A 115,343-nucleotide genomic window follows, 5' to 3' on the forward strand; every position below is an offset into this window, starting at 1 on the left:
ATATATGGGATATCCGTTTTTGGTACATTGCCGGGTTTCCAGCCTGCAAGGTTTTTTACATCCTCTTCGGTTACAATCTTACCATCTGTATTCCTTACCAGATTTTCCAGTAATACCCGAATGGAATAGGGAAGAGAAGAAATTTTGCAAAGGCCATTTTCCTCAAGTGTATCCAGACGGTATATGGTACTCTTCTTACCCCTGGTATCAAGAGTATCTCTTGCTTTAAAAGAAACTGAATTATTATCCATAATTGGCACCTGTAAATATAAATCCGTTAAACGAATTTTGCACGTGGTCTTATCAATCTGTTATCTGAATATTGTTCGAGACAATGTGCAATCCAGCCCGATATCCTTCCAGTGGCAAAAACTGCCGTTGCAAGTTTGGGAGGGATGTCAAGATATTTGTAAACGACACCGGAATAAAAATCTACATTCGGATATATAGGTTTACCCCTATTTTGCACATATTCTTCATATGCGGCCCCTTCTATCTTCTCGGCAATCTCAAACCACTTCATGTCGTTTTTCTCCATTGCAATCTCCCGTGCAAGCTGCTTGTAAACTCTGGCTCTGGGATCGTATGTTTTGTATACACGGTGTCCAAATCCCATCAACTTTTCATGTTTTTCTATTTTGTGCAGAACAAAGTTTTGTGCACCCTTTGGAGAGTCTATCTCGTCAAGCATATTCATTACCGCCATTCTTGCTCCCCCATGCAGGGGTCCTTTGAGGGTACACAGTCCTCCAATAACGGCTGAATGCAGGTCAGAAAGGGTTGATGTGACAGTTCTTGCAGCAAAAGTTGAAGGGTTTAATTCATGGTCTGCACTCAGGATGAAATCAGATTCAATAATCCGGGCTTCAAGGTTTGTGGGCCGACTCCCTCTGAGCATGTAGAGAAAATTTGCTCCGTGGGACATTTCATAATCTGGCTCAATCACGTTCATCCCTCTCTTAAGCCTTGAAAATGATGTGACAATGGTGGGGAACTTTGCTATCATGCGCATTCCTTTCCTGGTATTAGCCTGTGGGTTATTTGTGTTCAGGTCCGGATCACAATGGGACATTAAAGATGTAATTGTCTTCAGGGCATCCATTGCTTCTATATTGAAATTACAAAATCCAAGAACCTCAATTAGGGTACTTCCGATCCTGCGCTCATCTTTGAGAGTTCTGGAATAAGCTTCAAGTTCTTCGTCTTCAGGATTTTTTCCATGAATCAGTAAATAGGATACTTCATCGTAAGTCAAATTGGCAAGTTTTTCTACATCATAGCCACGATATTGTAATATTCCCTTTTCCCCGTCTATGAAAGTTATACTTGATTCCAATGCCACTACATTTTCAAGTCCTGTTTCAACTTCTCCTTTCATCAGGATTTCCCCATCAAGTTAGTGTATATGGTTGGGCAGATTCTTATTAATTCCTTTGTGTATTCAGAATTAGGTAAAATTTATCGCAAAAAATTCACAAATAGTTGGTTGAGTATCTCTTCATTGGATTTTTCTTGCTCATTCTGGGAAAGACGGTAATTGCAGAAGGGGTTTGCTCTGTTGAAAAAATTATAACTACTATGATGAAGCAGAGGAATCCGACGCACGCATTGTATCAGTAACTGTGACGGATATGTTCTTCCTAAAAAGAGACGTCAACCGGTGGGACCCTGTAAGACCAACCGATTTCACATTAACAGGTTTGCATAAGCTCAGTTTTTCTCATCCTCGAATTCAATGTACCAGTGGCTGCCATCGCAGAATGGTTTGTTTTTGGAGCCCCCGCATCTGCACAGGCAATAGTGGTCCTGGGTCTCAGGTTCAGATCCATCAGTATCCTCAAGCTCAATATTTCCCACCACATTATAGGCATTGTCCTTCGCTACGAATACTTCTGCATTATGAGGGTAATCTTTGTGCAGCTGTCTATCTATTGTGTAGCTCAATGCTCCGGAAGGGCACATCCTTATAACCTTTGCAATCTCTTCCGGGTCTGCGCCATCAGGGTCGATCCAGGGTTCAACTCCCCTTCTGAAAACCGAAGGCAAATTATCTGTACAGTGGCCCCTGTGGGAACATACGCCACGGTTGTCATGTATAGTGATTGTTTTTCCTTTGTAAGTATCCATTTTGTCAGGAACTCGGTCTTCTTTTTTTTCCCCTGAAAAACCATTCTTCATGTGAGTGCCATCGCAAAATGGCTTGTTACCGGACCCGCCACATCTGCACATTGCAATGGTGGGCTTTGTTTCAATAAATACTCCTTTTGAATTACGAAGGGTGTTGAGATTGTTTACAATGTATGGTCCGTCTTTTGATACTTTTATAATTGTTTTGTCTTCTTTACCCATTGACATTCCCCTTGCATAGACTTTTGTCTGAATAGCTTAAGTAATTATTGCGAATTAATTCTTTGTTTTATTCAGTACTTTCCTGTAAATTTAGCAATTGATCTGTGCAGACCATGGATACTGAAATCCTTTCCCAGGTACATCATGGGACATTTTCCCTTGATTATCTGTATATCAGAATCCCTCATTTCCTCGATTCCTGGAGTTTCGGTACGCCAGTGTATCCAGAAATTAGAACATCCTCTGGTTTTTAGGGACTGCACAAAGTCTGCAGGATCGGATGTTGTGATTCCCAGTACAGCATTTTCTACATTATCTGGTATGTCATCCAGACTTTTTATGTCTCCTTTATCAGGGTTAGTTGATAAATCAAAAATGTACACTTCTTTTCCTCTTTTAGTAAGTTCGTCTATGGTGTACTTCATTGCCGGTTTGGTATTGTCAGTTATTACCACAAAGGATTGTTTTTCCCAGAAATCTTCCCTTTCGTTGTCCATGTAATCCCTCCCATCAAATAATATTGTATTCCTGGTTAATAACAGATATTGATTTTAGAATGTACAGGTATGTATTGTATTGGAGCAGATTAGACAGAATAGTGGAAAATAGGATTGATATTTATCTTTATTTTCTGTTAACAAGTGTTTCAAGTGCAAAGAATATATTGCAACTGTACCTTTAATGTGGTTCTATGGTTATTGGTTTGTCCCACATTGACAATTGCAACTAGTTAATATACTTAAATCTTTATTTTACTCTGTACAATTGGGTTTAAATATGTTGAATGCATATAGAGCAACGTTGTGATTGCATAATTTATTATCAGGAATTGGTTTTGTTTTGAGGATAATTTGTATTAATCCCGTCTTCTGATTACTAAAATAAAATTCCTTCATAAAATCTAAATGAGGTATCAATCTGGCTTATAACAACTATAATAAAAATAAGAATAAGAATAAACAGCAGAGCGAGGGTGCACAATTTACTAAAGTCCGGACTCCGCGTAAGGACAGGAATGAAATTGTTGCTACAGTATCCAGGATGCTTGGAGGCAAAAGGCTTGACCTTCAATGTATGGATGGCGTTGTAAGAATGGGAAGAATTCCCGGTTCCCGTAAAAGGCGTATGAGAATAAGGGAAGGTGACGTGGTCCTTGCAGTACCTTGGGACATTCAGGATTCAAAAGCCGATGTCGTCTGGAAATACAGAAGACAGGAAGTCGCCTGGCTTCAGAAAAAAGGTTATCTGAAATAATTTTCACTTAATGTGTTGCAGGGATGGAGTTTTTTCCATCCATTCACGCAATCAGTTTTTAATTAGACACCATTTTAGGCTTGTCTGGCTGTGCTTTTTTGTCTGGATTTGAGTTATACAACGTTGTTCTATTTACAAATATCTACCATAAACAATATATTTTATGACTTTTATTTCTTGATAAGGAGTATTCACTATAATGAGTGAAGAATGGAAAGATCAAATTACTAATCAAATTAATTCTCTTGAAAAGCTCGAAGAAATAATCAATCTAACTGAATCTGAAAGGGAAGCCATAAAAACCCTTGATACACACTGGGGTACTACACCTTATTTTGCTTCCCTTATGGACAAGGATGATCCGGAGTGTCCAATCAGAAAACAGGTTGTCCCATCCCTTCAGGAAACTCATAACAGGTATGGGATGAAAGATTACCTTGTCTGGAAAGAAAACAGGGCCACCGAAGAAGTACGGCCTGATAGTATAGCCAGACAGTATAAGGACAGGGTCGCATTCACAGTTTTCCAGAAATGCGGTATCTATTGTCGCCATTGTTTCAGGAAAGAACTGGTTGTGAGTAATGATCTGAAACTGGACTTTAATGTGGATGATGGTATTGAATGGATTCGCCAGCATCCTGAGGTACGGGACGTTCTGATAACGGGTGGGGATCCTCTCCTTTTATCCGATGAAAAGATTGAATATATTATTGGAAGTCTTCGGGATATTCCTCATGTTGAGATGATCCGTATTGGCTCACGTTTGCCTATAGTTTTGCCTCACCGGATTACTGATAATCTGAAAAGGATATTGGGTGGGTATCATGATGTGCCAATTTGGCTGAATACCCAGTGCAATCATCCCAAAGAGATTACTGATAAAACAAAACGTGCGGTCTATGATCTTGTATCTGCAGGTGTTAATGTAGGTAATCAGGCCGTATTGTTGAAAGGCATAAATGATGATGTGCAAACCATAAGGGATTTGCATCAGAAATTATTGACTGCAAGAATCAGACCATATTATCTGTTCTACTGTGAACCTGCACCGGGAATCGATCATTTCCGTACTCCTGTAGAAAAAGGTGCGGAATTGATACGCGATGGTCTGCGTGGACACACAACAGGACTTGCTCAGCCAATGTATGTAATTGCAACCAACGTTGGTAAAATTCCTTTGATGCCGGATTATTATATGGTAGATAAAGATGAGGAAAAATATGTTCTCAGGAACCATCGGGGTGAATTAACGGAAATCCCGAATATACCCGAGTAAAAAGGAAATGTTTCTTCAGGTTATACGGTGTCAGTTCGCTGGCACCAATGTTTTATAATATTTATATATTTATCATAATTGTCTATTTTTTAAATTATTAATAAGCTCTATTTTATATTCAGCTTAAATAAATTTAATTTATGGGTTTCTTACGCGATAAGTATATATATTAAACTTAATCTTTAGCACTCGCTCCAAAGGGAGGGATTTTGCTTGTATCCCTCCTCCAGTTCATTTACAGTTTTCCATCATTTTCGGCGGTTGTCAGAGCATACTCTATTCTGTTAATTATTCAGGGGTTAAATTTATATTTCATTATTCTAATTGTTCGATAAATTGACTATTTGTAATATGAAATATGGTGTGGAGTTGTTGTTAATTGGAAGATGCTCATTCATCTATGAAGGAACTTGCAGAACTGAAACTGGAATATGATATCTTGTCCAGGAAGGTTCTTTATGATGTTGTGGAAAAAGTTTTTGATAACAAGTCCGAGCCGTTACCAAATTTGAAAAATCGTAATCATGCAATCCTTATCCTCGGTCGTGAAAAGGAGATGATGCCTTCCACTCTTGCCAGGTTCCTGAATCTGAAAAAAAGCAGTGTGACAAGCATTATTGATTCCCTTGAGATGGACGGCCTGGTAAAAAGGACAGCTGATCCCATGGACCGGAGAAAAATATGGATATCTTTAACCTCCTCTGGTTACAGGTATATGGATGTTCTTGAAGGCTGTGTGGAGAAATTCGTCAATGTCATGCTGGAAGGGCTTGAAGAGGATGAAATTGAAGAAATGCTGCAAAGTATGCGTTCGGTAGTAAATCTGGAACGAAAAATATCTGCCTATGTGTCAGATAATTAATATAATTGGTATAAATGGAGTATTTCTATTAATAAATGAGAAATTATATATAGAAGAATTACATGGTCCAGTCCGTCAATATATAGTCGGGCACCTATATACAAGAAATCCAACATATTTGAATATTAATTTATAAGCTGCATAAATAAAAAGGAGCGATTCCCTATTAAAAACATCTTTGAGAAACTGGGTATTTTCATAGAGGATCATGCGATTGCCATTCTGATAATTGCAATGTTACTTGTTCTTGTTTCATTTGAAGGTGCTCAGCTGATCAAGATGGAATCGGGTACAGAAACATTTGTAGATAAAGATTCGCAGTTGTACCAGAATTATGATCATCTTTATCTGAGCCTTTTCAGTAAGGAAGCCATCGTTGTTATGGTGGAAGGGGGTGATGTACAGGATAGGGCTTTACTGGAAGCGATCGATCGTCTGGATAGTATGTCGTCTTCTATACCGGGTGTGCTGAATACGCAAAGTGCTTCTTCGGTTGTAAAGGAAGCCAACAATCTGGAAAACGGAAGATTTGAGATCCCGCAAAATGATGAACAGTTGTCCGAATTAATTCCTTATATTCCATCGTCCCTGTCTCCGGATAAAACCCATACACTTGTTTATATTGAAATGGCAGGAGATACCAGTGAGATCCGAAAACAGGAAATTCTTCGTGAAGTTGAAACCTCGGTCGATCTGGCAGAGTTTCCTCCAGGGTACAATTTTATCGTCACCGGTGATCCTGCCTTTGAGATAGGGATGAATAATGAAATGATGTCCAGTATGGGTGTTTTACTCTTGCTCTCTGCCTTTTTGATGGTCATTGTTCTCTATCTTGTATTCAGACACGTAAGATGGAGATTGATGCCCCTTGCAATTGTGCTTCTGGGAATAATCTATACATTCGGTGCAATGGGTTATCTTGGTATTCCCATGACAATGGTTTCCATGGCAGCATTTCCGGTACTTATTGGGTTGGGAATCGATTATGCCATACAGTTCCATAACCGTATAGAGGAAGAACTGGATAGAGGTGAATCCCCCAAAGAAGCTGTTATTGACACGATCAAACATACCGGTCCGGCTGTCATGATTGCGCTTACAATCACATCACTTGGCTTTGTTTCTCTTGCGACTTCTACAGTACCTATGGTACAGGATTTTGCAAAACTTCTTCTTATTGGTGTGTTTATGTGTTTCATGTCCTCTCTTTTTGTAGGTGTGACTGTTATATACGGGCTTGATACCTTTGCAAAAAAAAGACAGGAAAAGGCAAAGAAGCACCATGTCGACTCCTTACGTCACAGGCTTATCACACGCAGGTTCAAAAAATCTGGCAAAAAACAAACCAGCACTGATTCAGGCGGCTTTATTGACAATACCCTGCGTTCGGTTGCGACTTTTACAATGAAACATCCCGTACCTGTACTCATCATTGCAGGTTTGATCTGTGTAAACGGTCTCTACACAGATACCTTTGTGCCTATCCAGACAGACACTGAAACGTTTGTGCCGGAGGACATGCCTGCCCTCATAGACCTTCAACATCTCGGGGATATTACAGGGGGGGATGATGAGCTCAACATAATCATAAAGACTTCAAATATTGCAGATCCGGACCTTTTAGATTGGGTTGATAAATTCAGCCGGCATGAAGTTGATAATCGTGAGAATATCTATGGAGCCACAAGTCTGGCTACCCTTGTCAAATCGAATAATGGTGGAGTGCTTCCGGATTCAGAGGAAGGGGTGAGGCATGTTCTTTCAAAGATTCCTGATTCAGCAAAGGAGCGATACATCAGTGGCCAGAATATAATGGTCGTCAACCTCAACATTGGTGATGCTATGAGCGGTCTGGGACTGGAAGGTATCGAAACTCTTGCCAACGTAATTGAAAACGATATTCAGTGGCTTGCTCCTCCACCAGATGTAAGTGTGACAATCACGGGTCATTCCTTTGTGTTTATCGAGGTCATAGGTGCCCTTACATCTGGAAGGATTTTCATGACCTATCTGGGTCTTGGAATGGTTTTCGCCGGTCTGCTTTTAATATATAGGGATCTCCTGAAAGCCTTTGTACCCGTCATAACTATGTTTATGGTTATTGGGTGGACTGGAGGGCTTATGTACTATCTGAATATGGAATATACGCCGATGACCGCGACCCTTGGAGCTCTGATATTGGGGGTTGGTTCGGAATATGCCGTACTTATGATGGAGCGCTACTTTGAGGAGAGGGAAAAGGGTGCTCTACCGGAAGCAGCTATGTGTGAAGCCAGTGTTAAGATCGGCAAGGCTATCGTTACTTCCGGGTTGACCACATTATTTGGTTTCCTGGCACTGGTTGCTTCTGCTTTTGGTATTATAAGCAGCTTTGGTATTATTACTGTAATCGATGTTGCCCTTGCTCTGATTGCTACATTTGTCATATTCCCTCCCGTAATTGTGACCCTGGACAAATGGAGGGAAAAACACAGAGCAAAAAAAGCGGGTCATAATCTGAATTCATCTGCAAATAATCTTCAAACAGGGGCTGATATCACATGAGTAGAACCCAACACAAGACAAATAATTTCAGAAGACAAATGGTCTTTCTGTCCCTGATCTCAGTAATACTGCTTGCAACTCTATTTATTGGTGTGACTACGGCCCAATCGAAAGAGTACATTCCCCCAACTTATGAATATACTACAAATTATTACCGGGGTTATGGTGTGCCGGATATTCACGCTTCAGTAGTAGGGGACACTTATTTTGATCGGGGTGAAACAGCCAATGTCAATGTTATTCTCTCTAACAGGGGTATTTTGCATGGCTTTAAATCCGTCACAGACGTGGAGGGTGATAAGGCCAAACAAGCCCTTGCCATGAAAGAGCTTGAATATGAAACAAAACGCACAATTGCTTACGGTATAAAGGCCAGTCTTGTTTCCCCCAATGATTATATAGAGATCGAATCTTCGACCAATGGCCAGATCCTGGAAAAATTGGTTCCTGGAAATTTGCCCTTGCGTCCTATGACATTCACTATTGAAATTTCGGATAATGCTCCAGCAGGGGACTATATTCTCTTCCTCCCTGTAAGTTATGAGTATCAGGAGGATGTCCGTATGACAGGTGGCCGGACTATTCAGCTAGGTCTGCCTGACATGGATCATGCTACCTACTATAATAATTCGAATATAACTCTGCAAATACCGATCCATGTAGAAAAGGAAGCAGAATTTGAAGTCGTTGATGTCGATGGAGAGCTGGTTGCCGGTGAAGAAAGCCTAATAGAGGTGACTTATCGCAATGTGGGTGAGTTGACCGCGGAGGGTGCTCTTGCCAGGGTGGTCGTCATGGATCCCTTAAGTATCGGCAGTTCTACCGCATCGCTGGGTACTCTTGAACCGGGCGAAGAACATACAGTTTCATTTAATGTGAATTCAGAAGTTATGGCTGTTGTCAAAGAATATGCAATAGACAGTGAGATACGCTATATAGATGAGGATGGGGATTACGCATTTTCTGATAACATGAAAATAAATGTCCCAATGCAATCATCAGATAAATGGATTGGTATCACCCAGATTTCACTTTTATTGACTCTTTTGATAACCATATATCTTGTAGTTGACAGTATCCGTAAAAAGAAAAAGTAACTCTGGAAAGGAGAGGAGTGACCATGAATAAAAGAAATTTAATGATAGGAATAATTGCACTGGGAATATCCCTGATGTGTCTGATTCCGGCCTCATCTGCCGGTTTCACCCCGCAGAATAATGCCTTGCCTGATAATTTTGATTTTAGTGACAACTACTACACTGTATATGGAGGTCCCGATGTAAGTGCAAACATCGTTGGTGATAATGAATTTTATCGTGGGGATAGTGTCACGCTGAATATTAATCTTATGAACAAGGGATTGATTACAGGCTTCAGGTCTGAAAAGGATGATGACCCGATAGATGTACTTGATCAGAAACTACAGCAACAGGAAATGTCCTATGAATCACAACGGACAACTGCGATTGGGATTGTGGCAATTCTTACTTCCCCTGACCCAAACGTAGAAGTAAAATCCGGTCCTCAGGAAGCCGGCTCACTGGCTGCCGGTGAGCAGACTACCTCTCCTGTTATGTTTAATGTGGAATTTTCGGACAATGCACCCTCGGGTGATTATCCCCTGATTCTCAGTCTTTATTATGGCTATCAGAAGAATGTCCAGGTTTCCGGTGATAATGAAACAAGTCTTGGTGTCACAAATATGGATGTGGGACTCTGGTATGATGTGGGTTCCCAGAATGTTACTATTCCTGTAAATGTGAAAAAGGAAGCACAATTTGAGGTTACCAATGTTTCCGGGCAGCTGGTAATAGGCGAGGAAGGAATGCTGCATGCTACTTATACCAATACGGGTAATGAACCTGTAAAGGATGCCATTGTTCGTATAAGTGCAGCTAATCCTTTCAGTACTACGGATGATCAGGCATATCTCGGGGACATGGATGCCGGTGAAAGTTCTGTTGCGGTATTTAAGCTTAAAGTAGGAGATACTGCGATTGAAAAACCATATGCCATAAACAGTGAAATCAAGTATGAGGACACAAAAGGCCATGTAAGTGTTTCAGATAATGTGAAAATAAAAACACAGGTATCGGCTTCATCCAACTCCTATGCAGGTGGATGGATGTTACCTGCGGGTTTTGTGATTGCAGCATTGGTTATAGGTGCTATTGTGTTGTATATAAGGCGTAAACCAGGTAAAAAACCAGAAGAGTGATGTTTTTATCACTCCTCTCCTTATTTTTGTACAATCCTGTTTTGACAGCAACATTTTTACGTAATTAGAATTATTAAGTGTTTCACGTTCAATTCATCTTATATCAACTACATTTCTACTTTAGTCCCAAAAGGGAGGGAAATTAAAAATTGAGTCAGCCTTGTGTTAATATTGGCATGGTAGGTCATGTCGATCATGGAAAAACCACTCTTGTACGTTCATTATCCGGTGTATGGACTGATAAGCATAGTGAAGAACTGAAAAGAGGTATCTCTATCCGTCTGGGTTATGCAGATACAACTTTGATGAAATGCCCCACCTGCCCTGAACCACGGTGTTATTCAGTAAAGAACGAATGTCCTCACTGTGGCGCAAAAACAGAAAAGGTCAGGACCATATCCTTTGTAGATTCTCCTGGGCACGAAACACTGATGGCTACGATGCTTTCGGGTGCGGCCATTATGGACGGTGCTATTCTTGTCATTGCTGCTAATGAGGAATGCCCCCAGCCCCAGACAAAGGAACATCTCATGGCTCTTGACATCATTGGTATCAAAAACGTTGTCATAGTACAGAACAAGATTGATCTTGTAAGCAGGAAAGATGTCATAGAGAACTATAAACAGATAAAGGATTTTGTTAAAGGCACCGTTGCAGAGAACGCTCCCATAATCCCTATTTCTGCTCAGCAGGATATCAATATAGATGCACTTATAGATGCAATGGAAAAAGTGATTCCAGCTCCTACCTATAAACTCGATAAGGATGCACGAATGCTCATTGCAAGATCTTTTGATATAAACCGTCCCGGCTTGCCTATTGACCAGATATCAGGTGGTGTTATTGGTGGTACCCTTACGGAGGGCACATTGAAGGCTGGTGATGAGCTGGAAATAAAACCAGGTAGGAAAGTTGAAAGTGAAGGTGCCATCCACTGGGATCCTGTTCATACTAGGGTAACTGGTATCATAGCAGGTACGACTCCCGTCGATGAAGCTACTCCAGGAGGTCTTCTGGCAGTGGGTACAGAGCTTGATCCGGAACTGACAAAAAGTGATTCACTTACCGGTCAGGTAGCAGGTAAACCCGGGACATTACCCAGTACCAATCATTCCTTTACCCTCAGGTTAAAACTTCTTGATCGTGTTGTTGGTGTGGATGATGAAGGGGAAATTGGTCAGATCAAGACAAGTGAGCCCCTGATGTTAAACGCCGGCACAGCCACAACGGTGGGGATTGTTACAAGTGCCAGGGAAGATGTTGCGGAGGTCAATCTTAAAAGACCTGTTTGTGCAGACATTGGTTCAATGGTTGCCATAAGCCGCAGGATTGGTTCCCGATGGAGATTGATCGGTATCGGGGTAATTGAGGATTGAAGGTTATCATTGACACAAACGGGATAATGCTTCCAGCACAATTTGGTGTGGACATATTCACAGAACTCAGGAGACTGGGTTTTGATCAATTCCTTCTTCCCACAGCGATCCTGCACGAACTTGATGGCCTTGTAAGACGTTGCCGGGGTAAGGATAAAATGGCTGCAAAATTAGCTATTTCATTATCCGAAAGATGTGATATTATAGAAGGAGAGGGATTTGCGGATGATGTGATTGTCCGTCTTGCCCCCGTTTATGATGCAGCTGTATTGACCAATGATATTGGATTACAGCAAAGATTGAAAGAAAAGGAAATACCTATTGTAAGGCTGAGGCAAAAGAACAAACTTGATTTCCTGTAACCTGGATAATAGCACAATGGTTTATAAGGGATGAGAAGTTCTGGTATTCTTATATAATGATATTGTGGAGATAATTATATGTACAAGAGGATGAAGCTTGTTGATACAGTCCGGGTCGCTCCCAGTCTCCTTGCCGATGATGTAAGGGTCAGTGTCAAAAATGCTCTTAAGAATAAACTTGAAGGGCGAGTTGACAAAAAGATCGGCTCTGTTGTAGCTATCACGGATATTGCTGAGATAGGTGAAGGTCATATTCTTGTAGGAGATGGCGCAGTCTATTATGATGTTACTTTTGAAGCGATCATGTTCATACCGACGCTGCAGGAAGTAATCGAAGGTGAAGTTGTTGAAACCGTTGAATTTGGAGCTTTTGTTAGCATAGGTGCAATGGACGGTCTTCTGCATGTTAGCCAGATCACAGACGATTTCATGTCCTATGACGGAAAGAATGGAAGGTTGATCAGTAAGAACGTAAGCAAAGCTCTTTCTGAAGGCGACCGCGTAAGGGCTCGTATAGTGGCTGTTAGTATTAATGAAAGGGAGCCACGTGACAGTAAGATCGGTCTGACAATGCGACAACCTGCTCTGGGCAAGCTGGAATGGCTCGATGAACAGAGAAAGCCCACTGTAGCAAATAAATAATCAGGAGTTCTAGTTATGGTTGAATCTGTTTGCATGGATTGTCACAGGCTTGTTGCAGGTCAGGAATGTCCTGTTTGTGGCACCACGAACCTTAGTAACGATTGGAGCGGACTTTTGGTTATAGTGGACCCTGAAAAGTCCGAAATCGCAAAAAAGATTGGAGTTACGATTCCTGACAAATATGCTTTGAAGGTGCGGTAATTTGGGTGGAACGATTTTAATACCCGCATCCCTGCGTCCTTTGTTGCGTAAAAAATTTGGAGTCCTCTATAAAGGATCCGGTGAAGAAAACATTGGAAAAGTATCAAGGGATCTTGATGACCCCATAAAACTTATATCTGTAGGTGATGTTACTACGTTCCACTTGCTCAAATCGAATATTATTCCAGATATACTTGTAATCGATGAAAAAACTCATCGCCAACCTGCTTGCGAGCAGATGATCACAGGTACAAAACAATCAGGTTTCAAGGAACTGGTTGTAAATAATCCCGCCGGTTCGATTACCGAAGAACTGGTGGATGCACTTGCGGAAGCACTAGTTTCAAATCGACGAGTCAGGATATTTGTGCAGGGAGAAGAAGATCTTGCATCTCTTCCTGCAATAATGATGGCCCCTGTAGGATCCGTCGTTCTTTATGGACAACCTGGCGAAGGTATGATGTTTGTCCGAATTACTGCTTCCAAAAAGGAAGAGATGACAGAACTAATTGACAAGATCATTGATAAACAGCATTGTAAAGAAGAATTATACACTATGTGGAGGAAGTTGTATGGATATCAGCATAATTGAAGAGAAGAACAACACTCTTCTAAACAGAAAGGAACTGAATTTCAATGTGACTTTTGAGGGACCAACACCTGCAAGAAATGACGTTAAATCAAAACTTGCAGCCATGCTGAATGTGCCTATTGAACTTATCATAGTCCAGGACATGAGAAACATGTTCGGTAAACAGGAATTATCCGGTTATGCCAGGATCTATGAAGATGCGTCCCGCATGAAAGAAGTTGAAAAGGGATATAGCCTCAAAAGAAATGAGATTCCAGAACCTGAAGCAGAAGAAGCAAGTGAAGAATAAGGTGGTTACATGGCTGTAAAAGAGTATTATAAAGTAGACGGCGATAATATCGAACGTACCAGGCAGTTCTGTCCCCGTTGTGGCGAAGGTGTATTCCTTGCCGAGCATAAGGACAGGTTGACCTGTGGTAAATGTGGCTATACTGAATTCAAATAAAAATTTTACTTTTCTTTTTCTTTTTCTTTCCTGTAATTATCCAGAGCTAATTTTATAGTATTTTGCAGGGAGTTTTCCTCAAAAGGCTTTATAAGATAACCGTAAGGTTTTGTTTTTTTTGCCCTTTCGAGCATTTTATCATCCGAATAAGCTGTAAGGTATACAACAGGGATGTCCATAGTGTCATATATCTTTTCAGCTGCTTCAATTCCATCAATTTCACCTTTCAGCATTATATCCATAAGTACAAGATCCGGAAAAGTGATTTCAGCTTTTTGTATAGCTTCTTCACCTGAAGCTGCTATGCTGGGCACCCTGAACCCCATTCCTTTGAGCATTTTTTTTATGCCAAGGGCTACTATATTTTCATCTTCTACCACGAGAATTTTTTCACCTGACATCTTCGCCCTCTGTTATTTCTTGATTATTTTCCTGGAAAATAATTTCAAATCTTGTGCCTTGTGATGTGTCTATTTCTATTGTTGCATTGATTTGTTCTGCAAGTGTATGGACAAGCAAAAGGCCAAGGGAATCTGTATCTTCGAAATCAATTTCATCCTTCATTCCGATACCATTGTCACTGACAACCAGTTTGTGATGATCATTTATTTTTCGAAGTTCGATTATTATAGTGCCTTTACCTTTATCAAAAGCATACTTCAATGAATTGGATACAAGTTCATTTATAATTATTCCGAGTGGAACTGCTGTATCCATTCCCAAAAATATGTTTTCCACATTTATTTTTATATCGACTTCACTTTTTTCAAGTACATAGGATTGGGACAGATAATTGATAAGATTTTTGCTATAGTCTGCAAAATCGATGCTCTCCATGTCCTTTGACTGGTAAAGTTTCTCATGTACAAGGGCCATTGTACGAACTCTGTCCCTGCTATTGTTGAAAGCATCCAGCACGTCATCGTCCCTGAATTTTTCAGATTCAAGGTACAATAGTGTGGATATAACCTGAAGATTATTCTTTATCCTGTGGTGTATTTCTTTTTTTCGTATATCTTCAATTTTAAGAAGAGCTTCTTCAGCTTGTTTCCTTTCATCGATATTAACGATTACACCCTGGAGATATTTCACATCATGGCATTTGCCTTCCATATCAGAAACCTGGTTGTAAATGTCATTATCTTTATTAATCATATTATGTATGATTTCACGCTGCTCTCTCTGGATGAAGGTACGCTCATCAACCCATCGGGTTTCACCGTCTTTTGTCAGTATCCTGTACTCTATATTGAACTGGGTTTCCTTACCGGAGCATATTTCTCCTAGTTTAGTTTCAACCTCGGGCAGGTCATCCGGATGTACAATATCTCCATAATCAAGGCCATTCGGTCCGAAATCTTCCGGAGAATAGCCAAACTGGGATATGTTCTTTGATACAACTTCAACAGGCCAGTTCTTTTCTGCTTTCCATTTGAAAACAATTACCGGGCTGTTGTTGACAACTTTTTCCATCTCTTCTCGTAACTGACTGGCATTCTCAAGAGCATTAAGGATGTCATTCAATCCTTCAGGTATTTCCCGGAAATCAATATCCACGTCTGTTTCGGCCCTTTCATCAAGTTTCCCTCCGATAGCAGCATCAGATATATTCTTAAAGTCATTCACGATTTCATTTATCGGGCCTGTCACCGATCTGGTAATCAAGATTGCAACAGCTCCCATGAATATCAATGATATTGAGGAAATCAAAAGTAACCTATTCCTGAGGTCTGTTACTCCTGCAAGCATTTCATCCCTTGGTACCACGAGGATAAATGCAAAATTTGAAGTTTTTATCGGTTCATAGAACATGACCACATCTTTGCCGGTGATGGGGTCTATTGTTTCTATATAGCCACTTTTGCCGAGTTTTATTTCGTCAGCCATGCGTGTAATTTCCGGTACACCGTAGTCATAGAGGGTTTTTGCTCCCACCAGTTCTTCATTTGTAGGATGGGAGATGAGGATCCCGGTATTTCCGGTCATAATCGCATAGCCGGTATCAAAGGATTTTACTTTGTTTACTACACCATTAAGATGATTCAGGGATACATCGACACCCCCTATGCCAATAAACTCGCCCTCTCTTATTATGGGTGTGACATAACTTACAATGAATACACCTTCATAGTAATAGGGTTCAGTAACGATATCCCGCTTTAGTTTCTTTGGCAGCTGGTAGTATCCGGAAGTTTCATAATCAAGTAGAGGGTCAAGTGTTATATTTCCCGGTATCCTGTTCCAGTAGGGAATAAATCTCCCGGTTTCATCATGGCCGGTTGTGTTTACATAACTACTATCCATACCATCAAAGGCATTGGGTTCAAAACAAACATAGGTTCCCAGTAAGTCAGGATTTTCTTCCAGCAGCTTTAGCAATATATTGTTTACTTCTGTACGGTTTTCGGAATGGTACTGTGTAAGGGAATGGGCGATCGCCTGTCCTGTAGCCTGATTTGATCGCATTTCAATATCAAACTTATTGGCATAGTTTTTCGCTTTCTCTATTGATTGCTGGTATGCCAGTTCCTCTTCCTGAGTTGTCACTGTTGAAATAATCACTGCAGTGGATGTAATCAGTACCACAAGTATACCCATCAGAATAAAAAAGACAAGTTTGGATTTTAATGGTACATCTTTCCATGTCATTTCAATCATTCAGGCCGGATCAATCCCATTCTATCATAGTTGATTTCTGGCAGAAGTGTTTATATAATTCAGTTCCCCATTGAAGTGCACTTGCATCAAAACTCATTATTTTTTTATGATCGTACATATCATTCTTATTGAAGAGGCAGAGATAAATGAACCGATCTGTTACAACGGATGTAAGATTGACTTCGTTGCAAATATATAGATTGGTATGTTCCCTTTCAACAATGTGGCGGAATTTATCAGTATGTTCTTCTTTCATCCGCCTGTAAATTGGCTCCGTAAGTATGAGATCTATCTGAACACCGTTATTTGCCAGTTCATAATATAGATCAGGATACAGAGGATGGAAATAGGCCATTATTGTCATAACTTTATTAGACTTGATAAGATTCTTGCTGAATTCCTCGGGCAGGTCAAAAAGGTGGTTCATATCCGGCTCTATTACCATACATTCGCCTATATCGCCCAGACGTGAATCAAGTCCTTCCGGAATTGAACTTAAATCCCGGGTTGCCCAGTAGTCATTATTTTCCTCTATGACCCCGAGGGTTCTCAGCAGTGGGACCATATTTTTTACTATAATTTCCCCTATATCCGAAAGCCGATAAACTCTGTTCTCTTCAATGATTAGGTTTTGCTCCCGGAGTATTTTTATCTGGGGCATCATCGCTTTGGATGTAACATTAAGGGATGTTTTGATCTGGTCTATATTTCTGGGTCCTTCCATTAGTAGTAAAAGAAGCCTTTTCCTTTTTTCAGAGAGCCAGATAGTATCACTCAATGATGATTGCATACATTCACCTTTTAGTTAAGGGGATTAAACTTCTTTTTTTATATTATTTATATCATTTCAGAACCAGGTCCATTAAAACGAGGTTATGTATTTTAAAACCGTTATAATTTCCCATACCACTGGTAATTACTTGTGCCCTTTGACAAACCTCATAGGGTTTGCTCATTCATTTATCTTTCGCAAATTCGATGCAATTCAGGCTATATACAATTCATATCCTCCTTTTCATGTGAGTAAGCCGATTTTATCGGTGGTCTCAGGATCTCTATGGAAAGGAGGTTGTAACTACGTCAAAAGAAGAATTATATAAAGAACTGTCTGATGCAATTGTAAGTTGCAAGAAAGACCAGGTTCTTGCTGCTGTCGAAAAAGCCCGTGGTGAACTCGAGGCTCCCGACATCATTGAGAACGGTCTTGCAGCAGGTATGAACGAAGTCGGTACCCTTTTTGAAAGGGGTAAGTTATTCCTTCCACATGTCATGATGGCTGCAGAAGCCATGCAGGCCGGTGTGGACGAACTTAAAGACGATATGCCTGAAGCATCCGAAAAGGCTGCCAGCGTAATCGTCAATGGTACAGTAGAGGGAGATGTCCATGACATTGGCAAATCCATTGTATCCACCATGCTCCAGACATCGGGGTTCGAAGTTCATGACATCGGTCGTGATGCACCTGTAGCAGATTTCATTGCCAAGATCAAGGAAACAGACGCAAACATGGTCGGCATTTCCGCACTTATGACCACCACTCTCCAGGGCCAGAAGGAAGTAATCGAAGCCCTTGAAGAAGAAGGTCTCCGTGATAAGGTAAAAGTCATGGTAGGCGGTGCTCCTGCAACCAACTCTTGGGCCAAAAAGATCGGTGCAGATTGTTATGCAGAAAATGCAACTGAAGCTGTTAATAAGGCAAAGGAACTTCTTTTATAAGGTGATTATTTATGGCAAATGAATATTTCTTAAGAATGGGAGATGGCGAGCGTATCTCCATGACCAGGGAGCAGATAATTGCAGACCTTCAGGAAGGTAGTGCAGATGCAGCAGACCTTGGTGACATTCCTGAACTTTCCGGGGATGAAATAGACAAGCTCGCAGACATTATTATGAATCCCAACCGTATAGTCAGTGTCGAACCAGGTATGGAAATCCCTGTAACCCACGACATTGGTTCTATCAGGATCGATGGTGACCAGGGTAACAGTGGTGTAGGAATTCCTGCCAGTCGTCTTGTTGGCTGTATGATGCACGAGAGAGGTTTCGGTGCTGACACAATGGAACTGGGTCATATCGACTACAGTTTCAAACCAGTTAAACCTGTTATTGCTCAGGAATGCCAGACTATGGAATCTTGCCAGCAGAACATGACTGTTCCTCTTCTCTACGGTGCAATGCCAAACCTGGGTCTCTATTATACACCAGATGGACCATTCGAAAACCCTGGTGACCTCATGAAGGCTTTCAAGATCAATGAGGCCCGTGAATCCATCGAGCATGCCGGTGATCATGCAACCCGTGACATGACCTGGATCATGCAGCACCTGCAGAAAGTAGGCTGTGACGGTGTCAACTTCGATACAATCGGTGCAGCAGGAGATGGTGATTTTTATGCTTCCCTTTATTCTATCAAGGCACTCAGGGAAGAATTCCCCGACATCTACATTGAAGCAGGAATGGCTGGAGAATGTACTCTTGGTATGCACGGAGAACTTGAGTTTGAAGGTAATGTTCTTGCAGGTCTGTGGCCACACGAGCAGGCACCCCTTGCAGAAAAGGCTGGTGCAAACGTGTTCGGTCCGGTCTGTAACACCAACACCAGCAAGTCCTCCGCATGGAACCTTGCCCGTTCAGTAACCTTCACCAAGGCAGCAGTTGAAGCTTCAAACATCCCCTGTCATGTTGATATGGGTATGGGTGTCGGCGGTATCCCGATGTTCGAGACTCCACCAATCGATGCAGTAACCCGTGCCAGCAAGGCAATGGTCGAGATTGCAGGTGTCGATGGTATATAGATCGGAGTTGGCGACCCAATCGGTATGCCAATCTCGCACATCATGGCTTCCGGTCTTACAGGTATGCGTGCAGCCGGTGACCTTGTTGCCAGGATGCAGTTCTCTGAGGACATGCGTATAAATGAAGCCAAAGACTATGTTGCCAAGAAACTCGGAGTTGAAGCAATTGACCTGGGTGACGAATATGTCATGAGGGAAATCCGTGAAGAACTTGATATTGGTGTACTTACATCCGTTCCAGGATGTGCCAAAGGTATCGCATCCAAGATGAATATTGAGAAACTTCTGGATGTTAATATCAATTGCTGTGACAGATTCAGGGAAATCACAGGCTAAATTTAAAGGCCGGGGAGTTTCCCGGTTCTAATTTATTATCTTTATAATACATTTCAATAAAAAGGAGCGTGGTGTTTCTTATGAGCGAAGAAAAAGGCGATGCAGGAATCGATCTGCATCATGCGGAACAATGTAGTAAAGTCGTGTGCGATGCCAGTGAACTGGAACGTACCATTGACTGGAAACAGGGACTTGCCATCGCACTTGGTGTCCCGCTGTTGATCCTGCCTTCTCTGGGATATTTCCCTCTTTGGGTATCATCGGCTGCAATAATTGTTTGGGGTCTTTCTGTATTCCAGGGTTTTATGCAAAACCTTGCTTATGGTGAACTTGCAACGGCTTTTCCCCATGCATCGGGTCTACCCGGATTTGCACAAAATGTGTTTAAAACAAAAGATTATACGGGTAAATACGACAAAAGTAAACTGATAGGCGGTTTCAGTGCCTGGAGTTACTGGTTTGCATGGAACCCCGTACTTGCGATATTTGCCATCCTTGTCGGTGGCTATATGTACAATCTTTTCCCCATACTTGCAGAAACATTTACTGAATACCAGCTTTCTCTGGTTGCGGGAATTGTAATATTCGGTGGGCTTATCCTTGTAAATTACCGTGGTCTTGAGGGTGGTGCACTTGCAGGCTATATACTAGCAGCGATTTCACTATTGCCTCTGATTGTCATTACTCTGGCACCCTTTGCAACCGGTGATGTGGTAATGTCTAATATCACAAGCCAGTGGCTTCCAGCAGATTGGGCATGGGATGCTCATCATATCTTGATACTCTTTGGTCTGTTTGCAATGGCCCAGTGGAGTGCTTGTGCCTGGGAAACAGCGGCTATCTATGGCCCTGAATACAAGAATCCCGGATCTGACGTACCAAAAGCTCTGTTTGTCTGTGGTGTCGTATGTTTCTTCTCTTTCGTACTTGTACAGGCAGCAGTAATAGGAGTTCTAGGTGTTGAAGGTACAATTGCACAACCAATATCCCCAATGATCCCTGTAGCACAGGCTGCCTTTGGATCTGCCGGTGCAGTGGTTGCAATCGTCATGTTGATTGCAGCAATGGTGCTTATCATCCAGACTGCTTACCTTGGTTCTGCCAGGGCAATGCACTCAATGGCAACTGAAGGAAACCTGCCAAAAATTTTCGGTAAACTAAATTCCTCCGGTACCCCCATTGTAGCAATGGTAGTAATTGGCCTTTTCAACCTGCTGTTGATATCCATGGGTACACCTACTGCAATCCTTGCAGCATCTGCTATTGGTTACACATGTGCAAACGGTATCAGTCTATTTGCCTATGTAAAAGCCAAATTGAACCCTGAAATGGCCGCACTCGACAGGCCTTTCAAGGCACCAACAGGCTGGAAGAACATTGCATTGCTCTTTGGTATATTCAACATCCCTCTATGTCTTGTGGGTGTAGTCTATCTTAACAGTCTTGAAGTCGGATGGACTTCAACCTGGGTCGGATTCATAGTACTGGCACTTTATCTGCCAATGTGGTTCTACTCTAGGAATGAGGCACATAAGGAAAAAGAAACAATCAGTGCTGTCAGCCTTGTTTCAAGTATCTCCTCCAGTAAAAAGAAGTGAGTGGGATTTGTCTAAAGCATTTCCGGGTCTCTCCTAACCGGAAATGCTCACTCCTATATTTTTTAGCTGTCTTAAATCCCAATTCTTTCATTTTTTGTTTTTTCTACATATTTTTTTATATTTATTTTCTCCTGCAAAAATACATATACATGCTATATAGTTTTCACTTTGTATTCATACCAAAAATGAATCAGAGTGAAAACATGCCAGACATTGAGGATATGATTATCGGGCTACTTCTCACAAGTTTCACAGTTGCACTTGGCCTCTATCTTGTAACATCCGGTTCGGAACTTTATATTCCACGGATGGAAGAGGTCATGATGGGAACAGTTCTTGTTTTTGTAGCAACCGGTTATAACAATTTCCTGCGGAATCCCTGATATAAAGACAAAATCTCTATATCATAACTGATCTTTTTCTACCCATGGATTCTAATTACCCTGTACCTGAACTTGTAGTAGGTGTAAGGGATGAAGGTACCCTTTCCGCATGTTCAAAGTATGCAGATGCTGTGTATTTTTCCGTAGACCGGCTGAGTCTACGATCCCGTGCAAAGGCGATTACTGTGGATAATCTTACAGGCTTTGTAAAATCGGTACGAAAAAAAGGGTTGAAAGCCTATCTTGTTGTCAATTCTGTCATATATCCTGAAGACACTTTTGATTTATCGGCTATCCTCAACGCTGCCAGGAGGGCAAAAGTGGATGCAATCGTAGCCTGGGATCCTGCTGTGATATTGCAGGCATCCTCTATGGGACTTGATATACATATTTCCACACAGGCCAATGTTTCCAATGCAAAGACGGCAGAATTTTATGGTTCTCTTGGTGCAAGCCGTATTATTCTATCGCGCGAGCTAAGTCTTGATCAAATCAAACAAATCAGACAGAATACTGATATTAAACTGGAGGTTTTCGTTCACGGGGCTATGTGTCAGGCAATTTCCGGAAGGTGTTACCTTTCGGCATATCTTCTGGGTAAATCCGGTAACTGCGGTCAATGTACCCAGCCGTGTAGATGGGAATGGACACTCAGTGCGGATGATGGTTCGCAGGTGCAAGTGGGTGGAAAATACCTGCTAAGTGCCAGGGACCTGTGCATGATTGAACATATTCCCCAACTCATAGAAGCCGGGATAGATGCCTTCAAGATTGAGGGGCGATTACGTGACTCAAGATACATTTCTACTGTATCCCGGTGTTATTCAGAAGCTCTGGAGGCCTTCAGGAGTGGAGAATTTGAAAGCAACAGGGTACTTGAATGGAATCAACAGCTTTATGCTGTTTATAACAGAGGTTTTTCCACAGGTTTCTATTTTGGTATTCCCTCCCGTGAAGGTTTCATTGTGGAAAAAGACATGAATGCATCGCAAACCCTCAAACAACTTGTAGGTGAGGTTGTAAATTATTATAAAAATCAGAGTGCTGCATATGTGAAGCTTACAGATTCTGGCCTTAATATAGGTGATACGATTCTGATTGAAGGGGAAAATACCCATCTTGAACAGCATGTATCTTCCATGCAGGTGACAGGTAATAATATTAAATCAGCTGTAAAAGGTATGGATGTGGGGCTTGCGGTAAGTGGCAGGGTCAGGCCCAATGATAAAGTATTCAGGATAGCAAATTCTGATAAATCCGGGAATGAGTGAAATGGATCAATTTATGAAAGAAGCGATAAATGAAGCCATGGCCGGCCGTGATAAAGGTGGTATACCCATAGGCTCTGTACTTGTGAGGAATGGAAAAATTATAGGAAGAGGGCATAATCTCAGGGTTCAGGAAGAAGACCCGCTTGCACATGCGGAAATTTCCTGTATGAGGGATGCGGGCAGAATTGGAAGTTATGCTGATACAGTGTTGTATTCTACCCTTATGCCCTGCTACCTGTGTGCCGGTGCTGTGGTGCAGTTTGGTATTAAAAAAGTGGTTGCCGGGGAGTCAGAAACCTTTGAAGGAGCACAGGATTTCCTGCGTAGCAAAGGAGTTGAGGTGGTTGACCTGGATATACCTGAATGTAAAATGTTGATGAAGGAATTTATTCGGGAATACCCTGAGCTCTGGAATGAGGATATAGGAGAGAGTGGGCCATACTAACAAATATATAAATATATGCTGACTATATTGTAGCGTCTCCTGTGGTCTTAATTTTGCAGGAAGTTTGTTTTTAAGGGGATGAAGGTTCAATGCCAGCACCAATTGCAGAAGAACTTGCAAAAAAGCAACAGTCAATAAGCGTAGCCGAATTTTTTGAAAAGAACAGACAGATACTGGGTTTTGATTCGGCCCCCAGAAGTCTTATTACTACTATAAAGGAAGCTGTGGATAACTCCCTGGATGCCTGTGAGGAATCGGGGATATTGCCTGACATAATGCTTCATATCAAACGCTCGGGTAAAAGTGGGGTCGTTGTGATTATTGAGGACAACGGTCCGGGTATTGTGAAAGATCAGATCCCGCGGGTTTTTGCCAAACTGCTTTATGGTTCTCGCTTTCATGCGCTCAAGCAGAGCAGGGGTCAGCAGGGTATCGGTATCTCTGCAGCGGTTCTCTATTCCCAGCTGACAGCAGGCCATGCTACCAGGATTATTTCAAAGATAGGTCCCCAGTCCCCGGCTCACTATTATGAACTGATGATCAATACCCGTACCAATGACCCTGAAATCTTGAAAGATGAAATAACCGAATGGGATCGTCCTCATGGAACCCGGGTGGAGATGGAAATGGAGGCCACCTATGTAAAGGGGCGCCGCCAATCTGTAGAGGAATATCTCAAGGCCACAGCTATCGTAAATCCTCATGCCCGCATAAAACTCATTGACCCTGACGGTGATGAGAGGATATTTGAAAGGGCGACTGATAAAATACCCGAACCTGCAAGCGAGATCCTGCCGCATCCCCATGGCATTGAACTGGGTACGCTCATGAAGATGTTGCGTTATACCGGCAGGCAGAGACTTGCTCCTTTTCTGAGATATTCTTTTTCCAAGATAGGTTTGCTCACAGCAGAAGAAATCTGTAGTGCCAGTGGACTTGATGTGGATATGGACCCGCACACCATTGAAAGGGAAGATGCGAAACGTCTTCTGGAGGCTTTCCAGAAAGTAAAAATTATGTCCCCTCCGACAGATTGTCTTTCCCCTATAGGTGAAGAATTGATCTATAAAGGTCTGGAGAAAGAATTCAAAGTAGATTTTATTGCAACTACCACGCGTACTCCCTCCGTTTATTCAGGTAATCCCTTTGTTGTGGAAGTTGGGATTGCTTACGGAGGCAACCTGCAAAAGGATGACAGGGTCAATATAATGAGGTTTGCCAACAGGGTCCCTCTTCTTTATCAGCAGGGAGGCTGTGTGACCACACATGGCGTGGAAGGTATCAAATGGAAGCAATATGGTATTAACCAGCCTGGTGGGGGGCTGCCCATTGGTCCTTTGGTACTGCTTATACACGTGGCCTCCACAAATGTACCTTTTACATCTGAATCCAAGGACGCTATTGCGGATATCCCGGAGATTCAGGATGAGGTGGAACTGGCCCTCAAAGAAGTGGGAAGGAAACTAAATCGCTTCCTTAAAAAGAAAGGTTCCCTTAAAAAACGCAAGGAAAAGGAAGTTATTATTAACAAGGTATTGCCCAGGATGGCTGAAAAACTGGCAGAAACACTTGACAGGGAAGTACCGGATATCAATCCCGTTGTTGCCAGGGTAATGGGCAACCTGCTTGTTGACAGGCAATTTGATGATGTTAATGCCAATGTGTCCCTCAGGACAAAGAATTTTGGGAGCAAGAAAGTAGAATTCAAATTACATGAGATGTTGCCTTTCCAGGTCGAGGCAACCCCCTCTCCGAAAGTGGTCAGTATGGGCAATGATTATGATTACATATGGAAAATTGTCCTCAAGCCAGGCGAGGCTTTTGCCGTCAATTACCAGTTACCGGACCCATCGGATTTGGAGTCTATAAAAGAACCTCCTATTGTTGAAGGGGTTGAGGAAGAGATCGTTACAGGTGCCCGAGCGATAAAAGGGGTTGTATAATGGCTAAGAATGAACACCGTAAAGAGCATGACAGGCTTGCACAGCAAAGGTTAACGGGTCTTGCATCGGAGTTGTATTCGCATTTTGTGGATGGAAAGATTCCTTATGTGAATATGCCCAGCAGAACCAAGAACAATATTGAATTTAATGAAAATAGTGATGTATGGGTGTATGGTGGCAGGGAGAGTGAAAGAAGTGCCAAGACCGTCAAAGGTGCATTCCAGTTATTGAAAACCTCTCATGTGCTGGATTTTCTTTTAAATAACCATATTGGGAATAACCGTGGTTCAACGTTGAGGGAATTATACTATATTTCCGAGAACTGGGATATTGCCAAGTTCAAGGAACAACCCGAAAGTGATCGCCTGATTGAGGATCTTGAGATAATTTCCAGTCTCCAGAGGGAATATTTCCACATGCGTCCCGAAGAAGACGGTGCTACACTTTTTGGTCCTCTGCAGCTGCGGGAAGAGACCAAGCGAGGCGATCGTGATATCCATTGCCAGGAGGATGTGGGTGAAAGTGGCTATCAGATCCCTTTCAATGTGGAGAATATCGATTTCATAGATCATGATGCCAAATTCATAATAGCCATTGAGACCGGTGGTATGTATGCCCGTTTGATTGAGAATGGTTTTGATGAATTAAATGATGCTATACTTGTACATCTCAAAGGCCAGCCTGCTCGCTCAACCCGGCGTATGATAAAAAGGATGAATGAAGAACTGGGTATTCCGGTTGTGGTATTTACTGATGGTGATCCCTGGTCATATCGTATCTATGCTTCAGTTGCATACGGTGCCATCAAGAGTGCCCACCTTTCCGAGTTCATGGCAACTCCTGCGGCCAAGTTTGTCGGAGTGCAGCCATCGGATATCGTGGAGTATGAATTATCCACCGATAAATTGACCGATAAGGATGTCGATGCCCTGCGCAGTGAACTTACAGATCCGAGGTTTGAAACCGATTACTGGAAAGAACAGATTAACCTGCAGCTTGATATTGGGAAAAAGGCAGAACAGCAGGCCTTTGCGGGCAAGGGTCTGGACTTTGTCACAAAGACATACCTGCCCGATAGGCTTTCTGATATGGGTATAATTTAATAAATCATTCAAAGAATTTTGTGCGTTGCAGAAGGTCGTCAACACTCTTTTTTGTATGGAGGCCTTCCAGCATCCTGTCCCTGTCAATCCACATATCAGCTGCACTCTGAAGGCCGCTTGTTTTGTGGGGGACATAATTAATGCCTTCATCAGGTGTGGACAGACGGTCGGAAAATCCCATCTCTCCTATCTTCCATTCTTTTACGGATGCCTGTGCCTCTGTTTTTGTTTGCTCGGTTTTCTCTTCTGACATGGCATCCCTTTTTGCATTTCCCTCAATATATAACTTGCCTGGGTTTGCATCAGTAAACTTAATATTCCCCACTTCCCATTAGCGCAAAGGAGTTATTGCAAGTGACGCTGGTTCTTGGCATAGAGGGCACCGCATGGAATCTGAGTGCGGCTGTTGTTAATGAAGATGAAGTTGTCTGTGAGGTGACGCATACATACAAACCGGTTACAGGGGGAATTCATCCTCGAGAAGCGGCTCAACATCATGCCCAGTTTGCTTCCTGGGTGATTTCCAATCTTTTCGATGAAATAGCAGAGAAAAACATAAGTCCCAATGATATTGATGCGATCTCTTTTTCACAGGGTCCGGGTCTAGGTGCCTGTTTGAGGACCGTGGCAACTGCTGCCAGGGCCCTTTCCCTGTCCCTTGAAATTCCTCTTGTAGGGGTAAACCATTGTGTAGCCCATGTGGAGGTCGGTAGGTGGAAAACACCTGCAAAGGATCCTGTGGTTCTCTATGCAAGCGGTGCTAATACCCAGGTACTGGCCTACAGGCGTGGAAAATACCGCGTATTCGGGGAGACCCTGGATATTGGTGTAGGAAATGCCCTTGATAAGTTTGCCCGCAGTGCAGGCCTGTCTCATCCGGGCGGGCCGCAGATCGAGATGTATGCAAAGGATTCGGTAAAATACGTAAACCTGCCCTATGTGGTGAAGGGTATGGATTTCTCTTTTTCCGGGCTTTCAACTGCAGCCACCGATGCCCTGCAAAAACATACTCTGGAGGATGTGTGTTATTCCCTGCAGGAGAGTGCTTTTGCAATGCTTGTGGAGGTAACCGAACGGGCTCTGGCACATACCGGTAAGACGGAGGTGTTGCTCGGTGGTGGTGTCGGTGCGAACATGCGCCTGCGGGAAATGCTTGATATCATGTGTGATGACCGTGGTGCATCCTTTTATGTTCCTGAAAAACGTTTCATGGGAGATAATGGTGCTATGATCGCCTGGCTTGGTCTTCTTATGTATAAGGCAGGCGATACAATAGAGGTCGAAGATTCTCATGTAAATCCAAATTATCGTCCTGACATGGTGGATGTGACATGGTTGAAGGAGTAAATGGAATGATCAGGGATGGTGCAGAGGCAAAGGTCATCCGGAAGAATAGCCGTCTGGTCAAGAGTCGCATCCCTAAACGTTATCGTGTGCGGGAACTGGATGAGCGGATACGCAGGGAACGTACTCGTGCAGAGGCCCGTTTGATCTCGGAAGCCCGCAGGGCCGGGGTGGCGACACCCGTTATCTATGATATTTATAATTCCACCATTGAGATGGATTTCATTGAAGGTAAGCCATTAAAATATGTCATTTCTGAAGGTTTATGTGAAAAACTCGGGGAACTTGTGGGCAGGCTCCATGCTGCAGGTATAATTCACGGAGACCTTACGACCTCGAATATCATCTGGGATGGAAGCAAGATGTGGCTTATCGATTTTGGGCTTGCTTTCAGTGCAGAGGATATTGAATCCCGCGGTGTAGATATTCATGTGCTCTTCCAGACCCTTGAAAGCTCCCATCCCGACCACGAGGCACTCATAGATGCCTTTTGCAGGGGTTATTATCGCACTCTTGAATCTGCGAGAGATGTACTGGAAAGGGTTGTTGAAATTGAAACCAGGGGAAGGTACGCCTGAGTAATCTTTATCATACATTTTAGTTCTTGTACAGTCAGATATAATCTATTAACAACTCATAGTGTGATACCATGCGCAAAATTGTATTCGTTACCGGCAACAGCGGCAAGTTCAGGGAAATCAAGGCAATCCTGGGGCAGAGGGGAATTGAGGTTCTCCAGAACACCGATGGTTATCCTGAGTTGCAGGAGGATGACCTGGAACCAATCGCAGCCGATGGTGCCCGCCGAGCCTGTGAAAAACTGGGAATGCCTGTAATGGTTGATGATTCCGGGCTTTTCATTGATGCCCTGAATGGTTTCCCGGGCCCCTATTCTGCCTTTGTGGAGGATAATCTTGGCAATCCCAAAGTCCTTAAATTAATGGAGGATGAAGAAAATCGCAGTGCTTATTTCAAATCCGTCATTGGCTACTGTGAGCCGGGAAAAGAACCCCTGACGTTTACCGGTACTGTTGAAGGCAACATCGCTTATGAGGAAAAAGGGGAAGGCGGTTTTGGCTATGACCCTATATTCCTGTATGGTGACCGGACATTTGGTGAGATGGGAGATGAGGAAAAGAATAAAGTATCCCACAGAAAGCGTGCTGTGGACAAGTTTGTGGAATGGGTTGACTCAAACTTCTGACTGGAGAAGTATTGCTCGTGCCGGTGCCCCATCACACCCTTTTATTTTTAGTGGCAGACAGACAAATCCATAATAACCCGGTGCAACCTTTTTAAGGTCCAGATTTTCAATGATATTGATCCCTTTTCCAAGCAAAACTCTGTGGTTATCCAGTCCTTCCCCGGAATCCAATGACTCAGAATCGATACCCACTGTCAGGAATCCTTTTTTTGCAATCCATTCTGCGGCATCTGGGAGTATCTTTGCAAATTTTTGGTCTGATGATTCAGTTTTCAGCAATATGATTTCACATCTGTTTTTGTCTTTGGAGGGAAAGGCTTCTTCCATTTCGTCATTTCGGATTTCGGTTTTCCCGGAAAGATCGATCAGATAAGCCCTGCCTACAAGAGAGGATAATTCCAGTTCATCCACTGTGCGCCCGTCCTCAAATATATGGGCAGGGGCATCGATATGGGTTGCAGTGTGACTTCCCATTTCGAGTTCTGAGACACTGTATCCGCAGGATTCTATCGAAGCGATCCGTCTGACAGTAACTTTTGGATCCCCCGGATAAACCCTGGTTTCAGGTCCGATGGATTGTGTAATATCAATAATTTCCTATGTCATTTTTATATAAAGACCCTTGAATTTTCCAGCACCTGCTTTGCTTCATCCTTTTCAAGGCCTGCTCCCATTGCCACTTTCAATGCAGTGCTTGTTGTTATCAGGTCAGAAGGATGGTGTGAATCAGTATCCACTACCATTGTCGCACCGCTAAGTTTTGCGATTTTGGCAACATGCCCATTGGTGCGGTTATGCCCGCCCCTGGAGGTTATTTCCAGGCATACATTATTGTCCGCTGCAATTTTAGCTTCTTCTTCAGTGATAAATCCGGGGTGTGCCAGGATATCTACATCCGAACATTGTGCAGCTGCACGGTTTGTGCCGGGCAAAACCGGTTCTACCGGACTTTCCCCGTGTACAACAACAATTTCGGCTCCCAGTCCTCTTGCAAGTTTTGCAAGGGTTGCTATTTTTACAGGGGGCACATGTGTTATCTCAATGCCGGGAAGCACCTTTATATCCATTAGCTCTTCCAGGTATTTTGCCTTGGTAACACAGTTGAGTATGTGTTCTACGTTGGTGAAATCGGCATGGTCTGTTAGGCCGATTGCCTCATATCCGAGAGTTTTTGCCCTGCGGACCTGTTCACTTGGAATAAGTTCTCCATCGCTGAATATTGTATGTGTATGCAGATCTATCATAATAATTCCTGTTGTCTTTTGTACAAAGTATTTATTCTTTGTATTGATAATATCTTCTGTGCTAGATGTCCATATTTTTATATCATATGCATGGAATGGGTATCTAAATAATTCTTCATATTGGAGATAATGAATGATGAATAATAAGTCAGGGATTCGCAGGTTGGTTCTGGATGTTCTGAAGCCACATAATCCTTCCATAGTTGAACTTGCAGGTGTGTTGGGTGATGTGGAAGGAGTTGATGGTGTCAACCTTAGTCTTTATGAAATGGATCAGAAAACCGAAAATGTAAAAATCACCCTGGAAGGGCTTGATCTTGACTATGAACTTATCCGTCAGGAAATAGAGAATATGGGTGCCGTGGTCCACAGCGTAGATGAGATTGCAGCCGGTAAAAAAATCATCGAAGAAGTGGAGACTCACCAGGATAGGTGATTCTCATTTTTCTTCTTCTTCAGGACTTTCCAGTCTCTGTATAACATCTGCAAAAGCAAAATTGGGTTTTACATCTCTTACCTTTATGCGCACTTTTTCTCCTTTTTCAGTATCGGAGATGAATACTACAAACCCTTCCACAAAAGCAGTACCGTCGCCGCCGGATCCTATTCTTTCGATAACAACATCATATTCCTCTCCTTTCCTGATTGGTGCGGTAAGGAATTTTTTGCCTACGACGTATATTTCGGCACTTTCTGACCTTGAAGCCTCTGGTGAATGGGCCCGGACATAGGTAAATTCACCTCTTACTTTATCCAGGTATTCCTTGAACATATCTCCCTGGAATACTTTTACAACAAAATTTCCCTGGGGTTTAAGGATGCGGGTTGCACATTCAAGTGCTGATTCGGCCAAAGCGATGGAGCGTGCATGATCCAGGTTCCAGTTTCCTGAAAGATTGGGTGCAGCATCACAGATAACAGTATCAGCTCCTTCTTCTCCTACTGCTTCCTTGATCTGATTTGCAGTCTCTTCCCGGGTAATATCACCGCGAATTATGGTTATTCTGTCCATTGGCTTGATGCGCAATATGTCTACACCGACAACTTTCCTTTTTGTCAGTTCCCTTGCGACTTCAAGCCACCCACCCGGAGCGGCTCCGAGATCTACAACATCACTGTCTTCTCTGATAACATTAAATTTCTTGTTAATCTGCTGGAGTTTGTAGGCTGCTCTTGAGCGATAACCTTCGGCTTTTGCACGCCAGTAATATGTATCTCTTCTATGCCTTGCCATTGGATTGCTTCCTTCATTATGTAAGTATAAAAGGTTATGCCTCTTTAAGTTCCTCTATCCGCGCACTCAATGAGAATATATTTTCCTCTATCTCAGTGAGTGCATCAGGAACCCATGTATCAAAATCATAGTAAATATTTACAAGGTCCATGTATTTGTGCTCCAGATCCTCTATGTATTCAGGTTCTGCAGGGGTCTGCACTTCATTGATCATGTTCTCCAGATGTGTGGTCCGCATCTTCAATCTTCTTTTAAAGCGTGCTGCTACTTTTCCCATGTCCAGTTCTCTTTTTTCTAACCCAAGCATATCAAGTGCATCACTCAATTCCTGTGGATATTCAGGAAACGCGTCTGGTCCCAGAATAAAATATTCTGCCCCCTCTGTGTTTTCCATCCCTATTATTTCTTCACAGGTTACGTTTTCCAGAAAATGTCTGGAACAGGCCTTTTCACACATCTTGAGTATATCTTCCTCTGTAGGGGGTTCATCATCCCTTGCATAGGTGATTTCCTGGGCAGTGCAGGTAATCTCGTGTATTGTGGCTGCTCCCAGTACATCAATTATCCCGGAAAGTTCTTCGATTGAAATCATGATTATTTCTGTATCATTTTATGGCTTAATAATGTCATGCCCGCGAAACTCAATGTGTTTATTCGACTATTTTTAAATAATTAGAAGCTAACACTCTTCCATAATACAGGCGAAAATCATGCATTCTACACTATGGATCAAAGGAACTAAAAGTAAATCCCTTGAGGGAAAGACCGTTGTGCTGGCAGTTACCGGCAGTATTGCAGCCGTGAGGGTTGTGGAACTGGCACGTGAATTAATACGCAACGGTGCAAATGTCTATGCTGTCATGAGTGAAGCAGCCACGCGTATTCTCCATCCTGATGCATTACATTATGCTACCGGTCATGAAGTGATCACGGATATAACCGGGGGGGTGGAGCATGTGGGGATGTGCGGGATACAGGGTATGGCGGATCTTTTATTGATAGCTCCGGCAACGGCGAATACTATAAGCAAAATCGCAATGGGAATTGATGATACGCCTGTAACAACTTTTGCAACCACTGCTATTGGTAGTGGGGTGGCCACGATAGTTGTACCTGCAATGCATCAGTCCATGTATGATCATCCTGCGGTGCATTCCAATCTCGAAAAACTTGAGAGTTATGGAATCAGTTTGGTTGGTCCCCGTGTAGAGGAAGGGATCGCCAAGATATCTCCAAATGATGATATTGTCCTGGCAGTTGAAAGGGAACTTATGGGAAAAAAGCTTGCAGGCAAGAAAATAGTGCTGACATCCGGTGCAACTGCTGAAATAATTGATCCTATCCGTATACTCACAAACCGGGCTTCCGGCAAAACAGGTCAGGAATTGGCAAGGGAGGCTTTCCGGCGGGGCGGGGATGTTACAATAATCCACAGGAATGAAATGAATGTGGATGGTATAAATGAGGTTTATGCAGAAAGTGCAGCCAGTATGCTGGATAACTGCATGAAAGAAATAGATCGGGGATGCGATGTATTCATAAGTTCGGCTGCGATATCGGATTATACACTTGATTCTTCAAGATCCAAAATAAAATCAGGTCAGAACCTTATTCTTGAAATGCAACCCACAGAAAAGATATTGCCACAGGTACGAGGTAATCATCCCGGCATAGTGATTGTGGGTTTTAAAGCTGAAACCGGTGTTGTTGAAAAAGAGCTTGTGGGAAGTGCGACCCGTATGCTTGAAGAATATGGCCTTGACATGGTTGTTGCCAATGATGTGGGGGGAGGGGGAATGGGCACCTCTGATAATTCTGTATATATCCTGCAGGATGGGCTTTCAGCATCTCATTATAGTGGTTCCAAACGTTACCTCGCATCTGTAATAATGGACCGGCTTGAGCAAATCCTGTTGTGAGGTTTCTATGGATCCAAAACAAGAATGTGTAACATGCTTTGCTCCTGGCCACATTACAGGTTTTTTTACAATCCATGAAAACGATGATCCGGCCTTGAAGGGCACTACGGGGTGTGGTATAGTTCTTAACAGGGGGGTCACTGCAAAAGTAGGTGTAGGACCCGATATTAAAGAGACAGAGATCTTCCTGAATGGTTCAAGGAAACAAGCACCTGTAACTTCTCATCTGGTGACTTCTCTATGCTGTGAACCTGTAAGGATAGAATCTCATGCCGATATCCCCGTAGGCTGTGGTTTTGGTGCTTCCGGTGCAGGTGCACTGGCAACTTCCTATTGCTTAAATGACCTTTTCTCATTGGACATGACTCAAAATGAACTCGTGGAAGCCGCTCATATTGCCGAAGTTGTAGGAGGAGGTGGACTGGGTGATGTGGAAGCCCAGGCAAACGGCGGGATTGTTATCAGGAAAAGACCGGCTCCGGTTACAAAAGGAGGCCTGCTGGATCGTATAGTTTCTCCCTCATTTAGTGTACACTGCGTGGCTCTGGGTAAGTTGTCTACAAAAAAGACCCTTGCCGATTCCTCTGTGACTGGAAATATCAATATTGCAGGCAAAACCGCTATGAAAAACTTGCTACTGAGTCCGACCATTGAAGAATTTATGCGCCAATCCCGCAGTTTTAGTTTTGAACTGGACCTTTTGAGCAAAGGGTCAAAAGACATCATCGAGGCAGTGGAAAATGTTGGTGGATTTGCTTCACAGGCTATGCTTGGGGATGCGGTTTTTGCTATTGCTGGCCCGGAGTGTACTGATGCTGTCATCAGGGATACGATGAGTGAATTCGGAACAGTATTTAGCAGTACAATTGCAGGTACTTATTGACATCTCTGCAAATCCTATCTTTTTCTTTCATATTGACATAAGGATTATTGCAAAAAGGGCGGATGCCACTCCTAACCACTGTCTGGGGGCAAGTTTTTCTTTTAATATAAAATATGCAAGCATTACCGTGACACCCGGGCTTAATGAGGATAGAATTGTGGTAATATCCAGTCTGCCTGCTTCTGAAGCCAGTGTGAAGAATGTACCTCCTCCGGTATTGAAAAGTCCTGCAAGAACAATTACGGGCAGTACGTCAATGGAGGAGGGTTTCACTTTCACTGATCCTGTCAGTGTGACAAAACCTACAAACATCAAAAGGGCTGTTCCTCTGGCAAAGGCCAGTGGCCAGAATATGGCAGTTTCACTGAAATTATCTATGGATATAAAAAAGAGTCCAAAGCCCATTCCCGCTAGAAAAGGATACTTCAGGTCATTTATTTTGACTTTTGGCCCGTTATCCATGCTGACAATAAGCCACACTGCTATAAAAGCAAAAATGAATCCTGCAATTCGCAGGATTTGCGGAAATCCTTCATAAAACGCAGAGTAAATTACCGGGACAATGGCCGATATCACTGCAGCCACCGGGGCAACGATACCCATTTTTCCTTCAACCAATCCCTGATAGAGGGCTAACAATCCGGATGTTCCAAAAAAACCTGCAAGACATCCCCATAACAATTTACTTATTGGGGGCAGGCTTTCTGAGAAAACAAATGCGAGTATTGGAAAAAGTACAACTCCTACAATCTGGGTTACCAGAACTACTGAATATACGTTAGTGCGTCTTGAAGCACAGCCGCCGGTAAAATCACCCGCTCCCCAGGAAACGGCAGATGCAAGGCCAAAAAAGATTGCCATAAGTTCAACAGGGATCATTTTGGATTCTCCGGTTCATATTGGGATTCTCATTGGCTGATTGATGTATTTGATGTTAAATCTGTGCTTTAGTCGATAGATTGAAGTAGTCTTCAGGTGAGATTATTTCATAAAATTAGCTGCAGATAACCACGTCTGAATCTCATATCTGGATTTCCTTGCAGGATTGCAATTTGATATTTTCTATCCGGAGGCATTTAATGACAGGCATCACACTAAAACAAAGATTTTTGGATTCCCTTGCAGGAAAAGATGTTGACAAGGTACCGGTCTGTTCGGTAACCCAGACAGGTACAATTGAATTGATGGAAGCCACCGGCAGCCATTGGCCAGAGGCACATTATGATGCTGAAAAAATGGCTGCACTGGCTATAGGTGGGTATGAGGTGGCCGGTCTGGAAGCCGTACGTTATCCTTTTGACGGTACGGCCATAGCCCAGACTCTGGGATGCACGATAAAGGAAGGAACTTTTGATTCGCAACCATCTGTTCTTGACAATCCATGTAGTAATAAGGAGGATGTAGGGAAGTTCAATCTCCCGGATAATTTCCTGGAAAGTGAACGTATATCCACTATACTGGATGCCACGGAAATTGTCCGGGAAAGGGTTGGGGAAGACATACCTGTTGTTGCAGGCATGCTTGGTCCTGCTGCAATTGCTATCTCTCTTGTGGGTGCAAAGAATTACCTTATGTGGTCCCTCACTGAGCCGGAAACTATGCGTGAACTGCTCGGTATGGGTGTAGAAGTATGTGTTGAATATTCCAATGCCCTTTTCGAAAGGGGTGTGGATGCAATCTGTATGCCTGATTCCGAAGCAGGGCCGGACCTCTTACCTCCTGAATATTTTGAATCCCTGGTTCTTCCGGAATATGATAAAATCTGTTCCGGCACTGATGGGCCGATGATTTTGCACATATGCGGGGATGCCACCGCAATCCTCGAACCTATGGCACGTTCTGGATTTGAGGGGTTGAGTATTGAAGAAAAAGTGGATGCCAAATATGCCAAAAGGATAATTGGGGACAGGGCTTGTTTGATAGGCAACGTTTCGCCTGTAGATATCCTCCTTTCGACTCCTGCCGAAGAAGTGAAAAGACAGGCTAAGATGTGTATTGAAGACGGTGTGGATATTCTTGCTCCGGGCTGTGGACTTGCTCCATATACTTCACTTGAGAACCTGAAGGCTTTTGTGGAAGCAAGGGACGAGTACTATAAGGTTTTAAATCCCGAGTTATAAGAAGGTACAAATACCTGTTTTTCTTTTGAAGCAACAATTAATTGATCGATTTATGTTTGTTCTGATTATTGAGGTGTAAAAAATTGACTGGCATTCCACAAACACATCCTCGTTATCATTCCCTGATTGCAAGGGAAAATATTGTTGAAGGTGTGAATAAAGGTATTACTAGTATACAGGGTCTTGTGGCTCAGGGCAGAGGTGAATGTTTTGACTACCTGCTTGGTGAAAGGACTGTCCCTTCTGCCTTACTTGCAGAAAAGATAGCTTCTGCAATGCTTCTCCTGGCAGATAGGCCGGTCATTTCGGTAAACGGCAATACATCTGCCCTTGTCCCTGAAAAAATGGTTGAGCTTGCATCTGTCACAGGGGCATCTCTTGAAGTCAATCTTTTTCACCGTACCGAGGAGAGGGTTTCTCGTATCATCTCTCATCTGGAATCCTTTGGTGCGACCCGTGTGCTTGGGGCACGAGGGGATGGCAGGCTTGATCTTGAACATGCCCGGGCTATTGTGGATCAGGAAGGAATCTACAGTGCAGATGTGGTTCTTGTTCCCCTGGAGGACGGGGATAGATGCCAGAAATTGGTGGAGATGGGTAAAACTGTTATTGCAATCGATTTGAATCCTTTCTCGCGCACATCAAAGACAGCCACCCTTACGATTGTGGACAATGTGGACCGTGCGATGGTAAACCTAATCAGCTATTCCCGGCAACTTGGAATATGTAGCCATGAAGAGCTTGAGGAAATTGCAGGAGATTTTGATAACGCTAAATTTCTCAGAGAAGCTGTTGGAGAACTAATGGAGAATCTTAAGAATCAGTGAAGGTGATCATTCTGGATATTATTGAAATCACAAGAGATTATGTGTCAGATGTACTCTCCGATGAACCCAGTAGCCACGATATGGGTCACGTGGAGCGGGTCGAATCCCTTTGCATGTATATAGGGGAAAAGGAAGGGGGAAATCCTGATGTATTGAGGCTTGCTGCCCTATTGCATGATGTGGGGGTTGTTCGCGAACATGAGGAAGGTGGTGATCATGCATTGTATGGTGCTGAAATCGCAGATTCTTTTCTGGCTGACAAAGAAGTTGATGAAAAAACCATTGAACACGTTGTATCCTGCATACGTACTCACAGATTCAGCCGGGGTATGATTCCCGAATCAATCGAAGGGCAAATTCTACAGGATGCGGATAGGATTGATGCCCTGGGTGCGGTAGGTATTTTCAGGTCACTGGTTTCAATGGGGGCTTTGCGAGGCTTAAAACATGCCAATGGTACTGTGAAGGAAAGTTCCATGAATGCCTATGCACAAAACCCTTTTGAAGGTTTTGAAGAATATATGGAAAGGAAGCCTTTTAAGATAATGGATCGTCTGAACACACATACTTCCAGGGATATTGCAACAGAGAGGCTGAAAATTATGGAAACTTTCCTTGAACAGCTCAAAAAGGAAGTTTATTGATATTGGAGGGGTTTTATGGCTGATACTTTGATCAAGAACGGGTACATCCTTACTATGGATCCTGATTCAGGAGATCTCAAAAAAGGGGAGGTTGCCATTGAAAATGGCAGGATTGTCTATGTGGGTCTTTCTTATAATGGCAAGGCAGACAAAATAATAGATGCAAGCGGTTCGGTCGTCATGCCCGGTCTGGTAAATACCCATAATCATGCAGGTATGACACTTTTAAGGGGTTATGCCGATGATCTGCCACTTGCAGAATGGCTTGAGGATTATATCTGGCCCGTGGAAGCAAAATTGGGTCCGGAAGAAATCTATGCAGGGGTTAGGCTGGCATGCCTGGAGATGATAAAATCCGGAACAACCACCTTTGCTGACATGTATATTCATGAGCAGGCAGCTGCCCGTGCAGTTGAGGATTGTGGTATACGTGCAGCCCTTTCCTATGGTATGATTGATTTTGGAGATCCAGAAAGGGCAGAATCTTCCCTATTAAAAGGCAGGAACTTTGTAAAGGATTTCAATGGTGCAGCCAATGGGCGCATATCTGCCATGTATGGCCCTCATGCTCCTCATACTTGCTCTCAGCAATTCCTGCAGGATGTGCGTGAGCAGGCTCGCAAGGATGATGTAAAAGTTCACATCCATGTGCTTGAAACTGAAGCTGAACTGAACCAGATGAAAGAGAAGTATGGGAAGTGTTCGGTTAACATGCTTCATGACATTGGTTTTTTTGACAGTGATGTACTTGCTGCTCATTGTATCTGGCTTTCGGGGGGAGATATGGACATTTTGGCTGAAACCGGAGTTCATGTGAGCCATGATCCTGTGAGTAATATGAAAACGGCAGCAGGTATAGCACCGGTCCCACAACTGCTTGAAAAGGGTGTGAATGTGTCCCTGAGTACCGATGGATGTGCTTCAAACAATAATCTTGATATGTTCGGGGTAATGAAAATGACTGCACTGCTCCATAAGGTAAACAGTATGGACCTAACTGTCATTGATGCCCGGAAAGTGCTTGAGATGGCCACTGTAAACGGGGCAAAGGCACTTGGAATTGAGGCCGGTATGATCAAAGAAGGCTACTACGGCGATTTGATTGTTGTGGATATGAAACGTCCGCATCTCACTCCATTGTATGATGTCGATTCGCATCTTGTATATTCGGCTCTTGGTAGTGATGTCACAACCGTGTTGGTGGACGGGAAAGTGCTCATGGAAAACGGTCAGGTTCTATGTATGGATGAATATGAGATAATGGTGGAAGCTTCTAAAGCTGCAAAAAAAACTGATAGTCAGCATCTGATTGATGTTCTGGGTTTGAATAATCCTTCATCTGATCAATAATTTCAGTTTGGCCAGAAATACATAAAAATAAATTCTATTTATTTTTTTGAATTAGAATATATATTTGCTTCCTTATGTACTGTAAAAATAATTTAAAAACCTTCAATTTGAAAACACATATATAGTATGGCGTAGTATGTGATGTCAATCAGTTACGATTAATATTATGGTGGAATTATTATGTTCGTGGCAAACAATGATTTTCATTGGTTCCCGAATTTCCCACTATATTATGCTATAGGGATGTTACAGTGTGGAATTATCCATTCTTGACATTTGATTGCGAATTCAGATCCAAATGTATGTCCGTTCATCCGGGCCTTTAACGTATCCGTTCAATCGGACCTTATAACGTATCCGTTCAATCGGGCCTTTAGCGTATCCGTTCAATCGGACCTTTAGCGTATCCGTTCAATCGGGCCTTTAGCGTATCCGTTCAATCGGGCCTTTAGCGTATCCGTTCAATCGGACCTTTAACGTATCCGTTCAATCGGACCATTAAGATAAAACAGGAGTGTGAAGATGAGCAAACTCAAATATGACCACGTATTTACTTCAGAAGCGGTCGGTGCAGGACATCCAGATAAGATATGTGATCAGGTGTCTGATGCAGTTCTGGATGCATGTCTGGAAGCTGATCCTAACAGTCGTGTGGCATGTGAAACACTTGTAGCCCATGACCTTGTGGTAAATGCAGGTGAAATTACCTGTAAAGGTATGGAACAGATTGATACAGAGAATATAGCACGTGAAGTTGTTCGTGATATAGGATATGATCATAAGGACCTTCTTTTCTGGGACAAATCCTTTGAATACATTTCAAAAATCCACGAACAATCCCCTGATATTTCTATGGGAGTTACCGAGGGCACAGGGTTATATGAAGAGCAGGGTGCAGGGGACCAGGGTATGATGTTTGGTTATGCTACCAATGAAACAGATGAATACATGCCTGCTCCAATTGCGTTCAGTCACAGGTTACTCCGATACCTGGATTCTATCCGTCAGGAAGGTAGAGTATCCTACTTAAGACCGGATGCCAAATCACAAGTTTCAGTGAAATATGTAAATGGAAAACCTGACCACATAACAGCTGTAGTGGTATCACAGCAGACTGATGATATCCCTCTTGAAACAGTTCGTAATGACATGGTAGGATTTATCAATGAAGTCCTGGAGCCAACCGGCATGTTGAGGTCAGATACCGAGTATTACATAAACCCAACAGGCGGATTCGTTCTAGGAGGTCCCTATGCAGATGCAGGACTAACCGGACGTAAGATCATCGTGGATACCTATGGAGGAGTAGGCAGCCATGGTGGAGGAGCTTTCTCGGGTAAGGATCCTTCCAAGGTTGATCGTTCAGCAGCATACTATGCAAGATATGTCGCCAAAAACATAGTTGCAGCAGGTCTTGCCGATAAATGTGAAATCCAGGTGGCCTATGCCATTGGTGTCGCAAAGCCTCTCAGTATCAATGTTGATACCTATGGTACAGGTGTAATAGAAGACCAGGAAATCCAGGATGTACTGGAATCCGGTGAAATATTTGATTTCAGACCGGCAGCCCTGATAGAAGATCTGAATTTACTGCATCCTAAAGGTTGGTCATACAGGCAAGCATCTTCCTATGGTCATTTTGGAAGGAACATTTTCCCTTGGGAACAACTTGACAAGGTAGATAGCCTCAAAGCAAAATTCCATCTCAATGGCGTAAAATGATTTTTGTCTAAATCACTACAATCGCTGTTTAGATTGGGATTAGAGATTTAGAAGTATATTTGGAATCTTAGCGTTGCTAAGAAGATGATTAATTATTGGTGAAAACATGGTTACAAATAAGGATTATAAAGTTAAAGATATTGGACTTGCTGACTCCGGTCGCAAGCAATTGAATATAGCTGAACAGGAAATGCCGGGTCTTATGGCCACACGTGAAAAGTACGGGCCTATGAAACCACTTAAAGGAGCACGTATAAGTGGCAGTCTTCACATGACTGTTCAAACTGCAGTTCTTATTGAAACACTGGTTGAACTCGGTGCAGATGTGCGCTGGGCATCATGTAATATTTTCTCGACCCAGGATGAAGCAGCAGCCGCAATAGCAGATACAGGTGTTCCAGTTTTTGCATGGAAGGGTGAAACACTTGATGATTACTGGTGGTGCACCAAACAGGCATTGACCTGGCCAGATGGTAAAGGACCAAATCTCATTGTGGATGATGGTGGAGATGCCACCCTGATGATGCATCGTGGGTATGCAGCAGAAGATGACCCTTCAATCCTTGATGAACCTACAGACAACAAGGAACTTATAGCCCAGAATGAAGTGCTTAAAAAATCCCTGAAGGAAGACCCTCAATTCTGGCATAAAGCAGTTGCTGACTGGAAGGGTGTTTCCGAGGAAACAACCACCGGTGTGCACAGGTTGTATCACTGGGAGAGGAAGGGAGAACTTCTTACACCTGCTATAAATGTCAATGACTCTGTAACCAAGAGTAAATTTGATAATGTCTACGGATGCAGGGAATCCCTTGTAGATGCCATAAAGCGTGGTACTGATGTGATGATTGCAGGTAAGGTTGCAGTGGTTTGTGGCTATGGTGATGTCGGTAAAGGCTCAGCAGCAGCACTGGCTAATCACAAGGCAAGAGTGATTATTACAGAAACCGATCCAATCTGCGCACTGCAGGCATTGATGGAAGGCTATGATGTTATGACTGTTGAGGATGCACTGTCCTATGGGGATATTTATGTGACCACAACAGGAAACTGTGATGTACTTACGACCGAACACATGTCTAACATGAAAGACCAGGCAATTGTCTGTAACATAGGCCATTTTGATAATGAGATTCAGGTTGATGCACTTAACAAGATGGATAATGTGAAAAAGGTCAACATCAAGCCACAGGTAGATGAATACCAGTTCCCTGATGGGCATTCTATATATGTGCTGGCAGAAGGCAGACTTGTCAATCTGGGTCTTGCAACCGGTCACCCGAGTTTTGTCATGTCAAACAGTTTCACAAACCAGACACTTGCACAGATCGATCTCTGGGAGAGTCCAAAGGAAGTTGGTGTTTATCGATTGTCAAAAGTGCTGGATGAAGAGGTTGCAAGGTTACACCTCGAAAAACTGGGTGCCAAATTGACCAAGATGTCACAGGAACAGGCTGAATACATCGGTTTCCCTGTTGAAGGGCCGTACAAGCCAGAACACTACCGCTACTAAATAATTAAGTTATGGATGTTCTGAGGAGGGCTCCCGGGGTGGGAGTCCTTATTTAATTTCACTTAATCCATTCTGGATTCATGGTATGCATGAGCCAGGCGAATAGCAACAATCGACTGTATTTGTAAATATACTACATTAAATAACAATAGGAGGATCTACATGAACCAATACGGAAAACAGGATTTTGGAGATAATCCAATAGAAGTAAGGGAATCGGACCATTATGAGGAAGAGTATGTTCTTGGATTTGTTGATAAATGGGACGAACTCATCGATTGGGAAAGCCGTGCCGAGAGCGAAGGGGATACTATCATAAACATCCTGAAAGAAAGGGGTGTTAAGAAAGTACTCGATGTGGCAACAGGCACCGGTTTTAATTCGGTTCGTTTACTTCAGGCAGGTTTTGATGTCGTAAGTGCAGATGGCAGTGCAGAAATGCTTGTCAAGGCTTTTGATAATGCCCGTGATCATGGGTATTTGATGAGGACCGTTCAGGCTGATTGGAGGTGGATGAATAAGGACATCCATGACAAATTCGATGCTATTGTATGTCTGGGTAATTCATTTACACATCTTTTCGATGAAGGCGACCGCAGAAAAGCTCTGGCTGAGTTCTATGCGCTGCTGAAACATGATGGTGTATTGCTTCTTGACCAGCGTAACTATGATGCCATACTGGATGATGGTTATTCCAGCAAGCATGCCCATTATTACTGTGGGGATACTGTATCAGTCTATCCGGAACATGTTGATGAGGGGCTTGCCCGTTTCAAATATGAATTCTCGGATGGCTCAGTCTACAATCTCAATATGTTCCCCTTGAGAAAAGATTACACCAGGCAACTTCTGCATGAAGTTGGTTTCCAGGAAATAAACACCCTGGGGGACTTTAAAGAGACCTACAAAGAGGATGAGCCTGATTTCTTCCTCCATGTTGCAGAAAAAAATTAAAAAATATGGGAAGATGAAATCAACATGTCTGAAAACCAAAAAACCGCAGTAGATAAAGCACAGGAATATTACAATAGCGATGATGCCGACAATTTTTACTTTACCATCTGGGGCGGCGAGGATATTCATGTCGGTCTCTATAATTCAGAAGATGAACCAATATTTGACGCCAGTAGACGTACGATTGAAAGGATGGCATCAAAAATAAGTAATCTGGATAAGGATAGTAAGATTCTGGATATCGGAGCTGGTTATGGTGGAGCTGCCAGGTATCTGGCCAAAAAATATGGGTGTCAGGTCGTTGCTCTTAATTTGAGTGAAGTAGAAAATGAACGCGACCGAAAAATGAATGAGGACCAGGGTCTTGACCATCTTATAACAGTTGTTGATGGTAGCTTTGAAGAAATTCCCTATCCCGATTTCTCTTTCGATGTGGTGTGGTCCCAGGATGCAATCCTTCATAGTGGTAATCGTGAACAGGTTATCAAAGAAGTTGCTCGTGTGCTGAAAAGTGGCGGAGATTTTGTATTTACTGATCCGATGCAGACTGACGATTGTCCGGAAGGGGTCTTACAACCAATACTGGACCGTATCCATCTGGAAACCCTCGGTTCACCCGGTTTTTATCGGGAATCTGCCAAAAAGTATGGTATGAAGGAAATTGAATTTGAGAAACATGCTTCCCAGCTGCCGACCCATTATGGAAGAGTGTTGAAAGAAACTGAAAGTCAGGAAGATGAGCTCTCCAAAGTAGTCAGTCAGAACTACATCAATAATATGAAACAGGGCCTTAACCACTGGGTAAACGGTGGCAATAACGGATATCTGACCTGGGGTATATTCCATTTACGTAAAAAATAATTGGAATAATTACCTTTTTTTATTTTCATATGGATGGTCTATAATTCAAACTAGAATCATAATTTAGGAGTACATATAAATGGACAAAGCTTTAATTTGTGGATCTTTCGCTTTTGATAATATCATGGTTTTTAATGACCAGTTCAAGAATCATATTTTACCGGATAAAGTGCATATATTAAATGTGTCATTCCTTGTACCTGAACTGCGTCGTGAGTTTGGAGGTTGTGCAGGAAACATAGCCTACAATCTCAAGTTACTTGGTGGTAATCCTCTCCCAATGGGGACAGTTGGTACCGATTTTGAGAATTATGCGAAATGGATGGATGAGAGGGGTATCAACCGCGAACATGTGAATGTGGTTGATGACACATTTACAGCACAGGCTTTCATTACAACAGATATGGATGACAACCAGATAACTGCCTTCCATCCCGGGGCAATGAATTATTCCCATAATTATTCAGTACTTGATGTAAATGATCCTGCAGTGGGCATTGTAGCACCGGATGGCAGGGAAGGTATGATTCAGCACGCCCGGGAATTTGTGAGTGCTGGTATACCTTTCATCTTTGATCCCGGTCAGGGCCTGCCTATGTTTGATGGTGATGAATTAATGGAATTCATAGAGCAGGCTACCTGGTTGACAGTTAACGACTATGAGTGGCAATTGATTCAAGAGAGGACTGGCAAGAGTCAGGAGGAGATCTCTGCAAAGCTCAAAGCTCTTATAGTTACAAAAGGTCCGGAAGGTTCATTGATCTATAAAGACGGTGAAGTAATCCAGATTCCTGCCGCCAAACCAGCTGCTTTACAGGATCCTACGGGTTGTGGGGATGCATATCGTGCTGGCTTGCTTTATGGTCTAACAAATGACCTGGATTGGGAAACCACAGGACGGATTGCATCTTTGATGGGTGCTATAAAAATTGAACACCAGGGTACCCAGAACCATCATTTTAAGTTAGCGGATTTCAAGAGACGTTTCAAGGAATCCTTCGGTACGGTCTTTTAAAAAAATAGGACAAATCTCAGATAGAAGAAATTCTGGTGCATTAAACCATAATTTCTTCTTATTTTGTTTATATGGAGTTATTTGAATTTGTATTGCTGAGGTTGTTTATGTTGCAATTACATATGCAAATGAATTGAGAATTTTTGGGGTTATTTGTATTTTTAGTTGATTTACAATTGCGGGTTGTAATATTGCAATTTGTCGTGACCTTTATGGTTGCATTAATAAGGTTTAAGTATTTTACAGACAAAGCATATTCATTCGTCAGTTTTTTGTTTTTCCCAAACATTGTCGTTGTATTCCATTGTGTAGGATTGTGAAGAATTAGAAAGTTTAAGTATTTTTTAATAGAGTCATTATCAAATGAGGTATTGTATGATCGATGAGGAAATTATTGAATCTGGTGAACAAAAAATTGAGTGGGCCAGGAATCATATGCCTGTTCTTTCTATAATCAGGAAGGAATTCGAAGATGAAAAACCTCTGAAAGGTCACAGGATAGCAATGGCACTTCATGTAGAGGCAAAGACCGCCGTATTGGTAGAAACCCTTGCTGCAGGTGGGGCCGAAGTTGCTATTACCGGTTGCAATCCTCTGAGTACGCAGAATGATGTGGCTATGGCTCTGGATACGAAGGATAATATCGATTGTTTTGCAAAATATGATTGTTCCAGCAAGGAATATTACGGCTCTATTGACAGAGTACTTGATATCGATCCGGATATAACCATCGATGACGGTGCGGATCTGATTTTTAAGCTTCATACGGAAAGGACTGAACTTCTTGATTCAATACGGGGTGGGTGTGAGGAAACTACCACCGGGATCCATCGTCTCAAGGCAATGGAAGCGGAAGGGGCCCTGAAGATGCCGGTAATTGCCGTAAATGATGCTATGACCAAATTCCTTTTTGATAACCGTTATGGTACGGGGCAATCTTCCTGGGATGCGATCATGAGGACCACCAACCTGTTAGTGGCGGGTAAGACCGTTGTCATTGGTGGCTATGGCTGGTGTGGTCGTGGTGCTGCCATGCGGGCTTCAGGTCTGGGTGCAAATCTCATTGTGACTGAAGTGGATCCGATACGTGCTCTTGAAGCAAAAATGGATGGCTTCAGGGTCATGCCTATGCAAAAGGCTGCTCTTTATGGTGATATCTTTGTGATGACCACTGGAAATACTGATGTACTGAACAGGGATCATTTTGAGGTGATGAAAGATGGTGCCATACTTGCCAATTCCGGACACTTCAATGTGGAAATAAATCTGGAAGATCTTGTTGCATTGTCTTCTTCAGTAAGGGATGTCAGGAAAAATATCAAAGAATATACGGTAGGCGGTAAACACATTAATGTTCTTGCCGATGGCAGGCTGGTAAATCTTGCTGCAGGTGATGGTCATCCGGCTGAAGTGATGGATATGAGTTTTGCTAACCAGGCCCAATGTGCGCGTTATATTGCCGAGAATAAACTCGATGTAGGGGTGCATCCGGTGCCTCATGATCTGGATGTGCGTGTGGCCAGGCTCAAACTGAAATCTCTTGATGTCGAAATAGACTCATATTCTCCCAAACAGGCAGAATATATGGGTGGCTGGGAATGTGGTACATAAACAGATAACTTTGTAAAGTCGGAAAATGATGCTATATATACCTTGTTTGTAGTAGTGTTCTACTGCTTCTTTATTTTCCGCATTTATGGTTCATTTTTATGCGTTGGAGGCATTTGATTTTCGGTAGAAGTGCCCTCTACAATAAACCTTATATACAATGCCACTCATGTATTGGCGCTGCCTAAGGGTGGCATGAATGGTGTATGCGGCAAACATTGTGGGCTCGTAGCTTAGTCAGGCAGAGCGTCTGGCTTTTAACCAGACGGTCTAGGGTTCAAATCCCTACGAGCCCGCCACAAAATTATGGGAAACATTTACCTGCAGATTTTTTAGGAGGATATTATTTGAGTAAGTTCAGCCTGCTTGATCATGAATTCATTCCCCGTCATGAAATTATTGATGAGGATGAAATAAAATCTGTTCTTAAAGAGTATAATATTGGTAGGGAACAGCTACCTAAAATCAAGATAGAAGATCCTGTTATTAAAGAAATTGGTGCTGAAGTGGGAGACGTAGTAAAAATTACCCGCAAAAGCCAGACTGCAGGAGAGGCCCCCTATTATCGGTATGTAATTGAATGACATGCATAACTCATATTCGCCGGGTTCTGTCCCGTTCATTGATTTTGTTCTTACGCTTACATTCGCATGCGCTACGTTGTTTGTCTGAATATTCTATATTAACTTAAAAGAAGGTGCTAGCATCGCTTTGGATACCAGTTTTCTGTCGGAAGCCTATTTTACAAGGGATAAAATCGTACAACACCATATCGATTCATATAACAAGTTCTTAAACAGCGGTCTTCAGAAAGTTATCGATGAACAACATCTCATCGAGACTGACATTGAGGATATATACGTCAAGTTAGGCCGCATCAGAGTTGAAAAACCGGTTGTCAAGGAGGCGGATGGTGCAATTGAAAACCTCTACCCCAATGAGGCAAGACTCCGAAACCTTTCTTATTCTGCTCCTCTTTTCCTCGAAATGTCCGTGGTCAAAGGTGGAGAAGAATCCGAACCAAGGGAAGCCAAAATTGGACAACTACCGGTTATGATCAAATCCGAGATATGTAATCTTGTTGGAATCGATGATGAGGAAATGATCGAACACGGCGAGGATCCGCTTGATCCAGGAGGCTACTTTATCGTTAATGGTACTGAAAGGGTAGTTATGACCCTTGAGGATCTTGCGCCCAACAAGATACTGGCCGAAATCGGAGAGCGTTACGGGGATCGCATAGAAGTTGCAAAGGTTTTCTCCCAGCGCAGAGGCTACAGGGCACTTGTGGTGGTTGAAAGAGGCAGGAAAGCCCTGCTGGAAGTTTCTTTCCCCTCCATCTCCGGAAGGATTAATTTCATCACTCTTCTCAGGGCTCTTGGTATTGAAACAGATGAAGATGTCGTCAAGACGGTTTCAACAGATCCTGAAATAATGAAGTTCATGTTCGAAAACCTCGAAGAGTCTGAAGTAGATACAGTAGAAGAAGCGGTTGAGAAGATTGGTATGAGAGTGGCCTCCGGTCAGGCAAGCGAGTATCAGGTCAAGAGGGCAAATTATGTTATTGACAGGTATCTGCTTCCTCATCTTGGTAATGAACCGGAGGACAGGGTGGCAAAAGCCCATTTCCTGGGTCGCATGGCCGAATCATGTTTTGAACTGGCTCTTGACCGTCGTAGTGCGGATGATAAGGATCACTATTCCAACAAGCGCCTGAAACTAACAGGTGACTTGCTGGAAGATCTCTTCAGGGTGGCTTTCAACCGCCTGACACGTGATGTCAAATACCAGCTTGAAAGAGCAAATATGAGGAACAGGGAATTGAATGTTTCCACACTGGTCAGGGCAGATGTCCTTACAGACCGCCTCCAGCATCCACTTGCAACAGGTAATTGGGTTGGAGGAAGGAGTGGTGTATCCCAGTTGCTTGATCGTACTGATTATATTTCTACACTTTCCCACCTGAGACGAGTAATATCTCCACTTTCCAGGGCACAGCCTCACTTTGAAGCCCGTGATCTGCACTCTACTCAGTGGGGCAGATTGTGTCCTTCAGAAACACCAGAAGGTCCCAACTGTGGTTTGGTGAAAAATTTTGCCCAGATGGTGGAACTATCCACAGGGGCGGATGATTTCGATAAAGTGAAAAATGTGCTTTATGGTCTTGGTGTGGCACCGGCGCAGCTTCATGTGCCTGAAAAGATCCTTAAGTATTCCAATGAGCTAGGAACTGATGTAGAGGAACATGAAATGCCAGTAGATGATTTGATAAAATCCCCTGGTTATCAGGATATTACTGATGATAGTGGTAAGAAATCTCTCGGTAACGGGGGGGTGATTCTTGGTGACTGATGCCAAAGTATTCCTGAATGGTGAATTAATAGGCACGCATCCTGATCCTGTCAATCTTGTGGAAGATATTCGCAAGCAAAGAAGGGCCGGTATGCTTTCCAGGCAGGTAAATGTAGCCCTTTATGAAGATATTCATGAAGTGATCATCAATTCCGATATAGGTAGGGCAAGAAGGGCACTTGTAGTAGTAGAAAACGGCCTGCCTCTTGTTACTGAAGACCATATTGATAAACTCAAAAGCGGAGATTTGACGAGTGCAGATCTCATCAGGCAGGGTCGTATTGAATACCTGGATGCCGAAGAAGAAGAAAATTCATATGTGGCTCTCTACGAGAGTGACATCACTCCCAAACACACACACCTTGAAATAGATCCCTCTCTGATTCTGGGTATCTGTGCAGGTATGGTCCCTTATCCGGAACATAATGCATCCCCAAGGATTACCATGGGTTCGGCTATGATCAAACAATGTATTGGTGTGTCCACTTCCAACCTGAAACTCAGGCCTGATACCCGTGCACACGTGTTACATTACCCCCAGAAAGCACTCACACGCACGCAGACATGTGAATCAATTAACTTTGATGAAAGGCCTGCGGGTCAGAACTTCGTTGTGGCTGTAATGTCCTATGAAGGTTATAATATTGAAGATGCACTGGTTTTCAACAAAGGATCCATTGAAAGAGGCCTTGGTAGAAGCCACTTCCTCAGGACTTTTGAGGGCGAAGAACGTCGTTATCCCGGTGGGCAGGAAGATAAATTTGAGATTCCCGATTCGGAATACAGGGGTGCACGTAGTGCGGAAGCCTATGCGAACCTGGATGTTGACGGTCTTGTCAATCCGGAGACCACAGTTGGGCCTAATTCAGTATTGATCGGTAAGACCAGTCCTCCTCGTTTCCTTGAAGAACAAACGGATTTCGGTATCACCGTAGAACAGAGAAGGGAAAGTGCAATCACCATGCGTTCCAATGAAAGGGGTGTGGTTGATACTGTCCTTCTTACAGAATCCATTAACGGTACCAGGCTCACCAAGGTAAAGGTCAGGGATCAGAGGATTCCTGAGATCGGTGACAAGTTTGCTTCAAGGCACGGTCAGAAAGGAGTAATCGGACTTATAGTTCCATATCACGATATGCCCTTCACAGAATCCGGAATGGTTCCTGATCTTGTAATCAATCCTCATGCAATCCCTTCGCGTATGACAGTTGCACATGTTCTGGAAATGATCGGTGGTAAAGTAGGATCTGTAGAAGGAAGACGTATCAATTCAACTGCCTTTTCCGGAGAAAAGGAAGATGACCTGCGTTCAGGTTTACAGAAACATGGTTTTTCACACACTGGTAAAGAAGTCTTTTACGATGGTGTGACCGGTAAAAAGGTCCAGGCCGATATCTTTGTTGGTGTTATTCTTTATCAGAAACTGCACCACATGGTAGCATCCAAGATGCATGCAAGGTCCCGTGGTCCAGTTCAGGTTCTCACACGCCAGCCAACCGAAGGACGTGCCCGTGAAGGTGGTCTGCGATTTGGTGAAATGGAAAGGGATGTACTTATTGGTCATGGTGCAGCGATGACCCTTAAGGAACGATTGCTTGATGAATCTGATAAGGTTGAAGAGCTTGTCTGTAGTAATTGTGGCATGATCGCGACCTTTGATCGCAGGCGTAATGTGAGGTACTGTTCAAACTGTGGATCGGAAACGGACATCCACCGTGTAGAAATGAGCTATGCATTCAAGCTTTTGCTTGATGAAATCAAATCCCTTGGAGTAGCTCCGAGGCTCAGACTTGATGATGCTGTGTGATGGTGATATCAATGGATAATACTATACCCTCTATTCCCCAGAGAATTGGTGCAATCAGATTCGGTCTCCTGTCTCCACGGGAAATCCGTAAAATGAGTGTTACTTCTATTATTACTGCTGACACATATGATGACGATGGTTATCCGATTGACATGGGTTTAATGGACCTTAGACTGGGTGTTATAGATCCGGGTCTGAAGTGCAAGACCTGTGGAGGCAGAGCCGGTGAATGTCCGGGCCACTTCGGTCATATTGAACTTGTGGCACCGGTACTCCATGTAGGATTTAATAAGATAATAAGAAAAGTACTACGTTCGACCTGTCGTAACTGCAGCCATCTTCTTCTTGAGGACAAACAAAAAAAGGCCTATATTAATCAGTTTGCCAAACTGGATGTGATGAGTCACCTGCCTGATGATCTGATTAATAATGTATTCAAGGAAGCACGAAAGACCAAGATTTGCCCTTATTGTGGTGAAGAGCAACTTGAGATAAAATTCGAAAAACCCTCGGACTACATAGAGAATGATTACAAGTTGACACCTACTGAAATCCGTGATCGTCTTGAACATATCCCGGATGATGACCTGAAGGTCATGGGTATGGATCCTGTTTCTGCAAGACCTGAATGGATGGTTCTTACAGTGCTAGCAGTTCCTCCTGTAACAGTTCGTCCTTCTATCACTCTGGAATCAGGTCAGCGTAGTGAAGATGATCTAACTCACAAACTTGTGGATATTATTCGTATAAATCAGCGTTTTCAGGAAAATCGTGATGCAGGTGCACCACAACTTATTATAGAGGATCTCTGGGAACTGTTGCAGTATCACCTTACTACGTTCTTTGACAACGAAGTTTCAGGTGTCCCTCCGGCAAGACACAGGTCTGGTCGTCCCCTAAAGACTCTTACACAGCGTCTTAAAGGAAAGGAAGGTCGTTTCAGGGGAAGTCTTTCCGGTAAACGTGTGAATTTCTCTGCACGTACGGTTGTATCTCCGGATCCCAACCTTAGTATCAATGAGGTGGGTGTACCCTATGCAATTGCCAGGCAAATGACAATTCCTGTAAGGATTATCTCCAGAAACCTTGAAATGATGCGTGCATATGTTGCAAGAGGGGGAGAAACTCATCCTGGTGCTAATTATGTATTCCGTGAAGATGGTCGCAGACTCAAGATCACTGAATCCAACAAGGAAGAACTTGCTGAAAAACTTGAACCTGGCTGGACAGTTGAAAGGCAGATGCAGGATGGGGACATTGTTCTCTTTAACAGGCAGCCTTCTCTTCATAAAATGAGTATAATGGCACATAAGGTCAAGGTTTTGCCAAATAAGACGTTCAAACTTAATCCGTCTGTCTGTCCTCCTTACAATGCGGACTTTGACGGCGATGAAATGAATATGCACGTTCTGCAGACGGAAGAATCCCGCGCAGAAGCAAGCATTTTGATGCAGGTTCAGGAAAATATCCTGTCTCCTCGTTTTGGCGGTCCTATCATAGGTGGTATTCATGACCATATTTCAGGTATGTTCCTGCTGACGCGTAATGAAAAGATGATCAGTAAGAACGATGCTCTGGAACTTTTACGTAAATCAGAAGTACGTGAGCTTCCGGAGCCTGCAGGTTATAATGATGCAGGAGATCCTTTCTGGACTGGTAAACAAATTTTCAGCCAGATTCTTCCAAATGATCTCAATCTTGAATTTAAAGCCAATGTATGTTTCAAGTGTGATGTATGCAAGGGCAGGGATTGTGAGTATGATTCTTATGTGGTGGTTGAAAATGGTGAACTGGTGGCCGGAACTATCGATGAGAAAGCAATCGGTGCCTTTAAGGGCAAGATACTTGACTCCATTGTGAAAAGATATGGTTCAACGAAGGCTGCTCAGTTTGTGGACGATGTGACCCGGCTTGCGATTCGTGGTGTGATGCGTACGGGCCTTAGTTTCGGTATTAGTGATGAGGACATTCCTCGTGAAGCAAGACGGAATATCGATGAGGAACTGGAGCGTGCTGAAAACGAAGTTGCAGAACTTATTCAAGCTTATGAAGCAAAAGAACTTGAACCCCTCCCGGGTCGAACTCTCGCTGAAACCATCGAGCTTAAGATCATGCAATCTCTGGGTAAGGCGAGGGATCATACCGGTACCATTGCAGGAAACCATCTGGGTCTGGAAAATTCTGCTGTGATTATGGCAAAATCCGGTGCACGTGGTTCCATGCTGAACCTGACACAGATGGCAGCCTGTGTGGGTCAGCAGGCTGTGCGTGGTGAGCGTATCAGGAGAGGCTATGAAGGCCGTACACTGCCACACTTTGATAGAGGTGACCTTGGTGCAGATGCACATGGTTTCGTAAAGTCCAGTTATAAGAGTGGCTTAAACCCTACGGAATACTTCTTCCATGCAGTGGGAGGTAGAGAAGGTCTTGTTGATACTGCGGTGCGTACATCCCAGTCCGGTTATCTTCAGCGTCGTCTTGTAAACGCTCTTCAGGATCTCGAAGTACAATATGATCGATCGGTACGTGAAACACGTGGTGTTATTGTACAATTTAAGTACGGAGAGGATGGTATAGATTCCACCAAGAGCGATTATAACAGTGAGGATACGGTACATAACATAGTAAGTTCTGTTACTGGTAAGGAGGTGAAATAAATGGTACTTCAAGAAGCAACAATTGAAGGTATGGTCAAGGACTTACCTCTTCCCAGTGATGTAAAGCAGACTCTTATTAGTGATTCGGTTAAAGCGAGTGTAAATAAGAAACAGATGGAGGAGATTATTGAAAAACTCCTGGAAACTTATGATAAATCCTGCGTGGAACCCTGTGAAGCTGTAGGTGTTATTTCTGCACAATCGATTGGTGAGCCAGGTACACAGATGACAATGCGTACTTTCCACTATGCTGGTGTGGCTGAGATCAATGTTACACTGGGTTTGCCCAGGTTGATTGAGATTGTTGATGCACGTAAACGTCCCAGTACACCAATGATGACCGTCCATCTTGACAAAGAGTATCTCGAAGACAGGGATTTTGCAAACAAGATTGCCTGGATGATTGAAGCTACACATGTTGAGCACCTTGCCGATGTCACTACTGATCTTTCTAACATGCAGCTTGTTATTGATTTGAATGAAAAGGCTATGAATAAAAGGGAAGTAGGTATTGAATCGGTAATGGAGAAACTTGAGCATGGTCTTGGTGTTTCCGTTGTTCAGGCCAGTGAAGTTTCCAACCAGCTTCTTATAAAACTGAAAGAACCCTCCTATCGTGAGCTATTACAGCTTGCAAAGAAGATCAATACCATTACATTGAAGGGTATTGATGGCATCAAGAGAGTAGTTGTCAGAAAAGAGGATGGTGAATACAGGCTCTATACAGAAGGTTCCGAACTCAAGAAAGTTCTTGAGATTGATGGTATAGATCCCACAAGGACAAGCACCAATAACATCGGGGAAATCTATGAGGTCTTTGGAATCGAAGCTGCAAGAAATGCAATAATCAAAGAGGCTACGGATACCCTGCGTGAACAGGGTCTTGAAGTTGATGTGAGGCATATTATGTTGGTGGCGGATATAATGTCCTGTGACGGTGAAGTAAAACAGATAGGTCGTCATGGAATATCCGGTGAAAAAGCCAGTGTGTTTGCACGTGCAGCGTTCGAAGTAACTGTAAATCATTTGCTTGATGCAGGTTTGCGTGGAGAGGTTGATGAATTGAGTGGTGTTACTGAGAATATTATTGTCGGCCAGCCAATCAAACTCGGAACAGGAGATGTTCATCTCGTTTCCAGAAATCCTCTACAGGGATGAAACTATAACCAGAAACTAGATATAAGGAATCAGGTATTAAAGTACCAATCTTAAATTCAAAAGGGTTGATCTATATGGATATTAATGTTGATAAGGCATTGCTGAAAGTCATTAGGACAGGAGATGTTGTGGTCGGGGCAAACAGGACCATTGATGTAGCTACAAACGGAGATGCAAAAATGGTAGTAGTCTCTGCAAACTGCCCGGCATACATCAGGGAAAAGATCGAGGAAACAGATTTACCAGTACTTAAATACGCAGGTTCAAGTATGGATCTTGGAACTGTTTGTGGTAAACCGTACACTATCACCGCCATGGCAATCGTTGATGCTGGTGAATCTGATATTATAGGATTAGTTTAAAATAGAGGGTGTTTTATTTTTGAGTGATATCAAACTTTCAACAGATGCTATCAGATATATAGCCCTGTTTGAAAGTATGACCGGGGCGCCCATTAAGGATTGTCTTATAGACGATGATCGAATTATCTGCGTGGTCAACAATGGCGATATGGGTGCTGCAATCGGGAAGCATGGAGATAATATTAACCGCTTCAAAAAAGCAGTCGACAAGCACGTGGATTTAATAGAGTATTCCGATGATCCGGTAACCTTCATCAAGAACGCATTTGGCACGATTCCTACAAAATCTGTAGAAATCAGCGATAAAAACGATAAAAAGGTTGCCTATGTTGAGGTTTCCAGTATGAATAAAGGTCTGGCTATCGGGAAAAGCGGTCGAAATATTGATAAGATAAAAAGGATTGTAAACCGTCATCATGATATCGAAGATTTAATATTACAATAATCCGGGTTTCAAATATTTAACTCATCTATTGGAGGATACTAAATGACAAATGGAAAATATGCAGCTCATAAACTTAAAGCGGCACGTAAAAATGCAAGGTGGAAAGATACTCGTTACAGCAGGCGAACCCTTGGACTTAATGTAAAGTCTGATCCTTTATCAGGAGCTCCTCAGGGGCGCGGTATTGTGCTGGAAAAGGTAGGTATTGAAGCCAAACAGCCCAACTCTGCAATCAGGAAATGTGTAAGGATTCAATTGATCAAGAACGGTAGGCAGGCTACTGCTTTCTGTCCCGGGGACGGTGCCATCAATTTCATTGATGAACATGACGAAATAACAGTGGAAAGAATTGGTGGACGCATGGGTGGTGCAAAGGGTGATATTCCCGGTGTGCGCTTTAAGGTCACAGCTGTTAATAACGTAAGTTTGAATGAGATGGTCATCGGCAAAAAGGAGAAGCCAAGGAGATAATTCTTATGAATAAATTATTCGGTAAATGGGATATGACTGAGGTTGAAGTTGCCGATCCCGGTCTCAGAAGGTATGTGAATGTCGATCCAATTGCAATCCCCAACACGGGTGGCAGGCACGCAAGACAGCAGTTCAATAAGTCCGATCTTTCAATTGTTGAAAGACTTATTACCAGTCTGATGCGTGGAGAGGAGAATACAGGTCAGAAGCAGTGCACAATGACTGCTGTAAAGGAAGCTTTTGATATTATCCATTCCAAAACGGACAAAAATCCTGTTCAGGTACTTGTTGAGGCAATTTCCCATACTGGTCCAAGGGAAGAGGTAGTACGTCTTAAATACGGTGGAATCTCTGTACCAAAAGCTGTGGATACCGCTCCTCAGAGAAGAGTAGACTCTGCACTGAGGTATATTGCTATGGGTACCAAGCAGACAGCTTTCAAATCCAAACGTTCATTTGCCAGCTGCCTTGCGACAGAACTTATCGCAGCATCAAACGGGGATGCAAAGTGCTTCTCTGTGAACAGGAAAGATGCAAAAGAAAGGGTTGCAAAGGCTGCACGTTAATCTTATATTATAGTGAATTACTGCGTAGGTTGTAGTTATGGGACGAAGGAAAAAAATGGTAGAGCGTGTTAAAGCGCTTATGAGTAATCCCGATATGATCCGAAATATCGGTATTGTAGCACACATCGATCATGGTAAAACCACTTTATCAGATAATCTTCTGGCAGGTGCAGGGATGATTTCCCAGGACCTCGCTGGAAGGCAACTTTTCATGGACTCTGATGAGGAAGAACAGGAAAGAGGTATTACCATTGATTCAGCTAACGTTTCAATGGTGCACGAATATGATAACAATGAATACCTCATTAACCTCATAGACACCCCGGGTCACGTTGACTTCGGTGGCGATGTTACACGTGCCATGCGTGCAGTGGATGGTGCTGTTGTTGTAATAGATGCTGTTGAAGGCACAATGCCACAGACTGAGACTGTTCTGAGGCAGGCACTTAAGGAACACGTAAGACCTGTACTTTTCATTAACAAAGTTGATCGCCTGATTAATGAACTTCAGGAAGGCGGACAGGAGATGCAGATGCGTCTCGGGAAGCTTATTGATCTTGTTAACAAACTCATCAAAGGTATGAATGAGGAACGTTATAAGGCCGGCTGGAAAGTCGATGCTGCAGGCGGTACTGTTGCATTCGGTTCAGCTCTTTACAACTGGGCAATCAGTGTTCCAATGATGCAGAAGACCGGTGTAAGTTTCAATGACGTTTATGAATACTGCCGCAATGAAGATATGAAGACACTTGCTGAAAAATGTCCTCTCCATGAAGCAGTCAACGATATGGTAATCAGGCACCTTCCAAGTCCGATCGAGGCACAGGAAGGACGTGTCGGTGCCATCTGGCATGGCGATAAGACTTCTGAAATAGGCAAGTCAATGAAAGATGCCGATGCAAATGGAGATATTGCTTTCATGGTTACCGATATTGCAATGGATCCACATGCAGGTGAAGTTGCTACAGGAAGGCTCTTTAGTGGCTCCTTAACAAGGGGTATGGAAGTTAACGTTTCAGGAACAACCGTCAAAAACAGAATCCAGCAGGTTGGTGTGTTTATGGGTCCTGAAAGGTTGGAAGTGGAAAAGATTCCCGCAGGCAACATTGCTGCTGTAACTGGTCTCAAAGATGCTATCGTAGGTTCTACTGTCACAACCCTGGAAGATATGATGCCATTTGAAAGCATCCAGCATGCAAGTGAACCTGTAGTAACAGTGGCTGTTGAAGCCAAACATATGAAGGATCTTCCAAAATTGGTAGAGGTCTTGCGTCAGGTAGCTAAAGAGGATCCAACTCTTCAAATAAAACTTGACGAAGAAACCGGTGAGCATCTTCTTGCAGGAATGGGTGAGTTACACCTTGAAGTCATAGGTCACAGGATTGAACGTGATAAGGGTGTAGAAATCACTACCACCCCTCCAATCGTTGTTTACCGTGAATCTGTAAAATCTCATGCAGGTCCTGTTGAAGGAAAGTCCCCTAACAGGCATAACAGGTTCTATATCGAGATTGAGCCACTTGACCCTGAAATCATCAAGCTTATCAAGGACGGCGAAATCAACATGAGGATGCCCGAGCTTGAAAGAAGGGAACTGCTTATGAATGCCGGTATGAGCAAGGAAGAGGCCAAAGGCCTTGTGGATATTTATGAAAGCAATATCTTCCTTGACATGACCAAGGGTATTCAGTACCTGAACGAAACAATGGAATTGATTCTTGAAGGTTTCACAGAGGTTATGAAAGAAGGTCCTCTTGCCAGGGAACCATGCATGGGTGTAAAAGTCAAACTCATGGATGCCAAACTTCACGAAGATGCTGTCCACCGTGGTCCTGCACAGGTAATTCCTGCATCAAGACAGGCTATTCAGGCATCAATGCTTCTGGCAGGAGATGTTCTCTTCGAACCGTACCAGAAAGTATTTATCCAGGTGCCACAGGAACAGATGGGCGGCGCAACCAAAGAAATACAGGGTCGCCGTGGAATCATAGTGAATATGACATCTGAAGGTGACACTACAGTGATCGAATCCAAGGCTCCGGTATCAGAGCTTTTCGGTTTTGCAGGTGACATACGTTCTGCAACCGAAGGTCGTGCCATGTGGAGTACTGAATTTGCAGGATTCGACTCTCTGCCTGCCAATATGGTTGCAGAGATTGTGAACGAGATAAGAGAAAGGAAAGGTCTCAAGGCAGGCGTACCACAGCCTGAAGATTTCCTTAGTATGTGAGAAGGGAATTCCCTTCTTACTTTATAATGTCGTTAGAAAGATTTAAACCTATTAACGACTATTACAGACAAAAAACCCTATAATTACATCAAATTAGAAGGAGAATCGATATATGGCAGACAAACCACATATGAACTTAGCAGTTATCGGTCACATCGACCACGGAAAGTCCACTCTTGTCGGTAGGCTTATGTACGAAACCGGTGCTATCCCACAGCACATTATCGACAAATTCAGAGAAGAAGCAAAAGAGAAAGGAAAAGAATCCTTTGCCTTCGCATGGGTGATGGACTCTCTCAAAGAAGAACGTGAGAGGGGTATCACTATTGATATCGCTCACAAGAGGTTTGACACCGACAAGTACTACTTTACAATCGTGGATTGTCCAGGTCACCGTGACTTCGTTAAGAACATGATCACCGGTGCATCCCAGGCAGATGCCGCAGTCCTTGTGGTAGCAGCAACAGACGGTGTAATGGCACAGACAAAGGAACACGTTTTCCTTTCCAGAACCCTCGGTATCAATCAGCTCATTATCGCTGTCAATAAGATGGATGCAACTGACTACAGTGAGGACAAGTACAACCAGGTCAAAAAGGACGTATCCGAACTTCTGGGTATGGTTGGTTTCAAGGCTGCAGATGTCCCATTCATTCCAACTTCTGCCTTTGAAGGTGACAATATATCTAAGAACAGTTCCAACACTCCATGGTACAACGGTCCAACTATCCTCGAGTGCCTGAACAATCTGCAACTTCCAGAAGCTCCAGATGATCTGCCTCTCCGTGTACCTGTACAGGATGCATACACAATTTCCGGTATCGGTACAGTACCTGTAGGTCGTGTAGAAACCGGTGTAATGAAGAAAGGCCAGATGGTCACTTTCATGCCAAGTGGAGCAAGCGGTGAAGTAAAGTCAATTGAGATGCACCACGAAGAAGCAAACGAAGCCAGACCCGGTGACAATATCGGATGGAACGTCAGAGGTGTCGGTAAAGCCGATGTCAGGCGTGGGGATGTCTGTGGTGAATCCAAGAATCCACCAACAGTCGCTGATGAATTCACAGGTCAGGTTGTTGTTCTGCAACATCCATCCGCAGTCACAATCGGTTACACACCTGTATTCCACTGCCACACAACCCAGACTGCCTGTACACTGATGTCCATTGACAAGAAACTGGATCCAAAATCCGGTCAGGTCAAAGAAGAAAACCCAACCTTCATCAAGGCTGGTGACGCAGCAATCATAACAGTCAAGCCAACAAGGCCAATGGTCATTGAACCTGTCAAGGAAATCCCACAGCTCGGAAGGTTCGCTATCCGTGATATGGGTATGACCATCGCTGCCGGTATGTGCATGAGTGTTAAAGAGAAAAAGTAAACACTCAATTTACCCTTTTTAGGGGGAAAATGAATAATGGCACAGAAAGCAAGAATAAGACTGTCGGGAATTGATCCGGTAAATCTGGACGGTGTCTGCGATCAGGTAAAATCCATCGCTGACCGTACAGGAGTAAGTATAGCCGGGCCTGTCCCGCTGCCCACCAAAAAAATGGTGGTACCAGCACGCAAAAGCCCAAGTGGTGACGGAACCGCTTCCTGGGATCACTGGGAAATGCGTGTTCACAAACGCCTGATCGACATAGCTGCAGATGAGCGTGCTCTCAGGCAGCTAATGCGCATTCAGGTGCCCAAGGACATCAATATTGAAATAGTTCTTCAGAATTGAGGGGATTTCCCTCTCCTTCTTTTGTTTTTAATTAATTGTCATTTCTCTGTTAATGTATAGTTTCACACCGTTAATTATATTTATTAAATTTACTTCTTATCCTGAGTGATTTATATGTCAGAAGAAATAAAGGATGAAACCGAAGGTAAGGTCTATAATGCATTAAAAGAAAGCGGCAAACCAATGAGATCTGGTGATGTTGCCGAGGCTACAGATATTGATAAGAAAGTGGTCAGCAACACAATAACCAAACTTAAGAAAAAAGGACTAGTATGTTCCCCTAAAAGGTGCTATTACGCTGCGTCTGAGGAATGATTAACTTTCCCAGCGCATTTCTTTTCTTGGGATTCGTACCATAAAAGTACTTCCCATTGAAGGATGACTTTTCACGGCCACTTTTCCATTGTGCATTTCTGTGAATTTTTTAACCAGTGCAAGTCCAAGTCCTGTGCCCTGGTACTTTCTGGTGCTGGAAGAATCCGCCTGTGTGAAGGGTTCAAAAATCCTGTGAATATCAGTTTCATTGATGCCAATACCTGTGTCGATTACATCGATCTCAAGCTCAAGTGAGCTGAGTGCGGATCTGACAGTGATTGTTTTTCCTTCTGGTGTAAACTTAAAGGCATTATCCACGAGATTATAAATTATTTCCTCAATTTTATCCGTATCTACATACATAATATCTTTTTCATTATCGATGGTGAAATAGACAATTGCCCCTCTTTTGGCTTCCATATTTTTGATTTTTTCCCGGATTTCTTTCATGAAGGGCACAAATTCAACTTTCTGAACCTTCATTTCCATCTTGCAGGTTTCGATTCTTGAAATATCAAGTAGATTATTAATCAGATCAAGCAGGTGACGTCCGTTTTTTGATACGTTTGTCATATATCTTTTCTGTTTATCATTAAGATTTCCATACCTTTCCGTGAGAACAACATCTGTAAATCCAATTACTGAATTTAATGGGGTCCTGAGTTCATGACTCATATTGGCTATGAATTCACTTTTTGTACGGTTGGATGATTCTGCAAGGAGTTTTGCTTTTATCAGGGTTTCCTCTGTTTTTTTCTGGTTGGTTATGTCCTCACCTGCAAGGATTATACCATCTATATTTTCATTTTCATCTGAGAAATATGAGAAATTCCATAAGTAGTTTCTCAGATTTCCCCTGTTATCAAAGAGGCTGAATTCACAGTGTTCTTCATTTATCTTTCCGTCAAGCAGGCTTTTGCATACTTCCCTGATATGATTTTTTTCCTTTTCGGGAACAAAGGTTTCTATAAGATCCCTGCCGTAAATTTCAACCTTTTTCATCCCGGTACATTCGGAGGCTTTCTTGTTAGCCAGACTTATTTTGAGATTCCTGTCTGCTACAAAGATAATTATTCCGGCGACATCAAGATATTTCCGGGCCTTGTCTTTTTCGGATTTTAGTTCTTTCTCAACCTGCTTGAGTTTCTGGATATCGACCATCACTCCGCTTATACCTGCAAGTTCGCATTTATCGAAAATAGGTTTTGAGGATGTGTGTACGTATTTTATATTATCCCATTTGTCAATTATACGGAACATGTAAGGGTTGTGGATTCCTTGGATGGTTCTTTCTATATCCTTCTGTAGGCCGGGTAGGTCCTCGGGGTAAATGTATTGTGTATATGATGTGCCGATGACTTCCTCTACTTTATACCCTGTCATTCTTTCAATTGCCGGGTTAATGTATGTGAAGTCTCCTCTGGTATTTATGGAAAAGATGACTTCGTTTTGATTTTTGACAAATTTGTTGAAAAGATCATCTCTTTTTGAGACTTCTCTTTCCAAATCGAGTATACGTTGCTTTAGTAAATCTATATTTTCTCCGCCAGGTTCTTCCATTTCGCTCTCTGTTATGAAAATACAATCTCTCCTAGAATACAATCTCCCCTAGTCATCACTTCGCCCAAAATGATCCCTCTTGCTCTATCTTCCATATGAGATATTGTGTATGATAATTATTATTCAGATAACATATAAATTCATCTATTTATCAGGATAAACTTTATATCCATCGCTAATCAATAAAAGCGAATCTGGTGGACCTGTAGTGTAGAGGATATCACTTTAGCCTCCGGAGCTTAAAACCCGGGTTCGATTCCCGGCAGGTCCTTAAAAATGAGATGCCTGTTTTTACAGGCCGTACAGTTCACATAGGGCATTCTTTATTTTCTTAAAGAGATGGATCCTGTATACATCTGTATTTTTGATGTCAAATATGACAACTCCCTGAGTATGCCATGAGACGTTTTCAATCAGGCCCAATTCGTCCATTTCATCCACAAAGAATCTGGCCTTGCTGTAATTGAGATTATTTCTCCAGTCCCCAACCTGCATCTTAGATTCGCCACTTTTTTCAAGTTCGAGTTCTTCCAGACCAAACTTGTATATTTCAAACCATTGAATATCTTCCTTGGTGGCTTTTATCCTTCCCTTCTTGGTATCTTCTTTGAGCATTTTGATAACCAGATCTATATCAGAAGGAGTTATCGTGCAATCATTGATTTTATTCAGATAAAGGTCGATTTCTTCCATATTGTTACCTCGTTTTCTTTTTTCTTTATGTGAGGTTTGTATTTTATGCAGTATAAGTATTTCTTAACTCAATCAGGGAAAAGCACATAAATCTTACTGTTTGAAAACCTATTTACTTTCTGGGTATCAATTCTGCTTTTTTACTTTGGTTGTTCATATTATAAATGCAGAATAGATTTTATTTACGACTATCTAATTCTTCATCAGTCACATTATTTTTAGGTCTGAGTATACGGTATGTGTCATAAATCACCTTTGTACAAAGAATGGTGACAATTATTGTTGAAATTATTACTACAATTAAATATAGATTCATATTTCATCACGACTACTTAAACATAATTAATATGATTAGTAGCCTGGTTCCTTTTAATTGTATATATAGAAGATTAAATGGAAGTCTTTAGGGAAACTCAGAATAAACGTGTCTATATAGGGTATTTAGATATTGATTTTGTGTAATTTGAACATGCTATAGATGAAAGTCTCTTTTAACCATCATTATTTATATTTCAGGTTTCAACATTATTACAATGGCTTTTTGCTTAATGGTGTTATTTTAGGGGGAATCATTATCGTCGATATAAACATAAAAATAGGTGGAGAAGCCGGTCAGGGCATCCAAACCATAGGATCGGTTCTTTCAAGGACATTTGTAAGGGATGGTTTCTATGTTTATGGAAATCAGTTCTATCTTTCCAGGGTGCGGGGCGGACACAATTATTTCCACATAAGGGTGAGTGATCACCCTATATATGCACTGGATGAAAAGATAGATGTATTGGTGGCCCTTGACAACCAGACAATTCCTGAGCATATTGAAGAGGTCAAAGAAGGCTTTGTGCTTGCTGATGAATCCATTGTCGGGGACAATGTGAGTGAGAATACAGTATCTGTTCCTTTCACAGAAATCTCAAAGGATGTAAGTGATAAAAAATTATTTTCAAATACCGTTGCTGTAGGAGCTGTATTTGGCCTGCTTTGCTATGATCTTTCAACACTTAAAAAGTTCCTTTCCGAGACTTTCAAAAGGAAAGGTGATGAGGTTGTAGAGAAAAACATAAAGGCAGCACAAGCAGGTTATGATTATGTGATAAATGGTAAATTTGAAGGGATTTGTAACTATAATCTCAACCCACAACCGACTAAAAGGCGGATTTTGATAAATGGTAACGACAGTGTAGGAGTGGGTGCCCTTGCTGCAGGAGTGCAATTCCTTTCGGCTTACCCCATGACCCCTTCAACTGGTGTCATGACCCGTGTGGCAGCACATGCAGATGATTTCAATGCTGTTGTGGAGCAGGCCGAGGATGAGATCGCTGCCATAAATATGGCCATAGGAGCATCCTTTGCAGGGGTGCGTGCCATGACTACTACCTCAGGTGGAGGTTTCTGCCTGATGACAGAAGGACTGGGTCTCTCCGGCATCACTGAGACACCGGTTGTCATCTTTCTGGGCCAGCGTCCCGGGCCTGCTACAGGCCTTCCCACAATGACCGAACAGGGGGACCTTAATTTTGTGCTCCACGCGGCACAGGGTGAATTTCCCCGTTGTGTGCTTGCCCCTCGTACGGCAAAAGATGCCTTCAACCAGACAAGACGGGCATTTGACATAGCTGATAAATACCAGATACCGGTCCTGATATTGAGTGACCAGCATCTTGCAGATGGTCTCTTTACCTATGAGAGGTTTGCTACATCCGACCTGAAGATTAACAGGCATCTTCTGGAAGACCGGTTTGTGGGAAGTGACTACCAGAGATATACAATTACCGAATCAGGTATATCACCGAGGGCTATACCCGGCCAGAACGGTGCACTGGTGGTTGCAGACAGTGATGAACACAACGAAGCAGGTCGTATCGATCAGACTACTGGTAACCGCATTCGTATGAATGAAAAACGTCTGCGCAAGGTAGATGGCCTTACGGATGAAATGCAGATGCCAGTTATTCATGGTATAGACGGAGCAGATATTTCCCTGATAGGCTGGGGATCTACCTATGGTTCTCTTGCAGAGGCAGTTGATATCCTGAATCGTGATGAAGTATCCATAAATTTGATTCATTTTAGTGATATTTATCCATTTTCTCATGATACTGTCAGTTTACTGGATGGGCTGAACACCACTATATGTGTGGAAAATAATGCAACAGGCCAGTTTGCACGCCTGTTGCGGGCTGAATTAGGATTTGAAGTTTCCAAAAAGATGTTAAGATATGATGGCTTGCCCTTTACACCACAATCGGTTATAAGGGAGCTTAAAGGAATGGGGGTGATCTGAAATGGTAACAATGGACGATTATAAAGACGGTGAAACGGAATGGTGTCCCGGGTGTGGTAATTTCAACATACTTGAGGCTGTGAAACGCTCTCTTGTGGACCTTGGTAAAAAGCCCCACGAAGTTTTGATGGTATCAGGAATCGGCCAGTCGGGTAAATTACCTCATTACCTGAAATGCAATACATTCAACAGCCTTCATGGCAGGACCCTGCCTCCGGCTACTGGAGCAAAAGTTGCCAATCCTGTACTCACTGTGATTGCTGTAGGTGGGGACGGTGACTCCTATGGTGAGGGAGGAAACCACTTCATACATGCCATACGCCGCAATCCCGATATTACTTTGATAGCACATGACAATCAGATATACGGTTTGACCAAAGGCCAGGCTTCCCCTACAAGTGAATTGGGCATGAAGACCAAGGTGCAGACGCATGGTGTTCTACATACCCCTTTCAATCCTCTCGCAGTTGCTATCTCCCTGGATTGTCCCTTCGTTGCACGAGGATTTGCCGGTGATGTCGATCATCTTTCATCATTGCTCTCACAGGCGATTTCCCACAAGGGATTTTCCCTTGTGGATGTTCTTCAGCCTTGTGTTACCTTCAATAAACTCAATACATACAAGTGGTATCATGACCGAGTTTACAAAATGGAAGATGATGGGCATGATCCTGCAAACAGGATGGCAGCCTTTGAGAAAGCTCTTGAATGGGGTGACCGGATTCCCACAGGTGTGTTCTATAAGCGGGATTCAGAGCCATTCGAGTCCAAACTGGATGTACTGAAAAGCGGGCCACTTATAGCAAAACAATACGATTCCGCAAAGCTGGACCGTGTGTTTGAGAATTTTTCCTGAGGGTAATCATGAGTTCCAATACCAACAGACTTGCCCGGGAAAGCAGTCCCTACCTGAGACAACATTCCACAAATCCTGTTGATTGGTATCCATGGTCAGAAGAAGCTTTTGAGCAGGCAAGAAGGAAAAATCTCCCGGTCTTTCTTTCCATTGGTTATTCAACATGTCACTGGTGTCATATAATGGCAGAGGAATCCTTTGAAGATGCACAAATTGCCAATCTTTTGAATTCCAATTTCATACCTGTAAAAGTAGACAGGGAAGAGAGGCCGGATGTCGATGAGTTCTACATGGAAGTCTGTCAGGCAATGAACGGAAGTGGTGGCTGGCCTCTGACCATAATTATGACGCCTGAAAAAAAGCCTTTTTTTGCAGCCACTTATATTCCAAAAGAAGCGGCAATGGGGCAGATGGGCTTATCCGATCTGTTGATGCAGGTTACAAATATCTGGGAATATAAAAGGGATGAGATAAGACAGCAAGCGTCTCAGCTGGTTTCAGAAATCAATAATATACCTGCCGGAAAGGAGCCTGTATCCCTGTCTATTCTGGAGGATGCTTTTTCCGCCCTTTTAGGTATGTTTGACTGGAGAAATGGAGGTTTTGGCCCGGCTCCTAAATTCCCTTCTCCTTCGATTCTTATCTTTTTGCTCAATCGCTGGAAAACGGATGAAAGGCCTCAGACCCTCAAGATGATAGAAAACACCCTGTCTTCAATGGCAGATGGTGGAATTTACGATCATCTGGGTGGAGGTTTCCATCGCTATTCTACAGATGCCAGCTGGAATATTCCCCATTTCGAGAAAATGCTCTATGACCAGGCAATGCTTGTGGTTGTTTATCTCATGGCTTATCAGGCAACAGGGAATGTGCATTACAGGGCTGTGGCTGATTCAACAATTTCCTATATGGGGACAGTACTTCATCATCCAGAAGGTGGATTCTATTGTGGGGAAGACGCTGACAGCGAAGGTCAGGAAGGTTTATTCTATCTATGGTCCAGAGGCCAAATCGAAGACCCTGTTGGGAAAGAGAATAGTGATTTTTTCCTGCATTTCTATGATATTATTCCTCTGGAAAGCGAATCTGAAAATGCAGGAGTATTGCGCCGGAATGAATATGATATAAATGAAACTTCAAATGCAAAATTAAAAGAAATAAAAGCACACCTTTTATCCCTTCGTAGTGAAAGGATAAGGCCGTCTCTTGATAATAAGATTCTTACAGACTGGAACGGATTTGCAATAGCTGCTCTTTCAATGGCTTCCAGGATTTGCGGGGATATTTCGGCTCTCGAGAAAGCCAAAGAAGCTGCTTCGTTTATTTTCTCCTGCATGCGCAGAGATGATGGAAGGCTTTATCACCGTTTCCATGAAGGCAATTCTGGAATTGATGGATTTCTGGATGATTATGCTTTTCTGGCATGGGGTTTGATCGAACTTTATGAAGCTACATTTGAGACAAAATATCTGGACACAGCAATTGAAATTGTGGATATGATGGTTGACATGTTCTATGACGCAGAGCAGGGTGGATTTTTCTTCTCTGCATCAGATGTATCTGACATCCCTCACAGGACAAAAAAAGTCTTTGATGGCCCCTATCCAAGCGGGAATTCAGTGGCTGTATACAATCTCTTCTGGTTATTCCATATTACCGGCAATGTGCGCTACCGTGAGTTAGGCCGGGAAACCCTGTCGGCTTTTGGTGGAATGCTGAAGCGTTCTCCACCGGCCTATAGTTATATGTTAACCGGTCTTATGCTTGGAGTAGAGTCCAACCTTGTGGTAATAGTTACAGATTCTGGTAAAATCGGATTTAAGGAAATGATGGATGTTGTAAGGAAAAATTATCTTCCCAAAACAATATTGTTATTGAAAAACCCCGAATCTGCCAGAGATCTGGCCAGGATTGCTCCTTATACACTTGATATGGATGTAAAAGAAGGGAGAACTACAGCTTATGTCTGCAAGGGACAAAGCTGCACTCCTCCGGTCAACGACCCCCGGGAATTGGAAAGCCTGTTGTTTTGATTGCTTAAAAGTACAGGGCATCTTTTGGACAGGCTTCTACACACCGGCCACATTTTATGCAGTCGGGATTATTGCCTATATCCCTGACCGTCAGTTCCATAGGGCAAACTTTTTCGCATTTCTTGCAATCTATACAAAGTTCATGTGCCATTTTAAGCTGGTAGCGGTTTCCTCCGATTATTCTTTGTGCAGTTCCCATCGGGCATACCGTACACCAGGCCCTGGAATTGTAAAATCCTCCCAGCATAATTGCCAGTGTAGTTGTTACAATACACATTGACACTAGTACGACTCCGATTTTTTCGAACATATTCTGTGTGGCAAATATCACTGATATCCTGTATATCATTACTGTCATCATAAGTACCAAGAGAGGGATTCGCACCCAGAAACTTTTGAGGATATTAGGTATATCCTGTTTTCTTGATACTTTACTGAGTACGAAATCATACAGGCTTCCGCGCGGACATAGGTTGCCGCAGAACCAGCGTCCTCTTAATACAGATGTAGCCAACAGGGTGATCATTACAACTGCCATCAGATATCCAAGATAAGGATACCACAATCCACCCAATGAGACTACCAGGACAAGCAGCCACAGATAACGTGTAATCTTCATCATTTTTACCATGCTTCCAATTCTTTATCGACTTTGTTTACCCACTTATGTACAATTTGCATAATAATTTCCTTTATTTCGTTTTTTTCCTTCAGTTTATAGATATAGGTGTATCCTCCACGATCCAGGTTTGTTTGGGACTTGGTAAGGATTTCTTTTTCATGTAATTTTTTAACGGATCTCTGAACAGTTGAAAGGTCAAGACCGGTATCATTGGCTATATCTTCGGTATTTACCCATTTTTCCGGAGTATCAAAGAATAACCCGATGACCTTCATATCGGCTCTTGTAAGGTTCAGGGCACATTTGATGACATCGTTTAAACGGAATTCTTTGCAGGCAAAGTCTATCATTCCAATACCTCTTTTAATTTACAGTACTGTTTATAAACCACAGCATATATAAACGCTTTTAACAACTGCTTTATATTGCCAAAAATCAGCAGTACTCATGGTATTACGAGATATATTTATCAATAATGTATATTATGAATTAGCAGGCGATTACCATGAGCGGTCGTGAATATATGCTAGGCAACGTTGCCATTGCCCGCGGTATTGTAGAAGGGGCTGTGGACGTTGTGTCCGGTTACCCAGGGACCCCTTCTTCTGAAATAGTGGATACTCTGGCTTCTATGAAAGAAAGGGACTTCTATATTGAATGGTCCGTAAATGAAAAGGTTGCAATGGAAGTGGCTTCCGGTGCCTCTATGGCAGGAGCTCGTTCCGTGGTTACCATGAAACACGTAGGTCTGAATGTAGCTGCTGATCCTCTGATGACTCTGGCATATATGGGTGTCAAGGGAGGCATGGTTATTATAGTGGCCGATGACCCTTCCTGCCACTCTTCCCAGAATGAGCAGGATACCCGCAGGTATTCCGTGTTCTCACAGATTCCCTGCCTCGAGCCATCAACCCCCCAGCAGGCCAAGGACATGATTCCTTATGCCTTTGAATTATCTGAAAAATATGAAATACCGGTAATCTTTCGCTCCACAACACGTATATCCCACGGGAAGTCGGATATAGAACTGGCTCCAGTCAGTCAGAAGACAGGTGAAATTAAATTTGAAAAGAATCCTGACCGCTGGGTAATGGTTCCTAAAAATGCGAGGGTACGACATCCTCACCTGCTCTCGATTCAGCAGGACATTCGCGGCGAGCTTGAAGTTTCCGGCTGGAATGAACTTTCCATAGAAGCAGAAAGTACTGTTGGTATCATTGCTTGTGGAACAGCTGCGGTTTATGCAAAAGAAGCGCTTGAAAGGCTTGGTATTACTGCTTCTTTCTTGAAGATAGGGACGTATCCAATTCCAGAAGACAGTGTTCGTCAACTTCTCGCGAAAACAGAACAGGTAATTGTGATAGAGGAACTTGAACCTGTTATTGAGGATCAGTGCAAGGTAATTGCAAGAGATGTAGAGTTTGAAACTGAAATCTTTGGCAAAGCAGATGGCCTTCTTCCCCGTACAGGTGAATTCAATGTTGATATTTGCATGGAGGGAATTGCTAAAGCCTTTGGAATTGATTCATGTGAATGTAAACCTGCAAACCAGGATATGGAACTGCCTGTAAGACCGCCTGCAATGTGTGCGGGTTGTTCCCACAGGGGTACTTTCCATGTCATGAAAAAAGTATTTGGTGAAGATGCGGTATTTCCCAGTGACATTGGCTGTTATACTCTCGGTATTCAGCACGGGACGGTGGATACCACTCTCTGCATGGGGGCCAGTATCAGTGTTGCTTCGGGAATCTATGATGCCGGTGAGAAAAAACCCATATGCTGTACAATCGGTGATTCTACCTTTTTCCACACCGGGATTAACAGTTTAATGAATGCTATCTACAATAAATCTGATATCACTGTACTGATACTTGATAACAGGACTACGGCAATGACCGGTCACCAGCCCAATCCGGGTATGGGTAAGACAGCAACCCGTGAACCAACCGTGGAGGTTGCGTTTGATAGATTGTGCAGTGCAATGGGTGCTGAATTCGTGGAAGTGGTTGATCCCTACGACATGGCCGCCACAGAGGATGTACTTGAGAGAGCAAAAGCCTATAAAGGGGTTTCAGTTGTGATAGCCAAACGTGCCTGTGTTATATCTGCAGCAAGGGAAGGTATAAGATACACTCCGTTCATGGTTGATACAGATCTCTGTAAAGGTTGCCGGAAATGCTTGAAATTTGGCTGTCCTGCAATTGAATTTGATGAGGTGTCCAAAAAAGCCTCCATAAATTCGATGTGCAGTGGTTGTGGATTGTGTATTGAAATATGCACTTTCAATGCTATCATGGAGGTGAAAAAATGACTTCCGATTTATCAAACTTTGATCTTGTGATAGCCGGTGTGGGAGGTCAGGGTGCTGTCAAGGTTTCCGATATAATAGGCAAGGCAGCGGTTTCTGAAGGGATGGATGTCCGGGCAGCAGAAACCCACGGCATGGCTCAGCGTGGTGGTTCTGTTGTGAACTATGTGAGACTTGGTTGTGACCTGGGTTCTCTTATACCCTGTGGCAGTGCGCACGGTATGCTGGCACTGGAGCCTGTAGAGGCAATGCGCTACATTCATGATGTTGCAAAGGACGGGATAGTTGTGATGAATAACTCTCCGATTTATCCGGTTACCGTTACATCGGGACAATGTACCTACCCTGATCCACAGGAAATAGTTACCAGACTTGAGAAAGATTACAGGGTTGTGGCCTTTGATGCTGTAGCCCTTGCCAGACAGGCCGGGAATATAAAAACCCTGAATGTCGTGATGCTCGGGGCAATTTCCTCTTATCTCCCTATCCCAGAAGAAACTCTGGTGGAATGTATAAGAAATATGGTACCCCCTAAGACCATTGATACCAACCTGAAGGCATTCAGGCTGGGCAGGGAAACAACAAGACAGTAACAACACTATCATGTACAATATACCGGTTTCGTGCTTTGACCTTGACCACACTCTGGATTGTGGTCAGGTATTTCGCTGGTCAAAAGAAGATGACTGGTGGCACGGTGTGATACAGGGAGATTATGTACATGCCTTCTATGAACAGGAGGCGGAGACTCTTTACATTGATTCCCGTCTCCCTGTTGAGTTTTTTGTAAAATACTTCAGGCTGGACGATGACCTGCCCTACATATTTTCTTCAATCGATCATGATTCCTATGTACACGAAGCAATATCAAAATACAGGGGATTGCGCCTGATTAGGCAGGATCCCTGGGAATGCCTTGTATCTTATATGATAGCAACTGCTTCGAATATTCCCCGTATAATGAAATCCATCGAGAAACTGTCCCGGCTGCTGGGGGAAGAAATTGTAGATGGAATTTATGCCTTTCCTGAAATATCTGCCCTGGCAGCTTGTTGTGGTGAGGATCTTTGTGACTGCAGTCTGGGTTTCAGGGCACGCCGACTTGTCAAAGCTGCCAGGATGATAGAATCAGGGGAGTTAGATCTGTACGGGCTGTATGATATGGATTATTTTCAGGCCAAACAGCAATTGATGAATATAGAAGGCATTGGAGATAAGGTGGCTGATTGTATCCTCCTTTTTTCCTATGGAAAAATGGAAGCTTTTCCCGTAGATACCCATGTTGATAAGGTCATCAGAAATTATTATTCCGATAGTTTTGAAGGACCTTATACCAAACCCAGAATGGCTGAATGGGCACGATCCTATTTTGGACATTACTGTGGTTATGCACAACAGTATCTTTTCTATCAGCACAGGCTTGAAGGGAAACTGGGTAGTGGAATGGATTAAAGGAATTCATTGAGTAAAGTCCGGTAGTCGGTATCCTTTATTTGCAGGATATTTTTCCCGGACAGGATTTCATACTCGTCTTTAAGGCTCTTTGAAACCTGTTTTCCCAGAGAACAGTTGTGAATTTCATTTTCAAGTAATGAAGAGGCAGTTGTATATTTGCGTGGGATTTCAGCTACATATTTCCCGTCTTCTATGTAGAATGCAAACACATCTGTTCTGTCGGTGTATTTCTCCCTGAACATTTCAGCATGTTGCTTAACCCATACTGGAGGACCCCTGTGTTTTTTGACCGTTGCAATCTGGGAATTTTCAAGTTCAATGATAAGTACGACATCCTTGCCTACCCATATACCACTTTTAATGAGTTGAAAGTCCTGTTTTTCAAGTAATGCTTCCACTGACTTTTGCATTTTGAAAAGCTGGGGATACAATATATCTTCTACAACTTCAGGAGTATTGAACTTCAGCGCAATTATGGAGCTTGTTCTTTTATTCATTCTCTGGATTATTTCTCCATCAGATAGCGGGGCTGCAATCTTCCTTGAAAAGTAGGATTCCCTTGGCTCTTCGAGGTATTGGCGGCAGAGATCAATGAAAAGGCAAAACTTATCAAGTGATAGAGCAGCGGCTACGTTTCTTCCTGCATCTGTGGGGTCAACCACCTGAAGAGGCTCGCTAAATTCCTTTGTAGGCTTCAGGAACTCTATTTTCTGATTCGGCTCCCATACTGATGCGGCTTCAAGCACGTTTTTGAAAGAGCCATAATGGATTATGAGCAGTTCAGTAAGATAGCCTGAGAAACCCCGGGTTTTCAGTTCTGAGCCATATGTTCCTCCGGCTTTCATGAACTGTTTGAGTAAAAGCACGTCATCCTCAAGGCCTTTGATCCTCTCTTTTATGAAACGGTTGTGAAAAGGCGTCCTGTCAACAGCTGAGATTATTCTGGAAGCATCGGTTACACGGTAGCAGGGGACGATATCTACATCAAAGCCGGCATAGTTCATTTTGGTGTAGGGGTGTTCTGCATAACCTTCCTCCCAGGATTGCCCTTCTTTTGCGAGTTCGTGGCCTATGAACAAACCATACTCTTCAAGTTTTTCCCGTGGAAGGGATGGGTCATAACTTATGAATATATCAAGATCATGTGTGCCGGTGATCCATGTATTGCGAGCAGCTGAGCCTACCAGCTGGACCTTCACATCGGTAATACTTTCTTTTTTGGCTATCTGGATCGCTCTTCTCATAAGATAACCGGCAGTTTTTTCCAGTTTTTCTTTTTCTTCCAATGAAGGTTTGATACGTTCCAGTACCTTTTGTTCAAGAGGCAGCATGTAAATCCTTTTGAGTTCTGTGTTTTTTAGTTATGTTATGTATGGCTTTTTGCAGCTGTTTTTTACTATATATTCTTTGAAGCTATATACTGTTTCTTTTATTGTTATTTTATAATATAAATAAACATAAAACTGTCTAACGATAAAAATTTATAGTTATCGATCTTCTCTTCTATGGATAACGGGAGTTTTACAGATGGAAAACTTGTGGGTGCAGTTTTAACTGTCGTTGTCTTTTTTGAGTTGATATTTGGAGGAAAATATGTTAAGTGAAAAGATGACCGATGCGCTGAACGAGCAAATTAACAGGGAAATGTACTCTGCTTATCTTTACATGGCAATGTCAGCTGCAAGTTCTTATAAAGGACTTGACGGCTTTTCTAACTGGTTCATGGTACAGTATCAGGAAGAAATGACTCATGCCATGCGCATATATGATTACTTGAATGAACAGGGAGCGCAGGTACAGCTTAAGGCAATAGAGCAGCCACCAATGGAATTTGGCACTCCTCTTGAGATGTTCAAAGCTACCCTTGAACATGAGCAGTTCATCACAAGATCAATAAATGAACTGGTCACTCTTGCAAATGAAGAGAAGGATTATGCAACAAACATATTCCTGCAGTGGTTTGTCACCGAACAGGTTGAGGAAGAAGGAAATGATAATGAGATAATCAGCAAACTCCAACTTGCCGGTGAAGAAGGCAACGGTCTGTTCATGATTGACAAGGAACTCGGGGCAAGGGCCTTTACCCCGCCTGCACAGGAAGGACAATAATCAGTTAAAGGAGGATTTGATATGGATATTGAAGAATTAATTAAAGGAAAAGTATCGGAAGGCAAAGAGAAACATGTACCCGATATTTCAATCGGCAAATCCCATGGTTCAGATGTGGAAGACCTTGTGACAGTCCATGTGGGAAAGGAAGTTGCCCATCCCAATACGATTGAGCATCATATTGTATGGCTTGAGTTGTATGGTGTGAAAGAGAACGGGCAGGTAGTGGACCTTGGACGTGCAGAGTTTGGCCCCTCTTTTACCGACCCTCTTGCAAGGTTTAAATTAAATGTTGCCGACTTCAAGGCTGTTTTCGCTATGTCCTACTGCAATGTGCATGGCCTGTGGCAGAACCTTATCGAACTCTGAGGATTGGTAAATTCATGGGCACAAATGCAGATGATGTAAAAGAAATCAAGGGTTTCCTTCCAAGGTCCATAAGGTATGCCCAGGACATAAATGAAGACTTCTCTGAAGCTCTTGCGTCCTTTTATACTGCTGTTTGGGAAGACAGGGAAGATGGGCTCTCCATGAAGGAGAAACACCTTCTTGTCTTTTCCATTGCCTGTTCCAATAATAACAGTGAAAGTGCAGTGAAAATTCTTGAAAGACTCAAGAAATTTGGGGCAACCCGTACTGAGATCACGGATTGTATGATGATCGCTGCCTGGACAGGTGGTATTCAGAATTTCACTGATTTCAGCAGGCAGGTATTAAAGCAGATGGATAAATTGGAATTTTGAAATAAGTGGGGATTAATTATGGAAGAAACAGAATCAACAAAAATGCCTCTTATAGGCGATGAAGCACCGAGTTTTAAAGCAACAACTACACAGGGAGAAATAAACTTCCCTAAAGATTACAAAGGCAAATGGGTAGTCCTGTTCAGCCATCCGGCAGATTTTACACCGGTATGTACTACCGAATTCATGACCTTTGCTACAATGGAGGATGAATTCAGGGAATTGAATACCGAACTCATCGGACTTTCCATTGACGGTATCCATGCACATATTGCCTGGCTTCGTACCATTAAAGAGAAAATCGAATACAAGGGTATGAAAGATGTAGAGGTCAATTTCCCTGTAATTGCGGATATCAAGATGGAAGTGGCGAAGAAATTCGGTATGGTCCAACCGGGTGCATCGGATACTCAGGCCGTACGTGCAGTATTCATTATCGACCCGAAGAACAAGGTGCGTGCAATCCTCTACTACCCACTCAGTAACGGACGGAACATGGATGAAGTCAAGAGACTTGTTATTGCCATGCAGAAATCCGATGCCGAACAGATTGCCACTCCGGCAAACTGGCAACCCGGTGATGACGTGATCATTCCACCACCTGGTTCATGTGGTATGGCAAAGGAGAGGGTCGAGACCAAAGAAGACGATAAGTATTGTCTCGACTGGTTCATTTGCTTTAAAAAGGATAAGAAGTAAGCAGGCATAGTCCTGCTTTCCTTTATAGGTAGCCTATGACTTTCAAAGATATATTGCTCGAGGAAAATGTTGGCGGATTTGACCTTTTCCTAAGAGCTCTTATAGGTTCGGTGGCAACGATTGCCCTGGCAATGGACCTGGTAGAAACTTATCCATGGAACTGGCTGGTTGCACTCGTGGCTTTGGCCGGACTATTTACGGCAATGACAAGGCACTGTACGCCCTACCATTATCTGGGTATCAATACCGCAAAAAATAATTATTCCAGCCCGATCTCTTCATCTGTAAGATAACATGCCGGGTCATCTGCCCAGACATTGCCATAAACAGCTTCTGCACGTACACGGAAATTTCCGTTACAGATATCCAGCCACTTGCACTGGCCACATCTTTTTGCATGTTCTTTTAATAGTGGTTTGCGATCTTTCAGGCCTGCAAGTAAACTGTCGCTGAGATCTGTCCATATCTCGCTGAAAGGTCTTTCCCTGATATTCCCGATATTATAGTGGCGCCAGAACTGATCGGGGTGGACTGTTCCATCCCAGGAAACACAACCAATTCCTACACCGGTGGAATTACCTCCGTTCATTTTCATAAGATCGAGGACCTCGGTTGCACGTTCGGGTTCTTCGTCCTTTAATTTCATGTAGAGGTAGGGGGCATCACAATGATTGTCCACGGTGAGTACCTCTGGTTTAATTCCCTTTTCATAAAGCTGTTTTGTACGATCCATAATCAAATCTACGGTTTCCCGGCTTTCTTCATGTGCCAGGTCCTGTTTTATGAGGTCGCTGCCTCTGCCTGCATACACCAGATGATAGAAACAAATACGTGGAATTCCTTCTTCTTCCAGCAGGTCGAATATTGCAGGGATTTCCCGGAAATTACTCTTATTAATTGTAAAACGCAGGCCAACCTTGATTCCTGCTTTCATGCAGTTGTGGACACCTTCAAGTGCTTTTTTGAAAGCCCCCTGTTGTCCCCGGAACCTGTCATTTGTCTCTTCTGTGCCGTCAATGGATATTCCAACATAGGACAGGCCGATTTCCTTTAGTTTTTTTGCCATGTCCATATCTATTAGTGTACCATTTGTGGAAATTACTGCTCTTAGGCCTTTTGAGACTGCATACTCGGCCAATTCAGGCAGGTCTTTCCTTACAAGAGGTTCCCCTCCGGAAAAAAGTATGACAGGCGTTTTGAATTCTGCCAGGTCATCGATGAGTCTTTTTCCTTCTTCTGTGGATAGTTCTCCCTCAAAATCCTTATCGTCTGCCTGGGCATAACAGTGAATGCATTTGAGGTTACATTTGCGGGTTATATTCCATACTACAACAGGCTTCTTGTCCTTTGAGAACTGGAGTAGGTGGGAAGGCAACCTGGAGGAGTGTCTTCCATATCTCAGGGCATCCGATGGCTCAACAGTTCCGCAATAAAGCTTTGAAATACCGATCATTTCTAAACCTTCTTTAGTCAAAGTATTCTTCTTTAATGGTCTTTAGCATTTCATCGAAGGTGTACTTGCAGGGTTTTATAGTTGTTTCCACACCATATTCCTGGATGGTATTTGCCGTAGGAGTGCCAATTGCAGCCACTATAGACTTTTTCATTACTTCCTTTATCTTATCGGTTTTTCCCATTTCTTCTGCCAGGCTGAAAAAATTGCGTACCATCATGGAACTTGTGAAGGCAAAAATAGCAATATCCCCTGCTGCCGCTCTTTTGATAAGTTCCCTCTGCTTGTTTCCTTCGGGACGCACGAGTGTATATACCTGTGTTTCCAGAACTGATGCACCACACTTTTCAAGTCCTTCTATAAGCAGGATTGAACCATAGGCACTGCGTGCGGTATCCACTATCTTTCCTTTAACATCAGGACACAGATATTCAACCAATCCTTCTGAGCTGTAGACTCCTGGTACACCAAGAACTCCAATATCAAGTTCTTCCAGTCTTTTTTTGGTATTTGGGCCTATGGCTATTACTTTTGTCCTGTTCAGGGCATTGATGAATTCATTCCTGTCATCTACCTTGTCCAGGGTATAGTCGATACCATTGGCACTGGTAAATATCACATAATCGCTTTTTCCAGAAAGTACATGGTCTGTGAATGTATCGAACATGTCGTCTTTCATATCAGTGAGTTCGATCATTGGTGCCTCGAACACCTCATATCCCATGGATTGTGCCATCTCACGGGATTTTGCAAGGTAATTGCGAGGCCTCATTATTGCTATGGTATTCTTTTTTTTATCCATATTATCCCCATAAGACCTTTTGCATACCCAGGATATCATGTACGGAAACCACATCACCCACAACTGTTATTGCAGGGGCCTTTACATCGGCTTCCTTTGCTTTTTCTGCTATGTTCTCAATATTTCCTGTGGTGATCCTCTGATCGGGTCGGGTTCCTTTTTCGATAATTGCTACCGGAGTTGTCGGGGGCTTGCCATATTTTTTCAGTGCGTTCATGTTCTGCTCCAGCCTTTTCACCCCCATAAAAATGACCAGGGTCCCGGGGAATCGGGCCAGGTTTTCCCAATCAAGGCCGGTTTCCTTTTTGGTCGGGTCTTCATGGCCGGTGATGAATGTAACCATCGATGCATGGTCCCTGTGGGTTACAGGGATTCCGGCATAAGCAGGTACTGCAATTGCAGAGGTGATACCTGGTACAACCTCAAAATCGATTCCTGCCTGCACAAGTTTTTCAGCCTCTTCGCCGCCCCTGCCGAACATATAGGGGTCCCCTCCCTTTAATCGAACGACACTTGTTCCTTCTTCTGCCTTTTTCACTATCAGATCGTTGATTTCTGTCTGGGTTAGTTTATGGTTGCCTGCATATTTTCCTGCATCAATTTTTTCTGCCGCTTCAGGCATGCTCTGCAGGATTGCTTCTCCTGGCAACTGGTCATAGACGATGACCTCTGCTTTGTCTATCAACTTTCTTGCTTTTATTGTGAGCAGTTCCGGATCTCCGGGGCCGGACCCAACAAGATATACTTTCCCGTATCCGCTATTCATGATATTAATCCTCTATTGACGTGTTTGAGGAAATAAGGATTTGATTGGTTAAAAAGGTTATATGTACCGGATAGGAATTGGAGGGAAAAAAAGTGAAAAATATACTCATTGATTATCGAGTATATATAATAAAATGTCCTTGTTGAGTTTTCCCTCTCTTTCTATCTTTCTGGCAACTTCTTCGTCTGACATGCCCTCAGATTTCAATTCCTTTATCCTTTCATTAACAGAAGGTGAGATACTGTAATATTCATTTATGTCTTTCCGGTGTCCCCACACATCTCCTTCTATAAGTCTGATTCCTTCCATCTCAAGGAACATCTCAATGGATTTTGATACAGTTTTCCTGTAAGATGAAGGTATCTGGATCACTTCCACATTCTTACATCTTTTAACGAGATCAAATATGTCCTTATTGGACGGACGGAAAGCCAGATGAATCACTCTTTCCCCTTCATCGAGTGTTTCAATTTCTTTCCTTTTGCTGACAACTCTGATTTTCATGATTCCACTCCTGATATCAAGCTCGATGTACAACTCAATAAATTATTATTAAGTCTGACCTCTTAAATAATTATCGAGTGAGAGGATCATTCATTTTTCTTCAAACGCAACCTTACGGCATCAGCATGAGCGTACAACCCTTCTTCTTCTGCAAGTGTGATTATTGTATCACTCAGGGATTGCAAGCCTTTCCTGTCCAGCTGCTGTATTGTGGAATATTTCAGGAAATGATTGATGTTTAATCCTGAGTAGAGTCTTGTATATCCGGCTGTAGGGAGAACATGATTTGTTCCTGAAGCATAGTCACCGGTTGAAACGGGAGCATATTTTCCCATGAAAATCGATCCGGCACTATCAATCCTGTCCAGGACTGTATCATCATCTGCTGTCACTATCTCAAGATGTTCGGGTCCGAAACGATTGGATAATTCAATACACTCATCAAGGGAAGTACCTATAAGGATGGCCGCATTTTGAAGGGCTTCTTTCACTATTTCTGACCTGGGTGTAGTATCTGCAAGTTCCCCTAAGCGTTGTTGCGTATTCGCTGCAATTTCCTCAGAGGTAGTGGTTAATACACAGATTGCATTGGGGTCATGTTCGGCCTGTGCCAGCATGTCAGATGCGATAAAATCCGGGTCTGCAGTTTCATCTGCAATTATCAGGATCTCACTGGGCCCTGCCGGGAAATCTATCTCTGCATGTGTGCGGATAAGCATCTTTGCCGTAGTCACAAATACATTTCCCGGCCCCACAATCTTGTCTACGGGTTTAACGCTTTCAGTTCCATAGGCAAGAGCTGCGACAGCCTGCACGCCCCCTAGTCTGTATATCCTGTCAGCACCAGCGACCTTTGCAGCTGCAAGTGTCAGGGGATTCACATTTCCATCGGGCCCGGGAGGAGTACACATGGCTACGTCCTTCACTCCTGCAACTTTGGCCGGGATTATTGTCATAAGGGCTGTTGAAGGGTATGATGCTCTTCCTCCGGGCACATATGCACCTACGGATCTTAAGGGTACTGTTTTCTGACCGGCTTTAACTCCCGGGGAAATTTCTACAAACCATTTGTCCCGGGGTAATTGTGCTTCATGGAATTTCCTGATGTTAGATGCAGCTTTATCCAGATGTTTCAGCAAAGATGGATCTATTTTTGTCATTGCTTCATTAATTTCGTCTTCATTTACTTCGATAGCACCAATTCGGGCTTTGTCAAATTTTTCAGTATAATGACGCAGGGCATTATCCCCATCCTTTTTTACATCCTCAAGGATTATTTCAACTGCATCCCTTACAGCCATCAGGTCTGATGCCCTTTCTATAAGACTATCCAATTCACCATTGGTGAGGTCTTTAATTTTTTTATAAAGCATGGGGTAAGTCTCCGTATTTTTGTTTATGTATTAGATAGTTATCTCAGATGAAGTCCTGAAATGTTTTCTGTTGTTTCTTATTTTCCAATGTTTCCGGCTCTACATAACCATTGCTGTCAGTTTCCCTGCCCAGGTAAGAAAGGATTTTTTGGGCTATCTTTGGCCCGACTATACCTGCAAGTTGCTTTTCATTTGCTGTTGCAAGTTTCTGACGGCTGCTATATCCTTTCTTGAAAAGTTTGCGTGCTCTTGCCCTGCCTACATTTGGAATTTCCACCAATTCCATTAGTTCACTGCCTGCGCCATAATGTATCCTTTTTTCAAGTTTAGCACATTCTTTTTCAAGTTGTGGATTTATTCTGGATGCAATCCTTAAAGTGGCATGCATCAACCACTCAGCAATATCAGAGCTGGCATAAATGTCGCCTTCTCCGACCTGATAGTTCTCAACAATTTTTTCCAGGCTTTTCTCATTGATCCATTCCTGGAGTAACAAAGCGGTCTTGACCTCTGAAAGAAACCATTCATATTCTATCTGTTTGAAGGGACTGGGCACTTCTATGAAATCTTCGGTATGATTCATCACATAATCATTTATTATTTCATAATCCCTGTTGCGCAAGTAAAGCAGGCGCATATCCGGTGTACTGCAAATCAGTTGCAACAAAGTCATATCTGTGACATGTGTGGTTTTTTCCAGTCCGCGGATGATTTTTGAAGCCGAAAGAGGATCTATATATAGCGAGGATATCATTTTCCCCAGTTCAGTTGCCCGGATGATTTCATTATCCTGTTCAAGCATTCCCTCATTTTTGAGGAATGTCAGGCAGTCTTCCAGCAGTTCTTCAAAATTCCAGCTCTCTTGCTGGTGGGCAAAAAAAGTGGAACCCAGAAAGGTAAGTATCTCCTTGTGGCAATTTGCAAAACCGCTTGCAATAGTGGAAAGGATATGGGTGCGCAGTGCATTCTCGGTACCCAGTTTGGACCAGATATCTTCTGCAGAAGCGTTGATATATCTCTCCAGCACGTCAGTTAGTTCTTCATATGTTTTCACTATGACTACAGCTTCTCCATAGGGGTCCAGATGTGGCCTGCCTGCCCTGCCGGCCATCTGTTTGTAGTCAAGCACAGGAATAGGCTGCATTCCTGCATTGGGGTCATAGCGTTTATAGCTGCGGATGATCACACGTCGGGCGGGCAGGTTCAACCCGGCTGCCAATGTTGGTGTGCTACAGATCATCTTTACTAAATTGTTCCGGAAAGCATCTTCTACGATCCTGCGATGGGCGGAATTAAGTCCTGCATGATGAAAAGCAACCCCTTTTTTTATGCAGTAGGCAAGAGTTTCAGTAAGCTTAGTCTCCCCGTTTTCCAGAACCTCTTTTGCAACTTCTTCCAGTTCATTGCGCTTTTGCCTGTCGAGCAGTTCTCCTGCAACAGGAGCACACTTCTTTGCAAATCCGACACAATTTCGTCGGCTGCTGTCAAAAACAAGACATTGTCCTTCTTCGATAATAGTGTCCAGTACAAGATTAACAGTGTCTTCCTTGTGGCGTCTTTCGATAAACTTCTGCTCTTCATAGAAATTGATGGCATCCCCGAAAAAAATCCCCTCATGTAAGTCCGTGGGTCTCCACTCACTTAGTACGAGTTTTGCTTCCAGCCACTGAGCAATTTCCATAGCATTACCAACTGTAGCTGAAAGAGCAACCACCTGTGCCTCAGGGTTGAGTCTTTTGAGTTTTGCCAGGGTTACTTCCAGTGTGGGTCCTCTGTTTGCCGAATCCAGCAGATGGACCTCATCAACGATCACAGCGGTGATATCTTTCATCCAGGGTGTGGAATTACGCAAAAGGGAATCCGTTTTCTCGGAGGTAGCAACTATTATGTCATTGGAACCGAGCCATTCATCCCTTGAATCAAAATCTCCTGTTGATATGGCAGTTTTTATACCCAGACTTTCAAATCGTTTAAAATCCCTGAATTTTTCAGAAGCCAGTGCGCGCAGTGGTACAATGTAAAGGGCCTTGCCTCCCTTTTTGATAGCCTTTAACATCGCCATCTCTGCAAGTAAGGTCTTCCCTGATGCTGTGGGGATTGCTGCAAGTAGGTTTTCTCCCTGCAGAAGTCCTTTTTCTACAGCATCTGCCTGGGGCGGATAGAGTTCTTCTATACCGGCCTGAAGATATAGGTTAATGGCTTCTGAAGGTAGGTTCAGTTCTTCTATTTTCATGAAATTTCACATCTAAAGGTGAGTTTGGATATCACTTTTGTTGATGAAAGTTACAAATACAATTAATGGCATTTATATTAAAGGGGAATTGTGGGTTGAAAATAGCTATTTTGTCACAAAATAAAAATTTATATTCTACGCGTAGGCTTGTGGAGGAGGCAAAAATCAAAGGCCATTCTGTAATGGTTGTCAATACTCTTCGCTGCTATATGAATATTACATCTTCAAAGCCTTCCATCCACTATAATGGTCAGGATCTTGATAATTTTGATGCTGTTATTCCGCGCATAGCTGCCTCCATTACATTTTACGGGACTGCGGTTTTACGCCAATTTGAGATAATGGGTGTATTTCCAGTAAATGAATCAGTATCCATTTCAAGGTCCCGGGATAAACTACGCTCCTTGCAGATTCTTTCCAGAAAAGGATTGGGAATGCCTATCACAGGGTTTGCTCGGTCTCCAGATGATGTCGATGATGTCATTAGAATGATTGGAGGTCCTCCATTGGTGGTAAAATTACTTGAAGGTACCCAGGGAATAGGTGTGATTCTTGCCGAGACCAGGAGTGCTTCTGAAAGTTTGATTGATGCCTTTTTAGGGATGGAGGTCAATATAATGTTGCAGGAATATATCAAAGAGGCAGAAGGATCGGATATCCGTTGTTTTGTGGTTGGTAATAAAGTTGTGGCTGCCATGAAAAGACAGGCAAAAGAGGGAGAATTTCGCTCTAACCTTCACCGTGGGGGAACTGCTTGTTCTGTAAAAATTACTCCGGCGGAAAGGAAAACTGCTGTTGAGGCAGCAAAGACTCTTGGATTGAATGTTGCGGGAGTTGATATGCTTAGATCTTCAAGGGGTCCCCTGGTAATGGAGGTAAATTCTTCCCCTGGACTTGAAGGAATCGAAAAGGCATCCGGAAAAAATGTTGCTTCCATGATAATTGATTTTATCGAAGAAAACGCCAGGCCTTGTCGTACACGTACCAAAGGCTCAAAACAATAAAGTTTCTGTTGCAGGTAACAATACAATTAGTGTGTATTCACAGAAAACAGGATTTATAAGCAATAAAATGCTGCTCTAATTTAAGAACACAAATATGGATAAAGATTAAATTATAAGCACTATTATTTATTGGATGTTTTATTAAGAGTAAATATGGTAGGTCCAATGGCAAACACATCAGATGTACTTTCCGACACTTCATGGCATTTCTGGAATTCCTGGCATGCACTGGATATTCTATTCGTAATTTTCGTTATTGTACTTACGATTGTTGCATCAAAATTAGTTGACAGGCTAATTCATCATCAATTTGAAATGGCCAGCCGCAGGATGGATGTCGATGAAACTGCTTATCGAATTATCAGGCATACATCCGTAGCCTTTGTTTATGTATTTGGCTTAGTTCTGATAATTATGCGTTTTCCGACGCTTCAAAATCTTTCCTTTGCTATCTTTGCTGGTGCAGGGTTTTTGGGTATCGTCGTTGGTCTTGCTGCCCAGAACACAATGTCAAATATTATTTCAGGTGTATCCCTTGCCATATTTCGTCCCTTTAGGGTAGGAGATCGTGTTAATGTAAGAGATGATTACGGCAAGGTTACGGACATTACTTTGCGTCATACGGTCGTTAAAACCTGGGATAACCGCAGGCTTATCATACCAAATCATGTAATCAGTGACGAAGCGATCATAAATTGGACTATAGAGGACCCTACGGTATGCTGGCCAATTGAGATCGGTATAAGTTATGATTCCGATATTGATCTGGCCCGTAAGATAATGGTCGACGAAGGTCGCAAAAATAAACATACAATGTCTTTCTCTGAAATTCGGAAATATGATGAAAAGTTCAGTGATGATGATGTTTCTGTCCTTTTAACAGGACTCGGAGATTTTTCAGTTAACCTAAAATTATTTGTGTGGTTGCGGGATAGAAGTTTTGCTTATGGTGCAGGATGTGAGATTAGGGAATCGATTAAAAAGCGTTTCGATAAAGAAGGAATCGAGATTCCGTTCCCATACAGGACACTGGTATACAAAAAAGACCTGATTGCAGAACACGAAAATAGTCATGTCGGGCAAAAAGAAGGAGAAGAGGATTTTTAATATTCTCTTCTTTTTTCACTCGTTTCCAAGTTCCCCGTTGAAATATTTATCATAGGAAATCATATCAAAATGGCCATGGCCACTCAGATTGAACAGGATTGTCTTTTCTTCCCCTGTTTCCTTGCACTTCATTGCCTCATCGATAGCACATTTGATTGCATGGCATGATTCAGGAGCTGGGGCAAATCCTTCTGTTCGGGCAAAGGTCACGCCTGCTTCGAATACTTCGATCTGGTGGTAGTTTGTGGCTTCCAGGAGACCTTCATTGACAAGCTGACTGATTATGGGTGAACAACCGTGATAACGGAGTCCTCCGGCATGGATTGCAGGGGGGATGAAATCGTATCCCAGAGTATGCATTTTCAACAATGGTGTCATCTTTGCCATATCGCCGTAATCATACCTGAATTCGCCGGCGCTTAATGTAGGACATGCGGATGGTTCTACACCGATTACTCTCAAATCCTTGCCATCCATTTTATCTTTGATGAATGGAAGGCCGATTCCAGCAAGGTTACTACCGCCACCACAGCAGCCGATAACGACATCCGGGTAATCCTCTGCCATTTTCATCTGTTCCTGGGTTTCCAGTCCTATTATTGTCTGGTGATGCATAACATGGTTAAGCACACTTCCTAATGCATACCGGGTATTATCATTGAGGGCAGCATCTTCCACAGCTTCACTGATGGCTATACCCAGACTTCCGCTTGTGTCAGGAAAATCTTCCTGGATCTTCCTGCCAAACTGGGTTTCATTGCTCGGGGATGGAATTACATTTGCCCCCCAGAGATTGATCAGGGATTTTCTGTAAGGTTTCTGGTAGAAACTTGATTGTACCATGTATACTTTACATTCAATGTCAAAATAGTTGCATGCAAGAGAAAGAGCACTTCCCCACTGTCCTGCTCCGGTTTCAGTAGTGATCCTTTCGGTTCCCTCTTTCATGTTGTAGTAAGCCTGGGCAATTGAGGTGTTAGGTTTATGGCTTCCAGCAGGGCTTACACCCTCGTGCTTGTAGTAGATCTTTGCAGGTGTGTCGAGTTCCTTTTCAAGTCTTGAGGCACGGTAAAGGGGTGATGGTCTCCAGAGCTTATAGATATCTTTTATTTCATCGGGGATGTCTATGTAACGCTTATCAGACATTTCCTGTTTGATAAGTTCCCTGGCAAAAAGAGGTTCCAGTTCCTCCGGTTTGATTGGTTCATTTGTTGCAGGATTCAATGGAGGCTCAAGTGGGGTGGGCATGTCAGGTAAAATATTATACCATTTCTTTGGCATATCATTTTCATCGAGTATATATTTTGTATATTCCATGATAAGTCCCTCATATTTAATGTACACTTTAGTACTATTTTGTACGGACAGTTGTTTATTTAAGACTATCGGATAATCATACCCGAAAAGGTTGCAAAAGAAAAGATATATTCATGAATTTTTAGGGTTTGCAACCCAGCTCCACTCTTTCTTCTGGTGAGAGGGATAAATAAAAATCGATTATCTCAAGATCATTATAGTGTTTGCTATGCAACACTTCAAAAAAACGGTCAAGTTTTTGGATAGTTTCTTTATGCATGGGCTTTAAAGATAGGAATTCTTTTGATTCTTTTTCCAAACCCACTTTAGCAAGCTTGTCTGCCAGTACTTTCACTGTTTCTCGATCCTGTTTCAAAAATTGTTGTCTTATATAATCTATGTCATCCCTGGGGTCATCAATTCCCTCTTTGTTTTCCCTGAATTCTTTTGCAGTAATATCATCATAAAGATGCATGTACCTTTGATGCAATTTTGCACTTTTTTCCATGTACCAGTACCAGAAGCCATTGTCCATATCAGGATTACTTTCTCTTGTACCATGGCTACTTCTTTCCTTTGCCTTTTTGACCAGCCATTCCCTTCTCCATTTATTGAATTCTGAATCGGGATTTTGGCTGGTCTCGGGGGCTTCGTTTGGACTATCCCCACTCTTCATTAGCTCATACCACCACGTCTGCTATAAAGATAGAGAAGTACAACAGATAGCCTCAACTATCGCTATTAATGTGAGCTTTCTTGTTGTACCACCTGCTATACCACTAGCAAGTTTAAATTATATTTATTCTTATTTAACGTTATCCGCATCGGTTTGTATAGTAATCATTAGTATGAGGAAGTATGTTTTAAGATTTTAATTTCTAAAGATTATTATGCGTGAAATACTTGTAACAATATGTGATAATTATACATATTCACAAAATCATTAGTGATCACAATGAATCCAGAAAATCAACTTTCTATGGAAGAAGAGAAATTATTGGGCCAACTTGTCAGTGGCGACCTTTCAATGCATCGTTTGGACAAACATGTAGAAAAAGATAGGGCTGTGCTCCTTCGCAGAATGGCCCTGGAAAGAATCAGAGATGTGCAATTGGAACATATTGGTTATTTCAGTATAAATGAAAATGAAGCAAGTAAGCGCAATATTGAAAATATGATTGGAGCGGTGCAGGTTCCTCTGGGAATTGCCGGTCCCGTTAAAATAGGTGGGGAATTTGCGCAAGGGGATTATTACCTTCCTCTTGCCACTACAGAAGGAGCTCTGGTTGCCAGTGTGAATCGTGGTTGTTCGGCTATTTCTTTTTCAGGTGGAACTGTAGTGAGGGTCTTCAATGAAGTGATGACCAGGGCGCCTGTGTTTAGGATGAATGATATTAATCATGCAAAAGAATTTGTTGACTGGATAAAAGGTGAGGACGTTTTTGAACAAATTCAAAATAAAGCTTCTGAAACAACGCGTTTTGGTAAACTTACCGGTGTTGAACCATATGTACTGGGTAACAATGTTTACCTGCGTTTTGAATTTGACACCAAGGATGCTATGGGAATGAATATGGTAACTATTGCTACCCAGGCGATTGTAGACCTGATCAGTGATGAGTTCGGTGTTTATCCGGTATCACTTTCTGGAAACATGTGCTCCGACAAAAAACCCGCAGCTATCAATAACATCAAGGGGCGGGGTAAAACTGTGGTTGTTGAGTCTGAATTGCCTGCTGAAGTTGTAGAAAAGAAATTAAAGACCACTCCACAAGCAATGGAAGAGGTGAATTACAGAAAAAATCTTCTGGGTTCTGCCCGTGCGCAGTCCCTGGGATTCAATGCCCATGCGGCCAATATAATCGCTTCCATGTATATTGCCTGTGGCCAGGACCCCGCTCATGTTGTTGAGGGTAGCAGTGCGATAACTACAATGGATGTCACAAAATATGGTTCCCTTTATTGTACTGTGACCCTGCCGGCATTACAGCTGGGTACTGTAGGAGGAGGCACTAAAATAGGTACGCAGGCAGAATGCCTGGCTTTGCTGGGAGTCGCCGGCGGAAGTGATGTACCCGGTGCCAATTCAAAAAAACTGGCTGAAATAATAGCATCAGCGGTACTTGCAGGAGAAATCTCTCTTGTAGGCGCACAGGCAGCCGGCCATCTGGCACGCGCCCATGCTGAACTGGGAAGATAATCAGGATCTCTGGGAGTGGTATATCTCCCCGATCCTTTCCAGGCTCTCTGCTTCTTCAGGAGATTTATCATCCCTCACATTAACAAGCCTGGGAAAACGCAGGGCATATCCGGATTCATAATTGGGACTCTTTTGTATCTCTTCAAAAGCAATCTCAAATACAATTTCGGGTTTTAATTCTATTTTTCTGCCCGCTTCATAAACAATCAAATCTGAGAAAAGAGTGGTAAGTTCTGCCAGTTTTTCGTCTGTAATCCCGGTGGCTACCTTTCCAATGGCAGGGAATTTCCCGGTGTCCGGATCATAACAACCAAGTGCATAGGAACCAATTAGGTTTGCCCGTCGTCCATATCCCCACTCGGCACCGATAACTACAAGGTCCAGGGTTTCCATGAGTGGTTTTTTCTTGAGCCAGTTCTTGCCTCTTTTACCGGGAGAATAAGGTGCATCGGGCTTTTTGATCATTATGCCTTCATGGCCTGCCCTGAGGGCATCTGCATAGATTTCCTGTATCTCTTCCTCATTATCAGTAATAACCTGCCTGTCCACGAGTATCCTGTCATTGCTCTGGACATTCTGGAACAATAACTCTCTTCTTTTCCTGAGGGGATTGTCTATCAGGCTTTCCCCATTAAAATAGAGCACGTCAAAGAGGTTTAGTTTGAGAGGAATTGCTTTGGCAATTGCTTCAACGTCATATTTTCTTCTGAACCGCTTTAGTATGTCCTGGAATGCCCGGGGTTTACCATCTTCTCCGATTGCCACGGCTTCTCCTTCTAGAATAGCCGTGTCTGCATTCACATTTTCCTGAACTGCTTCTACTACATCGGGCAGGGAGGATGTTACATTTTCAAGTCTGCGGGAGAATATGTGTATGTTATCTCCTTTTTTATGTATCTGCACTCTTGCCCCGTCAAACTTCCATTCCACAGCAACTTCTCCAAGGTCATTCAGGGCTGACTGGATACTGGGTGTTACCTGGGCCAGCATCATTTTGACAGGGCGATTCAGCTGAATGTCAAGTTTCTGTACCTCTTCATTGCCACCATTGCAGGCCGCAACGGCTACAAGCCCCAGGTCGTTTGTCAGCATGAATGCCCGCTCGACTACGTTCACATCAGTTTCAAAAGCTTTGGAGATCGCATCCCTGACAATTCCTTCTCCCACACCGATACGCAGTTGCTCGATAGCAAGCCGGGCCAGATAACGTGCCTCTATCGGGGTTGCCGAATTGAAAAGGTATTGTAGATTTTTTATTTTGGTACCCTGGGAACGTTTCCCTGCAGTATCTGCAATATGGGTAAATCTCTCATAAACTTCTTTGATTTCCATGCCGGGTTTTTCTTCAGTAAATGCTGAGAATGTGGACTGTCCGGCAGGATTGGAGGACAGGGCCTGTACTGCTGTTTCCCCTATATCCCCGGTTTTACGGATGATATTTTCAATTTCTTCCTCTGAAATCCCTGATGATTTTGATAGGGCTGTATATAGGAGTCTGTTCCCGACCCCCATCTGCCTGTCACTCCAGGCAGGAAAAACCGAACCCATTACAAAGTGGGTCACGACAGGAAGTTCTTCGATTGTAACCTCTTTCAGGAGTTTTGCAATCACATCGGTCATTTCCAGTGAACCCGGGATATTTTCGATACTTGCACATGTATTTGCAAAATATTCAAAAGAGGTCACTTATGAACACCTGTTCTCAATCTTCCCTGTAAATGGATATAAGGTCGCTCAGGATTGCACTTGCGGTCTCGATAGAACCTGCACCCCTGCCAGTTGAGGTAACTGTGCCTGCAAGATCGGTCTGCACCGATACAACATTGAGTGTCCCCCCAACAGCAAGTGGATGGCTTTCTGGAACTAGACGTGGTGATGTTTGGATACATCCGTCCTTTACTTCCCCAATCTGCTTGATTACATACCCTTCGGATTGAGCCAGGGAGAGAGCTTCGGGAGTGATACTGGTAATTCCTTTTACATCCACATCATGGTATGTTGCTTTCATTCCGAATACATAGTTTGCAAGAATTACAAGTTTACAGGCAGCATCGATTCCTTCCACATCATAGGTTGGGTCGGTTTCAGCAATCCCTAACTCCTGGGATTCTGCAAGCATCTGTTCATATGATGCGTGCTCCTCCATCATCCTTGTTAAGATGTAATTGCAGGTTCCATTCAGGATTCCTTCAATACTGATAATTGAGTTGCCTGCGATAGTATCACGTATCAGGTTTATTGCCGGCATGGCACCACCGACGGTTGCCTCAAACCTGAATTTAGCATTGTTTTTCTGGGCAGCTTCTGCAAGTTCCCCATATTTGAGGGCCAGGGGGCCTTTGTTGGATGTTACCACATCCATACCCTTTTCAAAAGCTGTCAACATGTTGTCAAGTCCCACTCCTCCGGTTTCAATGTCTGTAGGGGTGGTTTCAATGACAACTTCATGTTCTACATTCCTGATAACTTCCAGACCGCTAAGTGTTTCGGATCCTACCCGGCCGTTTTCCTTTTTACTCTTGAGAACCTTTTCAAGATCAAGCCCCTTTTCATCGATAGCAGCACTTCTGGAATCAGCCACAGCAACAACTTTCAGATCAAAACCCTTTTTTTGGATCTCCTCTTTTTTCTGGAGTAATACCTGAGCTACTCCCTGTCCTACAGAACCAAAACCGATTATTGATGCACGAATAATTTTCATATGTATAACTCCTCAGGAAAATTCTGCCCTTATGGGCTCAACAACAAGCAGGTCTTTTTTCTCTGCAACATTTTTTAGTATGCTGATTGCTTCATGCAGTTCTTTTATCCCAACAGCACATATCTTCAGGGAAGCAGATGAAGTAGTATTGATATGGGGCATGGAAAGGGAAATGTCCACAACTTCTGCATACCCGGTCCTGTCAATGCTGTTGATAGTGTCCTGAATATCAGTATGGACAATGTGACCTATCAGGATGACTGCTCCTTCCTCGATCAATCTTTTTTCATCTACTCTGCTGATTCCTATGCCATTTTTTTTAAGTTTATCTATAATTGCATCGAGATTATCAGGTTCGGCTTCAAAAACGAGCTGTACTGGAATGGTGCCTCTTGGTGTCCTTTCTTCATGGTGATGGACAATTGATTTCAGGTTCCCGCGTAATTCTGATATGGGTGTCAGAGCGCAAAGGAGCTGACCTGGCGTGTCTTTCAGTTCTATATCCATTGAAACTCTCATAGGTAACCTCCTTTTGGTATAATTGGATTATCTGTTTTTCATTCTTAACGGGTAATAGACAATTATAGGTTTTGGTGGTCGGGAACTTTTTAATCTTTTAATACCAGTATATTTCCTCTTCCCTTTTTGAACTTGTCAATGAGTCCTCTTCTCTGCAGATCTGCGATCATCAGGCTTGTTTTTGCCTCAGAACAATTAAGTTTCTGCCTGAGATCTTTCTGGGTTATTCTTCCTCCGGCTTTTTTTACTATTGTCAGAATTTCCTTCAGGTCTGCGGGTAGTTCCTCTTCTTTTTTGCCCTCTTCTGGCTGCACTTCTTGAGATATTTCACCAGATGGTGCCATCTCAGGTGTATGTTCAACCTTGGGCATATCCGGAATAGTTGTAACAGGTTTTTGATTATAATCTTCCCTTTTGTGGCGATAAAAATAGATTGCAACAATAAGTAGTGGAATAATGAGTATTAAGAAATAGGAGTAGTTATCCTTATCATCAGATGTTTGTTCAACGATTTTTGTACCTTCCTCTACAGAGGCTGTCAGGTTGCTTAATTCAGTATCGTTGAGGTCTTCAATATCTTCCTCATATACCGGATAAAGCAGTATGTCTATTACGTAATCTCCTTGCTTTTTGATTATAATTTCTTCTTCTGAGTAAGCTGTGAGTGTACCGTTTTCATACCCTCTGGCTTCTATAAGATATGATCCAGGCTCCAGGTTGAATGCATATATCCCATTGCTGGCCACTACTGTTTGTGCAGGAGTTGTGTTTATTTCGAGTATGACATCTTCCTGTGGTTCTAAAGTGTACCAGTTATATAGTGAACCATGAACTGTTGCAGTTTCTTCGGCGGCTGCACAGCTGCACAATACCAGAATACACAGCAGGACAATTGTATTTATTCGAAGTTGCTTGTTACTCACAATCCTAGTTTAATGCAGTATTGCATATATTGTTTGTTGAAAATATGATTCTTCCTTTTTGGTAATTTTTGTTTATTAATCCTTTTTATTGGATTTAATTACTTTTTTAGCCTAATTAAAGCCTTATTTATGAAAATTAAACTATTATAAAGTTTTAAAATGCTTTATTTTTCTTTAAACTTTCCTGTTTTGAAAGTATATTTATATTCTCATCTGCCCAATATGCAATTGATGACGATGCTAAATACAAGGAGGATTGGAATGGATTTCAGAAAGATATTGACTTTTGTTCTGGTCATTGCAATGTGTGCAAGTATGTTTACAGCGGTTGCAGTTGCAAAGCCAGATAATGGAATGAATACAGACCGGGGCAACATGAGCCCTAACAATACTTCCGTTCCTGATGATGTACCGGGAAGGAATATGGAAATGAATACGGACCGGGGCAATATGAATCCTGGCAATACTCCAAACCCTCAAGTTTCTGCTCGTGACAAAGTACCGGGACAGAGGGAGCGGATGAAGAATAATTATGAGAATTCCAGGCAACATCTCCTGAATGTTAAGGACAGGGTCCAAAAGGGACAAATCTCTGCTAATTCCGAAGATGTATTCAATGTGTCCCGTGTGTATCTCAATGATACGATCAACTATATGATAACCCGTCTGTCCGATACAAAGGAAGATTTCGAGAATAAAGGTGTACCAGAGGATTCCATCGAAAGAATCGATGAATACATCGGTCAACTTGAAGAGCAGCAGGAAAAACTCGAAGGTGCTGAAGACCGAAAAGAGCTTGCAGAGATTGCACGGGATGTGCGTAAGATCTGGCATGACGTTTCAAAGGACCTATACAAATTCAGGTCTCTCAACGTCCTGAACGGTGTTGGAAATTATATTGATAAAGCCGACTCCATTTCCGAGCGTCTCGAGTCCGAAATAGAGCGTCTCAATGAAAGTGGAGTGGATACCACAGAAGTCGAACTAATGATTGAGGAGTATAATGCTCTGATTGAAAATGCATCAGAATATCGTGAAATGGCCCTGGATGCAGAGCAAGGCAGCAGTGAATCCCTTGCCTACATGCAACAGTCAGTGAATGCTACACGCCAGGCCAACGATGTACTCCGTGACATCCTGAAATTCCTGAAAGATCACAGGCAGGGATTTGCTAATCTTTCAGAAGATACAAATGTCAGTGCCAATGGCAATGGGACAGCTGTACTGTCTGGTAATTTTGATATAAACCTCTCGGCAACAGATGCAAAAATTGTTGTGAAGGATCTGGCAGGTGATGCAACCATAGAGATGGACGGGGAATATGAGCGGATCACTCCCGAAGAATCCATGGGAAGGGGTACTCCTGCAGCAGTATATCTTAATTTCACAGGAGATGCTCATATTAACGGCAGCCGTCTTACGATGATGGTATCAGGAGAGAACATTTCCATTGATGCAGAGGGTACTGGAAGCACGGTGTTCTCCGGTGATGGAACCTATACCACGGATTCTGACATCATGCAATGGGCAGGAACCTATTCTACAGAGGATGAAGATTTCGATGATGAAGAAGAGATCGAGATTGAAGTAGAAATTGAGGGCGAGCAATCAGAAGTGAAAATAAAGTTCAATGAAACCGAGGATGAGTTTACTCTCAATACCACCGATTTGAATGAAATCATATCCGAGATCGGTAACAGAACTTCATTGAAAGCTAAGCAAATCGAGCAGTATATGGAGATCGATGAGGGCGAAGATTTCGATGATGAAGAAGAGATCGAGATTGAAGTAGAAATTGAAGGCGAGCAATCAGAAGTGAAAATAAAGTTCAATGAAACTGAGGATGAGTTTACTCTCAATACCACCGATTTGAATGAAGTCATATCCGAGATCGGTAACCGAACTTCATTGACGGATGAACAGATCGAGCAGTATATGGAGATCGATGTGGACGAAGACTCAGTAAACAGTACAATGAATGACGAGGCCGGGGAGGAATGAATAGCATGAAAAGATTCATGGCTTTGTTGCTTGTCTTGATCATGTTTTCGTCTTTGATGGTATCGGGTTGTACAAACCAGGATGACTCGGAAGTGGATAATGAAACTGCATCCGAAGATTCTGCGGAAGATATACTTGCACAGGAAGGTGCAGCAATTACCGATGAAGAAATATCGTCACTGGATGATGATCTCGCAGAACTTGAATCAATGCTTGAAGGTGTAGATAATGAATCAGATATTACTGTAGAGGATATCTGAATATCCTCTTTCTTTTTTAGGGGCCATTTATTAATAGAATAATTTATATATTAACATATGATCAACATCAGGAGATGATTATGCAACACGCTAATTTTTATGAAGAAGAAGGTGCACAATACAATCCAGGTAATGTACTCCTTATCTTTGCTCTTGTAATCATGTTCCTTTTGGCCCTGCTTTTGGTAGGTATTGTAGGAGTAACCTGAGTTGAGCGTAATACTTTTATAGAATTACAATTCATTCTTACATAACTAATATGAGCTTATTTTGACATAATCCGAAGTATGCTCGAGGTATATCATGAAGAACATGCTTAAAACTACAGTATTACTTGCAACACTCACGGGTCTGCTGGTAATGGTTGGTTCATACTGGGGTACAGGAGGAATGCTGATTGCTTTTGCCTTTGCTATCCTCATGAATTTCGGTACCTACTGGTATAGTGACAAGATTGTGCTTAAAATGTACAAGGCAAAAGAAGTTACAGAAGCCGAAGCTCCACAGCTGTACCGGATAGTGCATAACCTTGCTTACAATGCCGGCCTGCCAATGCCGCGGGTTTATATTGTGGAGACATCCATGCCCAATGCTTTTGCTACAGGCAGGAATCCTGAGCATGCTGCTGTGGCAGTAACTACAGGTATTATGGATATCCTGAATTCAGAGGAGATCGAAGGTGTTCTGGCTCATGAACTTGCTCATGTCAGGAATAGGGACACACTTATCAGTGCAATAGCCGCAACAATTGCAGGTGTGATCACCCTGGTTGCCACATGGGCCCAGTGGGCAGCAATATTTGGAGGTCTCGGCGGACGTGATGGTGAAGGCAATAATATCATAGGCTTCCTGGCCCTTGTAATAGTTGCTCCCCTTGCAGCCACGATTATACGCCTTGCAATTTCCCGGTCCCGCGAATTTGCAGCGGATTCAGAAGGGGCTCGTATTTCCAAAAATCCCCGGGCTCTTGCAAGTGCTCTTTCTAAACTTGAGAAGGGTGCAAGCAATTACAAGCAGAATCCAAAGGATGTGAAAGCATCTGAAAGTACGGCTCATATGTTTATCGTAAATCCGATAAGGAAAAGCACGATTGCAAACCTTTTCCGTACACATCCTAATACAGAAGAGCGTATTAAACGCCTGGAAAATATGCATTAAAAGATGAGGGATGCCTGTCCGGGTTCGGTCAGGTGTATCACCTTTATCCCCTCTTTTTCAAGTCTTTCTGCAATATGTCTGCGATGACAGTTGCGTGGATTCTTTTCTGCACACATAAGAGCAATCTTTGTATCTTTGTTTGCCTTCCTGTTTATCTGGTATAATAGGTCTGTAAACCCTTTCCTGAAAGCTGCACTTTTCATATATTCTATATAAGAACGCTCACCCATCCCTCCAAGCAAAGGGTAGTGACAATAGACAATTTCATTTTCTGGGAGTTTAACTTTCAGGTTTTCTGCATTGAATTCCGGACGCTGTGATTGTGGATAACTACGTACATCCACAACTATTTTTATGGTATTGTCCAGTAATCTATTCAGGAATTCATCAAAAACGCTATTTCCATAACCAATAGTATAGCATGTCCGCTGGTCTTCCATAAATACTCTATTTGGTACCCGGTTTCATTAGGATTTCGATGGGTTGTTATATATGGGTCTATTCAGGTAAAGATTATATATTCATGAAATTCTATTTCCTTGCAGCTTGAGAGGATTTGACATGGTTCACAATACGCCCATAGGAAGAATAATTAAGGCCGGTACAATTAGCGATGCATGGTATCGCGGACTCAATATAATATGGAATCACGGGGAAAATGTAACTGATGAAAGGGGCAGCAAAATCAAGGAATTCATGAATCTTATGATTGTTATCGATGATCCTTATTCCAATGAAATACCTGCTGACATTTCCTGGAATCAGGAACGTCTGGACGAATATGCAAAACAGCTAATTACGGGAGAAAATCCCCAGGACTTCGAATATACTTACGGGCAGCGATTACGCAACTGGGATGGGCGAGTTGACCAGATTTCCTATGTAATTGACAAGCTCAAAACCAATAAAACCACCCGCAGGGCAACTGCGGTAACATGGATACCCTATATTGATACTGAAGTTGATGAAGTGCCATGTATGATTCTCGATGATTTCAAAGTCCGGAACAATCGGGTTCATATGACCACTCTTTTCCGCAGTCATGATTTCGCAGGAGCCTATCCTGCAAATCTTTACGGTCTTTCACAGCTTCTAAAATATGTGGCACAGAATGCCGGTTATGAGACAGGTACTATTACAACGGTCAGTGTATCTGCACATATATATGAACATGACTGGGACCGTATTGAAAAGATTGTAACAGGAGTGTGCTAAATGAGGGTAAAAGTCAGTCGTACCAGTGTGGAGGGGGAAGTTTTTGCACCCCCCTCAAAAAGTTACACGCACAGGGCAATTACTATTGGTTCCCTTTCTGAGAAGTGTGTTGTTCGCAGGCCACTTATTTCGGAAGATACCAAGGCTACGATCCGTGCATGTAAAATGCTTGGCGCACATATTAATGAGGAGAAAGGGGACCTTTTTATTGAAGGGGTGAAAGGCAAACCTCACATTCCTGAAGATGTAATTGATGTGGGTAATTCGGGTACAACATTGCGTTTCATGACTGCTGTAGCATCCCTTGTGGACGGTGTATCGATTCTAACGGGTGATAATTCCCTGCGCACCAGGCCAAATGGTCCCCTTATTGAAGTTTTGCATGATTTGGGTGCGGAAGTAATATCCACTCTGAATAACGGCTGTGCTCCTCTTGTAGTTAAAGGGGGGTTGAAAGGAGCAATAGCCAAGATAGATGGCTCCATCAGTTCTCAGTTCATCTCCGCACTTTTGATAGCATGTCCCCTCACAAGCCAGAGTACCACTCTTTCCATAAAGGGTGAGCTTCGTTCAAAACCCTATGTCAATGTCACTCTCGAAATACTGCGTGAGGCAGGAGCTGAAATATTTGAAGATAGTAACCATAACATAAAATTCATAATTCCTCCCAATCAGGATTACGATTTAAAGGATTATCTGGTTCCAGGAGACTTTTCTTCTGCATCATATTTACTGGCTGCTGCCGCAATGACCGGTTCCAGGGTAGTTGTGAAGAACATGTTCCCTTCCCAACAGGGGGATATGGCTATAATTGACATACTCAAGCAAATGGGTGCGGGAGTATCCTGGGATAAAGAAAACGGTGTGGTAACGGTTAATGGACGTGATCTAAAAGGTGTACGGGTGGATGCTGCAGCTACGCCGGACCTTGTGCCAACTATAGCTGTCCTGGGTGCTGTCGCTGAAGGACAAACCGTGATAGAGAACGCCGAACATGTCAGGTATAAGGAAACTGACAGGCTACATGCCATGGCTGTGGAACTCAAGAAGATGGGTGTTTCTGTGAAGGAAGATCGGGACCAACTGACAATAAAAGGGGGTAAGCTCAAAGGAGGTGACCTGCATGGCTGGCATGATCATCGTATCGTAATGGCACTTACGATTGCCGGCATGGTTGCGGGTGATACAACCGTGGACACAGCAGAATCGATATTCATCTCCTATCCCAATTTCTTTGATGATATCAGGTCTCTGGGTGCTGATGTTGTTGTGAATAAACAGTGATTGTGACCATGAGGTATGATGTTGCCGTGGTGGGAGCCGGTCCCGTGGGTTCGGTTGCCGCAAGATATGCTGCCCTGCAGGGGGCAAAGGTTGCTCTTTTTGAGGAACATGCAACTGTCGGAAGTCCGGTCCAGTGTGCGGGCCTTTTGAGTGTGCGGGCTATGGATGAGTGTGGTATAAGTCCCAATGACTCTTCGGTTATTAACAGTGTCAGGGGTGCTTTTGTACATTCACCGGCAGGAACCTGTCTTCCTATAGATGGTGGAAGTACCCGTGCCTTTGTGGTCTCACGCAAGATGTTTGACAGGAAACTGGCATCCCTGGCAACTTCTGAAGGAGTGGATATTTTCCTGAACTCAAAGGTTGTTGCAATAGATAATAATTCAGGTTTTAGAAGTTTACATGTCCAAAAAGCAGGTAAACCTGAAGTTATCGAAGCCTCTGTGGTTATAGGTGCAGATGGTGTACGTCATGGTGTGGCTTCCATGGTGGGCCTGCCGGCTCCTTCACGTATTATGTCCGGAATCCAGTTTGAAGTTCAAATGCAAACAATTCGCCAGGACTTTGTGGAGCTTTTCTTAGGTACCTGTGCGCCTGGTTTTTTTGCATGGGTAATTCCATTGTCTGACGGCACTGCAAGGTTTGGACTTGCAACTGATAATTTGGCCAGTCAGGATTCTCTGTCACATCTCTGTGAACTTAAAGACAAACTTTCCAAAACAGGGCGTGCAGTAGATGGTATGCTGGATTTTGTAGTAGGAGGAATTCCTATAGGTGTTGCAGCCAGGACTTTTTCTGACGGTGTATTAATCTGCGGTGATGCAGCAGGTCAGGTAAAACCAACATCCGGGGGGGGTGTTTATACAGGGGCTGTCTGCGCAAAGATAGCAGGTGAAGTTGCTGCAAAAGCAGCATTTGAAAATGATACTTCCCAATCCCGGCTGGAAGAATATGAAATTCGCTGGAAGCAGTCTCTGGGAAAGGAGTTAGATTTGGGGCTGAAAGTGCACAATTTTGTAGGTAGTCTGTCAGATGAACAACTCAATGAATTATTTTCATCCCTTGCAGAACCGAATGTACTTTCATTAATTGAAAAGTATGGGGATATGGATCATCCTTCCATATTATTGCGTAAATTCCTGAATCCTTTAAACTCCAGGCATCTAAAAGGTTTTTTTGTAGCTTTTTTGAAGACCTTGCTGTGAATTCAGTATATACTGACCCCTTTTACACTTTCTATGTTAAGGATTTCATTTACAGTATCTCCTGATATCTTTGAATCAGTGATAATTGTCATTTTAGCCTGATCGGTAAAATATGGATCATCTGAAACTGCCTGCCTTATACTGATACCATGTGCGGCAATCACGCCTGATACTTCTGAAAGAATACCTACTGTTGCCGCATCTTCAGGTGTAATTATTATTACTCCAAGTCCCAGTGCAGGAGCCACATCCCTTAAGAAAGGAATTGAACGCACATTCTGGAATATGTTTCGAAGGGTTTCATCTTCAAGTATTGTGTCGGTAGTTGCATCTACGACCCGACGGTCCACACCTGCCTCTTTTGCGAGCTGGGTATGTGCAATATCTATCTTACCGGAGGTCACTTTCCCATCCTTACTTACCTGAAAACCTCTTTCGAATAAAATTTTCAGTACCTTCTGTTGGGCAGGATGTTTTTCAAACATTTCAAGTAACATTTTCCACATGCAAATCACTATTCATTCAAATTATAAATAGAATTAAGTTCTTTTGTAGTTTGTAATCTCTTGGAATGTTTAGCCAGTAACTTTTTATTTTATTTTTGTATGTAGGAAGAAAGACATTTTAAGGATTAAATCCATCATATTACAACCTGATTTAATCGGTTAAATGTGCTTTTTACGAATAAAAAAATCCCTTTTAGGGGTTATACACAAATATTTTACAATGTGTAATTATTAAAATACGGTATTAGAATTATCATATTTGTATGGAAGGAGGTATTTTGTGAAGGTATACAAAGATTATGGAGATCTGCCAAAAATCAAGCTTCCTCTTGATCAGGAGGTTTGTATCAGTGATAGTACCATCAGGGATGGAGCCCAAATGCCGGGGATAGTCTTAAAAAGCGGCCACAAGGTTCGAATTTATGACTATCTGCACGAGATCGGTATTGAAAAACTGGAAACTTTCGTTTATAATGAAAGAGATCGCAAAGCCATCGACCTCATGCTTGACAGGGGTTATGAATTCCCTGAGGTTACGGGCTGGGCACGTGCAAAAACAGAAGACATAGATAAGGTACTGCAGATTGGCGGTCTCAATGAAACCGGTATATTGATGTCTGTCTCAGATGTCCACATTCTGGAAAAGATGGGATTGCCCAGCAGAGAAGCTGCCGAGGACAGGTATCTTGAAGCCCTTCAGTATGCAGTAGATCATGGCCTTGCTACCCGTGCTCATGTGGAAGACATGACCCGTGCTGATAATTATGGTTTTGTCTATCCAATGATTGAAAAGATAATGGAAATTGACCCGGAATGTACCATAAGGGTGTGCGACACCATCGGCTATGGAATACCTTTTGACGGAGTGGACGAACCCTATGGTATTCCCTCAATTACCAAATATCTCAAAGATGAGATTGGTGTTAAAAACATCGAAAGCCACTGCCATGATGATTTTGGTTTTGCTTTTACAAATTCGATGGCAGCTTACTGGTATGGTGCAAACTGGTCCAATGTAACATTTATGGGTATAGGTGAAAGGGCCGGAAATGCTGAAATGGAAAAATTGCTTTTGTTCCTGGATCAGCGGGTGGAAGGTTTTGATAAATATAATCTTGATGTCATAACTGAATTCTCTGAATTCATGCATAAAGAAATCGGTATACGTGTGCCTCGTAATAAAGCCGTGGTTGGTAAGAATGTATTCTCCCACGAGTCAGGTATACATGCTGCCGGTGCTATTAAGAATCCTTTCACATACGAACCATATCCACCGGAGGTTGTGGGTGGAGAACGTATATTCCTCGTAGGTGATTCTTCAGGCACCGAGGTCTTAAGGTATAAGATTCAGGAAACCCTGAGGGAATTGCTTGATGTACAGATCACTGTGGAGAAAAAGGATCCCAGACTTAAATCCATACAGAAGGATATCCAGGCACTCTATGACAACGAAAAGCGTGTATCCTGTATCTCTGATGAGGAAATCCAGGGTTATGTCGAGAAATACTTCCTGTTTGAGCCAGTTGTAGAAAAGAATATGAGCCGGGAAAGTGCCTATTCTGGTGAATATGTACCAGATCCTCTTTCAAGAAAGAAGAAGGATGTATAAGGTAATTATTAACCTTATACATATTTACTGTTTTTATTTAATTTTGCTGACAATAGCATCTGTCATTTCACTGAGTTTTGCACTGCCGCCCATATCGTAAGTTACATACTTACCTTCGGAAATGACTTCTTCGGTTGCTTTGAAAATAGCATTTGCATTGTCTTTTTCTCCGAGATAGTCAAGCATCCAGGCACCGGCAAGAATTGTTGCAACAGGATTTACTTTATCTTCTCCTGCGTATTTCGGTGCTGAGCCATGTGCAGGTTCAAACATTGCATAATTGTCCCCGATATTTGCGGAATATATCAGGCCGATACTTCCGATAAGAGCGGAGCATTCCTCACTGATAACATCCATGAACAGGTTTGTGGAAAGCAATACTTTCTTGTTGAAAAGCTGCGGGTTCTTGATAAGTTGCTGAGCAATATTGTCGATGTGGTATTCCCAGATGTCAATATCGGGATATTCTTTTCCTATGTTCTCGACTTCTTCAAGGAATGTTCCACATGTCTGTTTGAGAATGTTGCTCTTGTGGATTGGAACGACCGTATCATACCCACGTTTCTTTGCTTCTTCAAAGGCATACCTTGCAATGCTACGGCAGGCCGGTCGGGTGATCTTACGCAGTGCTATATACACATCATCCGTCAGTTTTACTTCTTCACCTATGTACATTCCTTCCGTTCCTTCACGTACGCATATAAAATCAACATCACCAAGGGGTGTGTTTGTGTTGGGGAATGTTTTTGTAGGTCGGACATTTGCGTAAAGATTGTATTTCTGTCTGATTGATACTGCGACACTTTTTGGAGAACCTGCACCTCCGGGGGTGGTAGTTGGTCCTTTGAAACAGGCATCGGAGTTTTCCAGTATTTCCCATGTCTCATCGGGAATAAGGGTATTTCCTCCGTTTTCCTCCCACCAGGCGGCACCGGCTTCACAGGGTACAAACTCCACATTCGTACCTGCTGCCTCTGCTACTTTAAGCATGGCATCGACAAGTTCCGGCCCGACTCCATCTCCTTTAATAACTGCTGCAGTTTTATTCATTTGAATCACTTCTATAATTAATTGTATTAATACGGCTATTGTGCCCCTTTAATGCCTCCATCATATATATTCTATCTGCCCAGTTGACCGCAGCAATAATGGTTATCCATTTTTGATGATGTCCAGATGTTTATTAGATTAATTGCGTTAATTTCATTTCCTGAGTATTTTTATATGGCAGGGAATCATACTTTCTTTCATGTCCCCAAACATTCCTATTACAGATGAACATATACATATTGACCCCCGGGCAAAGGGTATTGATGCTGTAAAGCAATTCCAGAATGCAGGGGGAACTCATATGATGGTGGTCTCCAAACCTACATGGACGCTTGGGGTCGAAGTTGTAAAACCCGATGACTATCGTGCTGTATTTGATGAAACTGTGGATATTGTCCGCCAGATCAATGAAATCGGGGTTGGTGCTTTTCCGGTGCTTGGCGTACATCCGGCAGAAATTACCAAACTCTGTGAAAGGATGGAACTTGAAAATGCCACCTCCCTTATGAAAGCAGGTCTGGAGATTGCATCTGAATATGTAAATGAAGGCCTTGCTGTGGGGTTGAAAAGCGGACGTCCTCATTATCCTGTCTCAGATGAGGTGTGGCAGGCTTCTAATTCAATAATGTCTCATGCTTTTGGCCTGGGCAAGGATCTGGGATGTGCTGTCCAGCTGCATACCGAAAGTGTAGGAGAAGCTGAGCTGGAGGACATTGCCAGCAGGGCAAAGAGTGTTGGTATCCCCCTGGATAAAGTTGTGAAACATTATGCACCTCCGCTTGTTGATGTCTGTGAAAGGATAGGCCTTTATCCTGGTGTACTTGCCGGCAAAGGAGCAATTGAAGAAGCCCTTAAGCAGGGTAGTCATTTCATGATGGAGACGGATTATATAGATGATCCGCAACGTCCCGGTGCAGTACTTGGTCCAAAAACCATTCCCCGTCGTACCCTGAAGCTTGTTGAAACCTACGGGGAAGAAGTTTTCTGGAAGGTTCATAAGGAGAATATCGAATCTGTTTATGAAGTGGATATTGAAATTTAAAGAGCTGGAATCATACCTGTATTAATTACAGTAGCAATAATTATCTATATTCTTGTTCGTTATTATCCTATCAGGAGATAATTAATGAAATTTCTTATCGATAAATTACCGGAAACTGCAAACGCATTTGCAGACATGCGTTCATCCCTTTTCAAGGATGGCGCCCTGGACACAAAGACAAAAGAGTTGATCGCTGTTTCCTCATCGGTCCTGATGAGGTGCGAAAAATGTGTAGAAATACATGCAAAACGTGCAAAGGATAATGGGGCAACAGAGGAGGAGATTGCAGAAGCAATTGCAGTCTCGATGTTTATTGCCGGTGGTTCGCAACTGCACTGGACCCGGAAATACGATCAGATATTTGAAAGTGTAAATGAATGAAACTTATGGTGTCATTGTAATTAAATTTTAGACTCCGAATCCTTCCTGCAAACATTTTTCTCGACGGCATCCGGCTGTTAAACGAAGTTCTTCTCTTATTTCAATGCAATTTTGCCATAATCCGTGAACATTGCAGTATGCAAGGGCGCAGAACTCTCTGTATTTGCCAAAATATACCAGTTTGAATAATGCATCAGGTGAAGTTCCCGGGGCGAAATTGACTCGTCCGATCTTGATCGTATTCAGCATTTTAGTGCGTGCATACAATTCAATCCATTGAATTTGATGCTGCAGCGAATTTGGATGTTTCATATTTCCCCCGACTACAACATGGATGTAATCCTTGCCGCTGTTGCCATAATTTTTTAGAACTTCAATAGAAGGTATGTGTCTTTCTTTTGATTGGTAGTCATATTTGTGTGACCTGTCATTTTTCATAATTTCCGATGGATCCATAATTTAGCCTGCTTGTTATATTTAAAAAGAGATAGTTTCTCAGAATGTTGTCTCCACTCTTCTTACAACTCCTCTGAGAAGCCTGGAAAGAATGTCTGACCCCGTCATGATTCTTTTTTCTTCATCTGTCCAGTAGATTATCACGTCCTGGTCAATAATATCTCCTTTATAATGCTCAGGATACAGCCTTAGTTTTGGAATTACTTCTTCTAGCCTGGTCTTTGGTGACATTACAATAACCGGCCTGTGACAATAATCTTCAGGATCAAGGGTTATGTTACCGTAGGCTAAATCTCTCAAAAGGTCATCACTGTTAAGTGTACGTATGGGATTTCCCTCTGGGTCCGTGATAATAATCCATTTTTTACCGGATTCGCTGATTTTTTTGAGGAAAGGATCTTCAAGGGTTTGTTTAAGTTCGGGGAACACCGGTTTCCTGTTTTTTGTAGGAAGGGATATGATACTTTTTGGGTCAATTGGGTTGCCTTCCTTTGTGATCTTTGTATCATCCATTGTCAAAAAATTAAGAGCTCCCTGTCCCTCTACACTTCCTATGTCTGATCTTGTGGATTGTATGTGTCTCTGGAGGACTTTTTTAAGGGACCTCTCTTTGAAGAACATTATTTCTTCTTTTCCCAGCCACCAGTCAAGCATTATTGCCGAAGGTTTTGCAAAAGGATAAAGGATTAATTGATACATCTTGACTAATGGAGTTAAATATGCTCCGGCTTTCAGGGCTTTTCTGGTGAAATATGCCTGGGGCATAATCTCACCAAAACAGGTTATTATTACAGTGGAGAATACAAATGCAGCAGTACCACCCATTATTGAACCTGTAAGCAGGGCAATAAGAACATTTACGGCAACGTTTCCCCATAATAAAGTTGTTAAAAGATAGTTGGAATCCCTTCGGATATCTAGTATTTTTCTTGCATCCTTATTGCCAGACTCGGCTTCAGTTTCCAATCCCAGCCTGCTCAATCCGAAAAGTCCAATGGTAAGGCCGGAAAACATTGCCGATTGACTGACAAAAAATAAAAGTAGAATCCATGTTATGATTTCCATATTTTGCTTCCACTACAGTTGTGTGACAATATATTTATATCTACTTGAAACTTTGACTGTCGGAATATTGTGGTATTGTTCTCAATTTGTATTATCGAACCGTTTATGCATGATGTAACTTCCTGTCACAACATATGCCATTAATTATTATAGAAGGGGAATTGTTTCAATTTTGATTGGGATATGTTTGCCTGAACACTAATCTTTGCTATGTACCCTTACATTTACTTTTATTTGTGGATTTGGTACTTTTACTTTATGGGCATCTGTGATATTATTGTCCTGAATGATCTTGAATATAAATTTGCCTTTCGATTTATACAGTGTTACCCATCACGGTCTTTCCTTAGAGATGTCCGTTTTGCTTTCTAATTTGTATTTTTCATTTGTTATGAATATATTTTTTGGGTCAAAAGTTTCGATTACTGCGGTATGCTTTATAGCATCTTGATCATGGACTGTAAATAAAGATCGGGATATACCTGTATATAAAGGGAGTCAGGACAATGAATCTTATTCAAAGGAAACGTGCTGAAAATCCTGTAACAACAATGAATTTTAGATTTTATTAGTTCACCTGTAAATATAAAAATGTTGTATTATCATCCTCAAGTTTATTTTTTGCTCATTGAAAGGCAAATATATTATTGACATTTTTTATTTGAGATTTATATATTATCTTCTATTATTTATAAGGGCAAAAGTTATAATACTTTTTAATGTAATATTCATGTGCCTATATGAAATAGGTTTTGAGTGAGGGTAAAATATGACCGAGAAAACACCATTAGACTGGATAGCAATTGCTCTTGTAGTAATTGGAGGCTTGAATTGGGGATTGTTTGGTATATCACAGGACTATAACCTGGTAGAACTTATCTTTGGATATAGTGCAATCGCACGGGTAGTCTACATTCTTGTAGGACTGGCAGCCCTGTATATGATATACTTTGCAAGCAAGGACCACCAGTAATTTGGTGGCCTTATTTTTTATGCATGATGAAAAGTGCATACAGCATAATTATGCTTTCCAAAAGCCCGAATGAAGGTGATTTTTCCGGCATCTTTGTACTATCGGGAAGGCTTTTATCATCCAGTTCTATCATTGAAATCGAACGTCTTTTGTTTTTTGCTGATGTATAAGCAATTTTGTTTCCTTCCGGTGACCACTGTGGCATAAACCCTCTCCCGATTTGCAGTTTTTCATTTCCTTTATGGTCAGTTATCCATATTCCGTACTCTCCGATATCTCCGTAATTAAATACGATTTTATCTGCGTCAGGTGACCATACAGGAAATGAATGGGCCTTGTAGTATCCTGAATCGTTGGTTATTTTTCTTTGATTGCTACCATCAGCATTCATAACCCACAAGCTTGTAGTGTGATTATTATTCGTTTTAACATATGCAATTTCATCCCCCTCCGGCGACCAGGCAATGTCATATGCTTTTCCTTCGAAAATCCGGGATTTTTCTGAACCGTCACTTTCCATAATCCAGATGCCTTCAGTTTCCGGATTATTCGAAACGTAAGCAATGATGTTCCCTTCTGGTTGCCATTGTGGTTCAAGATAGGGGCCATTGCTATCAGTGAGTCTAATATTTTCGCTACCATCGGAGTTTATTATCCATATATCTGAGTCCTTGCAGATATTTGATTTATTCAACATTCGTTGTTTTGTCCCATCTTCTTTTTCTACCATATCCCATATATCACCGTTTTCAGAAGATGCAGATACATAAACAATTTTAGAGCCGTCAGGACCCCAGTCGGCTTCCCATCCCCTCAGGCCCAGCAGGTAGTTTTCCAGAAAGACTCCTTCAGTTAGTTTCTTTTTGCCAGAACCGTCTGGATGCATCGTCCATAATTCATAGTTCCCTGTCAGATTTGATATATAGAGTAACAGATCTCCTTCAGGAGACCAGGGGTCAAAGAAAAAACCTCCGCTTTCATTTTCAGAAGTTAGTTTTTCTTTATCCATTCCACCTTCTCTTGATAAGCAGCCACTTAGATTTTCCAGTGAATTACCTGTGCTTGAAGAATAGGCGATATAGGTCCCATCGGGTGACCAGTACGGAGCAAAAGTGTTTGTGGAATTTTCAATTGCAAATGTATTCTCGTCTGCATTACAGGGACTTGCAATAAAAAATAATACCATGGTGGTGAAACAAAGAATATATTTCATACTCATTTTCATGCTTCCGGTACACAGTAAAAAAATGTATTGCCTGATTCCAGTACAATTCCAGAAATCTGAGCGACACACCAAACCTGTGTTGCTTCGATGTAACGGCTTCCGTCTTCTCTTTCATATAATGATGCTGTTACTTCCAAATCTGCATTTGTACTGTTAGAACCAGATGTACATGTAGTTAATTTTGTTGTCATTCATGAAACTCCTTTGTCTTATATGGGTATAAATTACTAAGTGTATACTATATAAATTAATTGCTCATATATTTTATTTTACTTCCAGATTTCCACATTGATTCACAATGTCTGATAGCAAACCTTTAATCCTCCCAGACAATATTCTCTTCCCCAAAACCAATCTAAAACAATCCTTTTAATTTTTCAGGACACATGTCTCTCAAAAATATAATGATAAAGGGTGCCAAAGAGCACAACTTAAAGAATATTGATGTAGTGTTGCCGAGGGATAAATTAATCGTAATTACGGGTTTAAGTGGCTCGGGCAAGTCATCTCTTGCTTTTGATACGATCTATGCCGAAGGCCAGCGTCGCTATGTTGAATCGCTTTCATCATATGCCCGGCAATTCCTGGGGCAGATGGAAAAACCCGATGTGGAATACATTGAAGGTCTCTCTCCTGCCATTTCAATCGAACAGAAAACCACCAGCAAGAATCCCCGCTCCACCGTGGGTACCGTTACCGAGATATACGATTACCTGAGATTGCTGTTTGCCCGTATAGGGGCTCGCCACTGTCCGGATTGTGGGCGTGCCATCGAACCCCAGAGTGTTGACCAGATTGTGGACAACATAATGAAATTCCCTGCAAAAAGCAAACTTCATATCCTGGCGCCTGTTGTCCGGGAGCGTAAAGGTGAATACAGGAAGCTGCTTGCTGATATACTTTCTGACGGTTATTCCCGTGCACGTGTGGATGGGGAGATTATCCGGCTCGATGAAGCTGATTCCCTGGAACTGGGGCGCTACAATAAACATAACATAGAGATTGTGGTTGACAGGCTTTCCATCAAAGAAGGAATTGAAGAGCGTCTCTCTGATTCTGTGGAACAGGCCCTTGCCAGAAGTGGCGGGATTGTTATAGCTGATGTTGTGGATGGCGATGAATTCGTATTTAGCGAAAAACTTGCCTGTCCACACTGTGGAACTGGATTTGAAGAACTGGAACCTGCCATGTTTTCCTTTAACAGCCCACAGGGAGCATGTGATGTATGTCATGGCCTGGGTACTTCAATGGAATTCGATCCTGACCTGATAATTCCTGACAGGTCTCTGTCTCTCAATGAAGGAGCAGTTGAACCGTGGGGTACGAGAAAAGATGGCTATTACATGCAGTCTCTCCAGTCTCTTGCTGATCATTTCGGATTTTCTATGGATGCTCCTTTTGAAGATCTGGAGCCACAGTACCAGAATATGATTCTCTATGGCACGGCCACCAAAGTCCCGATGGTCCATACCGGTAAAGGTGGAGGGATCTGGAAACGCAACAGTCGTTTTAAAGGTGTTATTGCTGCCATTTCCAAGATATACAATCGTACAGATTCAGAAAATACCAAGGACCGGCTAAAACGGTATATAAGCACCAAACCATGTCCGTCCTGTGAAGGTGAAAGGCTCAAACCAGCCAGTCTGTCTGTTTTCATAGACGGGTTCAATATAATCCAGACAACTCATATGTCAATTGAGGATTGTCTTCACTTCTTTGAAAAACTGGAACTTCATTTGGACCAGCGGGAATTTACCATAGCCCGCCTGATATTGAAGGAAATTAAATCCAGGCTGGGCTTTTTGGTTGATGTGGGTCTGGATTATCTTACTTTGAGTCGTTCAGCATCTACTCTTTCCGGAGGGGAAGCCCAGCGTATCCGTCTTGCCACCCAGATAGGCTCCAGTTTGATGGGGGTACTGTACATTCTGGATGAACCGAGTATTGGTTTGCATCAGCGGGATAATCTCAGGCTTATCAACACTCTCAAACACTTACGTGATATCGGTAACACCGTTATTGTTGTGGAGCATGATGAAGAAACAATAATGAGTGCCGATCATGTTGTGGATATGGGGCCCGGCGCCGGTATTCATGGGGGTGGTCTGGTAGCGGAGGGAACTCCTGTGGAAATTATGCAAAACCCGGATTCTCTCACAGGGAAATACCTTGAGAGGAAACTAAAGATTTCGGTTCCGTCGCAAAGGCGTACTCCTGAGGGTTTCATAAAATTGATAGGAGCTGGTGAAAACAATCTCAAGGAAATTGATGTGGAATTTCCTCTTTCTGTAATGATATGTGTAACCGGGGTTTCAGGATCAGGTAAAAGTACACTTATCAATGAAACCCTGAATAAAGTGTTAGCCCGCAAACTCAATCGTGCCAGGGAGAGAACCGGCAAATATTCCACTATTGAAGGTCTTGAAAATGTTGACAAGGTAATTACAATAGACCAGTCTCCCATTGGCAGGACTCCCAGGTCCAATCCGGCTACCTATACCAATCTCTTCACACCCATACGTGAATTATTTGCCCAGACAAAACTTTCCAAGTCCCGCGGCTATAAACCCGGTCGTTTCAGTTTCAATGTACGTGGAGGCCGTTGTGAGACCTGTGGCGGGGAGGGAATAATCACCATTGAAATGCACTTTTTGCCCGATGTTTATGTGCCCTGTGAGGTCTGTCATGGCAAAAGGTACAACAGGGAAACCCTTGAGGTAACTTATAAGGATAAAAGCATAGCCGATGTACTGGATATGACCGTGGAAGAGGCTCTTGGTTTTTTTGCAAACGTTCCAAAAATAAAACGTAAATTACAGACGCTTTTTGACGTTGGTCTGGGCTACATCAAACTTGGCCAGTCTTCAACCACGCTTTCCGGAGGAGAAGCCCAGCGTGTCAAACTTGCTACTGAACTGAGTAAACGCTCTACCGGTAAAACGGTCTATATCCTTGATGAACCAACCACGGGGTTGCATTTTGATGATGTCAGGAAGTTACTTGAAGTACTCCAGCGCCTCGTTGAGGGGGGAAATACAGTAATTGTTATAGAGCACAATCTGGATGTTATCAAGGTTGCAGATTGGATTATTGACCTTGGTCCTGAAGGTGGAGAAGGTGGAGGACTTGTTGTTGCAGAAGGGGTTCCTGAAAATGTGGCAAAGGTTGAAGGTTCCTATACCGGTGAATTTTTGAAAAACATTCTCTCCTGAGAATTCGGGCACAAGGTTTATTTTCTTTCAGGAAAAAATTTACATGACCAATAATACTGGTCACCGGGTTTACCGGGGGTGTATGTATGGTAAGAAAAATCCGTTGCAAGAATATCAAGAATGACCTAGAATATCTCGGCGATATCATGTCACATCAGGAAGGCAGGGAGCCAACTCCTGATGTGGCTAGGTTTAAAACCCAGGTAGAATATAAGAAGACACTATGCAAAATACTAAGGAATGAAAAAGAGAAGGAAGAGCTTGATCGCTAATTCCTTCAGATATCATATTTTTCAAAACATGGAAGGCAGTAATAGTTGCCGTTCATAACTCTTGCCCGGCTTTCCATCATTCCTTCGCCGCATTCGCTGCAGATGAGGGTTTGGAAAACAACTGCCTTTTCAGGTGGCTTTATTTCGATTTCCTCAATTTTGAAAAGCTCTTCAAGAGGCATTTTCAGGACATCATGGGATTTTTCTTCATGTTTTTGCTTGAACAGTTTCTTTTCCTCTTCTGTAGCACTGCCTTCCCTTATCTTTGGAAACAGCTTCTGATGTTCTTCATCATTTTTCATCCCATCAGGTTTCAACACAAGCCGCAGAGCTTTATCATTTCCCCGATTGAAGAAAGTGTATACATGTTTACCGAAATCACGGTATATCAGATTACCTTTCCCGAAGGTGCATCCATTGACCACCTGTATGGCATCCACAGAACATGACTTGTTTTCAACGATGCACACGAGCTCTTCATCTTCTGACCTTATATTTTTGAAATGTTCCTCTGCTGTTTTTGCAGCCCTGAACCCCAGAGATAATCCGGGACAAAGATGGCCGTGGAACTTTATTGCGTCTTCAATTTCCATTAAACCCCTCACAGGTATTGTTTTCTTAATTTTTCAACTGTAATTTCAACTTGCTTAACTGCGGTACCGGTATATCGGTAAGGATCAACAAGTTTCTCGACATCCTCTTCATTAAGATAGCCGGATACTTCTTTATTTGCGAGTAAAGTTTCACGCAGGTGTTTTCCGCTTTCGTGGGCCTGCATGGCAGCTGTACGTACTATCTCATGGGCTTCTTGTCTCCCGACACCTCTTTTTGCAAGTTCTATCATGACCGCTTCGCCCATATTAAGTCCTTTGAGCAATTCGAGGTTACGCTTTATGTTTTCCGGATAGAAGCGCAGATTATCGGTCACCCTGATGCCTAGTTTCAGGATGTGATCGGTCAGCACACACGTTTCCGGGAAAACAACCCTTTCACATGAAGAGTTTGTAAGATCCCTCTCGTCCCATAATGTATTATTCATAAGTTCAGGTTCAACCATGGAGCGTACAATTCTTGCAAGCCCGCAGATCTGTTCGGATTTGATGGGGTTGCGTTTATGGGGCATTGTAGAGGAACCTACCTGTTTTTTGCCGAAACTTTCTTCTACTTCTGCAAGTTCACTTCTCTGCAGTGTTCGTAATTCAACACCAATTTTATCCAGTGTTGTTACGACATTTGCCATCCACATGACAAATTCCGCATGACGGTCCCTCTGGATAATCTGGTTGGAGACATCCACACCTGTTATCCCAAGGTATTCCATCGCTTTTTTCTGGATTTCAATACCTTTCTCACCAAAAGCCGCCTGAGTGCCGACAGCCCCTGTCATTTGGCCTACTTCTACCCGGGGCTTGAGCTGTTCTAGTCTTTCGATATGCCTGCCAATCTCAGATGCCCAGATTGCAAAACGCAGGCCGTAAGTTGTTGGTACACCGATCTGTCCATGGGTTCTGCCTGCACATACAGTTTCTTTGTGTTCCTCAGCTTGACGCAAGAGCACTTCCAGTAGTTGTCTGATCTTTGGTTCCATTACTTCAATGGCGTCTTTTATCTGTAGACCGGTGGCTGTATCCAGCATATCGTTTGATGTTGCACCGAAATGTACCCATTTACTGGCATTTTCTTCACATTTTTCCGAGATGGCAAGCACAATTGCCATCATGTCATGATTGATCTCATCTTCGATTTCTTTGACCCTTTTGAGTTCTACATTTTCAATGCTTTGTTCTATTATTTTTGCAGCATCTTCAGGGATTAATCCAACATCAGCTTCTGCCTTTGCAAGGGCTGCCTCTGCTTTCATGATGCATTTTAAGCGATTCTCCTCACTCCAGACATGTTTCATTTCCTCGGTACCATATCGGTATTCTATAGGGTGGATGGCCATTGATATTCTCCTTTTGTGAATTGGATCAGTGCGTTAATTACAATGGCATACAGATTGTTTTTAATTATAATTATGTTTGGGTTTGTAACATTAATTCTTTGACATTGATCTGACGTTTAAAGGGCTGAATCTATGTCCATTATCCCCAGTTTCGATTTTAATACCGGCTATATTTACGGAAACCCTAACTTTTATATAGTTCACAACGTTAATTAGGAGTACCTAAATATTACAGGAGAACAAACATGCTGGAAAGTTTTATGATTACATTCAGGGAAGGTCTGGAAGCTCTTTTGATTGTGGGAGTTATTCTGGGTTACCTGGTACAAACAAACAGAGTTTATGTGAATAAGTATGTATATGCCGGTGTGGGTCTTGGTATTCTTGGCAGTTTGCTGGCTGCAGTGACCTTCAACATTCTTGCAATTGAATTTGAAGGCAGGAATGAGGCACTTTTTGAAGGAGTAGTGATGTTGCTTGCAGCTCTTGTGCTCACGTCAATGATCATATGGATGCTCAAAGAAAGCAGTAATATATCGGCAAATATACGCAAGAATGTAGATTCCAAAACTGAATATGGCTTGATGGGTCTGGCTTTTGTTTCTGTATTCAGAGAAGGTATTGAAACGGTACTCTTTATGGGTGCTGCGGCAATGAACACAGAAACAAGTACCGTTCTTTACGGCGGTTTGCTGGGACTGGCCACTTCTGCGGTCATAGCGTATCTGGTATTCAAATCCTCATACCACCTGAATCTGGGTATGTTTTTCAATCTTACCAGTGTTTTCCTGATACTCTTTGCTGCAGGACTCACTGCCCATGGTATTCATGAGCTCCAGGAAGCGGCTCTCATTCCGGTATTCAATGAGCATTTGTGGGACATTAACCACATATTAAGTGAGAATGGTATTGCAGGATCATTGCTGAAGTCCTTGTTCGGGTACAATGGGAACCCTTCATTGCTGGAAGTAGTTTCATACATTGGTTACTATGTAGCACTTGGTATTGGCATAAAAGGTTTGAATTCAAAGAGTAAAACCGGTACTGTGCAGAC

General features: G+C 42.7%; 116 protein-coding genes, 2 tRNA genes and 1 pseudogene (2 of these 119 cut by a window edge). 80 read left to right on the forward strand and 39 right to left on the reverse strand.

Going from position 1 to position 115,343, the window contains the following annotated elements:
* From acnA to BKM01_RS07435, 4 genes are all read right to left on the reverse strand, one after another.
* Positions 1-251, reverse strand: partial view of an aconitate hydratase AcnA gene (acnA, locus tag BKM01_RS07420; RefSeq protein ID WP_072359185.1) — the start only. Its footprint begins 2,527 nt before the window's first position; 251 of the gene's 2,778 nt are visible here — the first part of the coding sequence; its start codon is at positions 249-251; its stop codon lies off the left edge, out of view.
* 26 nt (positions 252-277) lie between these two features.
* Positions 278-1,378, reverse strand: coding sequence for a citrate/2-methylcitrate synthase (locus BKM01_RS07425; RefSeq protein WP_072359187.1), 1,101 nt, complete (start codon positions 1,376-1,378; stop codon positions 278-280).
* A gap of 332 nt (positions 1,379-1,710) precedes the next feature.
* Positions 1,711-2,349 carry a CDGSH iron-sulfur domain-containing protein gene (locus BKM01_RS07430; RefSeq protein ID WP_072359189.1) on the reverse strand — a complete coding sequence of 213 codons (639 nt, stop codon included), beginning with the start codon at positions 2,347-2,349 and terminating at the stop codon, positions 1,711-1,713.
* Between the two features lie 71 nt (positions 2,350-2,420).
* On the reverse strand, positions 2,421-2,846 hold the full coding sequence (locus tag BKM01_RS07435) for a hypothetical protein (protein WP_072359191.1): 426 nt from the start codon (positions 2,844-2,846) through the stop codon (positions 2,421-2,423).
* 421 nt (positions 2,847-3,267) lie between these two features.
* Between BKM01_RS07435 and eif1A the strand changes: the two genes are divergently transcribed.
* The 13 genes from eif1A to BKM01_RS07500 all read left to right on the forward strand — a co-directional run bounded on the left by eif1A (position 3,268) and on the right by BKM01_RS07500 (position 14,121).
* The gene (gene eif1A / locus BKM01_RS07440) at positions 3,268-3,603 is read left to right on the forward strand and encodes a translation initiation factor eIF-1A (protein WP_072359192.1); all 336 of its coding nucleotides are present in this window, start codon (positions 3,268-3,270) and stop codon (positions 3,601-3,603) included.
* Between the two features lie 199 nt (positions 3,604-3,802).
* Complete coding sequence (locus BKM01_RS07445; protein WP_072359194.1) at positions 3,803-4,879, forward strand: KamA family radical SAM protein; 1,077 nt, start codon at positions 3,803-3,805, stop codon at positions 4,877-4,879.
* 379 nt (positions 4,880-5,258) lie between these two features.
* On the forward strand, positions 5,259-5,741 hold the full coding sequence (locus tag BKM01_RS07450; protein WP_072359195.1) for a MarR family transcriptional regulator: 483 nt from the start codon (positions 5,259-5,261) through the stop codon (positions 5,739-5,741).
* 219 nt (positions 5,742-5,960) lie between these two features.
* Positions 5,961-8,285 (forward strand): efflux RND transporter permease subunit, encoded by a 2,325-nt coding sequence (locus BKM01_RS07455; RefSeq protein ID WP_257790295.1) that lies wholly within the window; start codon positions 5,961-5,963, stop codon positions 8,283-8,285.
* The gene (locus BKM01_RS07460; protein ID WP_072359199.1) at positions 8,282-9,382 is read left to right on the forward strand and encodes a COG1361 S-layer family protein; all 1,101 of its coding nucleotides are present in this window, start codon (positions 8,282-8,284) and stop codon (positions 9,380-9,382) included. Before BKM01_RS07455 ends, BKM01_RS07460 begins: the two co-directional genes overlap by 4 nt.
* A 23-nt stretch (positions 9,383-9,405) precedes the next feature.
* Entirely contained in the window at positions 9,406-10,503 is a 1,098-nt protein-coding gene (locus BKM01_RS07465; RefSeq protein ID WP_072359200.1) for a COG1361 S-layer family protein, read from the forward strand.
* 149 nt (positions 10,504-10,652) lie between these two features.
* The gene (locus BKM01_RS07470; RefSeq protein ID WP_072359202.1) at positions 10,653-11,879 is read left to right on the forward strand and encodes a translation initiation factor IF-2 subunit gamma; all 1,227 of its coding nucleotides are present in this window, start codon (positions 10,653-10,655) and stop codon (positions 11,877-11,879) included.
* A complete protein-coding gene (locus BKM01_RS07475; protein WP_072359204.1) occupies positions 11,876-12,241 on the forward strand; it encodes a DNA-binding protein in 366 nt (121 codons plus the stop codon). The genes BKM01_RS07470 and BKM01_RS07475 overlap by 4 nt, the downstream gene beginning before the upstream one ends.
* Positions 12,242-12,319: 78 nt before the next feature.
* On the forward strand, positions 12,320-12,883 hold the full coding sequence (locus BKM01_RS07480) for a DNA-directed RNA polymerase (protein ID WP_072359206.1): 564 nt from the start codon (positions 12,320-12,322) through the stop codon (positions 12,881-12,883).
* A gap of 15 nt (positions 12,884-12,898) precedes the next feature.
* Positions 12,899-13,084: a transcription elongation factor subunit Spt4 gene (spt4, locus tag BKM01_RS07485; protein ID WP_072359208.1), complete on the forward strand. Its 186-nt coding sequence runs from the start codon at positions 12,899-12,901 to the stop codon at positions 13,082-13,084.
* A 1-nt stretch (position 13,085) separates the two neighbouring features.
* Positions 13,086-13,676, forward strand: a complete 591-nt coding sequence (locus BKM01_RS07490) for a GTP-dependent dephospho-CoA kinase family protein (RefSeq protein ID WP_072359210.1) — start codon at positions 13,086-13,088, stop codon at positions 13,674-13,676.
* Positions 13,657-13,965: a 30S ribosomal protein S24e gene (locus BKM01_RS07495; protein WP_072359212.1), complete on the forward strand. Its 309-nt coding sequence runs from the start codon at positions 13,657-13,659 to the stop codon at positions 13,963-13,965. The genes BKM01_RS07490 and BKM01_RS07495 overlap by 20 nt, the downstream gene beginning before the upstream one ends.
* Positions 13,966-13,974: 9 nt before the next feature.
* On the forward strand, positions 13,975-14,121 hold the full coding sequence (locus tag BKM01_RS07500) for a 30S ribosomal protein S27ae (protein ID WP_013036965.1): 147 nt from the start codon (positions 13,975-13,977) through the stop codon (positions 14,119-14,121).
* Positions 14,122-14,126: 5 nt separating this feature from the next.
* On the opposite strand, the gene BKM01_RS07505 is transcribed toward BKM01_RS07500, so the two are convergent.
* From BKM01_RS07505 to BKM01_RS07515, 3 genes are read right to left on the reverse strand one after another with little or no spacing between them, the layout of a single operon-like run.
* Complete coding sequence (locus tag BKM01_RS07505; RefSeq protein ID WP_072359214.1) at positions 14,127-14,522, reverse strand: response regulator; 396 nt, start codon at positions 14,520-14,522, stop codon at positions 14,127-14,129.
* A complete protein-coding gene (locus tag BKM01_RS07510) occupies positions 14,512-16,770 on the reverse strand; it encodes a histidine kinase dimerization/phosphoacceptor domain -containing protein (RefSeq protein ID WP_072359621.1) in 2,259 nt (752 codons plus the stop codon). Before BKM01_RS07510 ends, BKM01_RS07505 begins: the two co-directional genes overlap by 11 nt.
* 19 nt (positions 16,771-16,789) lie before the next feature.
* Positions 16,790-17,569 (reverse strand): helix-turn-helix transcriptional regulator, encoded by a 780-nt coding sequence (locus BKM01_RS07515; RefSeq protein WP_072359216.1) that lies wholly within the window; start codon positions 17,567-17,569, stop codon positions 16,790-16,792.
* Between the two features lie 314 nt (positions 17,570-17,883).
* On the opposite strand from BKM01_RS07515, the gene mtbC reads away from it, so the two are divergent.
* The 8 genes and pseudogenes from mtbC (at position 17,884) to BKM01_RS07555 (ending at position 26,653) form a co-directional block, all read left to right on the forward strand.
* Positions 17,884-18,495, forward strand: coding sequence for a dimethylamine corrinoid protein MtbC (mtbC, locus tag BKM01_RS07520; protein WP_072359218.1), 612 nt, complete (start codon positions 17,884-17,886; stop codon positions 18,493-18,495).
* An 11-nt stretch (positions 18,496-18,506) separates the two neighbouring features.
* A pseudogene (gene mtbB / locus BKM01_RS07525) lies at positions 18,507-19,910 on the forward strand ([dimethylamine--corrinoid protein] Co-methyltransferase).
* A gap of 80 nt (positions 19,911-19,990) precedes the next feature.
* Positions 19,991-21,508 carry an APC family permease gene (locus BKM01_RS07530; protein WP_072359224.1) on the forward strand — a complete coding sequence of 506 codons (1,518 nt, stop codon included), beginning with the start codon at positions 19,991-19,993 and terminating at the stop codon, positions 21,506-21,508.
* Between the two features lie 185 nt (positions 21,509-21,693).
* Positions 21,694-21,891 (forward strand): hypothetical protein, encoded by a 198-nt coding sequence (locus BKM01_RS07535; RefSeq protein ID WP_143744124.1) that lies wholly within the window; start codon positions 21,694-21,696, stop codon positions 21,889-21,891.
* 44 nt (positions 21,892-21,935) lie between these two features.
* The gene (locus BKM01_RS07540; protein WP_085503673.1) at positions 21,936-23,162 is read left to right on the forward strand and encodes a peptidase U32 family protein; all 1,227 of its coding nucleotides are present in this window, start codon (positions 21,936-21,938) and stop codon (positions 23,160-23,162) included.
* On the forward strand, positions 23,155-23,607 hold the full coding sequence (locus tag BKM01_RS07545; RefSeq protein ID WP_234993659.1) for a nucleoside deaminase: 453 nt from the start codon (positions 23,155-23,157) through the stop codon (positions 23,605-23,607). Before BKM01_RS07540 ends, BKM01_RS07545 begins: the two co-directional genes overlap by 8 nt.
* Positions 23,608-23,696: 89 nt before the next feature.
* Complete coding sequence (locus BKM01_RS07550) at positions 23,697-25,550, forward strand: DNA topoisomerase VI subunit B (RefSeq protein ID WP_072359229.1); 1,854 nt, start codon at positions 23,697-23,699, stop codon at positions 25,548-25,550.
* The gene (locus tag BKM01_RS07555; protein WP_072359231.1) at positions 25,550-26,653 is read left to right on the forward strand and encodes a DNA topoisomerase IV subunit A; all 1,104 of its coding nucleotides are present in this window, start codon (positions 25,550-25,552) and stop codon (positions 26,651-26,653) included. Before BKM01_RS07550 ends, BKM01_RS07555 begins: the two co-directional genes overlap by 1 nt.
* Before the next feature lie 4 nt (positions 26,654-26,657).
* Here the strand turns inward: BKM01_RS07555 and BKM01_RS07560 are convergent, their stop codons facing one another.
* On the reverse strand, positions 26,658-26,906 hold the full coding sequence (locus BKM01_RS07560) for a hypothetical protein (RefSeq protein WP_143744126.1): 249 nt from the start codon (positions 26,904-26,906) through the stop codon (positions 26,658-26,660).
* Between the two features lie 101 nt (positions 26,907-27,007).
* Here BKM01_RS07560 and BKM01_RS07565 point away from each other — a divergent pair, with 101 nt between their 5' ends.
* The 3 genes from BKM01_RS07565 (at position 27,008) to BKM01_RS07575 (ending at position 29,201) form a co-directional block, all read left to right on the forward strand.
* Positions 27,008-28,000 carry a bifunctional N(6)-L-threonylcarbamoyladenine synthase/serine/threonine protein kinase gene (locus tag BKM01_RS07565; RefSeq protein ID WP_072359235.1) on the forward strand — a complete coding sequence of 331 codons (993 nt, stop codon included), beginning with the start codon at positions 27,008-27,010 and terminating at the stop codon, positions 27,998-28,000.
* The gene (locus BKM01_RS07570) at positions 27,985-28,575 is read left to right on the forward strand and encodes a Kae1-associated kinase Bud32 (RefSeq protein ID WP_233125599.1); all 591 of its coding nucleotides are present in this window, start codon (positions 27,985-27,987) and stop codon (positions 28,573-28,575) included. The genes BKM01_RS07565 and BKM01_RS07570 overlap by 16 nt, the downstream gene beginning before the upstream one ends.
* A 71-nt stretch (positions 28,576-28,646) precedes the next feature.
* Positions 28,647-29,201 (forward strand): XTP/dITP diphosphatase, encoded by a 555-nt coding sequence (locus tag BKM01_RS07575; protein ID WP_072359239.1) that lies wholly within the window; start codon positions 28,647-28,649, stop codon positions 29,199-29,201.
* Here BKM01_RS07575 and BKM01_RS07580 read toward each other — a convergent pair.
* On the reverse strand, positions 29,190-29,795 hold the full coding sequence (locus BKM01_RS07580) for a cyclase family protein (protein ID WP_084006270.1): 606 nt from the start codon (positions 29,793-29,795) through the stop codon (positions 29,190-29,192). The two genes, BKM01_RS07575 and BKM01_RS07580, sit on opposite strands and share 12 nt — an antisense overlap.
* 14 nt (positions 29,796-29,809) lie before the next feature.
* Positions 29,810-30,445: a histidinol phosphate phosphatase domain-containing protein gene (locus tag BKM01_RS07585; RefSeq protein ID WP_072359241.1), complete on the reverse strand. Its 636-nt coding sequence runs from the start codon at positions 30,443-30,445 to the stop codon at positions 29,810-29,812.
* A gap of 133 nt (positions 30,446-30,578) precedes the next feature.
* Between BKM01_RS07585 and BKM01_RS07590 the strand changes: the two genes are divergently transcribed.
* The gene (locus BKM01_RS07590; protein ID WP_072359243.1) at positions 30,579-30,881 is read left to right on the forward strand and encodes a DUF211 domain-containing protein; all 303 of its coding nucleotides are present in this window, start codon (positions 30,579-30,581) and stop codon (positions 30,879-30,881) included.
* Positions 30,882-30,884: 3 nt separating this feature from the next.
* Here the strand turns inward: BKM01_RS07590 and BKM01_RS07595 are convergent, their stop codons facing one another.
* Together BKM01_RS07595 and BKM01_RS07600 are read right to left on the reverse strand one after the other, a co-directional pair.
* Positions 30,885-31,679 (reverse strand): 23S rRNA (uridine(2552)-2'-O)-methyltransferase, encoded by a 795-nt coding sequence (locus BKM01_RS07595; protein WP_072359245.1) that lies wholly within the window; start codon positions 31,677-31,679, stop codon positions 30,885-30,887.
* 34 nt (positions 31,680-31,713) lie between these two features.
* On the reverse strand, positions 31,714-32,271 hold the full coding sequence (locus BKM01_RS07600; RefSeq protein ID WP_072359247.1) for a DUF7109 family protein: 558 nt from the start codon (positions 32,269-32,271) through the stop codon (positions 31,714-31,716).
* A gap of 118 nt (positions 32,272-32,389) precedes the next feature.
* Here BKM01_RS07600 and coaBC point away from each other — a divergent pair, with 118 nt between their 5' ends.
* Together coaBC and BKM01_RS07610 are read left to right on the forward strand one after the other, a co-directional pair.
* A complete protein-coding gene (gene coaBC / locus BKM01_RS07605) occupies positions 32,390-33,598 on the forward strand; it encodes a bifunctional phosphopantothenoylcysteine decarboxylase/phosphopantothenate--cysteine ligase CoaBC (protein ID WP_072359249.1) in 1,209 nt (402 codons plus the stop codon).
* Positions 33,599-33,605: 7 nt separating this feature from the next.
* Positions 33,606-34,481 (forward strand): pantoate kinase, encoded by an 876-nt coding sequence (locus tag BKM01_RS07610; RefSeq protein WP_072359251.1) that lies wholly within the window; start codon positions 33,606-33,608, stop codon positions 34,479-34,481.
* A gap of 27 nt (positions 34,482-34,508) precedes the next feature.
* Here BKM01_RS07610 and BKM01_RS07615 read toward each other — a convergent pair whose 3' ends face one another.
* Positions 34,509-35,360 (reverse strand): DMT family transporter, encoded by an 852-nt coding sequence (locus BKM01_RS07615; protein WP_072359253.1) that lies wholly within the window; start codon positions 35,358-35,360, stop codon positions 34,509-34,511.
* 200 nt (positions 35,361-35,560) lie between these two features.
* On the opposite strand from BKM01_RS07615, the gene mtaA reads away from it, so the two are divergent.
* The 24 genes from mtaA (at position 35,561) to BKM01_RS07735 (ending at position 61,187) form a co-directional block, all read left to right on the forward strand.
* Positions 35,561-36,601, forward strand: a complete 1,041-nt coding sequence (gene mtaA / locus BKM01_RS07620) for a methylcobamide:CoM methyltransferase MtaA (protein ID WP_072359256.1) — start codon at positions 35,561-35,563, stop codon at positions 36,599-36,601.
* A gap of 83 nt (positions 36,602-36,684) precedes the next feature.
* Complete coding sequence (locus tag BKM01_RS07625; RefSeq protein WP_072359258.1) at positions 36,685-37,428, forward strand: 4-phosphopantoate--beta-alanine ligase; 744 nt, start codon at positions 36,685-36,687, stop codon at positions 37,426-37,428.
* Complete coding sequence (locus BKM01_RS07630) at positions 37,425-38,072, forward strand: HD domain-containing protein (RefSeq protein ID WP_084006271.1); 648 nt, start codon at positions 37,425-37,427, stop codon at positions 38,070-38,072. Before BKM01_RS07625 ends, BKM01_RS07630 begins: the two co-directional genes overlap by 4 nt.
* A gap of 15 nt (positions 38,073-38,087) precedes the next feature.
* Positions 38,088-39,422 (forward strand): amidohydrolase family protein, encoded by a 1,335-nt coding sequence (locus tag BKM01_RS07635; RefSeq protein ID WP_072359261.1) that lies wholly within the window; start codon positions 38,088-38,090, stop codon positions 39,420-39,422.
* Between the two features lie 522 nt (positions 39,423-39,944).
* Positions 39,945-41,144 carry a methionine adenosyltransferase gene (metK, locus tag BKM01_RS07640; protein ID WP_072359263.1) on the forward strand — a complete coding sequence of 400 codons (1,200 nt, stop codon included), beginning with the start codon at positions 39,945-39,947 and terminating at the stop codon, positions 41,142-41,144.
* Between the two features lie 106 nt (positions 41,145-41,250).
* Positions 41,251-42,657 carry an adenosylhomocysteinase gene (gene ahcY, locus BKM01_RS07645; RefSeq protein WP_072359265.1) on the forward strand — a complete coding sequence of 469 codons (1,407 nt, stop codon included), beginning with the start codon at positions 41,251-41,253 and terminating at the stop codon, positions 42,655-42,657.
* 162 nt (positions 42,658-42,819) lie between these two features.
* Positions 42,820-43,611 (forward strand): glycine/sarcosine N-methyltransferase, encoded by a 792-nt coding sequence (locus BKM01_RS07650; RefSeq protein WP_072359268.1) that lies wholly within the window; start codon positions 42,820-42,822, stop codon positions 43,609-43,611.
* Between the two features lie 24 nt (positions 43,612-43,635).
* Positions 43,636-44,472, forward strand: a complete 837-nt coding sequence (locus BKM01_RS07655) for a methyltransferase domain-containing protein (RefSeq protein WP_072359270.1) — start codon at positions 43,636-43,638, stop codon at positions 44,470-44,472.
* 79 nt (positions 44,473-44,551) lie between these two features.
* The gene (locus BKM01_RS07660) at positions 44,552-45,487 is read left to right on the forward strand and encodes a carbohydrate kinase family protein (protein ID WP_072359272.1); all 936 of its coding nucleotides are present in this window, start codon (positions 44,552-44,554) and stop codon (positions 45,485-45,487) included.
* 375 nt (positions 45,488-45,862) lie between these two features.
* A complete protein-coding gene (locus BKM01_RS07665) occupies positions 45,863-47,098 on the forward strand; it encodes an adenosylhomocysteinase (RefSeq protein WP_072359274.1) in 1,236 nt (411 codons plus the stop codon).
* A 219-nt stretch (positions 47,099-47,317) separates the two neighbouring features.
* Positions 47,318-47,394: transfer RNA gene (locus tag BKM01_RS07670), tRNA-Lys, on the forward strand.
* A gap of 48 nt (positions 47,395-47,442) precedes the next feature.
* Positions 47,443-47,679 (forward strand): DNA-directed RNA polymerase subunit H, encoded by a 237-nt coding sequence (locus tag BKM01_RS07675; RefSeq protein ID WP_072359276.1) that lies wholly within the window; start codon positions 47,443-47,445, stop codon positions 47,677-47,679.
* Positions 47,680-47,806: 127 nt separating this feature from the next.
* A complete protein-coding gene (locus tag BKM01_RS07680) occupies positions 47,807-49,447 on the forward strand; it encodes a DNA-directed RNA polymerase subunit B'' (protein ID WP_099816311.1) in 1,641 nt (546 codons plus the stop codon).
* Entirely contained in the window at positions 49,440-51,254 is a 1,815-nt protein-coding gene (rpoB, locus tag BKM01_RS07685) for a DNA-directed RNA polymerase subunit B (RefSeq protein WP_072359633.1), read from the forward strand. Before BKM01_RS07680 ends, rpoB begins: the two co-directional genes overlap by 8 nt.
* Before the next feature lie 11 nt (positions 51,255-51,265).
* Positions 51,266-53,911 carry a DNA-directed RNA polymerase subunit A' gene (locus tag BKM01_RS07690; RefSeq protein ID WP_072359629.1) on the forward strand — a complete coding sequence of 882 codons (2,646 nt, stop codon included), beginning with the start codon at positions 51,266-51,268 and terminating at the stop codon, positions 53,909-53,911.
* Between the two features lie 30 nt (positions 53,912-53,941).
* A complete protein-coding gene (gene rpoA2, locus BKM01_RS07695; protein WP_394328891.1) occupies positions 53,942-55,069 on the forward strand; it encodes a DNA-directed RNA polymerase subunit A'' in 1,128 nt (375 codons plus the stop codon).
* Between the two features lie 74 nt (positions 55,070-55,143).
* Positions 55,144-55,431, forward strand: a complete 288-nt coding sequence (locus tag BKM01_RS07700) for a 50S ribosomal protein L30e (protein WP_072359280.1) — start codon at positions 55,144-55,146, stop codon at positions 55,429-55,431.
* Positions 55,432-55,450: 19 nt separating this feature from the next.
* On the forward strand, positions 55,451-55,876 hold the full coding sequence (locus BKM01_RS07705) for a NusA-like transcription termination signal-binding factor (protein WP_072359282.1): 426 nt from the start codon (positions 55,451-55,453) through the stop codon (positions 55,874-55,876).
* A gap of 42 nt (positions 55,877-55,918) precedes the next feature.
* Positions 55,919-56,347, forward strand: a complete 429-nt coding sequence (locus BKM01_RS07710) for a 30S ribosomal protein S12 (RefSeq protein ID WP_072359284.1) — start codon at positions 55,919-55,921, stop codon at positions 56,345-56,347.
* A gap of 5 nt (positions 56,348-56,352) precedes the next feature.
* On the forward strand, positions 56,353-56,913 hold the full coding sequence (locus BKM01_RS07715) for a 30S ribosomal protein S7 (protein ID WP_394328890.1): 561 nt from the start codon (positions 56,353-56,355) through the stop codon (positions 56,911-56,913).
* 37 nt (positions 56,914-56,950) lie between these two features.
* Positions 56,951-59,143: an elongation factor EF-2 gene (locus BKM01_RS07720; RefSeq protein WP_072359288.1), complete on the forward strand. Its 2,193-nt coding sequence runs from the start codon at positions 56,951-56,953 to the stop codon at positions 59,141-59,143.
* Between the two features lie 112 nt (positions 59,144-59,255).
* Entirely contained in the window at positions 59,256-60,524 is a 1,269-nt protein-coding gene (tuf, locus tag BKM01_RS07725; RefSeq protein ID WP_072359290.1) for a translation elongation factor EF-1 subunit alpha, read from the forward strand.
* A gap of 36 nt (positions 60,525-60,560) precedes the next feature.
* On the forward strand, positions 60,561-60,872 hold the full coding sequence (gene rpsJ, locus BKM01_RS07730; RefSeq protein ID WP_072359292.1) for a 30S ribosomal protein S10: 312 nt from the start codon (positions 60,561-60,563) through the stop codon (positions 60,870-60,872).
* Between the two features lie 114 nt (positions 60,873-60,986).
* Positions 60,987-61,187, forward strand: a complete 201-nt coding sequence (locus BKM01_RS07735) for a winged helix-turn-helix domain-containing protein (protein WP_072359294.1) — start codon at positions 60,987-60,989, stop codon at positions 61,185-61,187.
* Here the strand turns inward: BKM01_RS07735 and BKM01_RS07740 are convergent, their stop codons facing one another.
* Positions 61,188-62,747 (reverse strand): PAS domain-containing sensor histidine kinase, encoded by a 1,560-nt coding sequence (locus BKM01_RS07740; RefSeq protein ID WP_072359296.1) that lies wholly within the window; start codon positions 62,745-62,747, stop codon positions 61,188-61,190.
* Between the two features lie 199 nt (positions 62,748-62,946).
* Here BKM01_RS07740 and BKM01_RS07745 point away from each other — a divergent pair.
* A tRNA-Arg gene (locus tag BKM01_RS07745) sits at positions 62,947-63,018 on the forward strand.
* A gap of 20 nt (positions 63,019-63,038) precedes the next feature.
* On the opposite strand, the gene BKM01_RS07750 is transcribed toward BKM01_RS07745, so the two are convergent.
* A complete protein-coding gene (locus BKM01_RS07750) occupies positions 63,039-63,440 on the reverse strand; it encodes a hypothetical protein (RefSeq protein WP_072359298.1) in 402 nt (133 codons plus the stop codon).
* A gap of 541 nt (positions 63,441-63,981) precedes the next feature.
* Between BKM01_RS07750 and BKM01_RS07755 the strand changes: the two genes are divergently transcribed.
* The 3 genes from BKM01_RS07755 to BKM01_RS07765 are packed head-to-tail and all read left to right on the forward strand — an operon-like array spanning position 63,982 to position 68,613.
* Positions 63,982-65,724, forward strand: a complete 1,743-nt coding sequence (locus BKM01_RS07755) for a 2-oxoacid:acceptor oxidoreductase subunit alpha (protein WP_084006272.1) — start codon at positions 63,982-63,984, stop codon at positions 65,722-65,724.
* A gap of 1 nt (position 65,725) precedes the next feature.
* Positions 65,726-66,580 carry a 2-oxoacid:ferredoxin oxidoreductase subunit beta gene (locus BKM01_RS07760; RefSeq protein ID WP_072359300.1) on the forward strand — a complete coding sequence of 285 codons (855 nt, stop codon included), beginning with the start codon at positions 65,726-65,728 and terminating at the stop codon, positions 66,578-66,580.
* Between the two features lie 8 nt (positions 66,581-66,588).
* The gene (locus BKM01_RS07765; protein WP_072359302.1) at positions 66,589-68,613 is read left to right on the forward strand and encodes a thioredoxin domain-containing protein; all 2,025 of its coding nucleotides are present in this window, start codon (positions 66,589-66,591) and stop codon (positions 68,611-68,613) included.
* 4 nt (positions 68,614-68,617) lie between these two features.
* Here BKM01_RS07765 and BKM01_RS07770 read toward each other — a convergent pair whose 3' ends face one another.
* Both BKM01_RS07770 and BKM01_RS07775 read right to left on the reverse strand, forming a co-directional pair.
* The gene (locus BKM01_RS07770; protein ID WP_072359671.1) at positions 68,618-69,235 is read right to left on the reverse strand and encodes a 4Fe-4S binding protein; all 618 of its coding nucleotides are present in this window, start codon (positions 69,233-69,235) and stop codon (positions 68,618-68,620) included.
* Positions 69,236-69,237: 2 nt separating this feature from the next.
* A complete protein-coding gene (locus BKM01_RS07775; protein WP_072359304.1) occupies positions 69,238-69,585 on the reverse strand; it encodes a helix-turn-helix domain-containing protein in 348 nt (115 codons plus the stop codon).
* A gap of 155 nt (positions 69,586-69,740) precedes the next feature.
* Here BKM01_RS07775 and iorA point away from each other — a divergent pair, with 155 nt between their 5' ends.
* From iorA to BKM01_RS07790, 3 genes are read left to right on the forward strand one after another with little or no spacing between them, the layout of a single operon-like run.
* The gene (iorA, locus tag BKM01_RS07780; protein ID WP_072359306.1) at positions 69,741-71,546 is read left to right on the forward strand and encodes an indolepyruvate ferredoxin oxidoreductase subunit alpha; all 1,806 of its coding nucleotides are present in this window, start codon (positions 69,741-69,743) and stop codon (positions 71,544-71,546) included.
* Positions 71,543-72,136 (forward strand): indolepyruvate oxidoreductase subunit beta, encoded by a 594-nt coding sequence (locus tag BKM01_RS07785; protein ID WP_072359308.1) that lies wholly within the window; start codon positions 71,543-71,545, stop codon positions 72,134-72,136. The genes iorA and BKM01_RS07785 overlap by 4 nt, the downstream gene beginning before the upstream one ends.
* A gap of 10 nt (positions 72,137-72,146) precedes the next feature.
* On the forward strand, positions 72,147-72,995 hold the full coding sequence (locus BKM01_RS07790) for a DNA-3-methyladenine glycosylase family protein (protein ID WP_072359310.1): 849 nt from the start codon (positions 72,147-72,149) through the stop codon (positions 72,993-72,995).
* Here the strand turns inward: BKM01_RS07790 and cca are convergent.
* Positions 72,992-74,329 (reverse strand): CCA tRNA nucleotidyltransferase, encoded by a 1,338-nt coding sequence (cca, locus tag BKM01_RS07795; protein ID WP_072359312.1) that lies wholly within the window; start codon positions 74,327-74,329, stop codon positions 72,992-72,994. The genes BKM01_RS07790 and cca overlap by 4 nt on opposite strands.
* A 262-nt stretch (positions 74,330-74,591) precedes the next feature.
* On the opposite strand from cca, the gene BKM01_RS07800 reads away from it, so the two are divergent.
* Genes BKM01_RS07800 through BKM01_RS07820 form a run of 5 tightly spaced genes read left to right on the forward strand, consistent with a single transcriptional unit; the run spans position 74,592 to position 76,842 of the window.
* On the forward strand, positions 74,592-75,107 hold the full coding sequence (locus BKM01_RS07800; protein ID WP_072359315.1) for a ferritin: 516 nt from the start codon (positions 74,592-74,594) through the stop codon (positions 75,105-75,107).
* A gap of 21 nt (positions 75,108-75,128) precedes the next feature.
* The gene (locus BKM01_RS07805) at positions 75,129-75,476 is read left to right on the forward strand and encodes a desulfoferrodoxin family protein (RefSeq protein ID WP_072359317.1); all 348 of its coding nucleotides are present in this window, start codon (positions 75,129-75,131) and stop codon (positions 75,474-75,476) included.
* Positions 75,477-75,490: 14 nt separating this feature from the next.
* Positions 75,491-75,850, forward strand: a complete 360-nt coding sequence (locus tag BKM01_RS07810) for a carboxymuconolactone decarboxylase family protein (RefSeq protein WP_072359319.1) — start codon at positions 75,491-75,493, stop codon at positions 75,848-75,850.
* Positions 75,851-75,868: 18 nt separating this feature from the next.
* A complete protein-coding gene (locus BKM01_RS07815) occupies positions 75,869-76,549 on the forward strand; it encodes a peroxiredoxin (protein ID WP_072359321.1) in 681 nt (226 codons plus the stop codon).
* 35 nt (positions 76,550-76,584) lie between these two features.
* Positions 76,585-76,842 (forward strand): YgaP family membrane protein, encoded by a 258-nt coding sequence (locus tag BKM01_RS07820; protein ID WP_072359324.1) that lies wholly within the window; start codon positions 76,585-76,587, stop codon positions 76,840-76,842.
* Here the strand turns inward: BKM01_RS07820 and ahbC are convergent.
* The 6 genes from ahbC to BKM01_RS07850 all read right to left on the reverse strand — a co-directional run bounded on the left by ahbC (position 76,809) and on the right by BKM01_RS07850 (position 83,680).
* A complete protein-coding gene (gene ahbC, locus BKM01_RS07825; protein WP_072359673.1) occupies positions 76,809-78,002 on the reverse strand; it encodes a 12,18-didecarboxysiroheme deacetylase in 1,194 nt (397 codons plus the stop codon). The genes BKM01_RS07820 and ahbC overlap by 34 nt on opposite strands.
* A gap of 13 nt (positions 78,003-78,015) precedes the next feature.
* On the reverse strand, positions 78,016-78,804 hold the full coding sequence (locus BKM01_RS07830; protein WP_072359325.1) for a uroporphyrinogen-III synthase: 789 nt from the start codon (positions 78,802-78,804) through the stop codon (positions 78,016-78,018).
* Between the two features lies 1 nt (position 78,805).
* A complete protein-coding gene (gene cobA / locus BKM01_RS07835; protein WP_072359327.1) occupies positions 78,806-79,570 on the reverse strand; it encodes a uroporphyrinogen-III C-methyltransferase in 765 nt (254 codons plus the stop codon).
* 105 nt (positions 79,571-79,675) lie between these two features.
* On the reverse strand, positions 79,676-80,074 hold the full coding sequence (locus tag BKM01_RS07840; RefSeq protein ID WP_072359329.1) for a DUF1699 family protein: 399 nt from the start codon (positions 80,072-80,074) through the stop codon (positions 79,676-79,678).
* Between the two features lie 86 nt (positions 80,075-80,160).
* The gene (hisD, locus tag BKM01_RS07845; RefSeq protein ID WP_072359331.1) at positions 80,161-81,447 is read right to left on the reverse strand and encodes a histidinol dehydrogenase; all 1,287 of its coding nucleotides are present in this window, start codon (positions 81,445-81,447) and stop codon (positions 80,161-80,163) included.
* A 43-nt stretch (positions 81,448-81,490) separates the two neighbouring features.
* Positions 81,491-83,680: an ATP-dependent DNA helicase gene (locus BKM01_RS07850; RefSeq protein ID WP_072359333.1), complete on the reverse strand. Its 2,190-nt coding sequence runs from the start codon at positions 83,678-83,680 to the stop codon at positions 81,491-81,493.
* A gap of 65 nt (positions 83,681-83,745) precedes the next feature.
* On the opposite strand from BKM01_RS07850, the gene rimK reads away from it, so the two are divergent.
* Complete coding sequence (rimK, locus tag BKM01_RS07855) at positions 83,746-84,684, forward strand: 30S ribosomal protein S6--L-glutamate ligase (RefSeq protein ID WP_257790275.1); 939 nt, start codon at positions 83,746-83,748, stop codon at positions 84,682-84,684.
* A 153-nt stretch (positions 84,685-84,837) separates the two neighbouring features.
* The gene (locus BKM01_RS07860) at positions 84,838-85,791 is read left to right on the forward strand and encodes a mechanosensitive ion channel family protein (RefSeq protein WP_233125604.1); all 954 of its coding nucleotides are present in this window, start codon (positions 84,838-84,840) and stop codon (positions 85,789-85,791) included.
* Positions 85,792-85,806: 15 nt separating this feature from the next.
* Here BKM01_RS07860 and BKM01_RS07865 read toward each other — a convergent pair whose 3' ends face one another.
* Positions 85,807-87,108, reverse strand: a complete 1,302-nt coding sequence (locus BKM01_RS07865) for a TrpB-like pyridoxal phosphate-dependent enzyme (RefSeq protein WP_072359337.1) — start codon at positions 87,106-87,108, stop codon at positions 85,807-85,809.
* Between the two features lie 121 nt (positions 87,109-87,229).
* A complete protein-coding gene (locus BKM01_RS07870; RefSeq protein ID WP_072359340.1) occupies positions 87,230-87,763 on the reverse strand; it encodes a hypothetical protein in 534 nt (177 codons plus the stop codon).
* A 279-nt stretch (positions 87,764-88,042) separates the two neighbouring features.
* Between BKM01_RS07870 and hmgA the strand changes: the two genes are divergently transcribed.
* Positions 88,043-89,287 carry a hydroxymethylglutaryl-CoA reductase (NADPH) gene (gene hmgA / locus BKM01_RS07875; RefSeq protein ID WP_072359343.1) on the forward strand — a complete coding sequence of 415 codons (1,245 nt, stop codon included), beginning with the start codon at positions 88,043-88,045 and terminating at the stop codon, positions 89,285-89,287.
* Here hmgA and BKM01_RS07880 read toward each other — a convergent pair whose 3' ends face one another.
* The 4 genes from BKM01_RS07880 to BKM01_RS07895 form a co-directional block, all read right to left on the reverse strand.
* Positions 89,288-90,973, reverse strand: a complete 1,686-nt coding sequence (locus BKM01_RS07880; RefSeq protein ID WP_072359344.1) for an ATP-dependent DNA ligase — start codon at positions 90,971-90,973, stop codon at positions 89,288-89,290. It lies immediately after the preceding gene.
* A 16-nt stretch (positions 90,974-90,989) separates the two neighbouring features.
* A complete protein-coding gene (locus tag BKM01_RS07885; RefSeq protein WP_072359345.1) occupies positions 90,990-91,988 on the reverse strand; it encodes a homoserine dehydrogenase in 999 nt (332 codons plus the stop codon).
* Between the two features lie 12 nt (positions 91,989-92,000).
* The gene (locus BKM01_RS07890; protein ID WP_072359346.1) at positions 92,001-92,507 is read right to left on the reverse strand and encodes an amino acid-binding protein; all 507 of its coding nucleotides are present in this window, start codon (positions 92,505-92,507) and stop codon (positions 92,001-92,003) included.
* 89 nt (positions 92,508-92,596) lie between these two features.
* A complete protein-coding gene (locus tag BKM01_RS07895) occupies positions 92,597-93,430 on the reverse strand; it encodes a helix-turn-helix transcriptional regulator (protein ID WP_143744128.1) in 834 nt (277 codons plus the stop codon).
* 261 nt (positions 93,431-93,691) lie between these two features.
* Here BKM01_RS07895 and BKM01_RS07900 point away from each other — a divergent pair, with 261 nt between their 5' ends.
* The 4 genes from BKM01_RS07900 to htpX all read left to right on the forward strand — a co-directional run bounded on the left by BKM01_RS07900 (position 93,692) and on the right by htpX (position 96,849).
* Positions 93,692-95,431 (forward strand): hypothetical protein, encoded by a 1,740-nt coding sequence (locus BKM01_RS07900; protein WP_072359349.1) that lies wholly within the window; start codon positions 93,692-93,694, stop codon positions 95,429-95,431.
* Positions 95,432-95,436: 5 nt separating this feature from the next.
* Positions 95,437-95,691, forward strand: coding sequence for a hypothetical protein (locus BKM01_RS07905; protein WP_072359350.1), 255 nt, complete (start codon positions 95,437-95,439; stop codon positions 95,689-95,691).
* An 80-nt stretch (positions 95,692-95,771) separates the two neighbouring features.
* Entirely contained in the window at positions 95,772-95,900 is a 129-nt protein-coding gene (locus tag BKM01_RS11170; RefSeq protein WP_257790276.1) for a hypothetical protein, read from the forward strand.
* Between the two features lie 94 nt (positions 95,901-95,994).
* A complete protein-coding gene (gene htpX, locus BKM01_RS07910; RefSeq protein WP_072359351.1) occupies positions 95,995-96,849 on the forward strand; it encodes a zinc metalloprotease HtpX in 855 nt (284 codons plus the stop codon).
* Here htpX and BKM01_RS07915 read toward each other — a convergent pair.
* Positions 96,846-97,289: a DUF488 domain-containing protein gene (locus tag BKM01_RS07915; protein WP_072359352.1), complete on the reverse strand. Its 444-nt coding sequence runs from the start codon at positions 97,287-97,289 to the stop codon at positions 96,846-96,848. The two genes, htpX and BKM01_RS07915, sit on opposite strands and share 4 nt — an antisense overlap.
* 121 nt (positions 97,290-97,410) lie before the next feature.
* Between BKM01_RS07915 and BKM01_RS07920 the strand changes: the two genes are divergently transcribed.
* The 3 genes from BKM01_RS07920 to BKM01_RS07930 are packed head-to-tail and all read left to right on the forward strand — an operon-like array spanning position 97,411 to position 100,553.
* Positions 97,411-98,064 carry a thymidylate synthase gene (locus BKM01_RS07920; protein WP_072359354.1) on the forward strand — a complete coding sequence of 218 codons (654 nt, stop codon included), beginning with the start codon at positions 97,411-97,413 and terminating at the stop codon, positions 98,062-98,064.
* Positions 98,065-99,348 (forward strand): 3-phosphoshikimate 1-carboxyvinyltransferase, encoded by a 1,284-nt coding sequence (gene aroA / locus BKM01_RS07925; RefSeq protein ID WP_072359355.1) that lies wholly within the window; start codon positions 98,065-98,067, stop codon positions 99,346-99,348.
* Complete coding sequence (locus tag BKM01_RS07930; protein ID WP_233125606.1) at positions 99,345-100,553, forward strand: NAD(P)/FAD-dependent oxidoreductase; 1,209 nt, start codon at positions 99,345-99,347, stop codon at positions 100,551-100,553. The genes aroA and BKM01_RS07930 overlap by 4 nt, the downstream gene beginning before the upstream one ends.
* Before the next feature lie 2 nt (positions 100,554-100,555).
* Here BKM01_RS07930 and BKM01_RS07935 read toward each other — a convergent pair whose 3' ends face one another.
* A complete protein-coding gene (locus tag BKM01_RS07935) occupies positions 100,556-101,059 on the reverse strand; it encodes an amino acid-binding protein (RefSeq protein ID WP_072359359.1) in 504 nt (167 codons plus the stop codon).
* A gap of 280 nt (positions 101,060-101,339) precedes the next feature.
* Between BKM01_RS07935 and BKM01_RS07940 the strand changes: the two genes are divergently transcribed.
* Positions 101,340-102,668, forward strand: coding sequence for a homocitrate synthase/isopropylmalate synthase family protein (locus BKM01_RS07940; RefSeq protein WP_072359361.1), 1,329 nt, complete (start codon positions 101,340-101,342; stop codon positions 102,666-102,668).
* Between the two features lie 33 nt (positions 102,669-102,701).
* Here BKM01_RS07940 and BKM01_RS07945 read toward each other — a convergent pair whose 3' ends face one another.
* Positions 102,702-103,718, reverse strand: coding sequence for an isocitrate/isopropylmalate dehydrogenase family protein (locus BKM01_RS07945; RefSeq protein ID WP_072359363.1), 1,017 nt, complete (start codon positions 103,716-103,718; stop codon positions 102,702-102,704).
* A gap of 199 nt (positions 103,719-103,917) precedes the next feature.
* On the opposite strand from BKM01_RS07945, the gene BKM01_RS07950 reads away from it, so the two are divergent.
* Both BKM01_RS07950 and BKM01_RS07955 read left to right on the forward strand, forming a co-directional pair.
* A complete protein-coding gene (locus tag BKM01_RS07950) occupies positions 103,918-104,760 on the forward strand; it encodes a TatD family hydrolase (protein ID WP_072359365.1) in 843 nt (280 codons plus the stop codon).
* Between the two features lie 84 nt (positions 104,761-104,844).
* Positions 104,845-105,141, forward strand: a complete 297-nt coding sequence (locus BKM01_RS07955; RefSeq protein WP_072359367.1) for a carboxymuconolactone decarboxylase family protein — start codon at positions 104,845-104,847, stop codon at positions 105,139-105,141.
* A gap of 27 nt (positions 105,142-105,168) precedes the next feature.
* On the opposite strand, the gene BKM01_RS07960 is transcribed toward BKM01_RS07955, so the two are convergent.
* Both BKM01_RS07960 and BKM01_RS07965 read right to left on the reverse strand, forming a co-directional pair.
* Entirely contained in the window at positions 105,169-105,597 is a 429-nt protein-coding gene (locus BKM01_RS07960) for a desulfoferrodoxin family protein (protein ID WP_072359369.1), read from the reverse strand.
* A 39-nt stretch (positions 105,598-105,636) separates the two neighbouring features.
* On the reverse strand, positions 105,637-106,662 hold the full coding sequence (locus tag BKM01_RS07965; protein WP_072359371.1) for a DUF21 domain-containing protein: 1,026 nt from the start codon (positions 106,660-106,662) through the stop codon (positions 105,637-105,639).
* A 769-nt stretch (positions 106,663-107,431) separates the two neighbouring features.
* Here BKM01_RS07965 and BKM01_RS07970 point away from each other — a divergent pair.
* On the forward strand, positions 107,432-107,635 hold the full coding sequence (locus BKM01_RS07970; protein ID WP_072359373.1) for a DUF378 domain-containing protein: 204 nt from the start codon (positions 107,432-107,434) through the stop codon (positions 107,633-107,635).
* Between the two features lie 10 nt (positions 107,636-107,645).
* On the opposite strand, the gene BKM01_RS07975 is transcribed toward BKM01_RS07970, so the two are convergent.
* Positions 107,646-108,854 (reverse strand): TolB family protein, encoded by a 1,209-nt coding sequence (locus BKM01_RS07975; protein WP_072359376.1) that lies wholly within the window; start codon positions 108,852-108,854, stop codon positions 107,646-107,648.
* 2 nt (positions 108,855-108,856) lie between these two features.
* Positions 108,857-109,051, reverse strand: coding sequence for a hypothetical protein (locus BKM01_RS07980; protein WP_072359378.1), 195 nt, complete (start codon positions 109,049-109,051; stop codon positions 108,857-108,859).
* A gap of 195 nt (positions 109,052-109,246) precedes the next feature.
* Between BKM01_RS07980 and uvrA the strand changes: the two genes are divergently transcribed.
* Together uvrA and BKM01_RS07990 are read left to right on the forward strand one after the other, a co-directional pair.
* Complete coding sequence (uvrA, locus tag BKM01_RS07985; protein WP_072359380.1) at positions 109,247-112,072, forward strand: excinuclease ABC subunit UvrA; 2,826 nt, start codon at positions 109,247-109,249, stop codon at positions 112,070-112,072.
* Positions 112,073-112,158: 86 nt separating this feature from the next.
* The gene (locus BKM01_RS07990; RefSeq protein ID WP_013037058.1) at positions 112,159-112,344 is read left to right on the forward strand and encodes a hypothetical protein; all 186 of its coding nucleotides are present in this window, start codon (positions 112,159-112,161) and stop codon (positions 112,342-112,344) included.
* A 5-nt stretch (positions 112,345-112,349) separates the two neighbouring features.
* Here the strand turns inward: BKM01_RS07990 and BKM01_RS07995 are convergent, their stop codons facing one another.
* Together BKM01_RS07995 and purB are read right to left on the reverse strand one after the other, a co-directional pair.
* Positions 112,350-112,937 (reverse strand): FmdE family protein, encoded by a 588-nt coding sequence (locus BKM01_RS07995; RefSeq protein ID WP_072359382.1) that lies wholly within the window; start codon positions 112,935-112,937, stop codon positions 112,350-112,352.
* An 8-nt stretch (positions 112,938-112,945) separates the two neighbouring features.
* Complete coding sequence (gene purB / locus BKM01_RS08000) at positions 112,946-114,289, reverse strand: adenylosuccinate lyase (protein ID WP_072359384.1); 1,344 nt, start codon at positions 114,287-114,289, stop codon at positions 112,946-112,948.
* Positions 114,290-114,534: 245 nt separating this feature from the next.
* Between purB and BKM01_RS08005 the strand changes: the two genes are divergently transcribed.
* Positions 114,535-115,343, forward strand: partial view of an FTR1 family iron permease gene (locus BKM01_RS08005; RefSeq protein WP_072359386.1) — the 5' portion only. It continues 7 nt past the right edge of the window; the window shows 809 of its 816 coding nt (coding positions 1-809); the start codon lies at positions 114,535-114,537; its stop codon lies beyond the right edge, outside the window.

Source organism: Methanohalophilus portucalensis (assembly GCF_002761295.1).
Classification (GTDB): domain Archaea; phylum Halobacteriota; class Methanosarcinia; order Methanosarcinales; family Methanosarcinaceae; genus Methanohalophilus; species Methanohalophilus portucalensis.

What these genes read in the sequence shown, in the direction of transcription:
- BKM01_RS07425 (WP_072359187.1), bottom strand. Translation starts at nt 1,378, where the DNA reads ATGAAAGGAGAAGTTGAAACAGGACTTGAAAATGTAGTGGCATTGGAA.
- BKM01_RS07430 (WP_072359189.1), bottom strand. Translation starts at nt 2,349, where the DNA reads ATGGGTAAAGAAGACAAAACAATTATAAAAGTATCAAAAGACGGACCA.
- BKM01_RS07435 (WP_072359191.1), bottom strand. Translation starts at nt 2,846, where the DNA reads ATGGACAACGAAAGGGAAGATTTCTGGGAAAAACAATCCTTTGTGGTA.
- BKM01_RS07445 (WP_072359194.1), top strand. Translation starts at nt 3,803, where the DNA reads ATGAGTGAAGAATGGAAAGATCAAATTACTAATCAAATTAATTCTCTT.
- BKM01_RS07460 (WP_072359199.1), top strand. Translation starts at nt 8,282, where the DNA reads ATGAGTAGAACCCAACACAAGACAAATAATTTCAGAAGACAAATGGTC.
- BKM01_RS07465 (WP_072359200.1), top strand. Translation starts at nt 9,406, where the DNA reads ATGAATAAAAGAAATTTAATGATAGGAATAATTGCACTGGGAATATCC.
- BKM01_RS07480 (WP_072359206.1), top strand. Translation starts at nt 12,320, where the DNA reads ATGTACAAGAGGATGAAGCTTGTTGATACAGTCCGGGTCGCTCCCAGT.
- spt4 (WP_072359208.1), top strand. Translation starts at nt 12,899, where the DNA reads ATGGTTGAATCTGTTTGCATGGATTGTCACAGGCTTGTTGCAGGTCAG.
- BKM01_RS07495 (WP_072359212.1), top strand. Translation starts at nt 13,657, where the DNA reads ATGGATATCAGCATAATTGAAGAGAAGAACAACACTCTTCTAAACAGA.
- BKM01_RS07500 (WP_013036965.1), top strand. Translation starts at nt 13,975, where the DNA reads ATGGCTGTAAAAGAGTATTATAAAGTAGACGGCGATAATATCGAACGT.
- BKM01_RS07505 (WP_072359214.1), bottom strand. Translation starts at nt 14,522, where the DNA reads ATGTCAGGTGAAAAAATTCTCGTGGTAGAAGATGAAAATATAGTAGCC.
- BKM01_RS07510 (WP_072359621.1), bottom strand. Translation starts at nt 16,770, where the DNA reads ATGACATGGAAAGATGTACCATTAAAATCCAAACTTGTCTTTTTTATT.
- BKM01_RS07515 (WP_072359216.1), bottom strand. Translation starts at nt 17,569, where the DNA reads ATGCAATCATCATTGAGTGATACTATCTGGCTCTCTGAAAAAAGGAAA.
- BKM01_RS07530 (WP_072359224.1), top strand. Translation starts at nt 19,991, where the DNA reads ATGAGCGAAGAAAAAGGCGATGCAGGAATCGATCTGCATCATGCGGAA.
- BKM01_RS07535 (WP_143744124.1), top strand. Translation starts at nt 21,694, where the DNA reads ATGAATCAGAGTGAAAACATGCCAGACATTGAGGATATGATTATCGGG.
- BKM01_RS07540 (WP_085503673.1), top strand. Translation starts at nt 21,936, where the DNA reads ATGGATTCTAATTACCCTGTACCTGAACTTGTAGTAGGTGTAAGGGAT.
- BKM01_RS07545 (WP_234993659.1), top strand. Translation starts at nt 23,155, where the DNA reads ATGAGTGAAATGGATCAATTTATGAAAGAAGCGATAAATGAAGCCATG.
- BKM01_RS07550 (WP_072359229.1), top strand. Translation starts at nt 23,697, where the DNA reads ATGCCAGCACCAATTGCAGAAGAACTTGCAAAAAAGCAACAGTCAATA.
- BKM01_RS07555 (WP_072359231.1), top strand. Translation starts at nt 25,550, where the DNA reads ATGGCTAAGAATGAACACCGTAAAGAGCATGACAGGCTTGCACAGCAA.
- BKM01_RS07560 (WP_143744126.1), bottom strand. Translation starts at nt 26,906, where the DNA reads ATGTCAGAAGAGAAAACCGAGCAAACAAAAACAGAGGCACAGGCATCC.
- BKM01_RS07570 (WP_233125599.1), top strand. Translation starts at nt 27,985, where the DNA reads ATGGTTGAAGGAGTAAATGGAATGATCAGGGATGGTGCAGAGGCAAAG.
- BKM01_RS07575 (WP_072359239.1), top strand. Translation starts at nt 28,647, where the DNA reads ATGCGCAAAATTGTATTCGTTACCGGCAACAGCGGCAAGTTCAGGGAA.
- BKM01_RS07585 (WP_072359241.1), bottom strand. Translation starts at nt 30,445, where the DNA reads ATGATAGATCTGCATACACATACAATATTCAGCGATGGAGAACTTATT.
- BKM01_RS07590 (WP_072359243.1), top strand. Translation starts at nt 30,579, where the DNA reads ATGATGAATAATAAGTCAGGGATTCGCAGGTTGGTTCTGGATGTTCTG.
- BKM01_RS07595 (WP_072359245.1), bottom strand. Translation starts at nt 31,679, where the DNA reads ATGGCAAGGCATAGAAGAGATACATATTACTGGCGTGCAAAAGCCGAA.
- BKM01_RS07600 (WP_072359247.1), bottom strand. Translation starts at nt 32,271, where the DNA reads ATGATTTCAATCGAAGAACTTTCCGGGATAATTGATGTACTGGGAGCA.
- coaBC (WP_072359249.1), top strand. Translation starts at nt 32,390, where the DNA reads ATGCATTCTACACTATGGATCAAAGGAACTAAAAGTAAATCCCTTGAG.
- BKM01_RS07610 (WP_072359251.1), top strand. Translation starts at nt 33,606, where the DNA reads ATGGATCCAAAACAAGAATGTGTAACATGCTTTGCTCCTGGCCACATT.
- BKM01_RS07615 (WP_072359253.1), bottom strand. Translation starts at nt 35,360, where the DNA reads ATGATCCCTGTTGAACTTATGGCAATCTTTTTTGGCCTTGCATCTGCC.
- mtaA (WP_072359256.1), top strand. Translation starts at nt 35,561, where the DNA reads ATGACAGGCATCACACTAAAACAAAGATTTTTGGATTCCCTTGCAGGA.
- BKM01_RS07635 (WP_072359261.1), top strand. Translation starts at nt 38,088, where the DNA reads ATGGCTGATACTTTGATCAAGAACGGGTACATCCTTACTATGGATCCT.
- metK (WP_072359263.1), top strand. Translation starts at nt 39,945, where the DNA reads ATGAGCAAACTCAAATATGACCACGTATTTACTTCAGAAGCGGTCGGT.
- ahcY (WP_072359265.1), top strand. Translation starts at nt 41,251, where the DNA reads ATGGTTACAAATAAGGATTATAAAGTTAAAGATATTGGACTTGCTGAC.
- BKM01_RS07650 (WP_072359268.1), top strand. Translation starts at nt 42,820, where the DNA reads ATGAACCAATACGGAAAACAGGATTTTGGAGATAATCCAATAGAAGTA.
- BKM01_RS07655 (WP_072359270.1), top strand. Translation starts at nt 43,636, where the DNA reads ATGTCTGAAAACCAAAAAACCGCAGTAGATAAAGCACAGGAATATTAC.
- BKM01_RS07660 (WP_072359272.1), top strand. Translation starts at nt 44,552, where the DNA reads ATGGACAAAGCTTTAATTTGTGGATCTTTCGCTTTTGATAATATCATG.
- BKM01_RS07665 (WP_072359274.1), top strand. Translation starts at nt 45,863, where the DNA reads ATGATCGATGAGGAAATTATTGAATCTGGTGAACAAAAAATTGAGTGG.
- BKM01_RS07690 (WP_072359629.1), top strand. Translation starts at nt 51,266, where the DNA reads ATGGATAATACTATACCCTCTATTCCCCAGAGAATTGGTGCAATCAGA.
- rpoA2 (WP_394328891.1), top strand. Translation starts at nt 53,942, where the DNA reads ATGGTCAAGGACTTACCTCTTCCCAGTGATGTAAAGCAGACTCTTATT.
- BKM01_RS07700 (WP_072359280.1), top strand. Translation starts at nt 55,144, where the DNA reads ATGGATATTAATGTTGATAAGGCATTGCTGAAAGTCATTAGGACAGGA.
- BKM01_RS07710 (WP_072359284.1), top strand. Translation starts at nt 55,919, where the DNA reads ATGACAAATGGAAAATATGCAGCTCATAAACTTAAAGCGGCACGTAAA.
- BKM01_RS07715 (WP_394328890.1), top strand. Translation starts at nt 56,353, where the DNA reads ATGAATAAATTATTCGGTAAATGGGATATGACTGAGGTTGAAGTTGCC.
- BKM01_RS07720 (WP_072359288.1), top strand. Translation starts at nt 56,951, where the DNA reads ATGGGACGAAGGAAAAAAATGGTAGAGCGTGTTAAAGCGCTTATGAGT.
- tuf (WP_072359290.1), top strand. Translation starts at nt 59,256, where the DNA reads ATGGCAGACAAACCACATATGAACTTAGCAGTTATCGGTCACATCGAC.
- rpsJ (WP_072359292.1), top strand. Translation starts at nt 60,561, where the DNA reads ATGGCACAGAAAGCAAGAATAAGACTGTCGGGAATTGATCCGGTAAAT.
- BKM01_RS07735 (WP_072359294.1), top strand. Translation starts at nt 60,987, where the DNA reads ATGTCAGAAGAAATAAAGGATGAAACCGAAGGTAAGGTCTATAATGCA.
- BKM01_RS07740 (WP_072359296.1), bottom strand. Translation starts at nt 62,747, where the DNA reads ATGGAAGAACCTGGCGGAGAAAATATAGATTTACTAAAGCAACGTATA.
- BKM01_RS07750 (WP_072359298.1), bottom strand. Translation starts at nt 63,440, where the DNA reads ATGGAAGAAATCGACCTTTATCTGAATAAAATCAATGATTGCACGATA.
- BKM01_RS07760 (WP_072359300.1), top strand. Translation starts at nt 65,726, where the DNA reads ATGGTAACAATGGACGATTATAAAGACGGTGAAACGGAATGGTGTCCC.
- BKM01_RS07765 (WP_072359302.1), top strand. Translation starts at nt 66,589, where the DNA reads ATGAGTTCCAATACCAACAGACTTGCCCGGGAAAGCAGTCCCTACCTG.
- BKM01_RS07770 (WP_072359671.1), bottom strand. Translation starts at nt 69,235, where the DNA reads ATGATGAAGATTACACGTTATCTGTGGCTGCTTGTCCTGGTAGTCTCA.
- BKM01_RS07775 (WP_072359304.1), bottom strand. Translation starts at nt 69,585, where the DNA reads ATGATAGACTTTGCCTGCAAAGAATTCCGTTTAAACGATGTCATCAAA.
- iorA (WP_072359306.1), top strand. Translation starts at nt 69,741, where the DNA reads ATGAGCGGTCGTGAATATATGCTAGGCAACGTTGCCATTGCCCGCGGT.
- BKM01_RS07785 (WP_072359308.1), top strand. Translation starts at nt 71,543, where the DNA reads ATGACTTCCGATTTATCAAACTTTGATCTTGTGATAGCCGGTGTGGGA.
- BKM01_RS07790 (WP_072359310.1), top strand. Translation starts at nt 72,147, where the DNA reads ATGTACAATATACCGGTTTCGTGCTTTGACCTTGACCACACTCTGGAT.
- cca (WP_072359312.1), bottom strand. Translation starts at nt 74,329, where the DNA reads ATGCTGCCTCTTGAACAAAAGGTACTGGAACGTATCAAACCTTCATTG.
- BKM01_RS07800 (WP_072359315.1), top strand. Translation starts at nt 74,592, where the DNA reads ATGTTAAGTGAAAAGATGACCGATGCGCTGAACGAGCAAATTAACAGG.
- BKM01_RS07805 (WP_072359317.1), top strand. Translation starts at nt 75,129, where the DNA reads ATGGATATTGAAGAATTAATTAAAGGAAAAGTATCGGAAGGCAAAGAG.
- BKM01_RS07810 (WP_072359319.1), top strand. Translation starts at nt 75,491, where the DNA reads ATGGGCACAAATGCAGATGATGTAAAAGAAATCAAGGGTTTCCTTCCA.
- BKM01_RS07815 (WP_072359321.1), top strand. Translation starts at nt 75,869, where the DNA reads ATGGAAGAAACAGAATCAACAAAAATGCCTCTTATAGGCGATGAAGCA.
- BKM01_RS07820 (WP_072359324.1), top strand. Translation starts at nt 76,585, where the DNA reads ATGACTTTCAAAGATATATTGCTCGAGGAAAATGTTGGCGGATTTGAC.
- ahbC (WP_072359673.1), bottom strand. Translation starts at nt 78,002, where the DNA reads ATGATCGGTATTTCAAAGCTTTATTGCGGAACTGTTGAGCCATCGGAT.
- BKM01_RS07830 (WP_072359325.1), bottom strand. Translation starts at nt 78,804, where the DNA reads ATGGATAAAAAAAAGAATACCATAGCAATAATGAGGCCTCGCAATTAC.
- cobA (WP_072359327.1), bottom strand. Translation starts at nt 79,570, where the DNA reads ATGAATAGCGGATACGGGAAAGTATATCTTGTTGGGTCCGGCCCCGGA.
- BKM01_RS07840 (WP_072359329.1), bottom strand. Translation starts at nt 80,074, where the DNA reads ATGAAAATCAGAGTTGTCAGCAAAAGGAAAGAAATTGAAACACTCGAT.
- hisD (WP_072359331.1), bottom strand. Translation starts at nt 81,447, where the DNA reads ATGCTTTATAAAAAAATTAAAGACCTCACCAATGGTGAATTGGATAGT.
- BKM01_RS07850 (WP_072359333.1), bottom strand. Translation starts at nt 83,680, where the DNA reads ATGAAAATAGAAGAACTGAACCTACCTTCAGAAGCCATTAACCTATAT.
- rimK (WP_257790275.1), top strand. Translation starts at nt 83,746, where the DNA reads ATGGCATTTATATTAAAGGGGAATTGTGGGTTGAAAATAGCTATTTTG.
- BKM01_RS07860 (WP_233125604.1), top strand. Translation starts at nt 84,838, where the DNA reads ATGGTAGGTCCAATGGCAAACACATCAGATGTACTTTCCGACACTTCA.
- BKM01_RS07865 (WP_072359337.1), bottom strand. Translation starts at nt 87,108, where the DNA reads ATGGAATATACAAAATATATACTCGATGAAAATGATATGCCAAAGAAA.
- BKM01_RS07870 (WP_072359340.1), bottom strand. Translation starts at nt 87,763, where the DNA reads ATGAAGAGTGGGGATAGTCCAAACGAAGCCCCCGAGACCAGCCAAAAT.
- hmgA (WP_072359343.1), top strand. Translation starts at nt 88,043, where the DNA reads ATGAATCCAGAAAATCAACTTTCTATGGAAGAAGAGAAATTATTGGGC.
- BKM01_RS07885 (WP_072359345.1), bottom strand. Translation starts at nt 91,988, where the DNA reads ATGAAAATTATTCGTGCATCAATAATCGGTTTTGGTTCTGTAGGACAG.
- BKM01_RS07890 (WP_072359346.1), bottom strand. Translation starts at nt 92,507, where the DNA reads ATGAGAGTTTCAATGGATATAGAACTGAAAGACACGCCAGGTCAGCTC.
- BKM01_RS07900 (WP_072359349.1), top strand. Translation starts at nt 93,692, where the DNA reads ATGGATTTCAGAAAGATATTGACTTTTGTTCTGGTCATTGCAATGTGT.
- BKM01_RS07905 (WP_072359350.1), top strand. Translation starts at nt 95,437, where the DNA reads ATGAAAAGATTCATGGCTTTGTTGCTTGTCTTGATCATGTTTTCGTCT.
- BKM01_RS11170 (WP_257790276.1), top strand. Translation starts at nt 95,772, where the DNA reads ATGCAACACGCTAATTTTTATGAAGAAGAAGGTGCACAATACAATCCA.
- htpX (WP_072359351.1), top strand. Translation starts at nt 95,995, where the DNA reads ATGAAGAACATGCTTAAAACTACAGTATTACTTGCAACACTCACGGGT.
- BKM01_RS07915 (WP_072359352.1), bottom strand. Translation starts at nt 97,289, where the DNA reads ATGGAAGACCAGCGGACATGCTATACTATTGGTTATGGAAATAGCGTT.
- BKM01_RS07920 (WP_072359354.1), top strand. Translation starts at nt 97,411, where the DNA reads ATGGTTCACAATACGCCCATAGGAAGAATAATTAAGGCCGGTACAATT.
- aroA (WP_072359355.1), top strand. Translation starts at nt 98,065, where the DNA reads ATGAGGGTAAAAGTCAGTCGTACCAGTGTGGAGGGGGAAGTTTTTGCA.
- BKM01_RS07935 (WP_072359359.1), bottom strand. Translation starts at nt 101,059, where the DNA reads ATGTGGAAAATGTTACTTGAAATGTTTGAAAAACATCCTGCCCAACAG.
- BKM01_RS07945 (WP_072359363.1), bottom strand. Translation starts at nt 103,718, where the DNA reads ATGAATAAAACTGCAGCAGTTATTAAAGGAGATGGAGTCGGGCCGGAA.
- BKM01_RS07950 (WP_072359365.1), top strand. Translation starts at nt 103,918, where the DNA reads ATGTCCCCAAACATTCCTATTACAGATGAACATATACATATTGACCCC.
- BKM01_RS07955 (WP_072359367.1), top strand. Translation starts at nt 104,845, where the DNA reads ATGAAATTTCTTATCGATAAATTACCGGAAACTGCAAACGCATTTGCA.
- BKM01_RS07960 (WP_072359369.1), bottom strand. Translation starts at nt 105,597, where the DNA reads ATGGATCCATCGGAAATTATGAAAAATGACAGGTCACACAAATATGAC.
- BKM01_RS07965 (WP_072359371.1), bottom strand. Translation starts at nt 106,662, where the DNA reads ATGGAAATCATAACATGGATTCTACTTTTATTTTTTGTCAGTCAATCG.
- BKM01_RS07970 (WP_072359373.1), top strand. Translation starts at nt 107,432, where the DNA reads ATGACCGAGAAAACACCATTAGACTGGATAGCAATTGCTCTTGTAGTA.
- BKM01_RS07975 (WP_072359376.1), bottom strand. Translation starts at nt 108,854, where the DNA reads ATGAGTATGAAATATATTCTTTGTTTCACCACCATGGTATTATTTTTT.
- BKM01_RS07980 (WP_072359378.1), bottom strand. Translation starts at nt 109,051, where the DNA reads ATGACAACAAAATTAACTACATGTACATCTGGTTCTAACAGTACAAAT.
- uvrA (WP_072359380.1), top strand. Translation starts at nt 109,247, where the DNA reads ATGTCTCTCAAAAATATAATGATAAAGGGTGCCAAAGAGCACAACTTA.
- BKM01_RS07990 (WP_013037058.1), top strand. Translation starts at nt 112,159, where the DNA reads ATGGTAAGAAAAATCCGTTGCAAGAATATCAAGAATGACCTAGAATAT.
- BKM01_RS07995 (WP_072359382.1), bottom strand. Translation starts at nt 112,937, where the DNA reads ATGGAAATTGAAGACGCAATAAAGTTCCACGGCCATCTTTGTCCCGGA.
- purB (WP_072359384.1), bottom strand. Translation starts at nt 114,289, where the DNA reads ATGGCCATCCACCCTATAGAATACCGATATGGTACCGAGGAAATGAAA.